This is a genomic window from Bradyrhizobium sp. WSM4873, from assembly GCF_055811355.1.
In genome coordinates this window covers 55,015-166,733 of the sequence record NZ_JBVVPS010000004.1, presented here as the reverse complement: position 1 = coordinate 166,733, position 111,719 = coordinate 55,015, and the positions used below count along the sequence as shown (strand labels likewise).

Here is a 111,719-nt window from a genome sequence, read left to right as displayed (position 1 = left end):
CGTTTGCGCCCCGGGGCGGGCCAACCCGGAGCGGTGCCGTGCGAGCGCAGACCACGCTATTTTCTTGCCTTGCCACCTTTTCGCTTTCTGCAGTTTCCTTTGCCCAGGCCGAAAGCGGGCTTGCCTCTTATTACGGATACGCAAAAGCCGGGAAGGGCGAGCTGACCTGCGCGCACCGGACGCGCCCCTTCGGAAGCGTGCTGAGGGTGTCCTACGGCAGCCGCTCGATTCAATGCCGCGTCAACGATCGCGGCCCCTTCATCCGCGGCCGGATCGTCGATCTCTCGGTCCCGGCCGCCAAAGCGCTGGGCATGATGAGTGCCGGCGTGGTGCGGGTCTCGGTGGAATAGACCTGCCAGGACGCTATAGTGCTGCCCAAATCATGGGTCAGGGGGCACTATGGCCAGGATCAGGGTGGGACTCGTCGGCTGCGGCTTCGTGTCGGAGCTGCATATGTACGCGTTCCGGCGCGTCTATGGCGTGGATGTCGAGGTCGCGGCGGTCGCTGCGCGTGGCGACCACGTCGTGGAATTTGCACAGCGCCACCAGATCCCACGGGTCCATCGCAGCTTCGCCGAGCTGATCGCAGAGCGCGAGCTCGATGTCATCGACATCTGCACGCCGCCCAATCTTCATGCGGGGATGATCGTCGCCGCCATGCAGGCCGGCAAGCATGTGATCTGCGAAAAGCCGTTCGCCGGTTATTTCGGCCGAGACGGCGACCAGCAGCCGATCGGCAAACATGTGCCGAAGGCGCTGATGTATGAGCGTGTGCTGGAAGAGATGGACGCCACGCGTGCCGCGATCGAGCGCACTGGAAAGCTCTTCATGTATGCCGAGGACTGGATCTACGCGCCGGCCGTGACCAAGACCGCGGAGATTCTCAGAGCGACCAAGGACAAAATCCTGTTCATGAAGGGCGAGGAGAGCCATTCCGGCTCGCACGCGGCCCATGCCGCGCAATGGGCGATGACCGGCGGCGGCTCGCTGATCCGGATGGGCTGCCATCCGCTCTCCGCCGTGCTGTATCTCAAGCAGGTCGAGGCCAAGGCGCGCGGTGAGACCATCCGCGTTGCCAGCGTCAGCGGCGATGTCGGCAATGTCACGGCCGTCCTCAAGCCGGAGGAGCGCACCTACATCAAGGCCAATCCGGTTGACGTGGAGGACTGGGGCACGCTGACCGCGACGTTTTCGGACGGCACCAAGGCCACCGTGTTCTCCGGCGACATGATCATGGGCGGCGTGCGCAATCTGATCGAGACCTACACGTCAGGCGGCTCGCTGTTCGCCAACATCACGCCGAACACTCATCTGATGAGCTACCAGACGTCCGAGGAGAAGCTCTCCTCCGTCTACATCACCGAGAAGGTCGATCGCAAAACCGGCTGGCAATATGTCTGCCTCGAAGAGGAGTGGACGCGCGGCTATCTCCAGGAGATCCAGGACTTCATGGAATGCGCCGCGACGGGACGGCAGCCGCTGTCGGATCTGACGCTGGCGTATGAGACGATCAAGGTGAACTACGCCGGCTATTGGGCGGCGGAGGAGGGGCGGCGAGTAGTGTTGTAGGGAGCGTGATGAACTCACTGAACTAGCCACAGGCACAGTGCCAATCCTTCTCCCCTTGCGGGAGAAGGTGGCGCGAAGCGCCGGATGAGGGGTTATCTCCGCGAACGCAAATGTGAGAGGATCGCTCGCGGAGATAACCCCTCACCCGTCTCGCCGCTGCGCGGCGAGCCACCCTCTCCCGCAAGGAGAGAGGGGAAGATGGCGCCGACGCGGACAATCCATTTCGGCACGCCGCCATTACGTCCCGTAGGTCGATCCCTTCGGCAGCGGAAACACCGGGTCCCGCGTCCGGATGTTCGTCGGCCACACCACCGAGATGTGCTCGCCGGCGTTCTGCATCACGACAGGGGTCGAGCGCTCGTTCTGGCCCGACATCGGCGTGCCCGGCGGGAAGAATTTCACGCCATAGCCCTGGATGGTGCCGCCGGCGGGAATGTCGACGTCGAGCGCGGCCTTGCGGATCGCTTCGGGCTCGAAGCTGCCGTACTTCTCCTTGGCGACCGGCAGCACGTTGTTGAGCAGAATCCAGGTCTGGTTGAAACCCATCGAGCAGTGCGGCGGCACGTCGGTGGCGCTGGTCTTGGCCTGGTAGCGCGAAACCATGGTCTTGGTCAGATCGCCGATTCCAGGCGCAAGCTTGGAGGCATCGAGCAGCTGGGCCGGCACCGGATCGATGTTGCAGAAATTGTCGATGTCGGGGCCGAAGGTCGCGCGCAGCTTGTCGAGCTGGCTGTAGCCGGCGCCCGCGCCGAACAGCATCTTGAAGCGCAGGCCGCTCTCGCGGGCTTGACGCAGGAACAGGGTGATGTCGGGGTTGTAGCCGGCATGCGAGATCACATCGACCTTGGCGCGCTTGAGCTTGGTCACGAGCACCGAGAGATCGGGCGCGGACGCCGAATAGCCCTCGCGCATTACCACCTGGATGCCCGCCTGCTTGGCATAGGCCTCGTCGGCCGCCGCGACGCCGACGCCATAAGGGCCGTCCTCGTGGATCAGCGCAACCTTGACGTCCTTCGGGTCCATGCCGAGCTTGCCTTGCGCGTGCTCGGCGACGAAGCCCGCGAAGGCCTGGCCGTACTGATCGGAATGGATCTGCGCGCGAAACACGTATTGCAGGTTCTTGTCCTTGAACACGGCGGTCGAGACCGCGGTCGTGATCCAGAGGATCTTCTTCTGCTGCTCGACCTTCGCGGCCATAGGCACGGCATGCGCGCTGGAATAGACGCCGTTGATGATGTCGATCTTTTCCTGGCTGATCAGCCGCTCGGCCTCGTTGATCGCCACGTCCGCCTTGCTCTGCGAGTCCGCCGCGACCGGCACGATCTTGGTCTTGCCGCCGATGCCGCCCTTTTCGTTGACGAGGTCGATGGCAATCTGGGCACCGACCGACGAGGCGACCGAGCCGCCGGCGGCGAACGGGCCGGTGAGGTCGTAGATCAGGCCGATGCGTAAATTCTCGGCTTGCGCCTGGGCGCGTGTCCAATCAAGGCTGAGTGCGGCGGCGGCAGCCGCCGAGCTCTTCAGCAGCTGCCTGCGTGAAGTCGGCATCCTATCCTCCCTCAAAAACCGTTTTATGATTTGGTCTTGTTATCTTTTTTCAAAGTATGGGGAGCGGGGCGGCAGAAAGTCAACATGGCGAAAGTCGGGGTCCGGCCTCCGCGACGCAGAACGCAATTGCGAAATGGGTGACGAGACCGCGCGCTATTGTTTCAAGCGACGGGCGAGATAGCCGGCGGTCTTGCCGCCGGCCTCGGCGACCTCTCGCGGTATCCCCGATGCCACGATACGGCCGCCCTCATCGCCGGCGCCGGGACCGAGATCGATGATCCAGTCGCTGTGAGAGACGACATCCATATCGTGCTCGACCACGACCACGCTGTTGCCGGCGTCCACGATACGTTCGAGCTGGGCGATCAGCCGCTCGACATCCCTGGGATGAAGACCGGTGGTCGGCTCGTCCAGGACATAGAGCGTGTGACCGCGCTGCGGACGCATGAGCTCGGTCGCGAGCTTGATGCGCTGGGCTTCCCCGCCCGACAATTCGGTGGCGGACTGACCGAGGCGGATATAGCCGAGGCCGACCTCGCGGACGACCGATAGCGACCGGTTGAGGGTTGCATCCTCGCGGAAGAATTCGAAGGCCTCGTCGACGCGCATCGCCAGCACATCCGAGACGGATTTTCCGCGGATCTTCACCTCGAGCGTCTTGTCATTGTAACGCGCGCCCTTGCAGGTCGGGCAGGGTGCGTAGACGCTGGGCAGGAACAGAAGCTCGACGCAGACAAATCCCTCGCCCTCGCAGGTGCTGCATCGGCCTTTCGCGACATTGAACGAGAAGCGCCCGGCATCGTAGCGGCGGGATTTTGCCTGGGGCGTCGCCGCGAACAGCTTCCGGACGTGGTCGAACAAGCCGGTATAGGTCGCAAGGTTCGATCGCGGCGTGCGGCCGATCGGCCTCTGATCCACCACGACAAGGCGATCGATCTGGTCGAGGCCGGCGACAATCTCGCCGCCCAATGTCTCGACTGTGGGTGCTGCCAGGCTGTCCTCGTCCGCTTCCGCGGTCCGTGCATGGCCGAGATGCTCTGCCACGGCATCGACGAGGAATTGACTGATCAGGCTCGATTTGCCGGAGCCCGACACGCCGGTCACGCTGGCGAGAACGCCGAGCGGGATATCCACATCGAGGCCGCCAAGATTGTTGCGGGTCACACCCCTGACTTTCAGATGCGCCTTCGGCTCGCGGCGGGCCGTCGGCAGCGGCTTTCGTGGATGCGCGAGATAATGGGCGGTTCGCGATTGCGCGACCTGCCCGAGCCCTGCGGGGCGCCCGCTATAGAGGATTTTCCCGCCGCCTTCGCCCGCATCCGGCCCGACATCCACCAGCCAGTCGGCATGCTTGATCACCTCGATCTCGTGCTCGACCACGAAGATCGAATTGCCCGCGTGTTTCAGCCGGTCCAGCGCCCGCAGCAGCGCCTCGGTGTCGGCGGGATGCAGACCCGCCGAGGGTTCGTCGAGCACGTAGACGACGCCGAACAGGTTGGAGCGGACCTGTGTCGCAAGACGCAGCCGCTGCAACTCGCCCGGCGACAGCGTCGGCGTGCTGCGCTCGCAAGCGAGATAGCCGAGGCCGAGGTCGAGCAGGACGGCCAGCCGCGCCGACAGGTCCTCGCAGATGCGCCTGGCGACGATAGTCTTCTCCGATGCGTTATCCGTCGCAGCCTTCGCGAACGGCTTCATCACCTCCTGCAGCTTCTTGAGCGGCAGATGAGACATCTCGGCGATATTGAGACCGGCGAATTTGACCTTGAGCGCCTCGGGCTTCAATCGCGTGCCGTGGCAAGTCGGGCAGTCCTGGGTGATCATGAATTGCGCGACGCGGCGCTTCATCATCGCACTCTCGGACTTGGCATAGGTCTGCATCACGTAGCGCTTGGCGCCGGTGAACGTGCCCTGATAGCTCGGCTCCTCCTTGCGGCGAAGGGCTCGTTTGACTTCTGCCGCAGTGTAACCGGCATAGACTGGAACGGTCGGCTGCTCCTCCGTGAACAGGATCCAGTCGCGGTCCTTCCTGGGCAGCTCACGCCAAGGCTTGTCCACGTCGTAACCCAGCGTTGTCAGGATGTCCCGAAGGTTCTGTCCCTGCCAGGCACTCGGCCAGGCCGCGACGGCGCGCTCGCGAATGGTGAGGGTGTCGTCGGGCACCATGGACTTTTCGGTGACGTCGAGCATCCGGCCGATACCGTGGCAGGTCGGGCAGGCTCCTTCCGGCGTGTTCGGCGAGAACGACTCCGCATAGAGCATCTTTTGTCCGCGCGGATAATCGCCGGCACGGGAATAGAGCATCCTGAGCAGGTTCGAGAGGGTCGTCACGCTGCCGACGGACGACCTCGTCGTCGGCGCGCCGCGCTGCTGTTGGAGCGCGACGGCGGGTGGCAGGCCTTCGATGTCGTCGACCTCAGGGATCTGCATCTGGTGGAAGAGGCGCCGCGCGTAAGGCGACACCGATTCCAGATATCGCCGTTGCGCCTCGGCGTAGATCGTCCCAAAGGCGAGCGAGGATTTTCCGGAGCCCGACACGCCGGTGAACACGACGAGGGCGTTGCGTGGAATACTGACGTCGACGTTCCTGAGATTGTGCTCACGCGCGCCGCGCACGCGAACGAAGCCGTCATCCTGCGTCAGGCCATCTGGTTGTCTTGATCGGTCGTCCATCTCGCTGCTCCGGCCCACGCATGGGAGGTTAACGGCAGGATCGCAAGATGGGTCCACCGATGCCAGCGTACCCGTTGCGTTCTGCACAAAACGAAGGCCCGCCGCGATTGAAGCGACGGGCCTTTCAGGGGGATGGGTGCCCAGTACCGAGCCCGGTGGCGGGCTCGGCCGGTTACTGCGACAGCTTCACGAAACTCGGAAACTTGAGCTTGCCCTCCGCGATCTTCTCGGGCCAGACCACGACCTGCTTGGAGTCCTGCCACTGGAAGACCAGACCGGATACGGTCGTCGGACCGGACTTGATGCCGTGGGTGAACTCGTCGTCCTTGCCGTAGAACTGGATGCGGCCGATCGTGCCCTCGTAGTCGGTCTTTTCGAGTTCAGCGACCATCTTGTCCGGATCGGTCGAGCCCGCGCGCTTGATCGCCTCGGTGATGAAATAGACCTCGTCATAGGCGGTGTAGCCGGTATAGGCCGGCGGCGAGCCGAACTTGGCCTTGAAGGCGGCTGCGAACGGTTTCGTCTTGGAGGTCACGGCGACGTCGGGCGTTGCGACCGCCAGCGACGGGACGCCGTCGGCGGCGCCATTGGTGTCCTTCCAGAAGGTCGGGCTCAGCGCCTGCGCGCTGATGCCGAACATCGGGATCGGCACCTGCTGGTTCTTCCACTGCACCGTCGGCTGCACGCCGACATGGGAGATGCCGGTGACGATCACGTCCGGCTTCTTGGCCTCGATATTGTTGAAGATCGGCGTGAAGTCGGTGGTATCAGGCGAGAACCGCACGTGCTCGACCACCTTGAGGCCTGCTTTCGGAAGACAAGCCTCGTAGCCGACGTCGAGCGGCTTGGTCCAGGCGGCGTCCTCGCTCATGATCGCGACCGTCTTGAACTTGAGCTTGTCGACCAGGAGATCCTTGGCGGCGTCGCAGACGAGCTGCGCTTGCGCCGCCGAGGTCAGATAGCCGTGGAAGGTATACTTGTTCTTCTCGTAGTCGTTATGGATCGCCTTGGTGATCTCGTTTGAGGCGGCACCGGGGGTGATCAGCGGCATCTTCAGCCGCGCCGCCCAGGGCTCGAGCGCCAGCACGACTTCGCTGATGTAGCTCGCGATCACGGCGGAGACCTTGTCCTCGCTCACCGCGCGCTGGAACGCGCGTACCGAGTCCGCCGAGGAGCTCTTGTTGTCGTAGGTCACGATCTCGATCTTGCGGCCGAGAATGCCGCCCTTGGCGTTGATCTCGTCGGCGGCGATCTGCGCGCCGCCCGGCGTCGCGGCGCCAGCGATCGACTGCACTTCGGCGATGACGCCGATCTTGATCGGATCGTTCGACTGCGCATAGGCGGGAGCGGCAAGGCACAGCGCCAGCGCGGAGGCGAGGAGAAAGCTGCTGTTCAAATTCATCGATGGTCGCATGGTCGTTTCCCTTTGCTTGTTTTGTTGTTGATATGCGAACTAGAGAAAATCGGCGCCAGCTTCCGCGGCGAAGCGACCGGGATCGCCCTCCCAGACGATCCTTGCATGTTCGAGCACATAGACGCGGTCGGCATGCGGAAGCGCGAAGGTCACGTTCTGCTCGCCGAGCAGCACCGTGATCGAGGTCGTCTGCCGCAGTCTCGTTAGGGCCTTGGACAGGAGTTCGAGGATGACGGGGGCGAGGCCCAGCGTCGGCTCGTCCAGGATCAGGATCTGCGGCTGCATCATCAGCGCGCGGCCGATCGCAAGCATCTGCTGCTCGCCGCCGGAGAGCGTCTGCGCCATCTGGCCCTGACGCTCCTTCAGGATCGGGAACAGCTCGAACAGCCAGGCGAGCTGTGCCGCGCGCCTGTCGTCGGCCAGATGTTGCCCGCCGAGGTCGAGGTTTTCCCGCACGCTCATCTCGCCGAACAGCTCGCGCGATTCCGGGCACTGCACGAGGCCGCTGCGGGCGATCTTCGCCGGCGTCGTGCCGCGCAGCTTCTCGCCGCTGCGCACGATCTCGCCCGTATAAGGCAGGAAGCCGGAGATGGTGTTGAACAACGTGGTCTTGCCGGCGCCGTTGAGGCCGACGATCGAGACGAACTCGCCCTCGTGGACGTGGATCGAGACGTTCTCCAGCGCCTGCGCCTTGCCGTAGAATACGCTGACGTTCTCGACCTGGAGCAGCGGCACCTTGTCCTTGAAGCTGGTCTCGGGCCGCGCATGGGTCTCGATGGCGCCGCCGAGATAGACCCGCCGCACCGTCTCGTTCTTCATGACGTCCTCGGCCTTGCCGGTGACGATCTCCTCGCCAAGATACATCGCGAGCACGCGGTCGACCAGGGCGGCGACACTCTTGACGTTGTGGTCGACCAGCATCACCGCGCGGCCCTCGTCGCGAAAACTGCGGATCAGGTCGGAGAAGATTTCGACCTCCGCCCGCGTCAGCCCGGCAAAGGGCTCGTCCACCAGCACGACCTTGGGGTCGCGCGCGATCGCCTTGGCAAGCTCGAGCCGGCGCAGGTCGGCGAAGGGCAGCGTCGGCGGGCGGCGGTTCATCACGTTGCCGAGTCCGACGCGGTCAGCGATCCATTTGGCGCGCTCGAGCAGCGCCTTGTCCGGAAACAGCATGAACAGGCTGTCCGGCAGCAGCGCGACCATGATGTTCTCCAGCACGGTCTGCCGGTTCAGCGGCCGCGAATGCTGGAACACCATGCCGAAGCCTTTGCGCGCGATCTTGTGCGCGGGAAGGCCGGCCACGTCCTCGCCCTCGAAGATCACTTCGCCTGATGTCGGGCGCTCGATGCCCATCACGCTCTTCATCGCGGTCGACTTGCCCGAGCCGTTCGGCCCGATCAGGCCAAAGATCTCGCCGCTATTGACCTCGAAGCCGAGGTTCTTCACCGCCGTCAATCCGCCGAAGCGCTTGGTCAGGCCGCGGACTTCGAGCACGGCCCGGTTTGAAGATCGCATATCCATCACGAGCGCGCCTCACGCGAGAGGGCCGCTCCGAGGAAGCCGCCAGGGAAGAACAGTACGACGAGGAGCGCGACGGCCGAGACGATGAAGGTCGCGAGCTCGCCGGTCGGCCTTAAGAACTCGCCGGCGACGATCAGGAAGATCGCGCCCAGCGCGGCGCCAAGCACGGTGCGCCGGCCACCGAGCACGGCCGAGACGATGACGTTGACGCCGACCGCGACGTCGACGACCGTGCCGACCGAGGCGGTGCCAAAATAGAACACCAGCAGCGCGCCTGACAGCCCCGAGAAGAACGCACTGACGATGAAGGCGGCGAGCTTGTGCTTGACGATGTTGAAGCCGAGCGCGCCGGCCTGCACCGGATCCTGGCCGCTGGCTTGCAGCACCAGGCCAACAGGCGATTGCGACAGGCCATAAAGAATGGCCGCCGAGATCGTCATGAAGCCGAGCGCGATCCAGTAATTGACGCCGGCATTGATGGAGATGACGTCGGGGATGGTCAGGCCGATCTCGCCGCCGGTGAGATCGGCGAACACCACGATGAAATTCTGCAGCATCAACACCGCGACCAGCGTGGTCAGGCCGAAATACGGTCCGCGCACCCGCAGCGCCGGCAGCGCCAGCAGCAGGCCGGCGATGACGGAGGCGAGCGCGCCGAGCACGATGCAAGCGTAAACCGACCAGCCGAACTGGGCATTGAGGATGCCGGCGGTGTAGGCGCCGACGCCGATCAGGAAGGTCGGCCCGAAATTGACCTCGCCGGCGAAGCCGAACAGCAAGTCCCAAGCCATCGCGAACACGCCGAAATAGAAGGCGACGGTGAGAAGCCCGAGCACGTAGCCGGAGACGTAGAGCGGCAGCGTCGCCGCGATGACGACCAGCGCGAGCGAGACGAAGAACAGGCGTGTCGTAAAGAAGCTGGCCATCTCAGCGCCTCCCTAGAAGGCCCTGGGGCCGGATGTACATCACGAACACGAGCAGCAGCAGCGCCGGAATGGTGCGGTAGGCCGGCGAGACCAGGTAAGCCGTGAGTGTTTCGAGATAGCCGACCACGAAGGCTGCGATCAGCGAGCCGGAGACGCTGCCGAGGCCGCCGAGCACGACGATCGAGAACGCGCTCGCGGTCAGCGGTCCGACGCTGTAGGAGCTGACGCCGAGGAACATCCCGAGCAGCACGCCGGCGATGCCGGCGAGGATGCCGTAGATCGCCCACACCACAACGTAGATGTTGGTGAGCTCGAGGCCGAGCAGAGTGACACCGCGCGGGTTCATCGAGGCCGCCAGCACCGCCTTGCCGGTGCGGGTGCGGTTCACCAGGAGCCACAACAGCGCGATGACGAAGCAGCACACGATCGCGGTGAAGATCTCATTGCTGGGCGTGCGGACGCCGAGGATTTCGACGACGCCCTCGACGATCGGCAGCACGGTTTTGGCGTTGTTGGTGAAGAAATAAGCGATCACCTCCTGGATCATGATCCCCCATAGCAGCGTGCCGGTGAGGACGAAGATCTCCTTCTCTTCATTCGGGATGCGCCGGGAGTCCTGGATCGGCTTCACCACCGCGAAATAGGTGGCGAAGGATGTGAGGAGCGCGACGCCGACCCCGATCAGCGCGCCGGCATAGGTGCCGACATTCAGGATGCTGGCGGCGGCCCAGGCCGCCACCGCTGCCGCCACCATGATGGCCCCGTGGGAGAGGTTGAGGACGCCGGACACGCCGAAGATCAGCGTGAAGCCGGTGGCACCGAGAGCATAGAGAGCGCTGATGGCAAAGCCATCGATCAGAATCTGGAAAGCACGCATCTAGAATTGGCAATCTGATTTATGAGAGACGATGTTGCTGGGGCAACGTGCGGGGCCGCATGTGGAAGCTCCCGGGAGCTGGTCCCGGGAGCGTGTCCTGCTAGTTCGAGAGCTTGATGAAGCTCGGGAACTTGATGTCGACCTTGGCGACTTCCTTGGGCCAGACCGCGCTCTGCTTGCCGCCCTGCCATTGCAGCATCAGCCCGGTGATCAGGCCCTTGCCGTATTTGATCGAATGCGTGAACGGATCGTCCTTGCCGTAGAATTGGACGCGGCCGATCGTGCCTTCCCAGTCGGTCTTCTCCAGCGCATCGACGAGCTTGTCGGCGTCGGTCGAGCCGGCGCGCTTCACGGCGTCTGCGATGTAGTAGACCTCGTCATAGGCCGTGTAGCCGGCATAGGAGGGATAGTTGCCGAACTTCTTCTTGAAGGCTTCGGCGAACGGCACCGATTTGGGTGTCACCGCGACGCCTGGGCCGGAGACGCCCTGGTAGAGCACGCCTTCCGCCGCCTGATTGGTGTCCTTTCCAAAAGTCTCGTTGGTCGCCTGCGAGGCGATGCCGAACATCGGGATCGGCACCTGCTGGTTCTTCCACTGCACCGTCGGCTGCACGCCGACATGGGAGATGCCGGTGATGATCACGTCGGGCTTGGCGCCCTCGATCTTGTTGAAGATCGGCGTGAAGTCGGTGGTATCCGGCGAGAAGCGGATGTGGTCGAGCACCTTCAGCCCGATCTTGGGCAGGCATTCCTCGTAGCCGATGTCGAGCGGCTTGGTCCAGGCGGCGTCCTCGCTCATGATGACGGCGGTCTTCATGTGCATCTTGTCGACCAGCAGGTCCTTGGCGCCGTCGCAGACGGAAAGCGCCAGCGCGGCGGAGGTCAGATAGCCGTGGAAGGTGTACTTGTTCTTCTCGTAGTCGGCATGCACGCTCTTGCTGATCTCGTTGGACGCGGCACCGGGCGTGACGAACGGCGTCTTCAGCCGCGAGGCCCAGGGCTCAAGTGCCAGCACGACTTCGCTGATGTAGCTGGCTATGACCGCGTTGACCTTGTCCTCGTTTACCGCGCGCTGGAATGCGCGCACCGAATCCGCCGAGGAGGAATGATTGTCGTAAGAGACGATCTCGATCTTGCGGCCGTCGACGCCGCCATTGGCGTTGATCTCGTCGGCGGCGAGCTGTGCCGCCTGGGGGATGGAGGCGCCGGCAATCGCCTGCGCTTCCGCGATCACGCCGATCTTGATCGGGTCGGCCGCGAGTGCCGCGCCTGAGGTCATCAACACAGCGGTTGCGGCGGTACCGAGTGCTATTCGCAACGCAACAGAGAGCGGTTTCTTCATCTTGTTCTCTCCCTTAACAGGCCTCTTATGAGCCATTATGCGCGCGACTATACCGGCGGAGACATTCTCGGCAAGTGAAACCGCGTTCAGGATTGTGAGGCACGGACTAAAGTCTAGCGCTGCGCAAATAGCGGGCAGGAAAGCTCCCGGACCCGTTTCACGCGCAGGCATGCAGATTTCGTTGGTAGGCATGCGCAGCTATCGCGGGCGCACAGCAACCTGATCGCTGAATTGCGATGCCGTCGCGTTGGCTCAGCGCGCTCGCAGCAGCAATGGATCGAGTGGCGAGAGGCGGGCCGGATCGAAGGACGAGATGTCGACGTTGCTCGTCGCACCCTCCGCGATCAGTTGCGCCATGGCCTCGCCCGTGGCGGGCGCATTCAGGATGCCCCATACATTGTGCCCGGTCGCAACATAGAGACCTTCACTTTGCGGCACCTTGCCGATCAGCGGCAGGCCGTCCTGTGTCACCGGCCGGAAGCAAGCCTGCTGCGCAATGATCCTCTCGGAGCGGAACAGCGGTGACAGCCGCTCGGACATGGTTTGCAGGCGCGCGATCGCGTCGTGGTCCGGCGTCACGGCAGCCGGATCGAGCGGAAGCGGCGCGATGTCGGAGAGAGCGGTGATATGCGTGCTGCCGTCGGCGCGAGGAAAGACCTCGATCGACACGGCGCTGCCATTCTCTTGAGACTCCAGGAACAGTGCATCGGCCGGCGCATCCGTGCCGGTGTCGTACACGATGCTCGGGCTGCGCTGGCCGTAGACGGCGGGCAGGCTCATCCATTGCGCGGCGAGCAGCGACCATGGTCCCATCGCGATCACGACGGCGTCCGCCTCGACGATGCGGCCGTCGACCTCGACGCCCGTCGCGGTCGTGCCGTTCGCATCGCGCATGATGCCGGTCACCTGGCCGGTGCGAAGCTCGGCGCCTAGCGCGAGCGCCGCGTTCATCACGGCCGAAGTGAATTTTTTGGGGTGAACGATCGCGGTGGTCTCCATCGCGCCGATGCGCTGCGCGATGATGACGCCGTTGCTGAGCCAGCCGAGCGCGGACGGTGCATTCCGGCGCGGATGGCCATCGGCGGCAACGAAGCCGCTATAAGCGCTCATCGGGCGATAGCCCCAATCGCCTGCGATCTCGTCCGGCAGCTGCGCATGGATCGCAAAGCTCCGTCGCGCCAGCGCATCGAGCGGCGAGCCCTCGCACCAGTCGCGCGCGAGGAAGCCGCCGGCCTTGCCGGACGCCGCGGCCGCGACGTCCGTCCGCTCCACGACGAGGACATCGATGCCGCGGCGGCGGAGAAACCAGGCGGTGCAGGCGCCGATCACGCCCCCGCCGCAGATCACAACGCGCATGAATGCTCTCTCATACAATGAAATCCTTTGCATGGAGATCCGCGGTATGGACCCCCTCCAGCGTGATCGTATCGGTCGCGGTCAGGTGGATCACCGCGTTTCCTGTGCTGTTATCGCTGATCAGGCTTTTCAGCGCCGCCCAGTCTGCGAAGCCGTAATCGTGCAAATTGATCAAATCATGCTCTCGCGCCGTGCTGCCGACAGCCTTGTTACCCTGGTCGAAATCGTTGATCACGTCCAGGCCCGAGCCCTTGTTGAAGACGAAACCGTCGTCGTTCGGTCCGCCCCAGAACTGGTCATTTCCGCGACCGCCGTTCAGCATGTCCTTGCCGCCCGTGATCGAGCCGGCCGTGAACGGGGCGTAGGTCTGTGCATCGCCATACAGCAAATCGTCGCGGCGGCTGCCGAGGAGGATATCATCTCCGCCATGCGCATTGCCTGACATGTTCGAGGCGTCTCCCACGAGCACGATGGACGTGGAGTCCGGGTTGCCGTTGACAGCCGCGATCAGGATATCGTTGCCGCCACGGGCATCGTCGCTCATGTAGCCGGCGTCTCCGACCAGAGACGCGCCGCCAGATTGGGCTGCGGCACCGACGGTGTAGCTGAGGATGTCGTTGCCGCCGTGCGCATCGCCGCTCATGGAGACGAGGGCGTCGCCCGATATCGAAGCGCCGCCGTAACTGCCGACCTGGGTCACGCTGAGGATATCATTGCCGCCATGCGCATGATCGCTCATGGCACTACCGGAGTCTCCGCTGAACGCGCCGGACGATCTGTTTCCCATCGATGCAATGACGACGTCATTGCCGCCGCCCGTGTCGGCCGACATGGCGGTTTCGGCATCGCCAAAAACACCGAGGGTCGCGTAGATCGATGTCGATGCATCGACATGAAGCACATCGTTGCCGCCATGGGCGTCGCCGGACATCGCCTGCGCATCGCCGTCCAGGAACAGGTAGTCCCCGAAGCCTGTGACGGTTGCAGCGAGATGGTCGTTTCCGCCGCGGGAATGTCCTTGCAGCGTCTGGTCGTCGCCAACGAATGTCAGGACCGCGTTGCCCCCGTCGACGGTCGCGATCATCTTGTCGCTGCCGCCGCGGGCGTCGTTCGGCAGGCCCGGGTCTCCGAACTCAGTCACGAATTGCTGGGACCCAACGCTGACGATGATGGTGTCGTTTGGCATACGGCGCATCGCGCAACTCCCCGTTCAAGTCGGGCGCGGGAACGAAGGGCATCATGCCTTCGCACCGCGCTGCGGCCCTTCCGCGCGATACAATCTTCGTTGGATTGATGGCGGAGATTTGCCCGGGGCGTAGCTTGATTGCGATCAGGGAACCGAGGGCGCCGGCGGTCCACGCCGACGCCCGTGCTTGTGGTCTCTCGCGCGGGCTTAGCCCGGGCCTGCGCCCTGCGTGGCCGTGTACACCGCATAGAGCGACTGGCTCGCGGCCATGAACAGGCGGTTGCGCTTGGGGCCGCCGAAGCAGATGTTGCCGCACACTTCGGGCAACCGGATGCGGCCGAGCAGCTTGCCGTCCGGCGACCACGTCGTCACGCCGCTGTAGCCGACGGCGCGGCCCGCATTGCTGGAGGCCCAGACATTGCCGTTGACGTCGCAGCGCACGCCGTCCGGCCCGCACTTCACACCGTCGATCACGCACTCGCTAAACCGCTTCTGGTTGGTGAGCTTGTTGTCGGTGCCGACGTCGAACACGAAAATCTCGCCCTTGCCGCCGGGCCCGGTATCGCCGGGTCCCTTGCCGGTTGAGACGACGTAGAGCTTCTTGAAGTCCGGCGAAAAACACAGCCCGTTCGGATCCGGCACCTGCTCCTCGGTGACGACGAGGTCGACACGGCCGCTAGGGTCGATGCGATAACAATTGGTCGGCAGCTCGCGCTTGCCCGGTGCGAAGCCGGCCGGCTGTCCAATCCGCGGATTGAGCTTGCCGCCGGAATTGCTCGGACCGCCCGCGGCGTCGGGCTCACCTTCGTAGAGCTGGCCGCCATAGGGTGGATCGGTAAACCAGTAGCTGCCGTCAGGATGCGCGACGACGTCGTTCGGCGAGTTGAGCTTCTTGCCGTTGTAATTGTCGCAAAGCACGGTCGCGGTGCCGTCATGTTCATAACGCGTCACCCGCCGGGTCAAATGTTCGCAGGAGAGTTGACGGCCCTGGAAGTCGAACGAGTTACCATTGGAGTTGTTGGACGGCGAGCGGAACACGCTGACGCGACCGTCGTCTTCGCTCCAGCGCATCTGCCTGTTATTGGGAATGTCGCTCCAGAGCAGATAGCGGCCCTGTGCACTCCATGCCGGGCCTTCAGCCCACAGCAGGCCCGTATAGAGACGCTTGATCGCCGTGTTGGGCTGCGCGAGATCGTTGAAGGACGGATCGACCGCGATGACGTCGGGGTCCCAGAAATATGTGGTCGGCGCGCCGTTGGGACCGAAATCGCGTGGTGGGGTGGTGATCGTCGTCGGCGGCGCGGCCGGTCCGGTCTGGGCTCGCGCGGAGCCGGCGCCGGCCATTGTGGCGGCGGCGAGCGCAAGCCCCTGAACGAGCGTTCGTCGTGAAAGCGCAGCATCATGGTCACGCTGCTTTTGGCGTGTCATCGCGTCCTCCCGGTCATGTTCGGCTGGCCGGTTGATCCGGCCGAGCAGGGCGAGGTTAGTCCGGTCCGATGACGGTTGCGAGGGGGAGGTACGCATCCTCAGCGAGATATCGGGGCGGCAAAAGCGCTGCAACCTCGAACATGGAAACGACAAATTCATCCGGCGTGACGGGTTACCGGAACTGCGCTCGGGGCATGGCCAAGCTGTGGAGCATGTCAAGCCTTGACCTCCTGCGCGAGGCTGGCAGAACGTCATCCCGGGCGTAAGTCGGAGTTCGCTGTGGCTGTCATCGTACTGGTTTTGCTGCTCGGGATTGCATTTGCGGCCGGCTATTTCAGCCGCGACTACGTCTCCCGCAAAAGGCGAGCCGAGGCGCGCCGCTGGCGGGAGTACAGCGAGCCGGATTGGCTCGGCGCCAACGCACCGGCCAATACCAACGAGATCGCGATCGCCGGCAAGGCTGCGCCGGTCGCCACCGGCGAGCTCGGTCAGATGCTGAACCGCTGGGAGAGCAGGGCTCGCGCTCGCCGCACGGCGTAGCTCGACGGTCTCGCTGAGTGGCTAATCGGTCTGTACCTTTGGTCCCAAAATGGGCCGCCGGCGAAAGCGCGTGTGCACTGCCACTTCGCCCGACATGCGGCGATTTGCTCGTGCAATTCTCCCAGGTTGTGTGAACCATTTAACACACCTGATGCGGCAATGCGCCTAATCGTGGTCCGATTGGATTCACCGGCAGGCGCAAAGGAGCCCGTCATGAGAGCGGCAGGGGTTGTCGTCGTTCTGGCTATGATTGCGGGCTCGTCGTGCCAGGCCGATGAGTGTCAGAGCTTTTCGGCGAGTACAATGAAGGCGAATGGCACGGTTGCCGCGGCCAAGTGGCGACTAGACTATCCGCCGGTGCGCCCCAATCCCAATGATCCGCAGCCTTGGGAATCGGTCGATTTTCGCACCAAGCCGGCTGACTACATGAATGCCGTGCTCAGTACCGCGAAGACGTCCTTCAAAATCGTGGACCGCAAGCTCGTCGGCACCGGTCAGGAGCAGTGGTGGATTTCGCAATGGCTCGACTACGGAAACTCCGGGCGCGAGCCGTTGATGGGGCTGACCAAGGAACGCGGCCCCGATCCCGGCGATCTGTCCAAGACCAACACACGAGGTTCCCAGGTCTGGGCGGTCGGCTTCTACAACAGGCCGGGAGCAGCAGTCTTCGGGGAGGTCTTCGCCGAGCCTTGCAATCCGTCTTTCCCGGTCGCGATGAAATTTCCGAATGACACTGTCTCCGTCAAATTTCTGTTCACCGATGCCTCACCCGACGAAGTTGCCTACCTCCAGGGCGCACCCGAATACGACGCCTTTATCGACAATTTGGGCGCTGGCTCCGGCGGTCAGGATCCCGGCACCCGCACGATCCGCTCGGTGCGCCTGCTTCAGGTCGATATTTCAGTGAAGGATTCAGCGAAGACCGGCCGGTCGCTGGACACCGGATGGGTGTTCGGGACCTTTGTCTGGCGCGGCCCGGCAAAGGGCGACGCCCTGTTCGACAATCTCGTGCCGGTATCGCTGCAATGGGGCAACGACCCCGGCGTCTACGACGGCGCGATCCGTGAGAGCTGGATCAATCCCGATTTGCGGAACGTCACCTATGGCTGGGACCAGCGTCTCACCATGGGCTTCATGGGGCGCGCCAACGGACCTGCCGACAATATCCGCTCATCTTGCCTGTCGTGTCACTCAGCGGCGCGCACGCCGCGCGCCTCGATCGGGCTGCTCGACAGTCGCTTCAACATGGACGACCTCGCCAATCCTGCGAAGGTGAAGGGCCACATCGACACCTGGTTCCAGAACATCAAGGGCAGCCAGCTCTTCCAACCGTCCGAGCCGGCTGCATCGACGCTCGACTATTCGCTCCAGCTCGAGGCGGCGGCGTTCCGAATTTGCCTTGCCTGCCAGGCCGGCGACCTTCGCGGTCCGACGCCCACCTTGTGTCGCAGCAGCGGCTTCTACAATCGGCCGGTCTGCAACGCGCCTCTGGAAGTGAGCGTCCGCAAGCGGTTGCTCGACCTCGTGCCGCCGCCCCGGCAATAGCCGGGGGAAACCAGGTCAATGGTTCTGTCCATCTTTTGGCGTTGCGGTTGCCGCCATTTCTCGTCTAGAAACGGTAGATCGAGCCTCCCGGCAACCAACCGTCAACGGTTTTGACCGAGGATTGAGGGCTCAAAGGGTCTGGCAATGCTGATTCGCGGCCAAATCGATGGGATTTCGGGGGAGGTGGCTCTGGCCGCCGCCACGATCCCGGCCGCGCTGCTGCCCACCCTCCTGATTGGCGGGCTTCTTCTTACTTGCCCCTGAGGGCCGGCTGGGCGCCATGCGCCTGGGCGCTCAGGGGTTGGTCGAGATCACCGGACACCTCAAGCGCCTAGAAGACTGACGGCGCAAAAGCTCAAAAGGAAATTCAAATGGCCCCCGTGAACAAGTCCGATAAGGACCGCGTCATCATTTTCGACACCACCCTGCGCGACGGCGAGCAGTGCCCCGGCGCCACCATGACCTTCGAGGAGAAGCTCGAGGTCGCCGAGATGCTGGACGATATGGGTGTCGACGTCATCGAGGCCGGCTTCCCCATTACCTCGGAAGGCGACTTCCAGGCGGTCAGCGAGATCGCCCGCCGCTCCAAGAACGCCGTCATCGCCGGTCTGTCGCGCGCCCATCCCGCCGACATCGACCGTTGCGCGGAGGCAGTGAAATTTGCCAAGCGGGGCCGCGTCCACACCGTGATCGCGACGTCGCCGCTGCATATGCGCGTGAAGCTGAACAAGACCCCGGAGCAGGTGCTCGAGACCTCGGTTGCCATGGTCGCGCGCGCCCGCAACCAGATCGACGACGTCGAATGGTCGGCCGAGGACGGCACCCGCAGCGAGATGGACTATCTGTGCCGCATCGTCGAAGCCGTCATCAAGGCCGGCGCCACCACGGTGAACATTCCTGATACCGTCGGTTACACCACGCCCGACGAATACACCCACTTCATGAAGACGCTGATCGAGCGCGTGCCGAACTCGGACAAGGCGGTGTTCTCCGTGCACTGCCATAACGATCTCGGCATGGCGGTGGCGAATTCGCTGGCCGGCGTCGTCGGCGGCGCGCGCCAGGTCGAGTGCACCATCAACGGCATCGGCGAGCGCGCCGGCAACGCCGCGCTGGAAGAGATCGTGATGGCGATCAACGTGCGCAACGACAAATTCCCCTACTGGAACAAGATCGACACCACGCAGCTGACCCGCGCCTCGAAGGTGGTGTCGGCGGCGACCTCGTTCCCGGTGCAGTACAACAAGGCCATCGTTGGTCGCAACGCGTTCGCGCATGAGAGCGGCATCCACCAGGACGGCGTGCTGAAGGACGCTTCCACCTACGAGATCATGCGGCCCGAGATGGTCGGCCTGAAGCAGTCCTCGCTGGTGCTGGGCAAGCATTCCGGCCGCCATGCCTTCGTGCACAAGCTGGAGGAGATGGGCTACAAGCTCGGCCCGAACCAGCTGGAAGATGCATTCACGCGGATGAAGGCGCTGGCCGACCGCAAGAAGGACATCTACGACGAGGACATCGAGGCGCTGGTCGACGAGGAGATGGCGGCTTCGCACGACCGCATCAAGCTGACCTCGCTGACCGTGATCGCCGGCACCCATGGCCCGCAGCGCGCGACCATGAAGCTCGACGTCGACGGTCAGATCAAGATCGAGGAGGCTGAGGGCAACGGTCCGGTCGACGCGGTGTTCAACTGCATCAAGCGCCTGGTGCCGCACGAAGCCAAGCTCGAGCTGTACCAGGTCCACGCAGTGACGCAGGGCACCGACGCGCAGGCCGAAGTCTCGGTGCGGCTGTCGCATGAGGGACGTGCGATGACCGCGCGCGCGGCGGATCCTGATACGCTGGTGGCCTCGGCGAAGGCCTATCTCGGCGCGCTCAACAAGATCGTCATGAAACGCCAGCGCGACACCGTGACGACCGCGGCGGCGAGCTGACTTAACTTCGCCTCTCCCGCTTGGGGGAGAGGGCGACACGCCTGGGTGATGCGACGCATCGTCCCAGGCGTTGCCGGTGAGAGTTCTCTCCACGCGGGGCGTGTCCCGACCTGGAGGTACCGTTGGCCTCATCCCTCTCCCGCAAGCGGGCGAGGCAGCGCAGCGGTATTCATGATGAATACCTGCCCTGCTAAGGGCCAATAGCGGCTCCGCCTCCCAGCCGCTATTGATGCAACCGGCATAAGGATCGGCCACCCGCGCGAGGAGTGGCCCAAATAACAAAGGGAGAGATTATGCGCACCTTCGCGATCGCTGCGTCCATGGCGGTCCTGGCTCTTGGCTTGACCGGGCCGGCATCGGCCCAAGCGCCCATCATCATCAAGTTCAGCCACGTTGTGGCCACCGACACGCCGAAGGGCAAGGCCTCGGAGAAATTCAAGGAGCTCGCCGAGAAGTACACCGGCGGCAAGGTCAAGGTTGAGATCTATCCGAACTCGACGCTCTACAAGGACAAGGAAGAACTCGAGGCGCTCCAGCTCGGCAGCGTGCAAATGCTGGCGCCGTCCAACTCCAAGTTCGGCCCGCTCGGCATCCGTGAGTTCGAGGTATTCGATCTCCCCTACATCCTCCCTGATCTGAAGACGCTGCGGAAGGTGACGGAAGGTCCGCTCGGCGCGAGGCTGCTCAAGCTGCTCGAACCGAAGGGCATCACCGGCCTTGCCTATTGGGACAACGGCTTCAAGGAGATGAGCGCCAACAAGAAGCTGGTGACGCCGGCCGACTATCAGGGCGTCAAGTTCCGCATCCAGTCCTCGCGCGTGCTCCAGGCCCAGTTCAAGGCGCTTGGCTCGCTGCCGCAGGTGATGGCGTTCGGCGAAGTCTACCAGGCGCTGCAGACCGGCGTCGTCGACGGGCAGGAGAACACCTGGTCGAACATCTATACCCAGAAGATGCACGAGGTGCAGAAGTACATCACCGAGAGCAACCACGGCTATATCGGCTACGTCGTGATCGTGAACAAGAAGTTCTGGGACGATTTGCCGGCCGACATCCGCGACCAGCTGACAAAGGCGATGAAGGAAGCAACCGACTTCAACAATACGCAGTCGCAGAAGGAGAACGAGGACGCGCTCGCCGAGATCAGGAAGAGCGGCAAGAGCGAGATCATCAAGCTGACGCCGGAGCAGGATGAGGCGATGCGCAAGGCCATGGAGCCGGTCTACAAGGACGCCGCAGGTCGCATCGGGCAACCGTTGATCGACGAGTTCCAGAAGGAAGCGAAGAGCACGACGAACTGATTTGAACGGACGATGAATGGGGGCTTCCGTGCCGGGCGCGGAGCCCCTTTTGTTGCGAATGATTTCCGATTGCGACTGAATGAAAATTCAGGAGCGTTATATCTTCGAAAGAAGGCGCTCCCTGTCCAACTTGTAAGTTGCACGTAAGCTGCGCTGCGCCCATCCTCACGGCATCCTTCCAGAGGAGAGTTCGCATGAGGAAGTTCACCATCGCCGCCATCGCCGTGCTCAGCATCGCCGGCTCGGGCGCGGTCTATGCCCACTATCATCGCCCGTGGATGCACGAGCACATGCGCCACATCCGGATGAACCCGGAAGATCGCGCCGCCATGGTCGACGCGCGGATCGCCGCCGTCCATGCCGGGCTGAAGCTCAACGCCGACCAGGAAAAGCTGTGGCCGCCGGTCGAGGCCGCCGTGCGCGACTTCGCCAAGCTGCGCATCGACCGCGCCAATGCGCGGATGAATGCCGGTCCCGGCGATGCCGGCAGGGACGCGAATAGAGACGCCAACAAGGATGCCGACAGGCCGGAGGATCCGGTCGCCCGCCTACGCCAGCGCGCCGAGGACATGGGGGCGACGTCGGCGGCCCTAAAGAAGATCGCCGATGCCGCCGATCCGCTCTACAAGACCCTGGACGAGGGCCAGAAGCGGCGCCTCGCCGTGCTGACCCGCCACCGCGGCCCGTTCGGCGGCGGCGAAGACGGCCCGCGCCGCCACTTCATGGAGGGTGGCATGGACCGCATGATGGAGCGCGGCATGGACCATTTCCACCGTGACCGTTTCGACCGCGACGGCGGCCCGGACCGGGACCGCGAGGGCCGGCTCTGAGCCTGCAAGGATTGCTCCGGTCACCCTTGGCGAAGCCGCTGGAATCCAGCGGCTTTTCGCTTTTTTGGGGAGGTGGGCACGCCCTTGGCATACCCTTGTCATAGCCTTGGAAAACTTACGTGCCATCGCTTGCCAGACCCGGATCGCTTTGCTAAACGACCGGCCTCGCAAGGCTTTAACCGCCTTTCGGGCGCATAGCTCAGTTGGTAGAGCAGCTGACTCTTAATCAGCGGGTCCCAGGTTCGAGCCCTGGTGCGCCCACCATTTAAATCAAGACCTTAGCGAGAGAAACCGTTCGAGAAGGCCGAACTAAAACGGTTTTTCAAGCGGTGTTTTTGACCACCGGGCGGCGACTCTCGGCATTGTAATGTGCTCTCCTCGTCTCCGCGGAGGCCAAAGGCGTCTCGAAGGCCGCCCGACAGAACTGCTCCATCAATGTGGCATCTGGGTCAGAGCCGCCCGACATGGTCGGCATCTTCCACTTCCTTTCAATGTCATCGGCGGCGCATCGGGGCAGCTGCGCCGCGTTCCCATCGAAGTAGTGGTTGAAGTCGACGTGGACCCTCATGTTGTCCGGGCGGTAGGCCGCCATGCGATCGTAGAGAAGAACGGACGCTGCTCCGAACGCCGATAGACCGATTTGTGCATCGGTGATCTCGAGTCTTCCGTCTCCGGGTCGATCGGCAGGTCACGAACCCCGGCCTTGAGGAAGCCTCCCGCCTGCTCATGTGCACCCGCGGGATTGGGCGACAGCCGTAGCATACTGCCGTCGTATTTCAGGCAGGAGGGATGAGCGAAGCTCCGGCGAGCAACCAGTTGAGCGCGACGAAATTCGCCCCTCCTTTGCTTTGGCGCTGCATTCGGCAGCATACCCTCGGCACTGTTCTGCGCTTGGCACTGCTGTTGCTCCTGTCAAGAAGCTTAGCTTACGTCCGATAGCCAGAAGAGAATTGAAGCAGATCAAGCAGGCAGCTCGCAAATCGATTTTTGCCATTACCTGTTACATTAGGCCAGTTACCGCCGGCGAATGAGAACAGATCGCAATTGTCGTCGCATCGTGAGAAAAGCCGCTCCCTGGGCGGTGGACAGAGCCACCGCGCAAGGACAAACGCGGCCTAACGCGACATGCTTATGTTTAGCAAAGCCCCTTGCAAACCGACCGCCAAGTCAATGTCCGATCGGCAAATATCAATGAGCGACCTGCACATGCTGCGGGGACCCGCTGGCAGGGAGCACACCGAAGCACAGCATTGCAACGTGTTTGGCAAGACGGGATTCCACGTGACATCAGTCACAACGGTGACACGATTTGCAGTTTATCGCGTCCCGCGCAGCGGGCTGACTCTCCTCGCTACCTGGTAGGTTGATCTAGATCAAATCGAGCACTTGCCACTATGGTGATTACTCTCGGGAGCCGCGGGATGCCGGTCCTGTGAAAGCAAATCGCGATTAGTCTGTCGGTCACTCGTTACGGGAGTCATCACAATGAGGTGCAGGTTCAGTATCGTTACGTTCGTCCTAATCGCCTCAGCGTTCGCCACTGAGGCGCTTGCCACGACGGCCGATATTCGCAGCATCACCTGTAGCGAATATCTCGCCATGCCGGCTACACCGTCGAGCAAATTTTCAGCTTGGATGACCGGCTGGTTTAGTTATGAAAGTCGGAGGACGTTTGTAGATTTTGACCTGCATCGGGCAAATGTCACAAACGTAAGAGGGTGGTGCCAGTCCAACCCGAATGCCAGCGTGATGGTAGGACTGGAAAAATCGATAGGCGTAACTGCGGTGCCTAACGCTACGCTGGATTTTAACAAGATCACCTGCGGAACTTGGTTGGCATACGGTCCGGCGGATCAAGATTTTGTAAGATACTTCATGAGCGGCTACTATAACGCAGCAGCAAGCAACAGTGTATTGGACTACGAGCGCCTGCAGAGGAACTCCAGCGCGGTCGTCGCGTATTGCAAGAAGAACAAATCCCGCACTCTACCAACGGCCATTCAGAATAGAGCTAGTTAGCTGGACCAGTCTCCCGCCGCTTGCGAGCAACAGAGCGCGCCCTGTATTGGTTTGGCTCCTGTTGATGGCCGTCAGCCGAGTAGCGGCGCATTTCATCGAGGTTCGCTCAGTGACGCATGTCGGACAAGATTTGCGAAGGTTGGAGTTCTTCGCAGTTTCTCTCCTTTGATACTTCGACCGACCGCAGCCGACCTTCCAGTTCGGAAGAGGTTTATCTCACAACCAAATGCTTCCTGGGCGCGACGGCGGCAGGCGCGGACGGGGAAATAGTGAACGTCAGCCAGGTGTTCCATCCCGACGGACGGTTGGCTGCACCAAATTCGCCGTATCCCCTTAGACCAAGAGAGCCCTGCATATCTCGGATCGGGAAGCTGTACCCGATTTGCGGACCGAGGCCGAAAACGCGTGATCTGAAGCCACCGAGCATCGGGTTTTGGCCGGAGTCGTCGGTGATTTGCTGATAGGCGTATCCAGCAAGGCCGACGAAAAGCTGCTTGGTGAGGTAGTGCGATGCGCCCCAGTCGAAGTGGAAATTGATGCCGCTCTGGTACTGGGTGTCCGGATTCCTGAAATTGTAGGTGAGGCCGACGACGCCCGAGATTTCGTTTCCTGCCGCCGGGTTGAAGTAGGTATAGGCGCCTCCAATGTCGATCGCGCCATGACCGAGCCCGGTATTGGGGATCCGCGTCAGATCGTAATCGCCGACGGGAATATTGCCTGTGACGTAAGCCATGTAATTGTGGACGCCATCGTTCCAAAACACCTCCGCGAATGGCGCGAGGTCGCCGTATGAGACAAGCGAGCCTTCGAGCGTCCCAGTGCGCGTCACCACAATCGGTCCAGCCATCGCTGTCAGTGTTCCAGCGAGACTGGCGGCGGCTCTGCCGTATTGGCCGGACATGCCCACGACCAACTGACCGCCAAGCACCGTCGCCGCGAAAGTATACGATGGCGCGAGGGCGACTAGATCAGTCCGTCCGCTCAGACCCAGATTCAAACTGACGTTGACATTGGCGGGGATTCTGCTGGCTTGGATCTGTTTGGCCACAGCAGCGCTCCCCGAGGCGGCGACGCTGGAATGGTAATCGATGACACTGAGCGCCCAGCCCGGTGTCTGCTGCACGGCGGCGAGACTTGCAAACTGGCCCGGAAACCAGAATGAGCTACCCCCCTGGTCGGCATACGAAACATCAGTGCAAAGCACGAGTACAGCAATCGCGGCCGCATGGTTGATGACACAGTCTTCCGGTTTGTTTGATCTCATTTGCAAACTCTGGGCAGACGGCATTCACTACTAGGCACAAGCAACGTCCAAATGCGCGACAGAATGGTAACAGCTCGGGACATTTGCCTTAGGACGATGACGCAGTCGCAGCCCTCTCAAGGTGCTTGCGCTGGAGATGTTCGGCTTCTTGAGCGCCAAGATTTCATAAGCACAAAAAAGCCCCGGCATGCCGGGGCTTTGGTTTGGCAGGGTGAGTGCATTAATATCTGGCCGCGACCGGTGCGCCGTATCCACCGAAACGGTAATTCAATCGAAGCGTGACCATGTCCACATCCTGGCTGACCCCGCTGCCGGTGAGGACGAACCCTCCGGGAGTGACTACGCCTGCGAAGCCGGCATTATCACGCCCCATCCAGAGATGGTCGTATTCGATACCGAGCGACCAATTGGGCGTGAAGCCGTACTCCCAGCCGACGCCAAGGGCGCCGCCCCAGCGTGTGTGCCCTGCCGATGCCAAGCCGACCCCGGTGACGTTGTTGAATATGTCGAACCGATTGCGCGTCACGGCGGCGCCGCCCTTCACGTAGAACAACGAGGCGTTCCATGCCCAGCCGAGCTGCGCCGTGAAGAGTCCGATGGCGTCAATCTTACCGGTTGTCGAAATCAGCGGGTCGATCAGACTGACGCGCGTATTCTTGATTTCTGCCCAATCTCCCTGCGCTTCCAGGCCGAGCACAAACTGATTGGTTTGCCAGCGGTACCCGATCTGTCCGCCAGCGAGGCCGCCGGAGCGATCGGCGCAACCACCTGCGACCGTCCCTGCTGGCGTGACGAAATCCACACAGCCGTGGCTTTGTCCCCAACCGCCGTTGGCGCCGATGTAGAACCCGGTCCAATCATAGATCGGCGCGATCACCGGGGGCGGGGCCTTGACGTAAGGTTTAGCGGCCAGATCAGCCGCTGACGCGGGTGCCGCCATGCTCACCGCCAGCAAGGCGATGCCACTCAACCAAATCTTCTTCATTCTTTTTGCTCCATCCACGTTTCACCCTAACGATGCCGGCTCTTTTCTTGGCAGTCCGGCATTCCATCTCGAAGCTAGCTGAGCCGACTGGAATTCGGTGTGCTTGCGCGGCAACAGCTGGGAAAATTGAGCAATTTGCTCGCTTCAGTTGTGTCAGGAATATTGACCAGTCAACTGGCCGCCTGAAATTTTCCGCGATGGGGCAAGGGCGCTTGGTCTCATCCCCGCACCCTTATCCTGACATCCTAGGCCCCGCGCCAGACGTGCAACACGCCTTCGCGGAAGCCGCCGACGAACTGATCAGATGCGTCCGCTGGCAGAATTTCGCCGAGATCATCAAACGAGCCGCTCACCATGGTGGCAAGCTCGTGCGCCGAAGCATGCTCTGCCCAGCGGCGACCCAACTCCAACCCTCGTTGCCGTTCTGCCTCTGTGTCCATAGTCCTGGACCATCCCCGCGTCCGTGGCCCCGGCGAAGCTGATGCCGCGCCGGGGCCTGTACGATCTCGCCAATCCTGGAAGCTTGGGGGCTAGAAAGAATCGGCAAGGCGCGCTCTAGACAAGCAGATGCGCAGCGCTTGGCCAGTGCACTTTGTGCCAATGGGTGAATGCCCCGGCCGGCAATAGCTTTTCGGGCTGTCGGGATAACAGGCTGATCAAGGCTCGTTATCCGAAACAGCCAGTGCGATTCAATGTGCCTGAGAGCCACAGAGGTGTTCGCGGCGGCGGGCTCGTCGAGCCATCTGCAGACTTCGATCGAGGTTGCCTGGTAGCGTCTGGTCTTTGAAGCACGGAGTTAGGTTCGTTGTCGGGATGGCTCTCTCAGTCATTAATGGCGGCGCGTCCAACTTGGCATTGGGGCGGACAAGCCGCGCAAATCCGACCAGACGCCTCGCGCGTGATCAACCAGCTCCTCGGGCAGACGAACTGCCCGCTTCCACGAGCGCTAGTGTCCGCTTGAGAGCCTTAGTAGCCGTTCGGGCAAATCCAGTTTCCGTAGGCATCGTATCCGCAGCCGCCTCTGTAGTACGCGCCCGCTGCAGCGGCGCCGACTGCCGCAGCGCCTACAGCGGCTGCGCCGTAGCGGTAGCCTCGGTAGGCGCCGTAGCCGCCTCGATAGCCATAGCGTCCGCCGCGCACAGCAACTGCACCGCCTCGATAGCCTCGAACGGCCACGGCTCCGCCGCGGTAGCCGCCCGCTCGCATCGCGCCGCCGCCGTGATAGCCTCCGGCTCGCACGCCTCCACCACCACGACGGGCGAAGGCTTCGTCAGAATGCAAACTAGCTACAAGCAGCGCGGTCGCGGCTGAAGCTGCAATAAGGACTTGGCGGAGCATGGCATTCTCCTTCTGGAGCAAGAGCCGCAGCGCGCTGATGCGGCCGCGACCTTCCTGAAGTGCAATGCAGATGGCACCATCGCCGATTGACGCAGATCAAACATCTCTGTTCATCTATGTTAACTCGAGCGTTCTGGCAGGATGCAAGAGCGCTCAGGGAACACATCCACTTACGAGTGCAGACCCGAGCCTAGAAATCTATAGATCCACAAGGCGCGGAGGAATTCCGGCAACAAGTTGCCGCAACAAGTGCTGCGCTTCCTGCCAAGACCGAGGCCATGCGTAATTGTCTGGGAGTTCGCTTCCGATGGGCCAGCACCATCGGCCGAACTAGTCATTCGGCAGCGAGCGTCTAACAAGTTCAATCGCTAATACTTGCAAGCCAGCCGGAGCACACGCCGGGGAAACCACCATCTCAACCCGACATCGGGTGCAGCGCGCGCTAGTCCCCACGATCTCGCATGCTGGGTCAGCTGGCACGATGCCCCGGCAGCACTTCGGGCACGTATATCCCGCGATCTTTGGCATGAAGTCATACTCCGGACCAACATAGGCGCAGATCATGTGGTGGAATACTGGAAACAATTCTAGCGCGGAGGAGCCGCAAGCCGGGCAACCCGTTTGGTTCGCTTCGACCTGCATGCTGCACCTCGCTCCCTCTCACAACTCATCGAGCCCGAATAGTCGCACCAGCATGGAAGCGATCCGCGCGCTCAGTTGTGTGTAGTGCATGTGAACGTCGACGGCCGAGTTCAGCGCCGGGGGATGCGCGCCTGGGCTGAACCGAATTCGCGCGATTTGCGAGGCGGTACGCTCGCGCGCCGCCGACGAGCCCGCTCCGGGGTATACATCTGACACCGGCAGGATTTCAATGATCTCGCCCAGAATTCGCCGGTTGCCGAACAGCACAAAGACTTCGTTGCCGACTTTTGGATCGGACAGGCGTTCGTTAGGAACGTACCAGTCGACAAAGACATCCGTGGGGTCGAGAATTTCTGCAATCGGAGTGCCCGCCACGAGGGATTGACCGGCGCGCGCAGGATTGTTCGCGACGATGCCAGCTATGGGCGCGAAGACTCTCCCGTCTGCAAAGCTGCTTTCAACCTTTTCGAGGCGATCACCGAGTTGCCGGCTGAATTCGTCGAGAGCGGCCAACTGAGTGCTGGCTTCAGCGGCTTCCGCCTCCTGCGAGACCACGGCTTTGTTCGCCAGGGCGCGCTCCCGGGACATGTCTATGCGGTAATTCAGGCTCGCGGCCGACGAGTTTGCGATAAGTTCGACAGCTTCCTCTGCAAGCCGCAAATGTGAGCGCGCCGCGTCGAGAGATTCGCGCGCAACCCGGGCCTTGACACGCAAGTCCGCTCTGCGGCCGGCGATGTCCGCGAGCGAGCGCATATAGGTGGCGACAATTTCATCGTGCTGCGGAGACCGAACCCTTCCGATTTCTTCGCCGGCCTTGACCGACGCACCTCTCAGCACGGTGATGCTGTTGATCTGCACGATGTAAGGCAGTGAAATCAAATATCTCGGTGAGGACACGCTGCCCGGGCCGCCGAGATAAAGAATTGGCCTCCCGAAATAGACGACAAAGAATGCGAGTATGCCGAATACGATCGTCGCATAGGCGGCGCGGACAGCCCGTCCGGCCGCGCGCCGACGGCTCTCGATGGGGTCGGGGATATGGGGATCGAGCCGTGTTAGGGTGATGGTCATTTGGCCACTTCCTTCGTCCGATCGCCGAACAGTGCGCGGCGAACGCGCGGCGGCACGAAATCATCGTTCCGCGACGAGGCAAAGATGATTTCCGAAGAGTAGGAAAAGAACCGGGCGCACTTGAGATAGACACCCTGGTAAAAGGGAAAGATCAGAGCCATCTTCCAGCCAAACGTTCCGACGGATCGATGGAAGAGGGCGAACACAAGCGCCATATTGAAGACCGAGATCCAGAGGAGCAGCACGTAGATCGCCGAGAGAAACAACACGGCATCCGAGCCGAACAACAGCACAATGTAGGCCAAGTAGAACGGCAGGCTGAGCGTCGGAACGAGATCGAAGACGATGAAATCCAGCCGTTGGATTGTGTCCGGTAAACGTTCCAGCGGATGGCGAAAACTCAGCTCGCCATACATCATGAAGCGGATGCGCAGAGCATCGCGATCCCAGCGCGCGCGCTGGCGCAACAGACTTATGCCGCTTGCGGGGCCGGCTGTTTCCGCCCAGGCGTCGGACACGAACCGAATGACATAGCCGAGTCTGCGGAGCCGCAAGGTGTACTCCATATCCTCTCCCGGGCCGACGTCGAGCCCGCCCTGCCGCGCAAAAATATCCCGGCGATACATGGAACAGGCGCCGGACAGACACGCTATCGCATCGACCACGTCGAGGATCGACCGCCCCGCGGTGATCGACACCAGGTATTCGACGCTTTGAAGCCCTGTCCATATCGAGTCGCGTTCGTTGCTGATCGCGATGCTGCAACTTGCGCCGGCGACGAGCGGGTCGCCGAACGCAGCCGCGAGGCGCTCAACCGCGTTTGGTTCGAAGACAGTGTCGGCATCTACGGTCAAGAGTAGATCGCCGCGGGCAAACCGTGCTGCAGCGTTGATGGCAGCGCTGCGGCCGCAGCGGGTCCCATGGCAGATGACCATGTCAACCAGGCCCTGCGCTCTCGCCCGCTCCGCGACCGCGCGTGTCGCGTCGGTGGAGCCGTCGTCGACGACGATGATTTCGACAGGTCGAAGGGTTTGCCGGCGCAGCGAGTTGATCGAAGGAGCAAGCCCGGAGCCGCCGTTGAATGTCGGGATAATCACGCTTACCGTCGCTTGGCAAACCGTCCCACTGGCGCTTCGCCGCTTCGAGCTGAACAGAGCAAGAGACACCAGCGATAAGGTGTAGCGGGGGATGTCGAATATCAGCAGCGAGAAGGCGAGTAGAAATAAACTCGTTCCGGCGAGCACTTCCACCATTTCGGACATGCCGGCCACCTCCGCTACGACAGGACCACTCCGAGCATCCGACCAAACAAGGCGCGCAAGGCAATTATCAGACGGGAAAATGAAGACGATCGCGTTGATGGTCGAGTGGTAAATTGCGTAAACATTTGCGTTTTGTGTCTGCGTTATTCACCTGCATCGTCGGCTTCGGCAGTTGACGATAACCGGCTCTCGAAGGCTGATTGTTGGCGTGCCGGCATCAGTGTTGCGGTTGGAGTTGTTCCCGGTTCGATAAATCCCACAAGGCGACCGGTCCGTCCAACCTTTCAGGCGCAAGACGGCCCCAGTCTGGAAAGACTGAGGCCGGTGGGGGGCGTCGATGTACCGTTGGGGTCGGTACTCTAGAATTCTAATCGCGACACACCAATTTGCGTATTGTCCTTGAGGACAACCAATCAGCACGTCGTCCCTCTCACACATCTGCGGACCGCCCGACGGGTATGCCGGACGGTCGTCCGTGCCACGCACACGCCGTTGATACGTGTCCTACCGACGCCGCAGGCAGCAGCGACTTCCGTAATCAGGCTTTCGGGCTGTGCAATCGGGGCAGGCGTCATCGCCTGAGCCGATACTGCGAAGAAGAAGGCGAACGTGGCAATTCCGAGCGACTTGATCATATCGAGCTCCCTGGAAGCGCCCAACCGCCCGGCCGGCGCGGCGGAGCGATGGACGCGACTCCCTCAAACTGATACCCGCTCCTGTCAGAGAATTGAGATAGATCAAAGCGACTTCAGTGACTTGCCATGCGGCCATCGCTGCAGGCCGAGACGCGGGCTTAGGACTATGACCGGAAGAAGACTGCAGAGTCCAAATAGCAGCGCGCAAATATCGTCTGTAACTGCGCACCGCGAAGGAAGATTGTGTGGGGCGACAAACCACCTCGGCCTGAGATCCAAGTCCGAACCGGAGCCGGGTACATCGAATAGATCATCCGTGTAGCTTCTCGATTTGTAATATGGCGTCCGCCGACGCCGAGATCCCAAGCTGCGTGGAAAGCAAGGTTTGCCCGTTCCGTCACGCAAACTCTATCTGATGGGATCTTTGCTAATACGATCGTGCAGGCGGACGCGCAGAGGCCATCGATAATCACAGTCTGGCCAGTCTCATTCAACTCGTCATATCGATCAAGGTAACGTTGAATCAAGCCACCACGGTCGTTGGCAATTCTCACGACTGCGTGGCTCTCGCCAGCGCATGCAAACATACAGGCCGAAGCGAGTAGCAGAGTAAAGGGTTTCATAATGTGCCTCTTCGACTGCGACATCAGCAAGGTTCATGACCGCCCGTGCGCGAGAGAACCCGCGGCTTGGCGATGCGCGAGAGCGTGTTTTGTGGTGGTAAGTCCGGTATTCTCGGAGCCGCCTTAAAGCAACACGTTGCTCGCGCGGGCGGCCCACGCTTTCCGCAACGTCGACGGATGCATCTCGCGGCATGATCCTGCTGGAGTTCTTGTAGTCTCTGAACCAGCGTTGAGTTTGAGCGCGGGCCAGAACCATGTACCGCTCATCGATCACCGCCCCTCTTTGCCCAGGCGTAGCGCCAAATGCATCGTCTGGGGGTCGCGGTTCCCGTCCGGCTTAAAGCCGAACTTGCCGAGCACCGCCAGCATCGACTTGTTCTCGGGCAGGACCTCTGCCGTGAATTCACGCAATCCGGCGTTGCAGCCGATCTCGCCAAGATGGCGCATTAAGATGGAGCCGATGCCTCGGCCCTGCCAAGCGTCGATGACGACGAAGGCCAACTCGGCTCGTCCGGGCTCAAACACGAGGTATCGAGCGCCTCCGACAATCATTGTCCGCTCGGGCTGCCCGACTTCGCACACCAGCGCGACGTGATTCATGAAGTCGACATCCATGAAGAACGCGCGCTCCTTGTCCGAGAAATGACGCTTGATCCCAAAAAAACGGCGCTGCAACGACTGCTTGCTGGTCTGATCCAGCGCGTCGAGGACAGCCGTCTTGTCGGCCGGCCGCAACGCTCGGATTTCGGCCGTGCTGCCGTCCCGCAAGTGTTCCGTCACGCTGTATTTGGCGATGTCCGACATGCGGATCTCGGCTCGGCGGCCGGAAAACACGTCGGCCTGAGGCTCGTCTATGAATGGGGCGGTCGGTTGCCCGTTTGATTTGAATCAAGGGGCCCCGCAAAAAAAGCGGGCGGCCTGAATCTCGGCGGTCAGCTCGACACATTCCGGCGGGATGATCGACGTGACACGAATGGGTCGGCGTACTCGCCGTCCAGCATTGACCTATATCAATGGCCTGCTGTTGCGGCGGGCCTTGGATGCATTCATACGACATTGAGGTCGGAGCATGCAGATGGAAGTGCCTGGATCGCCCGGTGGTCCGATGTCCGGCCTCGTCGCCTCCGCGGTTGAATACATGGTCGACGCGGGACAACGGAGCATACTCTTTCTCGATGTGATGCGCCGGCGCGGCGACCAATATCGGGAGCACGTCGCCCAAACCGCGCCACACGTTCTGCAATATGCGGCCGAACTGATCATCGACGGCCGCAAGCTGGACGAACCCGTCAATTACGCGCTTGTCCGCATCGTCCCGCCAGCCGGCGTCGAGATCGATCCCACGCGGCGGCCGTTCATCGTGATTGATCCACGCGCCGGGCACGGTCCAGGCATCGGCGGGTTCAAGGCCGACAGCGAGATCGGCGTCGCGATGAAGGCGGGACATCCCTGTTACTTCATCGGCTTCCTTCCGGAGCCCGTGCCGGGTCAGACTATCGAGCGCATCGCGCGTGCCGAGGCGCTGTTCATCGAGAAGGTGATCAGCCGTCATCCGGAAGCTGACGGGAAACCCTGCGTCATAGGCAATTGCCAAGCCGGCTGGGCGGTCATGATCCTGGCTTCGGTTCGGCCGGAACTGTTCGGCCCACTGATCATCGCTGGAGCCCCGCTCGCGTACTGGGCGGGCGTGCATGGCCAAAACCCGATGCGATATTCGGGCGGCCTGCTGGGCGGAAGCTGGCTAACTGCGCTCGTTAGCGATCTCGGCGGCGGGAAGTTCGATGGTGCCTGGCTGGTCCAGAACTTCGAAGGCCAAAACCCGTCGAACACGCTCTGGACCAAGCAGTACAATGTCTATTCGAAGGTCGATACCGAAGCCGATCGCTACCTGGAGTTCGAGCGCTGGTGGGGTGGGCACGTCAATCTCAACGCCGAGGAGATTCAGTTCATTGTCGACGAACTCTTCGTTGGCAACAACTTGGCCGCCGGCAATATCACCCTGGCCGACGGGCAGAAGGTAGACCTGCGCAACATCACTTCGCCGATCGTGGTGTTCTGCTCCAAGGGCGACAACATCACTCCACCACAGCAGGCGCTGGGTTGGATCCTCGAATGCTACGCCGACGTGGACGATATCAGGGCCTATGGGCAGACGATCGTCTATACGGTTCACGAGAACGTCGGCCATCTAGGCATCTTCGTCTCGGGCGGCGTCGCCAAGAAGGAGCACTCCGAATTTTCCACCAACATCGATCTGATTGATGTACTACCGCCCGGCCTTTACGAAGCGACGTTCGAAGCCAAGGACGAGGAAACCACCAGTTCCGATCTCGTTGTTGGCCAATGGGTGATGCGCTGCGAGGCCCGAACGCTAGAGGATATTCGTGCCATGGGCGGCAATTCGCCTGAGGACGAGCGGCGCTTTGCCGCGGCCAAACGCGTGTCCGAGCTTAATCTTGCCGCCTACCGCAAGTTCGTGCAGCCCTGGATCAAGGGCATGGTGGCGCCGCAGACGGCGGAGATGATGCGCAATCTGCATCCGCTACGGACGCAGTATGAGGCGTTCAGCAGCCAAAATCCGTGGATGAAAGCCGTGAAGTCGGCAGCGGAAGGGCTGGAAGAGAACCGCAAGCCGGTTTCGAACAACAATCCGTTCCTGGCGTTTCAGGAGCAGGTCTCCAAGCAGATCGTTCATGCGCTGGACAGCTGGCGCGATTCGCAGGAAGCGATGAGCGAGGCGATCTTCCTCAACCTCTACGGCTCGCCGGCGCTACAGGCGGCGGTCGGCATAGATCCGAAAGCTGAACCGTCGCGCCGGCGCGAGATGCCGGCCGAACGCCGTGCGATGCTCGACAAACGGATCGCCGAGCTCCGATCCAGGATTGGCGAAGGCGGGCTTCGCGAGGCGGCCATCCGTGCCCTGCTTTATGTCGGCTCGGCGAGAGGAATGGTGGACGAGCGCAGCATCGAGGCGCTACGACAGGCTCGTCGCGACGACAGCGGAGCGCGATTAGCGCTCGCCGAATTCAAGATGCTGGTTCGCGAGCAGTTCTTCATGCTGTTGCTCGATCGCGAGGCGGCGCTGGCCGTTATCCCGAAGATGCTTCCCGAAGATGTCAATCAACGCCGCGCGGCTTTCACGAAGATGAGCGAGGTGCTGTCGGCCAGCGAGGACATCACAGGCGAGCGCGCCAGCCGCCTGCAGCGTGTCGCACAGCTGTTCGGTCTCGACGCCGAAACGTCGGGGAGGGCGTCGAATGTTGCCCCTTTCGACCCCAAGGCGAAGGCCTCGTAACACTGTCTGGAAGGAACCGGCTCATGTCAGCCGACACGTCGCAGGCGCAGTCCCCGAGCAAGTACGACCGTCTGATCGCGGCCGCGCAGGCCGTGCCTGCGGCCCCAACTATCGTCGTGCATCCCTGCGATGAAAGCTCATTGCGCGGCGCTGTCGATAGTGCACAGGCCGGCATTATCCGGCCGCTCCTGGTCGGACCTGAAGGGAAGATCCGGGATACGGCCGCCAGGTACGGTCTCGACATCGCGGGCTTCGAGCTTGTTGACGCAGCACATAGCGATGAAGCCGCTGCAAAGGCGGTAGAGCTGATCCACGCCGGCCGAGGTGAGCTGTTAATGAAAGGCAGCTTGCACACCGACGAATTGATGCGCGCCGTCACCGCGAAGGCCGGGGGCTTGCGTACCGATCGGCGTATCAGCCATGTCTTCGTGATGGACGTGCCGGCCTATGCCGAGACCATCTTCGTGACGGACGCGGCCATCAACATCTTCCCTGATCTGGACGCCAAACGCGACATCATCCAGAACGCGATCGATCTGTACGTGGAAGCTGGATTCGGCAGGTCGCCGCGCGTGGCAATCCTGTCAGCAGTTGAAACTGTGACCTCGAAAATTCCGTCTACGATCGAGGCGGCAGCACTCTGCAAGATGGCGGACCGCGGGCAGATCACCGGAGGGATTCTCGACGGACCGCTGGCTTTCGACAACGCCATCGACGTGGAGGCGGCGCGCATCAAGGGGATCAAGTCCGAGGTCGCCGGTCGCGCTCAGATCCTCGTCGTTCCGGACCTGGAGGCCGGCAACATGCTGGCAAAGAATCTCGCCTATTTCGCCAAGGCGGACGGCGCGGGCATCGTGCTCGGAGCCCGGGTCCCGGTCGTCCTGACCTCACGCGCGGATTCGGCGCGTGCGCGGATGGCCTCGTGCGCGGTCGCAGCGCTGTATGCCCATGCCCGGCGCCGGCGTGCTCCAACGATTGCCGCGTGAACGCCATGGACACCATCCTTGTGGTCAACGCCGGCTCCTCCAGCGTCAAGTTCCAAGTCTACTCGATCGAGGGCGAAGGAATACTGCGGCGACAGCTGAAAGGGCAGATGGATGGGATCGGCAGCCGCCCGCGTTTGCGCGCGAGTGGCTCCACCGGCGATTCGGTGGCGGATCGGGCCTATCCGATCGAGGCGGTGCCGGATGTTCCAGCCGCGATGGACATTGCCGGCGCCTGGTTGCGGGACGAGCAACGCATTCATCCGATCGCGGTCGGTCATCGCGTCGTTCACGGCGGCCCGGACTACGATCGGCCGATCCAGCTCGATCATGGTGTCGTGACCCGGCTGGAGCGGTTCATCGCGCTCGCGCCGCTGCATCAACCCCATAATCTGGCGCCGATCCGCTCGATTCTCGGCAATTTCCCGGAGCTTCCGCAGGTCGCCTGTTTCGATACTGCATTTCACCGAACGCATAGCGCGGTGGCCGATCACTATGCGATCCCGCATCAGCTTTATGCCGAGGGCGTGCGCCGCTACGGTTTCCACGGTCTCTCCTACGAATACATTGCGAGGACCTTGCCAAAGGTCGCGCCGAAAATCGCGAATGGGCGCGTGATAGTTGCTCACCTTGGAAGCGGCGCCTCGATGTGCGCTCTCAGCGCGGGACGAAGCGTCGAAAGCACCATGGGCTTCACCGCTCTCGACGGGCTTCCGATGGGAACCCGCCCTGGTCAGATCGACCCCGGGGTGGTGCTCTATCTCATTTCGGAGAAGGGGATGTCAGCCTCCAACATCCAGAATTTCCTTTACCGCGATTGCGGCTTGAAGGGGCTATCCGGCGTCAGCAACGATATGCGGGAGCTGGAGGGCAGTGAGGATCCGAGAGCCAGACTGGCGATCGAATATTTCAGCTATCGCATAGGCCTCAATGCGGGGATGCTTGCCGCAGCGCTGCAGGGGCTCGACGCGTTTGTGTTCACAGCCGGCATCGGCGAAAATTCCGCAACAATTCGCGCGCATGTCGCCGGCCAGCTCGCGTGGCTGGGCGTCACCCTCAATCAAGCCGAGAATACGCGCCACTCACAGCTGATCTCGGGTCCCGACAGTCGCATTCCAGTCTATGTGGTGCCGACCGACGAGGAGCTGATGATCGCGCAGCACACTTTGTCAGTGCTGATGAACAGAACATCGACCAATCAACGACAGGAGAGGGCATCATGATTCCCGTATTTCCGGATACCAAGATTGCCCTGAAGGGAAAAAAAGGCCTCGTCGTGGGCATCGCCAACGACCAGTCGATCGCATGGGGATGCGCCAAGGCCTTTCGTGCGCTTGGTGCCGATCTAGCCGTCACTTACCTGAACGACCGCGCGAAGAAGCACGTCGAGCCTCTTGCCCAGGCACTTGAGGCGTCTATTTTCATGCCGCTCGATGTCATGACGGAGGGGCAGACCGAAGAAGTATTTGCCCGGGTCGAGAGGGACTGGGGCCAGCTCGATTTCCTGCTGCACTCGATCGCGTTCTCACCAAAGGAAGCCTTGCACGGACGTGTGGTGGACGTCGGTCGCGACGGCTTCCTGAAGACGATGGAGGTCTCCTGCTGGTCCTTCATGCGCATGGCGCATCTGGCCGAGCCGCTGATGAAGAACGGCGGCACCATGTTCACGATGACCTATTACGGCAGCCAGATGGTGGTGGAGAATTACAACGTGATGGGTGTAGCCAAGGCTGCGCTCGAGGCCTCGGTGCGCTACATCGCCGCCGAGCTTGGCCCAAAGGGTATCCGCGTGCACGCCATTTCGCCCGGACCGCTGGCCACGCGCGCGGCATCAGGCATTCCCGAATTCGACGAACTGATGGACAAGGCGCAATCCAAGGCGCCCTCGCGCAGTCTCGTCAGCATTGACGAGGTCGGCAATGCCACGGCATTTCTCGCGCTCGACGGGGCCAAGCTCATTACGGGAAGCGTTCTCTATATTGATGGCGGTTATCACATCATCGACTGAGGAGGACGGGACGCGGCTCAGCGATAGTGCAGGGCGATCAACTCGGCGACGCAGGCCGGTCGTTTGCCGCCTTCGATCTCGATGACCAGATGATAGTTCACGCGCAGCCCATCGGGAGGCACGTCCTCCGTCTCAGCAACACTGACGCGGCCGCGCAGCTTCGAACCCGCCGGGACCGGTGAAAGGTACCTGATCCTGTCGGCGCCGTAGTTCAGGGTATTGCGGAGGCCTTTCAACCCCATTACAGAGCGGATGAACATCGGCGCCAACGCCAGAGACAACATACCGTGGGCGATCGTGGTGCCGCCGGGCATTTCCGTCCTTGCGCGCTCCTGGTCGACATGGATCCACTGCTCATCGCAGGTCGCCTCCGCAAACTTGTTGATCCGGTCCTGCGTCACCTCGATCCATTCGCTGGCGCCGATTTCGGTGCCGACCGCGGATCTTATCTCATCGAAATCGCCGAATATCCGCATGTCCATCACCTTCAGATCATCATCTCCGGGACATGGTCGCCGACGAGCAGGTCGGCTTCCGTCGCAGCCATCACTTCGCCGATCGTGACGCCCGGCGCGGTCTCAAGAAGCGTCGCCCTGCCGTCGGCAAAGCCGATCACAGCCAAGTCGGTGACGACCAGATTCACCGGCCGCGCCGAGGTCAGCGGCAAGCTGCATTTCGCAACAATCTTCGACTTGCCCTTTGCTGCGTGCTGCATGGCGACGATGACCCGCTTCGCGCCGCTGACGAGATCCATGGCGCCGCCCATGCCAGGAACCATCTTGCCCGGGATCATCCAGTTGGCGAGATGGCCATGGGAATCGACCTGAAGGCCGCCAAGCACCGTGACGTCGACATGGCCGCCGCGGATCAATCCGAACGACATCGCGCTGTCGAAGGTCGAGGCCCCGGGCAGCGCGCTGATCGGGCGCCCCCCTGCGTCCGTGAGCGTCGGATGCGCCAGGCCTTGCTCGGGGATAGGCCCTGTTCCGATCAGGCCGTTTTCCGACTGGAAGAATACCTTCAGGTCCGCTGGAACGTAGTTCGCGACCAGCGTCGGGATGCCGATGCCGAGATTGACGAGGTCGCCGCTCCGAAGCTCCTTGGCGACGCGCCGGGCGATGATGATTTGCGGATCCATGTCGTCACCCGTTTGTAATGAGGTAGTCGACGAGCGGCGCCGGGGTCACGACGTGGTCGGGCGCGATCACGCCGACTGGCACAATGTTCTCCGCCGTGACGATCACGGTGTCGGCGGCCATTGCCATGACTGGATTGAAGTTGCGCGAAGTCAGTGCGTACGCCAAGTTGCCGAGGTAGTCGGCAAGGAAGGCGTGCACCAGCGCGAACTGTGCACGCAAGGCTGTCTCAAGCAAAAAAGGCTTTCCGTCGACTTCGATCTCGCGCTTGCCCTGCGCAACCAGCGTGCCGACGCCGGTTGGCGTCAAAATTCCACCCAGCCCGCATCCCCCCGCACGAATGCGCTCGACGAAGGTTCCCTGGGGTACTAGGTCAACGTCGATCTGGCTTGCCAGCATCTGTTGCTGTGCCTTCGCATTGAGACCGATATGCGTTGCGGTCAATCGCGCGACCAGCGCAGCATCGAACAGCTTGCCGACGCCCTTGCCGGGGATCGCCGCATCATTGCAGATCAGCGACAGGCCGCCCTTCTTCTGCCGCACCACCTCGTCGAGCAGGCGCTCCGGTGTTCCGACACCCATGAATCCGCCGACCATGACGCTCGCGCCGACCGGGATCATTGCGACGGCTTCTTCGAGGGAAATGGCCTTCATGAGGGAGAACTCCGGTCGGCGGGTGCAGGGCGGTCAATGAATGCTGGAGGGCGGAAGTCGCGCTGCTTTGATCTGCGTCAAGGCTCTCCATCATTCGCGGACGATTCCCACGCTCGCGAGCGTGTCGTGCCAGAGCTTGCGCAGTTCGGTGTGTCGGCTTTCCAGGACTGTGCTGACGGTGCCTCGGAAGGGAAACAGGTCGGGACCTTTCAGGAATAGGATCTGCGCCTGCAACAGACGCCCGCTCTCGAACTCGATGCGGCGCAACGCCATCACGAAGGGGTCATTCGGGTTTGCCTCAAGCGGTAGTAACGCCGCTGGCCGGATCCCGGCGTGAACGGCATGCGCGAGCGTGGCGAGGTGGACTGCTTGCCAAAGAGGGCGATCGGCGATGCCTTCGTTCGGCGTCGGAAGCCAGGCGGCCTCCCAAGATATGGCCATATAGCCCAGAGCGAGATCCGGCACCCATGTGGTTGCGCGCATCAGAAGTGAGACCATCTCGCTCTCTCGGTAGAACTGAGCATTCAATTCTGTTTGCCAGCCGGCTTCGAACTTCGCCGGCAGGGCGAGGGCGAATTGCCTTGCGAGAGCGCCATGGGCCGAGATCAGGAAAGCGGCGACGCGGGTCTGCTGGCCGTGCGGCACGCGGCCTTCGGAGTCGAGTGGTCCGAGAAGTCCGCTCATGCCCGGGTCCTCTGGACGGGGATGGCACGCAGATGGTCGTAGCCGGCGGGAAATGGAGTGAGCTCACCACCAGGATCTTCGGGCGCAATCCAGACCGCCTTGTTGCCTTGCCAGCGTCCGGCCAGCACGTCATCGGCGAAGCGCGCGAGCAGGTCGGCTGTGAGCGCGCCCTTCTCCAACGTGAAAGCGTGATAGGCCCCCGGGATGATTACGAGTGCGCTGTTGGGAATTTCGACCCGCAGGGTCTCGTGTAGGGCACGTGGCGTCAGGAAGTCGAACTCTCCGTTCAGGATCATGGTCGGAACGGCGATCGAGGCGAGTTGCGGCGTCAGCGGCTGGAAGTCGAGGAACGACTCCATCAGGTTCTGCAGCGCGTAGAGGTCATTGACCAGCCAGCCCTGCCGCTTGACACCGTCGAGCTTATCCAACAGCGGCTTCAACCATTCATCGGACAGATTCATCGGCAGCAGCAGATCCTGGAGATACCCAGTTCCACCCAGAATTAGGCCGGTGCGTAATGCGTTGCCGATCAGGAGAAGTTGAGGCGAAAGCTCGGCAAAACAACTCATTGGCACCAGACCTGAGAGGCGCGCCCCATACTCGATCGCGTAGCGCAGCGCGATCAGGCCGCCGAAGCTAATTCCACTGAGGAAGACTGGACCTTCGCCGAGCATCTCGATCAGGCGATGCAGCGCAAGGACATGGTCGTCCTGGTTGATGAAAAGCGTAGGCTTGTCGGAGGCGCCCTGGCCGAGCAGATCGAATGTCGCAACGCGAAATCCCCGTGCGACGAGCGCGTCGCGATAAGCGGTCCACAGTTCGGAATATTGAGTCAGTCCGTTGACCAACACGTAGGCCGGGGCCGTCACAGGACCGTCGAGCTCATACCGGATCCGGTAGGAGCCGTGGGTGAGGAATGGCATCGTGGCGACCCGGCATGCAATTCGGTGCCAAGACACTCGCGCGGGCAGTGTGAATTCCCTTGCGCTAGATCAAAGGTCGCGCCGCGTCCGCTCCTAGCGTTTGGCAAAATCAAAGCCCGCCGGAGGAATTCGCCATGATCGGGAGACAAGTCATGCGGCGATATCTCATCAGCCTGCTGTTGCTATTGATCGGGACATCGATCGCGGTTGCGCAGCCCTTCACGCGCCGCTCGTCGCAGATGCAGCATGACGGGCTGAAGAAGACCTATGAGATCGCGAATTTCCGACTTGGCGGCAAGTACGATCTCGCCGATCCCTCGAAGTGGGAGAATGGCGGCGAGGGCGGCGTCACGCTCGAATCGCTCGGCGCCGGGAAATTGCACACCGCCTATATCGCGGTCGGTACGCCGCGGCGCAACGCCGCCGGCGAGATCACCAATGCCGTCGTCATCAACTCGTATTATTCCGGCGACGCCACCGACATGTACGAGCAGTGGGTCAAAGGAGCAGCCTTGTCAGGCACCGTGCCAATTATTGGCCCGGGCCGGCCGATCGATACGGACCGCTACTACGTCATCATGGTCGATCCGCTCGGAACCTGGGGCGCCAGCAAACCGTCGGATGGTCTCGGCGTAAAGTTTCCGCAGTACAGCTACTATGACATGGTTCAGGCCAATTACCGGATGCTGCGCGACGGGCTGAAGGTCGCGCGCGTTGCGCTGGTGTCAGGCGTTTCCATGGGCGGCACGCAGACCTATGTCTGGGGCGTGATGCATCCCGAATATATCGGCGCACTGATGCCGATCGGTGGCACCACGCAGTCGGATGGGGAAGATCCCGTCGGCAACTGGACATTCCAGATGATGACCGCGGCGATCGAATCCGATGCGGTGTGGCAGGAAACGAAAGGTGATTATTACAAGCTGCCCAAGGAGAAGCATCCGATGCCGGGCGTGGCGTTCGGCTGGTCGATCCTCGGCATGACTGGCTATGACTTTGCGTTCCGTACGACCCAGAATTGGGGCGCCGTCCAGCCCGAAATCTTTTATTGGGACCCCCCGAACGAAAAGGCGGCCTTGAACGTCGTCAACCGTGCCAAGCTTTACGATGCGGTCGACCTGGTCTGGCGCAACCGTGTCGGCGAAACGCATAACATCAACCCCTATCTCGGCCGCATTCAAGCGCGAACGCTGGTGATGCACATCACGAATGACCTGTGGCTGAACTTCAAGTTGGCTCAGAAGGCAGTCGATCGCGTGCCTGGTGCGGACCTTATTGCTCAGGAAAGCCCGGTCGCCCATTATGGTGTGTTTCCGATCATCAACCAGCGCAAGAATGACCCGAAGTTCGTTGCCTTCATGGATGATGTGGCGAGCCTCGACCGCGCGCAGAAATTCGTTGACAAGAATTATCGCGTGCCCGGCGTCGCCGAGAGCATCGACCCTAAGAAATCGTTCTGGAAAGAGTTCGTGACGTATCCCTATCCGGTCAAGTACGCCAATGCCAAAGACAAGGGCGGCAATTCCTGGCAGATCGGCTACATGGATGAATATGCCGGCACGGAGAAGGATCCGAAGATCCTTGTGATCGTCCATGGCAAAGGCGCGTTCGGCGGGCACTACGGCAACATCATGCAATATGCGCTGCGTAGCGGCTTGCGCGTGATCGTGCCCGACCTGCCGCACTACGGTATGTCCGGACCCGGCAATCTCGAGAAGAGTCCGGCGCGCACCATGCAGGACATGCGCGAGGTCATCTACGATCTCGTCGTCAACCAGCTCGGCGTCAAGAAGGCGTATTATCTCGGCCATTCGCTCGGCGGGCAGTTCGTGATGGGTTATGCCCTGACCTGGCCGGATGCAGTGCAGGGCCTCGCGCTGGAGGCGCCGTCCGGCCTCGAAGAATATCCGCGTGAGATCACCATCGCCAAGGGCAAGAAGGCACCGCTGTTTGATCCGGCCTTCGATCATGACTTCGACAAGTGGAAGGCGACCTGGGATCAGACCGGCATTCTGGCGGCCGAGAAGGCACGCGACGAGCAAAACATCCGCGACTTCTTCTATTTCAAGAAACGCGACCCTGAGACAGGTGCGGTCTCTGCGGCGAAGAGTGGCTATTTCTTCAGCGACAGTGAATACGCCCGGCTCCACACAGAGCAGCGCGTCGGACTGACCAAGGGCAATCCGAAGGAGCTCGAGCAGTGGTGCAACGTGTTCATCTACGACGTCTACACGATCGGAGCGGAGCTCCAGCAGGATGATCCGAAGAACCTGTACGAGCGGCTCACGCAGATCAAGGCTCCGATCTTCCTCGCCTTCGGCGACAAGGAGCCGTTCATCCCGACGCCCGCATTCAATGGGCTGACGGATCTCGGACGCGATGCCATCACGCCCTTCATGACACGCATGACCAATGCGGGCAATCGGCCGATCCTCAAGATTTATCCGGAGACCGGGCACTTTATCCACACGGACAACCCGGTTGAATACCCGGTAGATGTCGTGGATTTCGTGACGCGCGGAAGCGTCGACACGTCATCGCCGGTCGGGACCGATCGTATGATCAAGGGCTCGGTGGTTTCTGCTTTGCCGGTGGCACCGACGCCGGCCGGCGCCGCGCCCACTGCCGGCCTGAACAAGTAGGACCGGTCCATGCCGAGGGTGCAGGCGGGCGAAGTCGAGCTGGGCTGGCGAGAGTGGGGACGAGGCGACGTCACTGTCGTCTTCATCCACGGCAATCTCGCCAGCAAGGACTGGATCGAGCTCGCCGCCCCGCTGTTTCCTTCTGGTCTTCGCGTCATCGGCATCGACTGGCGCGGTTGCGGCGACAGCGACCGGCCGAAGCCTGCGGTCGATTACACCAACTACACGATGCTGCAGCACGCAAAGGACATGCTGGCTGCGCTCGACACTCTGGATATCAACTATTGCCATCTTGCAACGCATTCGACCGGCGGCATCATTGCGGCCCGTATGCTGCTGATGCAACCGCGCCGTTTCGGACGGGTGTTCGCGCTTGATCCGGTTACGCCGCTGGGCATGGCCTTCAATACCGATCAGATCGGACTGTTTCGGGCCATGATGGCGAGCAAAGAGTTGACCCGTTCGGTGATGGCGACCGCGGCCTCATCCCTGTTTATCCCAGAGAGCATGGCGCCGAATAAGGTCCCGCAATTCCGTCCAGGGGGCGCGGACATCCAGGCGCTGTTCGAGCGGATCATCGAACAAAGCTTCGGCGTCTCCGAAGGCATCTGGATCGGGACACCCGTCAATCTCACGCGCGAGCGGGAGAGCCGGGAATTGGAGAGCCGCATGCCCGAGATCGGGCATTCGCATCTGGTATTGTGGGGGGAACGGGACGGCTGGATCCCCCCCGCCGATCTTCATGCGATGGCCGCGGCAATGCCAGACTGTCGCCTCGTCGTGGTGCCCGGTATCGGACATTCGATGAACCTTGAAATGCCCGCGCTCTACGCCGGCTATTTTGGTGCGTGGTTCGGGGGACTTGCTGCGTAACAAGGAGGAATGACACCATGGCCGATAGCAATCCATCCGCAGCGGGTATCCGCACCATGCTCGCCGAGACGCTTCTTCGCCTGCGCAAGGCCAACGCCGAGTATTTCGAGCAGCTGGAAATGGGCTTAAGTGCCTCGAAGCTGCCGATTGCAAGCGGCGCTAAGGAGTTCTGCGGCTACATGCAGCGCAACGTCACCGCGACGTTCGACCTCGGCGACAAGCTCATGCAGGCCAAGGACATGAAGGACGCCCTCGAGATTCAATCTGATTTCTTTCAGGCGCAAATGAGATTGCTCACCGAGCAAACCAAAAGCATGGGCGAGTCTGCCATGAAGGCGGCGACCGAAGCGTTTGCACCGAAGAATTGAGCCACGCCCGTTGCGTTGGCTGCGACCGGGAATCCCAGGCGCAGGCCAGCAGGCGTTCGGGGATGCGCTCTTGGCCAAGCACAAATTCGTCGTGATCCCAGGTGTGGTGTCCAATCACAGCTGGAATTTAATCTTCGATCCGACCAGGGCGAAAGGCGCGTACCAGCTGCACCTTCAGGAAGCGTTCGCGCTCGATACGCGCCTTCATCCTACGACATCACCGCCCTAATCGGCCCCGTAGCAGCGACTGACCGCGTCTAGAGAGGCAGAACTACGAGTGCTAACCTTCGGAGGTCTGGCGGACCTCGGCAGCGAGTAAAAACCGTCAATCCCACCAAACGGAATACTGGACGTCTCTAACTTTAGGCTAACCGGATTGCGGGAATGTTTCGATTCGGCCGTATATGCGGCAATTGATCCGAGAGACACCGCGCTGGCCGGCGGCTGAGCCCACCATCTGCTGCAGAATCAAACCGGATTGTTCGGCAGGGGTTCGATTCGCTCCCGCGCTACTACGGACCGTGATTTCATACGCCGAGCTACGATCGTCTACGATTTGGCACTCCAGATGGTAGCCCACTGAACATTCGCGTGAATTGGTCGGCAGCAACGACGCTGGGGGCAGCCTTACGTCTGCGACCAAATGCGGCGCAAAGCGGGCGTCTAGCTTCGGTCATATGGCGAGGAGGCCGAAAGCCGACCTCAGCAAGGGCTCCATTACGACTGCAAATCGCGAGGCTCTCGTTTCTTTGGTCGACCGGAACGATATAGACCCCGTACTTCCTGCTGTTGGAAAAGGTCGGCGCAGACGCCACGCAGCCATTGGCTTGCGGGGTCGTGATGGAAGCGGGCGTGCCAATATTGCTTCACCGTAAATCCGGCGATTGCCAACGGGCAGTCGAGCACGCGCAGTCCGTAATAGTGAGCCAGCGTTTCACCAATGTGCCTTGGAAGGGTGGCGATCAGGTCAGTCGTCCCGACGATTGCAGGCAATCCCAAAAAGCCGGGTAGCTCCAGCCCAACGTCTAGGACTATTTTCTGCTCCTGCAGCGCGGCGGCGAACAACTGATGCCCGGTGCCGGAGCGAATGAGGACGTGTGCCTCACGCCTGAAATCCTTTGCCGCGATGCGGTCGCGGATCCGAGCATGTTTCGCGTTCGCCAGGCAGACCCAATCCTGCGGAAACAGTGCCTGTTGGAAGTGTCCCGCGTCGAGATCCGAGATGTAGCCGAGCGCCAGATCGGCCTTGCCGGACTGCAGCATTCTTGGGGTGTCAGGGCCGATCTGTGTCGCCTCGATACGAACGCCAGGCGCAACGCGACGGACCTGAGCGAGAATGGAGGGAAGCAGCGTGACGTGACTTCCATCCGTCATGCAAATGGCGAAACGGCGTTTCGCGGTTGTCGGATCGAAGTCGCTGCGAAGCTCGGCCAGACGACGCAGCATCTCCAGCGCCTGCCTCGCGGTGCCGATCAGAGCCTCTGCGCGCGGCGTCGGCAGCATGCCGTCTGCTGACCGGACGAAGAGCGGATCGTCCAATTCCTTTCGCAGACGCGCCAGCCAGATCGAAATGGTCGGCTGACTTTGACCGAGCTTCTCGGCTGCCTTGGTGACGCTACCCGTTGCGAACAATGCGTCGAACAGCCTGAGCAGGCGCGGGTCCAGCAGGTTGGCCTCGATAGGATCCTGGTGCTTCATTGCGATTCACAATAACTGCTATAAAGATCATAATATATCTAAATATCGAGCGGCCGGCTACCGTGCTTTCAACGCAGAGAAAGGCGCGGGAGAAGCGTTCGGATGAGGATCTGCTTTATCGGAGCGGGAGCCTTGGGCTCGACCATCGGCGGTACGCTGGCGCGCGGCGGGGCCGAGGTCTGGCTGATCGATCCGTTCCAGGCTCATGTCGACGCTATCAATGTCGATGGCCTACGGTTGCTCGAAGCGGGCGCCGAGACCGTTGTGAAGGTCACTGCGTGCAGTTCCGCGACCCAGGTTGGCGTAGAGGCGGACCTCGTCATTGTCCTCGTCAAATCCTACCACACGCGGGATGCCATCCGTGCCGCGGCGCCGATCATCGGGCCGCGGACGGTCGTGATGTCGCTTCAGAACGGTCTTGGTCACGAGGACATCCTGTCGGAGGAGGTTGGTCGTGACCGGGTCATGGCGGGCAAGACTTACGTCGGCGGCGTGCTGCTCGGCCCTGGTCATGTTCGTTCCGGGGTCATCGGCAAGGAGACCATCATCGGCGAGCTTGATGGTCGCTTGACGGAACGTGCGCATCGAATTTCCGAGACTTTTAATCGTGCCGGCATCCTCACCCTGCTCAGCGACAACATTTTGGGCACGATGTGGGACAAGTTGTTCATCAACGTCGCCGGAGGAGGAATTACCGCCGTTACCGGGCTGACCTATGGCGGCCTCTATTCGCTATCGATTCTGGAAGATTGTGCGCTTGCCGCAATCTCAGAGAGCATCGCGGTTGCGCAATCTGCTGGCGTGAAGATCTCGATTACCGACCCGCGACGCGCCTGGACGATGGCATCCGCTGGCCTGCCGCCCGAGTTCAAGACGTCGATGCTGCAGAGCTTGCAGTCCGGCAATCTGACCGAAGTTGACTACATCCACGGCTCAGTCGTGCGTTGGGGCGCCAGGCTCAACGTGCCAACCCCGGTCAATTCCACCCTCGTCGCGCTGGTCAAGGGCATCGAATACGCCCGCAGCGACTATCCTGGAAAGTCCTGAGACGATGTCGTTGCCCCGCGCCTATGTCGAGCACGTCGCGATCCGTGTGCCGGACGTTGATCGTCACGTCGCCTTCTTTCGTGAGGTGCTTGGTCTCGCCATTCGCGACGAGCAACCCGCCGACGGTGCACGCCCGCGCCAGGTTTGGATGGTCGGAAGCGTGCAACTCATCGAGGATCCAAATTTCGTCGGACCTGAGGGGCGTCTCGCCCATCTCGGCATCATGGTCGACGATTACGAAGGTGTGCTCACCCGTGCTGCCGCTTGGGGCGCCAAGGCGTTGCCCGCTGGGGCGAACTGGCTCGAACTGCCGGGCGGGCTCAACGTCGAGATCTTGCAAGCCAGCGCAGGCGCTGTGGAAGGCGCCTTGGCAATCAATCCACGGGCCTAAGGAAAACGCGACATGACCGATGAGCGCTACTGGGACGATGCCAAGGTCGGTGACGAATGCGTCACGCCCTCGGTGACGGTCACCGAAGCAATGGTGAATGCCTACGCCGAACTGACGGGCGATTTCACGCCGGTCCATGTCGACGAGGAGTACGCGAAGACAACGCCATTCGGCACCCGCGTCGCGCACGGGTTGTTTGGTCTGTCGCTGGCCGACGGTTTGAAGACCCGTGCCGACTACCGCTTCCTTCCGGGAATGTCGCTGGGCTGGACGTGGGATTTCAAGCTGCCCATCAAGCTCGGCGATACCGTGCACGTGAAGTTCCGCGTTGGTTCAATGCGCGCCACGAAGCGGGACGGGTGGGGCATCGTTGTGCTGCCCTCGGAGCTGATTAATCAGCGCGGCGAAGTGGTGCAGCTCGGTGAGCATCGGCTGATGATTCCGATGCGCCTGAAGACCGGCGTCGCGGGAGAGCGCGCATGACCGCGCAAGATCTGCCGCTCAAAGGCATTCGCGTCATGGACTACAGTCATTTCCTGGCCGGCCCGTTCATGGGCCGTTGCCTCGCCGCGATGGGCGCGGAGGTCATCAAGGTGGAGCGTCCGAAGGGCGGCGACGCAGGCCGGGCTCATGGATATTTCAAGGACGGACAATCCGGCTACTTCCTGCAGCAGAATATGGGGAAGCAGGGACTTTGCATCGACCTGCGCGACGAGCGTGGTCTCGATATGATGATGAAGCTGGTCGACACAGCCGATGTTTTCATCGAGAATTACCGACCCGGCGCACTCGAACGTCTCGGGCTTGGTTACAAAGCGCTATCGGCGCGGAATCCGAAGCTGATCTATTGTTCGGTCTCCGCCTATGGTCACACCGGTCCCTATGCCGATCGTCCGGGCTTCGGCCTGATCGCAGAGGCGATGTCGGGGGCCCTGGCGCAATTGGGCAATCCTGGCGAAGCGCCGCCACTGCTGCGGATGCCGCTGGCCGACATGTATACCGGCATTCACGGGGTGGCTGCGATCAATGCGGCGCTAGTTGGCCGCGCGTCGTCCGGGCGCGGCCAACATATCGATCTGGCGCTGTACGATTGCATGGTCTCGATGCACGACTATGCGGTTCAGCGTTACTTCCTCTCCGGCGGCGCCGACCTGCCGAAGCAGACCGGCAGCGGACAGCCGGATTCGACGGTCTACGGCGTCTTTCCGGCCAAGGACGGCAATCTCGTCATTGCTGCGCAAGTCGATGATGCGTGGCGACGATTGGCGAGCTTGATTGGAGGGGACACGCTGGCGTCGGACGAGCGCTTCGCCAAGCCCGCTGCGCGGAACGCCCATTATGCTGAAGCCATGGAGATTGTGCGCAATTGGACGCTATTGCAGCCATCTCGAGATGCGTGTCTTGCGGCACTCGAGGAAGCAGGTGTGCCGTCCGCTCCCGTGCAGACCATCGAAGAGGTCGTGAATGATCCACAGGTCCACGCGCGCGGCATGCTGGTCGAACAGGAGCATCCGGTCCTCGGCAAGGTGACGCTGCCGAATCTGCCGTTCCGGTTCTCCGATTGCGACACCACGGTGCGCGCTCCGGCACCACTGCTTGGGCAGGACAATCGCCGCATCGCGGCATCGCTGGGACTGTCGGCCGAAGCCGTCGACACGATGGTGCGCGACGGCGTGCTCTACAACGAAGCTGCCGTGCAGGAGTGAGCGATGAGCGATCGTTATGCGGTGATTGGCAATCCGATCGGCTTCAGCAAGTCACCTTTCATCCATGGCAATTTCGCGAAAATGACGGGCCAGGATCTCGTCTATGAGGCGATCGAGGGGCCCATCGATGGCTTCAGCGTACGGGTGGATCAATTCCGGACGGAGGGCGCCAAGGGGCTGAACATCACCGCCCCGTTCAAGCTTGATGCCTTCGCTTACGCAAATGAGCTCTCAGAGAGCGCCAAACGCGCAGGTGCCGCAAACTGCCTGAAATTCGACGGCGATCGGATCATCGCCGAGAATTTCGACGGAATCGGCCTGGTACGCGACATCACTGCCAATCTCGGCGTCAAAATAGCCGGCCGGCGCGTCCTGATGCTCGGCGCTGGGGGAGCGGCACGAGGCGCGCTGCTGCCTTTCCTGCGCCAGCAACCGTCCGAGCTGGTTCTTGTCAATCGAACGCTGTCCAAAGCCGTGGCATTGGCCGAAGAGTCAGCCGGCTGTGGTCCCCTGATCGTGAGCGGCTACGCTGAACTGGCCGACCTTGCCGAGGGCTATGACGTCGTGGTCAACGCGACCTCTGCCAGCCTGCGAGGTGAAATGCCGCCGCTTCCGGGCAACGTCTTCCAGGGCGCGGAGCTGGCGTACGAACTCGCCTATGGCAAAGGATTGACTCCCTTTCTGCAAGCGGCCCGCGCCGAAGGCGTGGCCAAACTGGCTGACGGCGTCGGCATGCTGGTCGAGCAGGCGGCGGAAGCCTTTGTCTGGTGGCGTGGCGTCCGACCGAGCACGGCCCAGATCATCGCGCAATTGACTGTCCCATTGAGCTGACGGGCGACGCCGACAATGCATCCCAAACCCAGCTTTCTCGTCGGCCTGATCGGCAGCGGCATCTCGGCGTCTCGCACGCCGCCCATGCACGAAGCGGCCGCCGACGCCACCGGCATCCGCTATCTCTACAAGAAGATCGATCTGACCGAGTTGAACCTCGGCGTCGAAGCGTTGCCGGAATTGCTCACGGCCGCAAGGCGGATGGGCTTTGACGGATTGAACGTGACCCATCCCTGCAAGCAGGCGATCCTTCCACTGCTGGACGAGCTTTCGCCCGACGCGGAGGCGCTTGGCGCCGTGAACACCGTGGTCGTCAGGAACGGCCGAATGACCGGCCATAACACCGACTGGTTCGGCTTTGCCGAGAATTTCCGCCGCAACATGCAAGGTGCACCACTCGGTCGCGTCGTGCAATTCGGCGCAGGCGGCGCGGGCGCGGCGGTTGCTTTCGCGCTCATGAAGCTTGGCGTGCAGGAACTGATCATCATAGACGTCGACCTGGCCAAGGCGCAGAGCGTGGTCGTCGGCTTGTCCTCTCGATTTGTGAAAGGGCGCTTGAGGGTCGGCCAGGATGTCGCGGCGGCCGTGGCTGCCGCAGACGGAATTGTAAACGCGACGCCGATCGGCATGGACAAATATCCGGGAACGCCGCTGCCGCTCGCAATGCTGTGTTCCGGTCTCTGGGTCGCCGAGATCATCTACTTCCCGCTGGAGACCGCACTGCTGCGCGCGGCGCGGACTCTCGGCTGCCGCACGGTCGATGGTGGCGGCATGGCGATCTTCCAGGGCACCGAAGCATTCCGCCTGTTCACGGGCGTGTCGCCTGATCCGGACGTCTTCTTCGCGACTTTCGCATCCCTGGGAGGGTGATACCCGGCCGATGGGCGAGCGGCACGCACAACGCCCGAGAGGAAACGCAAGATGGGCTACACGCTCGATTTCTCGGTGGTTTGGCACGCAATGCCCGCGCTGCTGTGGGGATGCGTGGGGACTTTGGGTTTGGCGCTTGCTGGCATGATGCTCGCCATGATCATCGGCGTCGCGGGTGTCGCGGCCCGCGATGCGAACGCGGCCTGGTTGCGCGCCATCGTGATCGGCTTCGTCGAGATCGTGCGCAATACGCCCTTCCTGGTGCAGATCTTCTTTCTGTTCTTTGCATTGCCGCTCGTCGGGGTGAAGCTCAATCCGACCGCCACCGCCATTATCGCACTCGGTGTGAACGGAGGCGCGTACGCTATCGAGATCATCCGCGGCGGCGTGCAATCGATTCACAAAGGGCAAATCGAGGCCGGCTACGCACTCGGACTGCACAAAGGGCAGGTATTCCGTTCCATCGTACTCAAGCCCGCGCTTCGCGCGATCTATCCCTCGCTCACGGGGCAGTTCATCATGCTGACGCTGACCTCGTCGATCTGTTCGGCTGTGTCCGCCTATGAACTGACGTCGGTTGCGCAGCGCATTGAAAGCGACACATTCCGCAGCTTCGAGGTCTATTTCTTCGTCACCTTCCTCTACCTCGCGATCTCCTGGCTTCTGATGTCGGGCTTCGCAATCATCTCCCACCGCTTCTTCTCATATCCGACGCGCTGAGGAGCACAGATCATGACACCGCATTTCGGTCTTCCCGAGTTCGGCTTCCTTCTGCGTGGTCTGCAATGGACGGTGCTGCTGACGTTGGTTGCATTCGTCGGGGGCTGTACGGCCGGCCTGATCGTCGCATTGTTGCGCACCTGCGGTCGCACGACTGTGGAATGGATGGTCCGGATCTATATCGGAATCTTCCAGGGGACACCGCTGTTGCTGCAACTGTTCGTGGTGTACTACGGCTTGGCGCTCCTCGGATTGAAGCTGTCGGCATTCGTTGCGGTCGCGATCGGGTTCACCGTCAACGCCTCAGCTTTTCTGGGCGAGATCTGGCGCGGCGCAATCCAGGCCGTGCCGCGCGGTCAGAACGAAGCGGCCATGGCGCTCGGTCTGCATTATTCCTCGCGCATGCGCGACATCGTGCTGCCGCAAGCCATTCGCATCGCGCTGCCGGCGACCATCGGCTATCTCGTGCAGCTCATCAAGGGCACCTCGCTCGCTGCCATCGTCGGCTTCATCGAACTCGCCCGCGCCGGTCAAATCGTATCGAACCAGACCTACCAGCCGTTGCTCGTCTTCGGTGTGGTCGGCGCGATGTATTTCATCCTCTGCTGGCCACTCTCGTGGTGGGGCAGTCGGGTGGAGGCCAGGCTCGCCCTGGCCGGTCAAAGGTAGGTTCGGCGCACCTACTCAATCAAACACAGCCATCACCAGGAGGAGATACTCATGTTGTTTTTGCTCAATCGCCGCCATTTCGGCATTGCACTGTTGACGCTGTCGGCCATCGTTGTCGCAGGCGGCTCGCAGGCGGGCACTCTGGAGGACGTGAAGAAGAAGGGCGTCGTCGTCATCGGCATCCAGGGCGACAATCCGCCCTGGGGCTATGTCGACAGCTCAGGAAAGCAGGACGGGATCGACGCCGACATGGGGCGCGCCTTCGCTGAATATCTCGGCGTGAAGGCCGAGTTCGTCCCGCTGGCGGTGGCCAATCGTATTCCGGCGCTGACCACAGGCCGCGTAGACATTCTGTTCGCGACCATGGCCATGTTGCCCGAGCGCGCGAAGGCGGTACAATATTCCAGGCCATATGTTGCCAATGAGATTACACTTGTCGCTGCCCAGGCAACGCCGATCAACAGTAATGCCGATATGGGGAAGTACGTTATTGGCGTCCCACGCTCCTCCACGCAGGACACCCAGGTAACCAATAATGCTCCAGCGGGCGCCGAAATCCGCAGGTTTGATGACGACGCGGCCACGATCCAGGCGCTGCTCTCGGGTCAGGTGCAGGCGGTCGGCGCAAACAGTTTCTACCCGCAGCGTCTGAACGCTGCAAAGCCGGAACTTGGATTCGAGCCCAAGCTTCACTTCACCGCCTTGTACAACGGGGCCTGCACGCGCCTGCAAGAGAAGGAGTGGAACGAGACGGCAAACAAATTCATCGACGAGATCAAGTCCAATGGCAAATTGGCCGGCTTCTACGCCAAGTGGATGAAGGCGCCCGTGCCAATCTTCCCCGACTCAGTCCCCGGCGTTCCGTTCACTGTTCAATAGTCACTGCAAGCGGCCGACGCGCTGGGAGCGTTGGCCGCCGTCCGATAACGGAGGCCGAATCCATGCAGGACCAGATCCTGATCGAAATGAAGGGCGTGCAGAAATGGTACGGCGGGTACCAGGCTCTCCGCAACGTTGATCTCACTGTGCGCCGAGGCGAAAAGATCGTGCGCTGCGGTCCGTCCGGTTCGGGCAAGTCGACGCTGATCCGCTGTATCAACCGCCTGGAGGCGATCCAGCAGGGCAGTATCGTGGTGAACGGTCATCGGTTGGACGACAGCATCAAGGCCATCGACGTCGTACGTCAGGACGTCGGCATGGTCTTTCAGAGCTTCAACCTTTTTCCGCACATGACGGTCTTGCAGAACTGCATGCTCGCGCCCATTCGCGCACGCCGCATCAGCAAGGCCGAAGCGGAGGCGACCGCGCGAAAATATCTCGAGCGGGTGCGCATTGGTGAGCAGGCCGAGAAGTATCCGGCTCAACTCTCGGGCGGTCAGCAGCAACGCGTCGCGATCGCGCGTGCTCTCTGCATGCAGCCCAAGGTCATGCTGTTTGATGAACCGACCTCGGCTCTCGATCCGGAAATGGTCAAGGAAGTGCTCGACACGATGATCGGCCTCGCCAACGACGGCATGACCATGATTTGCGTCACCCATGAAATGGGTTTTGCCCGCCAGGTTGCCGACCGTGTCATCTTCATGGCTGAAGGGCAGATCATCGAAGAAAGTGTGCCCGACGCTTTCTTTCGCAATCCGCAGCACGCTCGCACCAAGCAGTTCCTTGGCGAGATCCTCGCCCATCACTGAACGGAGTTATTCCATGAGTCGTCTTGTCTACGTCCTCAACGGGCCAAATCTCAATTTGCTTGGCAAGCGCCAGCCCCACATCTATGGCCACGAGACGCTTGCGGATGTGGAGCGGGATTGTCGGGGGCTGGCCATCGAGCTCGGGCTGGAGATGCGCTTTCACCAGTCGAACAGAGAATACGAGCTGATCGACTGGATCCACGAGGCGCGCGAGACGGCTGTCGGCATCGTGATGAATCCCGCGGCTTTCACCCATACGTCGGTCGCCATCCTGGACGCCCTGAACACGTTTGACGGTACAGTGATCGAGGTGCACATTTCCAACGTGCACAAGCGCGAGGAATTCCGTCACCACTCGTTCGTCTCCAAACGAGCTGATGGGGTCATCGCCGGCTTCGGTACTCAGGGCTATCTGCTCGGCTTGCGTCGTGTGGCAAAGCTTCTTGATGAGAAGAAGGGATAGCATTGCATGAGCGCACCCGTCCGCCTGACGGTCATGGGAGCAGGTCTCATCGGTAAGCGACACATTGAACACATTCTCGCGCGGCCGGAAGCGGTGCTGTCGTCGATCGTCGATCCGACGCCGGCGGCGCGAGAGTTGGCGGTTTCGCTGAACGTGAACTGGTTTCCGTCCTTTCAGGACTTGCTCTCCGAAGATCGGCCAGACGGGGTGGTTGTCGCCACGCCTAATCAGGTGCACGTGGCCAACGGCATGGAATGTATCGCTGCGGGCATCCCGGCGCTGATCGAGAAGCCGTTAGCGGATGATATCGTGGCGGCACAGACGTTGGTCGAAGCCTCCGAGCGGGCGGGCGTGCCGCTGCTAACCGGCCACCACCGCCGCCACAACCCGATGATCCAGCGCGCCAAGGCGGAGATCGACAGCGGCAGGCTCGGCCAGATCGTATCGGTGCATGGCATGTTCTGGCTGATCAAGCCGGACGATTATTTTGAGGTGTCCTGGCGCCGCGAGAAAGGGGCGGGGCCCATTTTCCTGAACCTCATCCACGATGTCGACCTGTTGCGGTATCTGTGCGGGGATATCGTCGCGGTACAGGCTGCCAAATCCAATCAGCTGCGTGGAAATGCGGTCGAAGAGACCGCGGTGATCATCCTGCACTTCGCTTCCGGCGCGCTGGGAACGGTCAATGTCTCCGATACCATCCAGTCGCCTTGGAGCTGGGAATTCACCACCGGAGAGAATCCGGCCTATAGCCATACGCTGGAGACCTGCTACCAGATCGGCGGCACCAGGGCATCGCTGGCGATTCCGCAACTCGATCTGTGGCATCACCCGAGCAAGGCCAGCTGGTGGACGCCGATCGAGCCCGAGCAACTGAAGTACGAGAAGGAAGACCCGCTTGGTCTGCAAATCGCAAATTTCTGTGGGGTTATCCGCGGTACGGCCGAGCCTGTGGTGAGCGGGCGCGAAGGGCTCAAAACCCTCAAAGTAATCGGCGCAATAAAGCGCGCAGCGGAAACCGGAGATCTCGTGTCGTTTTGATACCGGAGAGCACAGGCGTCTCAGCCGCGAGGTTTGGCACAGAAAACAGCGACGTTTGGCGGACTATCAAGGTGCCGCTGATGGCAATGCAACGAAGCACTATGATGTTTCGACGAATGCCCATTTTCGGCCGGATATGCCCAGCGATGCGACCAGTAAGTTATTGATTGTTCTCTACCCGTCGCTATCTCTAAATCAACGGGTCCCAGGTTCGAGCCTGGTGCGCCCACCATTGCAAGAATCGGTGCTTTCCTGATCTGGGCTCGTCGTGCGCTATTCGCCTCTATCCGACGCTCGACCTGAACAGCACATCCTGCAAGATCATCCTCCTGCAGGATGCGGTGCTCAAACTGGCAACAACAGCCATCAGCGGCAGACGTAGCTACCATTGACCAGAACGCGGACGCACGCCGTGCCGACCGCGGCCGCACCAACTGCCGCGCCGCCCACGACCGCACGCCTGGTGGTGCGCCGTGCAACGCCGGCCACTGACACGGGTGTCAAGGGGCGTCCGACCCGTGCTTCTGCCCGGCCGAGCGAGAGCGAAAGGCCTTCGTCGGCCGACCAGTCGATTGAGCCGGACACGCCGAGGGCGATCACGGCACCTGCGAGTGATAATCTTGTGAGCATGCCACGCTTCATGATGGTCTCCGTCCTGTGAGAGTGAATTTGGATCGCTCCATGGTTCACTGCGCGGACCATTGATCAATGTCAAGGAATCGCAAGAAAACGACGCAGCTGCTAAGCGCGGGCAACACGCGAAGACGCTTCCAGCAGAATGGGAGCGGGAGCGACAGCTTTACTTCTGCACGCAGAGTGGTCTCAGCGTCTCGTCGCTGCTGCGCGCTTTCGCGTATTCCATCAGCGCCGTCCGGGCTGCTTCGCAACGCTCCGCGCTTGAAAACTCTTGTGTCGATATGACGGCGCCATTCGCGACGCCGAGCCAGCTGACGACGACCAGAACATAGGTCATGGTATCCTCCCCCTCAGCCGTCGATCTCCTGAGCGCAGATTGGCGCGAGAGGCGGCTTAATGAGCGCCGCCCATCGCGCCATCATCAAGCTCTATTGGCACACATACATGATGCCATCGCCGCCCTTCACCAGCGAGCCTGGGACGCACCCGATGCCGTTGCGCGCCGCATAGTCGGTCCAGCCGCTATAGCCGTAGCTCCACGGTCCGCCGAAGTAATAGGCTCGCACGGCGTACCAGGGCAGACCCTCGTTGGTGTAGTAGTGTCCGCGATAATAGGGAGTGACGTACAACCTCGTCGCCGCTTGCGCCTTGTCGAGCCCCAGCGAAACTCCACCTTGGTCGGTCCAGCCGATGGACAGCGTCGTGCCACATACGAGCGCGGCGACGGCAACGGCAATCTTCCTTGCGCTTATCGACTTCATGGACGTTCTCCAAAAATGAACTTCAACGCCACAATACCAACGCAGCACCGGGGCGGCGGCTTGCTTTAGATCAAGGGATTCAAACAAATCGCATCCGCTTCGTCTTCGAGTTTGCCGGATCAAGTTCGAATCAAGTTAAGTGAATCCGGATGACGACGCTCTGCCGTCCGATATGTGCATCGCGCGGGGACGCATCGGAAGCGCGCTGTCACGTGGGATCTCGGCCCCTCTCTCCACTGGAGCCAGGTATGTAATCGAGCGAACGCTTCTCGCGGGAATGCGTCATGCAGTCGGCGACAAGCTCCGAGACGGCATGATGCCTCTTGATCCGCTCTTCATCATCTCTGCCGGTTCGTTCGTGGGCTCGTGTTGCGCCTCGATCAATCTGGTGAACGCGAAGAACAGTCGGGCGGTGATGCCACCTTTCAATCGGTGCTCATCATGAAGCCTCTCGGCCGCCAAGCGTGACCAGCTTCTTGCCTCGGCCATCCAGACGGTTTGGTTTGCCGGATCCTGCCTTGCAAGCCTCCGACAAAGGGCCGCGCGCGAACTCAGCTCGAATTGACTCATCATCGGCCCTCCCTGCCAGAAGCTCGATGTACGCGGTGAGAATTCTGCGTTGCGTGCCACACCTCTGCAATTGCCCTTCCGGTCATTGTACCAAGGGGCAGGTCACAGCCACTGACCAAGCCGTGCGATACGACGCGAGGCGGTGTTGCGAAAAATCAATTCGTTGATCTGGCTCAAGCGACGCCGCGTTCGGACACGGTGAACATTGGCCTGCTGCAGCTTGCGTGGCGCTTACCAGTGAAGCGCCGCCCATGCCGCGGCAAGTGCTCACCAGGGGCGTCGCGGCGGAAGCAACGGCGGCTCGATTTAGGCAGCCGTGCCATGCAGGTTGCATTGCTTCGCCAATTCTGCCGCCGTGGCCCGTTGCTTGCCAGACGAAGATCTGCGGCGGCAATGGCGCCGACAATGCCCATCTCACGATATCTGTTCTATGTCGGCAGTACGTTGCTCGCGATGCTCTTCCTTGTGGACGCACTGGTGCCGGATCGGCCTGCCATCCACGGTGGAGCCGCGCGCTCCGCGACCATCCGCATCCATTCCGATTGGAAATTGCCCGAGCGGGTCGTTCTCGACACTAGCGTGCCGACGTTTGTCGCAACCGACATCGCCAGGGTCGAGCCTGGTGCCCTGCCGGGCGCCGACGTCTCACAGAGGCGCGCGCGCGAGGCCTTTGCTCAGCTAGGAGCAGCCGATGCTGAACGACCGCCAGCGCGTCCGTCGACAAAGGCTGATGTGAAGCCGCAGCGTCAAAACAAAAGTGCGAGGAGGCACATCGAGAAAAATATCCGGCTCGTCGCGCGGCCGCCGCAGTACGGCTGGTTTGGCAACCAGGTTTGGTGAGCGTCTCCGATCGTCGCATCTTTGGAGGGGGGCGCCCGCCATCGACACTATCAATGAGTGCACGTCGGGGCATTGCCCAATCAAAACGTCCTTCAAGATCGGGAGTAACTGACATGAGTGAAACGTCAAGGTCTGACGGAATCGATCGTCGCGGGGCTCTTTCATTGCTCGGTTGGGCCGCTGTATTCGGATTGGCGGCATCCGGCACGGTGCTGTTAGGAACAGAAGTGTCGGCGCAGACGATCGGCATGGAGCGACGCCAGGAGAGGCGGGGAGCCCGCCACGAACGGCGTCAGGAACGGCGCACGGGCCGGACTGAACGCCGCCAGGAAAGGCGTACAGGGCGCACGGAGCGCCGTGAAGAGCGGCGCAACTAGGACGCCGACATGATCTCACCGATTATCGTTCGCCGGCAGATGTCTGCTTGATCGCGATCCGGAAGCTGGCGGATGCCGCAGACCTGGTATGTCACATTCGAGGTGCAGAAGCGTGGGACCTTGCCGAAGCGGCGAAGTCCACGGGAGACACGCACATTCGAAAGCGAAGCCGAGGCGCGGGCTTTCGCGCGAGAGAAGTTCAATGAAGGATTGATCGTGTTTGCAGGCACGCTCAATCCCTTCTTGCCGCGACGGCTGATTCCCTCGAGCGACATTCCGTCCTGGATAGAGCAAGACCGAGGCGACGAAGTTGCCGGCCACGAAGCCAAAGGCGACCCGGAGAAATAGGCCGCATGTCTTGGTGCTTCATGCCGATGTTGCGTTCGAAATGTCTTGGGTGTTGCCATTATGGCACGTGGAGTTGGTGCCGTCGCCCGTAGAGTTTCAGCTGGAAGTTGGGGGATGATTGCAGTGCAACAAGCCGCCGTTCGGGCAATCAAAAAGCGGCCGGCAAGGAGAGAGCATGATGAGAAGACTTCTATTAGCAACCGTTGGTCTGGTGGCGCTGTGCACGGCGGGGACCGCCATGGCTGCCGATATGGCCGTAAAGGCGCCGCCACCGGCACCGATCATTCCGATCTACAATTGGACGGGGTTCTACATCGGCGGCAATGGTGGCTGGGCGCAGAACCACAACTGCGTCGATTTCCTTGACGCGGCTGGCGTCGCCGTCGCCTCCGGCTGCCGCGATCGATCAGGTGGCGTTATCGGTGGCCAGCTCGGTTATCGCTGGCAGGCCAGCCAGTGGGTGTTTGGTCTGGAGGCTCAGGGCGATTGGGCGGATCTCAGCAACCAGCGCGTGAGCCTGTTCGATCCGACGCTCTCCACACGCGCCAAAACGAGCGCCATCGGCCTCTTCACCGGCCAGATCGGCTACGCCTGGAATGCGTCACTGTTCTACGTGAAGGGCGGCGCTGCGGTAACAGACAATCGTCTCAGCGTGCTTGATACTGCGACCGGCGCCGAGCTCGCGGCGCAAAGCGCAACCCGCTGGGGTGGTGTCATCGGTGTCGGATTCGAGTATGGCTTCACCCCGAACTGGTCGGTGGGTCTCGAATACGATCATCTGTTCATGGGGCACCGGAATAATTCGTTCACGGTCGCCGATCCGCGACTTGCTGCTTTCGTGAACGACCGGATCACCCAGGACGTGGATATGCTCACCGTGCGCTTCAATTACCGCTTCGGAGGGGCCAACCCGGTCGTCGCGAGGTACTGAGCTCTCCAGAGTCTGACGTCTTCAGGGGGCCGGCAGTCATGTCGGCCCTCATTTTTGTGGTCTTGTCGCGCAAGCCAGTCAGCGTCTGCCGGCGCGATCGACCGGACCGCCGCGGTTGGCCGGAGTGCCGGGCCGCACCGCTTCTCGTGCGGCAGCGCGCGCGACGGGACGCACCCCCAAGACCACGCCCGGTCTTGCGACGCAATGCGTGGGGTAGTTCACGTATTGGCAGTATACGCGACGGCGCTGGCGCTTTCAGGGCTCGCGAAGACGAGCCCGGGCACCAAGAGCGCGTGCTCAGGAGAATCCGAGGCAGATCTACCAGCCGGAATAGTAGCTCCGCCTCGCGTAGTAACCGCCATAACCGCCATAGCTACCGTAGGCGCTGTAGGCACTGGGCGGGCAATATTCATAGCCGTATCCTCCGCCGTAAGAGGAGTATCCGCCGCCGTAGGAGGGATATGCACCATAGTAGCCGGAACTTGCGATCGCGCCGCCGACCACAGCGCCCGCGATCACTGCACCGGAGCCCCAGCCGCGGTAGCCTCTATATCCGTAACCTCTGTAGCCATATCCGACGCCGCGATATCCCAAACCACGATAGCCCAATCCCGCTCCGCGGTAGCCTCCGGCCCATCCGCCGCGATAACCCCAGCCTCCGTAGCGCACCTTCACCAGGTCACTATCGAGCGTGGCTCTCATGGCTCCGACGTTGGTCGGCAAGGGCGCTGCTTCGCTTCCGGCTACAGAAATCATGGTGGTCGCGACAGTAAGAATTGCTGCAAATGCTCCTTTGATGAACGTCATCATATCCTCCACTGGTTTAAATCTCGACTGACCGGCGAGAGAAGAATTCCGTCACGCCGGCGGCACGACCGTGCACATGATGTTTGCGGTCGTTACCGGCTTGGCCTTGATTTGAATCAACGAGCGAGCTTGGAGGTCGTGAGCGGCTCCGGCCGGTCGCGGGTCCGCTTGCCCGAGGCGCGGCACCAGATGGATCGTCCTTAGGTCGCAGAGCGCGGCGGGCTTGAAGAACCTGCGAATATCGCGAACATTAATCGCAACGGCTTGATCTGCATCGTCGACAATACCATAGCGGAGAGACCTGATGATCACAGTTCCGGAACTGGTGTCGCAAGCTCTGGGCGCGTTTCTGACGATGGAAACCAAGGACCGGTTCGGTGCCTCCCATGCCGGACTGACCGAACTGCTTCCGTTCGCGGCCAAGCTCACCATGGAGTGCATCGGCAACAGCGATGCTCTCTATCATAACATCGAGCATACGTTGCTCGTGACCCTTGCCGGGCACGATATCCTGACGGGGCGCGCGCTGCTCCGGCCCACCACGGCAAACGACTATGCGAATTTCATTCTGGCGTGCCTTGCCCACGACATCGGATACGTCCGCGGCGTCGTTCAGGGTGATGAGGACGATCTGTTCATCGCGGACGTGACCGGCAAAACGGTTCGTCTGCCGCGAGGATCGTCCGATGCAGCTCTCGCGCCATATCATGTGGATCGCTCGAAGCTGTTCGTGCTGGAACGGCTGGATTCCGTCGAGCAGGTGGACGCTGACCGGGTCGCTCGGGCGATCGAATATACCCGGTTTCCTTACACGATGTCTTCGAATGACAGCCTCATTGAAGAGGAGGGATTGCTGTTACGGGCCGCCGATCTCATCGGTCAGCTCGGCGATCCCAACTATCTGAAGAAGTCCAACGCGCTGTTCTACGAGTTCGAGGAGATCGGCCTCAACAAGACCCTGGGCTACGCGACGCCAGCGGACATCGTTTACAAATATCCACAATTCTATTGGAGTAACGTAGCTCCCCAGATCCAGCCGGCGATACGTTATCTCAACGTGACGTCTCGAGGCCGGCAATGGATAGCGAGTCTCTACGGTAACGTATTTCGGGCCGAGCGTGAGCTAACTCTCTCTGGACCACAGCCCTAGACCGGACCACAGCCCCAGAAGAGGCGCGACGCTTGATCTGGATCAAGCGTGCGGCGTGAGAGCAGGGGCTAGTTCACCTCAGCATGCGCGGCATGGCTGAAGGCGCGTCCGTGAAAACACTCCGTCAGATATTCTCCGGAGACGAGATCATCCAGCTTCTGATCCGGCTCGGATTGCTGGGGCTGCTGCTCGTCTGGGCGCTCCTCCTGGTCCGTCCATTCATCCCCATTTTGGCCTGGAGTGTCGTGCTTGCTGCTGCGCTGAACCCGGTGTTTCGGCGCCTTTGCGACATTCTCGGTGGCCGGCCGAAGCTTGCGGCGACGATCCTCACGCTCGTCAACCTGGCTGTGGTGATCGGACCGGCGACCTGGCTGGGCATGGGCGCGGTCGACGGGATCACCGATCTTGCCGCCCAGGTGACGGCTGGTGAATTGCATGTGCCTTCGCCGCCGCAGTCGCTCAAGGAGTGGCCAGTCATCGGGCCTCAGCTGTTCGATCTCTGGGATCAGGCGACGACCAACCTACGGTCGCTCTTGCGCGCGGTCGTGCCCTATTTGAAGCCATTTGCGAGCACTTTGCTTGGGTTTGCCGGCAATGCCGGTGTGGGAACTGTCAAGTTTCTGCTGTCGGTGGCGGTGGCCGGCGTGCTGTTTCCGTATGGACCTCAGCTCGTGGCCGCAGGGCGCAGCTTTCTGTCGCGCATCGTGCCGGACCAAAGCGAGCATTTTCTGGACTTGGCGGGAGCCACGATCCGTGCGGTGGCTCAAGGCGTGATCGGCGTTGCCATCATCCAGGCCTTGCTGGCGGGAATAGGTTTCAAGCTCGCCGGCATCGCCAGCGCGGGCCTTCTTGCCTTCATCGTGCTGTTGCTGTCGATCGTGCAGATCGGCGGGGCGATCGTCATCCTGCCGGTTATCATCTGGATCTGGACCGACAAGGAATTTCCGATCGCGCTCCTGCTGACGGTGTTTCTCGTGATCGTGTCGGTGCTCGACAATATCCTGAAACCGCTTGTCATGGGGCGCGGCCTGACCACGCCGGCGCTGGTCATCCTGATCGGAGTGATCGGCGGAACTCTCTTCCACGGAATCATCGGCCTCTTCATCGGACCGATCATTCTGTCTGTCGTCTGGGAGCTGACAGTCGCCTGGATCCGCGCTGAACGTGCTGCGCCCGCACAGCTGGCAATCGAGCGTTGACCTCCATGAGCTTGATGGAAGCTCTCGGGTGAAGATACGACGACCGGTCGGAGATGGTGGTGGAAATGCCTGGCTCGCCCCCTGACGTCGCTCGGACCGCCGGAGTCGATGCCGCGGGTCGGCATGCTGCAACATTTGCGGTGTGAGTGCCATGGACACCATTCTTGTCATCAATGCCGGCTCCTCTGATCTCCGATTCCAGATCTACTCTGTCGAAGGAGACGGCAGGCTACGGCAACGGCTCAAGGGGCAAATGGACGGCATCGGGCGCTGTCCGCGCCTGCGGGCGAGCAAGGCTGGCGGTGGTCCGCTGGCCAATCGCGCTTACCTAGTCGAAGCAGTGCCGGATGTTGCGGCTGCGATGGACATCACCGGCACCTGGTTGCGGGACGAGCTTCATATAAATCCGATTGCAGTCGGGCACCGCGTCATTCACGGTTGTACAGAGCATGACCGGCCGGTCCTCATCGATCACGAAGTCCTAGCGTGCCTGGAGCGGTTGACCGCGTTGGCGCCGTTTGATCTACCGCATAATCTGGCGCCAATCCGTTCGATCCTGGCAAATTTCCTGGCGCTACCGCAGGTCGCCTGCTTCGACACCGCATTTCACCGAACGCGTGCCGCGGTCGCCGACGATTGTGCCATTCCCCGTCACCTCTATGCCGAGGGCGTGCGACGCTACGGCTCTCATGGTCTCACTTACGAATATATTGCGAAGGCCTTGCCCAGGATTGCGCCGGAAATCGCGATGGGACGGGTGATAGTCGCGCGTCTCGGGAGCGAGGCATCGATGTGCGCGCTCAGCGGTGGACTGAGCGTAGAGAGCACAATGGCCTTCACCGCGCTCGACGAATTGCCGATGGGAGTGCGAGCGGGGCAAATCGATCCGAAAGTCGCGGCCCGCGGTGAGAGGCGTCAGCTCGAAGCAAGTAAGGACGCGAGCGCGAAGTTCGCCATCGATCATTTCGTTTATCGAATCGGCCTCAACGCGGGCATGCTCGCAGCTGCGTTGCAGGGCCTTGACGCGTTCGTCTTCACGGCAGAGCTCGGCGACAACTCCGCATTGCTCCGTTCGCGCGTGGCGGAGCAGCTCGCATGGCTCGGTGTCAAGCTCGATGCACAAGAGAACGCTCTGCAATCGCGGCTGATATCGTCTCCAGCGAGCCGCATCCCGGTCTACGTCGTGCCCTCCGACGAGGATATTATGATCGCCAGGCACACGCTGGCACTGCTGATGAACGGTAGCCCCGGAGCGCCAAGCTGAGCGTCATGATCGGGCTCCTTGGTGGCCGGGGTGCGGGCAATGGGCGTACACGCCCGCGGCACGTTGATCTGCATCAAACGCCCGCATCGTACCGCGGGCCGGATGGCAGTGCTGACCAACCAAACCGCACCAGTCTGGGAGCTCGCGATGGCCGTCCAATTTCTGCTCGGCACTTTCATCAGCGTGATCAACATCATGGTTCATGCGCTGGTGACCGTCGCAGCGATCGACATCGCCCGCAGAGCGGGATTGAGGCATACAATGCGGCCCCGATCTCACCTGATGGCGGTAATGGTCGCGATAGCTGTCATTTTGATGGTTGCACACACGGTCGAGGTTCTTGTCTGGGCGCTGGCGTACGCTCTGGTTGGTGCGGCGCCCGAGGGGAGCGAGTTGCTGTATTTCACCTTCGTGAACTACACCACGCTGGGCTACGGCGATGTCACGCCAGTGCAGGGTTGGCGGCTGACGGGGCCGATGACTGCCATGAACGGCATTCTGATGTTCGGCTGGTCGACCGCGGTCCTGTTCGAGGTGTTGCGCAAGACCCTTGAACATCTCTCGGCAATCGCGGCGCCCGGCTTCAATTCTGGAGATCATCAAGGGCTGCGAGCTGATGCCGGTCCAGGAGCATGATCTGCCGCTGGGTATTGCCGATGAAGCCGAGGATGCCGAGGTCGTGGAGGCGGGACAGGGCGCGGGATACGGTCTCCAGGGTCAATCCGAGGTAGTCCGCGATGTCGCGCCGCGACATCGGCAGGGCCAGGATCCCCGCGGCGGTTAGCCGCGTATCCATCTCGAGCAGGAAGGCCGCAACCCGCTCCAGCGAGGTCTTGCGGCCGAGCAGCAGCATGTGGTCTTCCGCATGCTGAAGGTTGTTGGTGGTCATGCTGAGCAGGTTTCGGGCAACCATGGCATCGCCTTCTGCGACGAGTTCGAGGCTCTGCCGCTTAACCAGACGCACGGTCGTGTCGACGATCGCTTCCGTTGTGAATCTATGCTCGCTGCCGTTTTCGAGCCCGAAGATGTCGCCGACCAGGTGGAAGGCGCCGATCTGACGGCGCCCGTCTGAGAGGAGCTTGTAGCTTCGCACGGCGCCTGATTTGACCTGGTAGACGTATTCGGCGGGCTCTTTCTCACCGTAGATTTCGGTGCCTTTTTTATAGGTAAATTCGTTTAAACTGATGATCGGATTTGAACTGGTATTCAGGCCAAGCTCGCGGAGTGAATGATGCCGCGAGGAAGCGTCGGCAGCGTTGCGAACCAGCATGGCCAACTCCCGAACTGGTGCTGACGCGACAACCGCGCGCAGCTATTTCAATCACCGGGAATACGGAGCCGCCGATCATCGCCCTTCCCGCGAAGGTTGTTTAAGCTAAAAGCAGGCTTTGCAACCATTGTCTGTAGGTGCATTGTACCAAAGTACAGGGACGGCGATGGTGCGCCGGATGAGAAATCTGTCAGAACATCTGTCGGATTGCGCGGCTTAGGCTTACGTCGCACATTCCGCCTGAGGTCGTGCCACTGCGGGCGGGCTGCTTTCGTTGATGTTGACCGCGGGGTGCGAGGCGCCTTGAATTGCTTCTAAGGCTTGCGCGGGCAGTTGGGCGTTCTGCTTGCAAGAACAGGTCGGGAGGAAAACATTGCCTGGCTTCGTCTACGTGGTCGACGACGACCCATCGTTTCGCACTGCCATCCAGCGTCGGCTCAAGCTTGCCGGCTATGAGGTTGTGACCTACGCTTCGGCGCAACAACTGCTCGAGGATCCCCCGGGCTCCGAACATCCGGGCTGCATTCTGCTCGACGTGCAGATTCCGGGCCTGAGCGGCCCTGAGTTGCAAGCGTGCCTCGCCCAACGACCTTCGCCGTTGCCGATCGTATTCCTGACGGGGCATGCCGATACCGCAACGACTGTTCGCGCGATCAAGGCCGGCGCCGAAGATTTTCTGACCAAACCCGTATCTTCGGAAGAGTTGATCGGCGCGATCGAGCGCGCACTGGCTCGACAAGAGGCGGTGCGCGGCCAACAGGGCAAACTGGAGTCGTTTCGTGCTCGTTTGACATCTCTGACGCGACGCGAGCGACAGGTCTTCGACCTCATCGTGCGCGGGAAGATCAACAAGCAAATCGCTTACGAGCTTGGAACCACCGAGCGCACCATAAAGGCACATCGGCACCAGGTGATGACAAAGATGCAGGTGCCGTCTTTGGCCGAGCTGGTCTCCGTCGCCGAGCGGCTCGGACTTCTGAGCTCGCAGCCGGCGTGAACCGTCGGACTGTTTGCGGCGGCTGGCGCTAATCTCGCGATCAGACCTGTACGATAGGACAATATGAAATGTTATTGACAGATTTTGGCGACGACTGCCTAGTTGGCCGCTGGATTTGCGCAGGGAACATTTGCGGCGCCTCGTCGTTGCGAGGCGAGTGGAGAGTCTCAGACGAGAAAGCTCACCCATTGTTTGCACGCAGGTCAATATACGTCGTGGATGACGATTCATCGATGCGGCGAAGCATGGAGCGGTTGCTGCGGAACCACGGCTTTACCGCAGTTGTTTTCGCCTCCGCCGGTGCACTGCTTCGTCACGGGCGTATCGAAGACGCGTGCTGCCTCGTGCTGGACATCAATCTGAACGGCGAGTCGGGCATCGCCCTGCGGCGCAAGCTGGCAAGTGACGGCGCTACGGTGCCTGTCATCTACATCACGGGAAATGATAGCCAGACAAACCAGGCGGCGGCGATCGAGTCCGGCTGCGCTGCTTACTTGAGCAAGCCCTTCGCCGCCAGTCAGCTTATCGAAACGGTTGAACGCGCCTGCGCCAAGAGCGCCTGATCGTTTTCGCGTGCTCACTCCTCGATATCCTGCTCCAGGGTCTGGGCGGGCGCGCCTTTGTGAGCCGGGCCGAACTGTGCCAGGGGCAACGACGTCGTCAGAGACAGAAGGTTGGAGTCGGTGACCTCGAGCACCAAAGTCTTGCCGGCTTCCATGTCGTTGATGAACTTGGGATGCGCGGCGTCGGCGGCAATGCAGGCATTGGTCAGGCACCAAGTGTAGGGCAATGACTGGACGTTGGCCCCATCGATCGTCAGTTTGGCAGGCCGCTGCAGATACATGCCGACGGGAACAAACACTTGCAGGCGCGCAATGGGATCGCCGTCACGCTCGATCAGGTCCACGCGGATTGCCATCTGGCCCGTAGCAAACCGCCCCGTGATTGAGGTCCGGCATAGCGTCGGCGTTCCTCCAGGCTTCACGCAAAGCTTTTTCCAGTCGCCATAGGTGATGTCCTTGGCTTCGCGCTGCCCGCGAGGTGCGATTTCGGCGGACTTTGCCTCTGGAGCCGGCTTTGGCGCGGCTTTATTCTGCGCCGAAGCTGGTCCGGCAAGGGCCGCGGCGAACAATATCAACACGCAGACCAGCGCACGCCCAGGCGAAAACACTGAAGTTGCGTCAATCATGTTCTGCCTCCACGCCAACCTCTGTGGCTATTTCTGCGCGTCAAGGAATCTTTCAACGAGCGGCGACCACATCGGGATCGCGTCAGGCGAGCCGATGAAGAAATGTCCTTCGCTGCCGAAGGGCGGCATCAGATGATATTCGGCCCTGCCGCCGGCCCGGGTGAAGGCCTCATGCATGCGCTTCGACAGGGCAGGGCCGAAGAACGTGTCGTTCTCGATATAGAACCACAGCATTGGCACCCGCGACGTCCGGCCGAAATCGGCAGTCGCTTCGACGAGCTTGTCCGGCGCGCAATTGTTATTCGGCTTGCCGTCGACGCGGCCGCCGCGTCCAGCCGCGAAGGTGATGATTGCCTTGACCTGCGGCGGGTTTGCGCCCGAGAGCGCAATGGAGGCCCAGCCGCCGGCGGACTGGCCGATCACCACGACGTCCGTTGGCAGAACTCGCTTCTCGGCCACCATGTAGTCGATGATCCAGAGATCGACCTGCGCCACCGCACGTCCGGCATCGTGGAAGTTCGGATTGCTGCAGTTTCCGACCTTGGAGAAGAAGGGGCCGTAAAGACCGTGCTCGGGGATGTCGATGGCGGCCGCGCCGTAGCCGGTGCCGACCGGCGCTACGACGAAATAGCCGCGCTTGGCAAACCACTTCGCGGCGTCACGGAACTCCACCAGCGGGAAGAAGCTGCGGTCAACCGGTTTGAGCGAGACGCCATGGTTCATGATCGCCAGCGGGAAGGGGCCGTCGCCGACAGGCCGCACCACATAGGCGAACATCGGCAGCGGCAACGGCAGGGCCCATACCTCCTCCTGGATTCGGATGTTGTCGTCGGCGCGCCCGGGAGCCAGAGAGGAGGCCAGGATGCTCAACGCTGCCGCTAGGCACCATGCGATCGAAGGATAGCGGAGCTTCAAACAAGCCTCCTCAACCGGCGAAAGTGCTGGCTACGATGATCGGGCCAAGCACGGTCAACACAACATTTCCGACAGCATAGGGCACGGCGACGCCGAGTACCGGCGTCTGGCTTTCTGCAACTTCGCAGGCGCCGGTCACGGCGGCATCGACCGTCATGGCGCCGGCCAGCGCTCCGCAGATGATGACCGGGTTCATGCGGAGCACGCGATGGGCAAACAGGGTCGTCACGATCAGCGGCACCAGTGTGACGACCAAGCCCATGCCGACAAGCAGCATGCCGTGTGACTGGATCGCGACCCAGGCCGCGTGGCCGTTGCCGAGCCCGATCGCGGCGATGAAGCCGCCAAGGCCGAGATCGCTCAGCGTCTGCTGCGCTGCAGGCGGCATTGCGCCCATGGTCGGCCGCCGCGACCGCAGCCAGCCGCAGAAGAGCCCCGCAATCAGGGCGCCGCCGCCACCTCCCAACGTCAGGGGCACAGACCCGATCTTGACGCTCGCGAGACCGGCAAGCAGACCTACGGCAATACCCGCGGCAAGAAATGCGATGTCGGTGCGGTCCTCGGAGCTCAGAATCTGTCCAACCTGCGAGGCGGCGCGCTCGATGTTGCGGGTGCTGCCGACCAAGGTCATGACGTCACCGACATAGACGCGGGTATCGGCGCTCAGGGGGACCTCGCGTCCCATCCGCGTCAAGGTGCGCAGGAACACGCCGCGCGCGGCGTCGCCGACGCGGTCGGCCATGTCCTTGACGGAGCGGCCGTGGAGCTTGCGATTGTCAACGAGGACGTCGACCACATTGCCCGGAAGAGCCTTCAGGATCTCATCGGCGTCGATTTCAGTGCCAACAATCGGCTTTGCTGCGACTATGGCCGCCGTGCGACCCGCGATGACGACGTCGTCGCTCGCTTCAAGCACCGTGTCGCGATGCGGCTCGACGTCAGCTCCCCGCCGTACGATCCGCTCGATCACGCTCCGGCTGCCGATCTCGTCTTCGACGGCGCCGACGGTTCGGCCGGCCGCGGTCGATACCCGGTACGCGCGGGCCTGGAATTTTCGATAATGCAGATTCTCAGTTTGTGGCGGGTTGCCGCCCGAAAGCTCCGCCTCGAGCTTTGCAGCTTCCGCTTTCAGATCGATCCGCATCAATTTCGGCGCGACGAACGGCACGTACAGGAGCGTGAGGATATAGCCGAGCACGTAGGTGACGGCGTAGCCGGCCGCGATATTGGCGTCCTGCTGCTGCAGCAACTCTTTGGGCAGTCCGAGCTGGGCTAGTGCGCCAGACGCGGTGCCGATGACTGACGACTGTGTCAGGGCTCCCGCAGCAAGACCGGAAGCGGTGCCGGGACCGAGCGCGAATACATGGGCAAATATGAGAACGATGACGAGGCCGGTGCCACCAAGCACGAGCGCGAGGGCGACCTGAGCCAGAGTCCGGATGCTCAGCGAGGCAAAGAACTCGGGTCCCGATCGGTAGCCGATCGTGAACACGAACAGGCTGAAGAGGATGACCCTGAGCAAGGACGGAAACGTGAAGGTGCCGAGCTGCCCGATCAGGACGGCAACGATGAGCGTGCAGGCCGTGGTGCCGATCGAAAAACCGCGGATTCTGACGCGCCCAAGAATGGTGCCGAGCGCGACCGACAGCAGCAGAAAGATTTCCGGGGCGGCGGAGATGATCCATCTGACCGTGCTCATTGCGCGTGCCCTCCAGCGATTGCGCTAAATCTGGTTCGTCAAATCCGGCGATGCTTGATTCAGATCAACCCCTGCCCGGGTTAAGCCGCTCCCTGTTGAGCCGGAGGATTTGACGTGGGGACATGAGCACGATGGATACCGCCGTTGCTTCGTCGATACGCCGCGACGAAACGGTGCGAGTCGCGCTGCTGCTGGCCTTCGCGGGCGGCTATCTCGACGCCTATACGTGGATCATCCACGGCGTGATGGCCAATGCCCAGACGGCAAATCTTGTGCTGCTGTGGGTCTATGGCTCGATCGGCGACTGGACGAAAGCGCTCCACTTCGTCCCACCGATCCTTGCGTTCGCGGTCGGTATCGTCGTCGCGTCATGGCTGCGTCGCGTAACCGGAAAGCGCGCTAGCGCGATCAGCACGCTGGTCGAAATCCTCCTACTGGTCGCTATCGCCGTCCTGCACAATCGCTTGCCGGATCTTGCGGGAACGCTTGGCATTTCCTTCGTCGCCGCCGTGCAGAGCGCCGTCTTCACGAGGGTCGAAGGCGTGGTCTACAGCTCCGTCATGATCACGGGTAACATGCGGCAGGCGATTGAAGGCCTGTTCACTGCGGCCTCCGGTAATGGGTCGCTCCGTCCCCCCGGCATTTTCGCCAACTTGTGCGTCACGTTCGGCCTCGGAGCGGCTGTGGGCGCGTTCGCGACGAAGCAGATCCCGAATCTGGCGCTCGGTCTCCCCGTGATCGCACTGCTGGTCGTGCTGTTGCTCTGCGAAGCCTCAAGCGAGGAGGGCAGGCTCTGATGTCTTCCGGGCGGAAATGGCGCTGGCTCTTCCTGTTTCCGCCCGCAACCTGGCTGGCGCAGTATCACCGCGCCTGGCTGCGTTCGGACGCCATTGCCGGCATCACGCTTGCGGCTTACGCCATTCCGGTGTCGCTAGCCTATGCCACGCTGGCGGGCCTGCCGCCCCAAATCGGCATCTACGGCTACATGCTCGGCGGCATCGGCTACGCGCTGCTGGGGTCGTCGCGCCAGCTTGCAATCGGTCCGACTTCCGCGATCTCACTGATGATTGCGGCTACTGTCGGAGCACTGGCCGGCGGAGACGCGGCCAAATATGCCGAGATCGCGAGCCTGGCCGCCTGCGCAGTAGCGCTGCTTTGTCTGATTGCCTGGTTGTTCAAGCTCAGCGTTCTCGTCCGCCTGGTGAGCGACAGTATCCTGGTCGGCTTCAAGGCCGGCGCGGGGCTCACGATCATGATGAGCCAGTTGCCGAGCCTGTTCGGCGTCCCCGGAGGCGGTCACAATTTCTTCGATCGCGCCATCAAGCTCGCCGGACAGTTCGGCGGCATCAATTGGCTGGTTCTCGCGATCGGAGCCATCGCGCTCTTGTCCCTCCTCGTGGGAGAGCGGCGGCTGCCGGGACGGCCGGTCGGGCTCACGATCATGGCGCTATCGATCATGCTGGCGACACTGCTCGGCTTTCCGTCGCTGGGCGTGCCGGTGACTGGCAAAATTCCGGAGGGTTTGCCGGCGTTGGGGTTACCCAGCTTTGGTCTGTTGGAGCCCGACGAGCTCTTCCCCTTGGCCGCGGGATGCGTGCTGTTGGCCTATATCGAAGGTGTGTCCGCCGCGCGCAGCTTTGCTGCCAAGCATGGCTATGCCCTTGATGTCCGGCAGGAGTTTTTGGGGCTCGGCGCGGCGAACCTCGTCGCCGCACTTGGCCACGGCTATCCCGTGGCCGGCGGGCTGTCGCAATCTGCGGTCAACGACAATGCAGGGGCGCGGACGCCACTGGCGCTGATGATCTGTTCGGTGACGCTGGCGCTGTGCCTGCTGTTCTTCACGGGAGCCCTGACGAATCTGCCCAAGGCGGTGCTTGCGGCGATCGTCTTTGCCGCCGTCTACAGGCTGGTGGATATCCGCGCGCTGTTGCGGATGTGGCAAGTCAGCCGCATCGACTTTTACGCTGCGACAATTGCCCTCGTATCCGTGTTGCTCCTGGGGATCTTGCAAGGCGTCCTGCTGGCGGCGGTTGCCTCGATTGTCCTGCTCCTGGCGCGGGCCTCACGTCCGAATGTCGCTTTCCTCGGCCAGCTTCCGGGTACCGGCCGTTACTCCGACGATGCGAGGCACGAAGGCGTCGAGCCATTGGTCGGCATCATCGCCTTTCGACCGGAAGCCTCACTGCTTTACATCAATGCCGAAACCATCCTGGAAACAGTTTCGGACGTCTTGCTGAAGTCAGCCGATGTCAGGCTGGTGGTCTGCGATCTCTCCGCGTCACCCTATATCGATCTGGCCGGGGCGCGCATGTTGCACGACCTTTACGACAAACTCGCCTCGGCGCATATCGCCTTCTGCATCGTCGGCGCGCACGCACAATTGCGCGATCTGCTGCGGGCCGAGGGATTGGCGGAAAAGACCGACAGTGCGGCTTGGCTTCGCTCGGTCGACAGCGTGCTCGGTGAGAACAAGCAATCGTCTGATCCGATATCGCTGTTGCCCAGCCAGCTCTGATCCGATCTCCCGCCTGAAGTCGGCCGCGGCCAGCCACTTCTGGCGATATTGCATCGCGAGGTGCATCGCTCCTTCTTCAAGATGCGCGTCCGTTGACTTGGATCAATAGACCGAGGTGAGCGGGCATCACGATCCCGGCGGAGACGTCGCAAACTGATCTGGAGAGAGACATGTCCAAGGACGCCAAGGCTGCAGAAAAGCGCATCGATCAGTTCATTTCCGGGCCCGGCGGACGGGCGGACGACTGGCGCGACCTGGTCGAGGCAGCCAAGACGTGGGCACGCGGCGGCGATCGCGCGAAATATGACGCGGCGCTGGCTGATCTCTCCGTCATAGAGGAGTTTCACGGTTATCCCGGCCTGCAATTGATGGCGGCCTTGCGGGAAGCGGCAACGGCCGGGGATGCGGCGGGTTCACTTGGTCTTGCGACGCGGATTACACAGGCCCTGATGACAAGATCCTTCCGCCAGCATGCCGGCGATTGGGATCCCAAGGACGACGGCAGTGGCGATGCGCCCGAGCTTGTGTCCTCGACTTTCGGCTCACATGCAGCCCGACGGCCCTATTTCGAAACGCTGGTCGTCACCGGCGTCTCCTCCGAGAAGTGGCCGGCTCTCGCCAGCGAATGGCGCAAGCTGCGGCGCCCGGTCGATTCTTTCGTCTATGAGCCAGTGATCGTCGGCAGCCTCGAAGACGCCTTCTGCGCGACAATGCTCAACCCCAATATCGCCGCCGTCGTCATCAACGAAGGGTTCGGCCTGCGCTCGCGTCACGATGCGCCGATACTCCGCACCATGACCGCCGCCGCGGGTATCAATGACGAGGCGGACGCGTCCGCGCTCCGGCTAGCGCACGTCATCAAGCGGGTACGTCCCGAGCTCGACATCTATCTGATGTCGAATCGCGACGTGGAGGCAATGGCTGGGAACCCCGAAGCCAATGTGGTTCGGCGGATATTTTACTCGATCGAAGAGCTCCTCGAGCTCCATCTCTCCATCCTCGAGGGTATCCAGGATCGCTTCGACACTCCGTTTTTCGACAATCTCAAGAAATATGCGCAACGCCCGATCGGAACGTTCCATGCGCTGCCAATCGCGCGCGGCAAGTCTGTGTTCAGGTCGGACTGGATCCGCGATATGGGCGAATTCTATGGCTTGAACCTGTTCCTGGCCGAGAGCAGCGCGACCACTGGCGGCCTCGATAGCCTGCTGGAGCCGACCGGCACCATCAAGAAAGCGCAGGACAAGGCAGCCCGCGCGCTCGGCGCGGATCGCGTGTTCTTCGTGACCAATGGCACCTCGACGTCCAACAAGATGGCGGTGCAGGCGCTGCTCGGGCCAGGCGACATCGCGATCGTCGATCGAAACTGCCACAAGTCGCACCACTACGGCATGGTTTTGGCCGGCGCCCAGCCGATCTACGTCGAAGCGTTCCCGATGACGGAGTATTCGATGTACGGCGCGGTGCCGCTGCAGACCATCAAGCAGGCCCTGCTGAATGCGAGGGCCGATGGCCGGCTGGACCGCGTCAAGATGCTGGACCTGACCAACTGCACCTTTGACGGCCATATCTACAACACCCGGCGGGTGATGGAGGAATGCCTCGCGATCAAGCCCGATCTCATCTTCCTGTGGGACGAAGCCTGGTTCGGCTTCGCGCGCTTCTCGCCGTTCCTGCGCCGGCGCACCGCGATGGGCGCCGCGAACGAGATCGAGACCTGGATGCACGACCCGAAATCGGTCGCAGCTTACGAGAAGCAGCAGGCCGAGCTCGGCAAGACTCCGTCGGACGCGGTGCTGCTCAAGACCCGACTGGTTCCCGATCCGCGGCAGATCCGCTTGCGGGTCTACCAGACCAACTCGACCCATAAGTCGATGTCGGCGATCCGGCAGGGCTCGATGTTGTCCGTCAAGGACGTCGAATTCCATACCGTCGAGCAACAGTTCAAGGAGGCGGTGTTTACGCACGCATCGACCAGCCCGAACCAGCAGCTCATTGCCAGCCTCGACGTCTCGCGGCGCCAGATGGAGCTTGAAGGATACGGTCTCGTCGCCAACGCGATCGAAATCGCGTTCGCGATCCGCAAGGCGGTCAACAACAATCCGCTGATCTCCAAATACTTCCGGATTCTCGGTGCGGACGCCATGGTGCCGGCGCAATACCGCCAGAGCGGCTTTACCGATTATCTGGCCGCCGGCACGAACTGGGCAAACGTCGTGAAGAGCCTGGACGACGACGAGTTCTGCCTGGATCCGACCCGCATGACGCTGGTGTGCGGTACCGCCGGCTATGACGGTACGCAATTCAAGGGGATTCTAGCCAACGACTACAACATCCAGATCAACAAGACCTCGCGCAACTCGGTGTTGTTCCAATCCAACATCAACAACACCCGCAGCGACGTCGCCCATCTGGTGAGGGTGCTGGCCGAGATTGCGGGCGAGGTGGATCGCGGACTGGTTCAGGGCGGCGCCAATGCGAAGAAGACCTTCGATGCACGGGTCAAGAGCCTGATGACTGATGTGCCCGACCTGCCGAACTTCTCCCATTTCCACGACAGTTTCCGTGGCGATGCCGGCACCAAGACCAACGAGGGCGACATCCGTAGCGGCTTCTACTCGGCCTATGATGCGGCGGGATGCGAATATATCCGGCTCGGCGATGCCGAGATCGACCGTCGCCTCAAGGCCGGTCCCGACCTCGTCTCTGCCAGTTTCGTGATCCCGTATCCGCCGGGCTTCCCGATCATGGTGCCGGGGCAGGTCATCACCCAGGAAACCATCGACTTCATGCGCAAGCTCGATGTGAAGGAAATCCACGGCTACGACGCCAAGGAAGGGTTGAAGCTCGTACGTGCCGAAGCCCTGGCGAAGATTGGCCGGCCCAAGCCCGGCGCCGCGCCGAAGCTGAAGGCTGCATCGTAATAAAAGGGGACGGACATGCAGAGCTTTTTCACGTTCTTGCAGCAGAACCCGTTTCTGTTGCTGTTCTTCGTCGTTGGCCTCGCCGTCTGGATCGGCCGGGCCAGCATCAAGGGCTACGGCCTCGGCATGGTCGCCGGCGCCATCGTGGTGGGCGCTGGCCTATCTGTGTGGGCGTCGATCTATGGCGTGAAGCTCGAGTTGAACAACTTTGCCAAGAGCCTCTTCTATTACCTGTTCATGTATGGGGTTGGCCTTCGTGTCGGGCCCTCTTTCATCAACAGCCTGAAAGGCGACGGCCTCAAGTTCTGCATCCTTGCGCTCGTGTCCAGTGTTGTCGGACTTGCGCTGGTCGTGATTTGCGCCAAGCTGTTTGCGCTGCCAATTGGTGCTGCCGGCGGCATGCTGGCGGGATCTCAGACCATGTCTGCCGCGATCGGTTCGGCCGAGCAGGCTATCACCTCGGGTGTGGTGAAGCTCCCTGAAGGCATGAAGCCCGAGGATGCGTCTGGCATGATCGCGCTGTCCTACGGCATCACCTACATCTGGGGCACCGTGGGCATCATCCTGATCTGCAAGTACCTGCCGCGCTGGTGGGGCGTCGACGCCAAGGCGGCAGCCAAGCAGTACGAGCAGGAGTTTGGCGTCAAGGACCTCGAGGGTGGCGGCCTGACCGGTTACCGGCAGTTCGGCCTCCGTGCCTACCGGCTCGACAATCCGGCCCAGGTCGGCATGAGCATTGCCAAATTCCGGACGATGAATCCCGAATACCGCATCGTCAACGTGGCGCGCCGAGGAGAACCGCTGGGTGCCGACCCCGAACTCGTTCTGCAAAAGGGCGACGTCGTCGCGCTCGGCGGCTCGACCGAACATCTGACCGACAAGATGGGCCTGATCGGGCCGGAAGTCGCCGACGCCAAGGCGCTCGGCATTCCCATGGATCAGGCGGACATCCTTGTCACCAACAAGGAGATGGCCGGACGGACCTTTGAATCCTTCCGCGAGACGGCCATTGCCGGTCAGTTGCAGGTCACCAAGGTCGAACGTGGCGGCGTGCAGATTCCGGCCGGTCTCAAGACCGAGTTGCAGCGGATGGACATCGTCTCGGTGGTCGGTATCAAGTCGGCCGTCAACGAGCTCGGCGAGATGTGGGGACGCATTGCGCGGACCAACACCTCGACCGATCTGTTGACGCTCGCCGCCGGCATGATCATCGGTTTCCTGATCGGCATGATCGAATTCCCGGCCTTTGGTGCCAAGATCGGCCTCGGCAACGCCGGCGGTCTGTTGCTGTCGGGCGTGATCGTCTCGTCGCTGGTTTCCCGGCTGCGCTTCTTCGGCAATACGCCGAACGCGGCACGCAATGTGCTGGAGGATCTCGGTCTCGTGGTCTTCGTCGCCATCGTCGGCATCAATGCCGGCGCCGGGTTGTTAGCGCAGCTCACGGGTGCGGTCGCGTTGAAGATCTTCGTCGCAGGCTTCATTGCCTGCACGATTCCGCCGTTCATCGTCTGGGCGATCGGCTTCCACGTGTTCAAGATCAACCCGGCCGTGCTGATGGGCGGCGTCGCCGGTGCGCGGTCTCACTCCGGGCCGTGCCGTGAGGCCGCGGTGGAAATCCAGAGCTCCGTGCCCTGGATCGGCTTCCCGGTCGGCTACGCGGTATCAGGCATTCTGCTCACCGTGTTCGGCTACTTCGCAATGATCCTGGCTCAATAGCTCGGCGTCACAACCAGAGGAAAGAAAAGTCATGAGAAAAGTCGCTATTTATGCCGCCCTGGTCGCCTCGCTGGCAGGCGTCGCCGGATTCAGCACGCCATCGCGGGCAGAGACCGGCCAAGTTGCCGTTGTCTTCACCAAGGGTGGCTTCATCGTTGGCGTCGGTGGGGGCGAGGGCGTTCTGCTGTATCGCGGCCACAAATACCCGTTCACCGTCTCCGGCATGAGCGTCGGCTTCACGATCGGCGCTTCGACCACCAAGCTGGTCGGTCGTGCCCTCAACCTGAGGGGGCCGGAGTCGCTCGAAGGCTCCTACGCTGTCGGCGGTGCGGGCGGTGCCATCGCTGCCGGCGCAGGTGCCGTTCAGCTACAGAACGGCAACGGCGTGATTCTGCAGCTTAGCGGGCCGAAGGTCGGTGCGGAGCTGTCAGCCGCTGTGGGGGGCGTGACGATAGCTTTGAAGCGGTAGAGCGGCAGTCGCGCCGCTTCGGCGGTCGCGGCGCTCTAGCTTGAATGGCGGCTGCTTTTCTCATGCACGTAAGTCGGGGAAGCGGCCGCAAATCAGCGCCAGGTCGGGTGCCAACCGCGGTTCGCGAGGCATCGTCGAAGCGGATCACGGCACCCATATCGAGGGAGGACACGCCATGCTTCGTTATCTCTTAGCTCTTGTTGCGGCCGTCGTTCTTCTCACGGCCACGCTTATTCCCGATGATGCCTATGCCCGCCGCGGAGGTGGCGGTGGTGGCTATCGCGGAGGTGGAGGGGGCATGCGCGCCGGAGGTTTTCATGGCGGTGGCTATCGTGGCGGCGCCGTTCACGCGGGGCGGATCCATGGTGGAGGCGGACGCCATTACGCAGGAGGTCCGCGGCCGAGCCATCCGATCGCCGGTCGTCCGGGTCGTCCTGGTTACCCCGTTGCGGGCCGTCCCGGCCGCCCCGTCGCCGGTTATCCTGGAGGCTATCCGCGATATGGCTATCGAGGCGCGGCTTACGGTGCTGCTGCCGTCGGTGCGGCCGCTGCGGGCGCCTACGGATACTACAACAACAACTACAACAACGGTTGCTATCAGGACACGTACGGCAACTGGGTCTGTCCCAACCAGTACCCGTATTGAAAGAATGCGCTGCTGACGGGCCCAGCGAAGTCCGTCGGCAGCATCGATCTGACCGATCAGCGATCGGACCGCGCTGGCCGTGCGGCCGATCACCTCGTCAATAGCGTTCGGCGACGAAGTTCATTCCGCGCAGGCCGGCCTGGTCATTGTAGCGCCCCTTGTCGGAGCGCTTCGGCAGCTTCACCTTGTCCTTCTTGATCCGCTTGTGCGGGATAGCCTCCAGGATGTGCGCGATACAGTTCAGCCGCGCCCGCCGCTTGTCGTCGGAGCGAATGATGTACCAAGGCGCGTCCTTCGTGCTCGTCTTCTTGAGCATCAGGTCACGCGCGCGCGAATAATCATACCAGCGTTTGAAGGATTCGAGGTCCATCGGGCTCAACTTCCATTGCCGCACCGGATCGTCGATGCGGGCGTTGAAGCGGCGCTCCTGCTCGTCCATCCCGACCTCGAGCCAGATCTTGATCAGGATGATGCCGCCGTCGATGGCGTACTTTTCCACCTGCGGGCAGAGCGACAGGAAACGATCGTGCTCGGCGGGCGAGCAGAATCCCATGACATATTCGACGCCGGCGCGATTGTACCAGCTCCGGTCGAAGATCACGATCTCGCCGCCGGCCGGAAACTGCTTCATGTAGCGCTGGAAGAAAAGCTGCGTCTTTTCGCGATCCGATGGCGCCGGAAGCGCCACCACCCGGAATACGCGCGGGCTGACCTTTTCGGTGATCGCCTTGATCGTGCCGCCCTTGCCGGCCGCGTCGCGGCCTTCGAACAGGACGATGACCCGAAGCTTGTTCTCCTTTACATAATCCTGGAGGTGGCAAAGCTCGATCTGGAGCTTTTCGAGCTCCTTCTCGTAGTCCTTGCGCTTCATCCGCTCTGAGGCTTCGTCCTTTGCCATGCCGCTCCGCCTTCTCTTAACTCGGCCGAAACGTGATCAGTCGCCCCAGGAAATGATGACCCCGATGTCGCCGGGGACGCCGTCAGGAAAGTCGACGACCTGGTAGCCGATGCGATAGCCGCGCGGCTTGAGGTATTCGGTCCAGAGTTCGAAGATCTCTTTTGGAATTCCCGTCAGCGTTTTCTCCCAGCCCGCCTCCATCTGGTTGATCGCACGGCCCTTGTCCGTGCACAGTGTATTCGGGAAGCGATAGACCTGCACTTCGGTCAGCCCGTTGCGAACCGCGCGCTGGATGATGGTCGAGGCGAGCTTGATTTTCTCTTCCTCGGATTTGCCGGACGGTTTGCTCAGCCGTTCGATCAGAGCGCGTTTCTCGGCTTCGGCCGCGGCGGCGAGGCGAACATATTCCTCGGCCTTTCTGGCTTCCTCGAGCGCAGCTTCCTTGCGAATTTGCAGTGCGTTGGGAATGAGCTCATCGATGCCGGGCATGATTGGTGCGTTCCTGGCTTGCTGTGGGATCGGAGTCAGGGCTAAGCTAAGTTTCGCGCCGTTCGGACCTTTGATTCATATCAAGCAATTTTCTCACCTGCGCGGCCACGGTAACGAGCCGGCGCGCAGACCGCCCTGATCCCTTCTGTGGAGGCGACCATTGAGCGAGCAACTTCATCCGATGGCCCCGCATCATCTGCCGTTCTACGTCGCGCCTGGAAGCGGCACGGACGTGCTGATGGTGGTGATGGGGATCTTCCTGATCGGCACCGTACTCTGGGTTGGCACGCTCTATTGGAAGCTGCACAGCCTGCCGGAACGAATGGCCCACAAGTCGCAGAAGCTTCAGTTCGAGATCGTGGCCGTGCTGGGCATCATCTCGCTCTTTACGCATATGCACATTTTCTGGGTGGCCGGCCTTCTGCTCGCGATGATCGACTTGCCGGATTTCGGCACGCCGCTGCGGAGTATCGCAGGCTCTGTCGAGAGGATCGCCGATGCCGCGCCCGGCGAGGGTCGCGAGCCCGAACTCCCTGACTTGCCGCCGGTTGAAAAGCCGATCGTCAAGGGAAAGGAACACAGCCATGTTTGAGCTCATGTTCTGCTCCCTCCTGACCATCCTGCCGGACTACCTCTACCGCCGCTATGCCCAGGGCAAACGTTTCGGCAAGGAGATCACCTTCTTTTCCATCTGGTATGAATTGCGATGGGGCATCACCGGCTGCCTGATGCTGACGATTTCGCTGATCACGATGATCTTCTACTTTCACCCGTCAACGACCTCGGCCGCGCTCTATTTTCGGACGGTCCCCATCCTTCCTGAAGGCTCCGGCCGCGTCGCGGAAGTCAATGTCGGCTACAGCGAGGCAGTGAAGAAAGGCGATGTGCTGTTCAGGTTGGACAGTTCGAAGCAGAAGGCCGCCTTGGAGACGGCCACGCGCAAGATCGCCGAGGTCGACGCCGCGATGACAAGCGCCGAAAACGACGTGGTCAAGGCCGAAGCGCAGATCCAGGAAGCCAAGGCCAGCCTTCAGCAGGCCAAGGACGAGCTGGACGTCAAGACGGAGCTGCAGCGCCGCAATCCCGGTATCGTCCCGCAACGTGATATCGAGAAACTACAGGTCGTGGTCAACCAGCGGCAGGCTGGTGTGGACTCGGCCACCGCGTCCAAAACGTCGGCGATGTTGCGGCTTTCAACGCTGTTGCCGGCTGAAAAAGCGAGCGGCCAGGCGGCGTTGGCTGAAGCGCAGGTCGATCTCGACAAGACCTTTGTTCGCGCCGGCGTCGACGGACGGGTCGAACAGTTCCTCGTTCGGACTGGCGATCTCGTTGCCCAGATCATGCGACCAGCCGGCGTGTTGATACCGGCGGATGCCGGTAGGGGTAGGCTGCAGGCCGGGTTTGGACAGATTGAAGCGGGGGTGGTGAAGGTAGGGATGGTCGCAGAAGCGACCTGCATCTCCAAGCCATGGGTCATCATTCCGCTCATTGTCACCGATGTGCAGGATTACATCGCCGCCGGCCAGGTCCAGGCTGGCCAGGAATTGATTGAAGCTCAGAATGCACGCAAGCCGGGTTCGATCCTCGCCTTCCTAGAGCCGCTGTACAAGGGCGGACTTGAAGGCGTGACGCCGGGCAGTAGCTGCATCGTCAATGCCTATACCAGCAATCACGAGGAGATCTCTGCGAAGGAGACGGGCACGGCTCGGGCCGTCGCTCTGCATGTCGTCGATGGCGTCGGGCTCGTGCACGCCATGCTGTTGCGAATTCAGGCGCTGCTGCTGCCGATCAAGACGCTGGTGCTGAGCGGGCACTGACCGGCTTCGCTTTGGTTTGAATCGCACTTCGGTTCAGCGATGCGCCTCAGTTGAGCCGGTCTGGCCTCATGAGCCAGTCCGACCACCGAGCGTATATTCACTATGAGCGCCACATGGTCCCCGCAAAAATGCAGATCTGGCTTCGTTCCATCATTGTCGCCAGCGCTGTTGTGCTCGTGCTTGGAGCTGGCCTGTTCGGCTACCGGTGGTATTCTCGCCCTACGACGCTGACCATCGCCGTCGGATCGCTGGACGGTGAGGCGGCGCGTCTGGTCTCGGCGCTGGCGAGCCGGCTTGCCGTCGTGAACGCCCCGGTCCGGCTCAAGTTGGTGGAATCCACCAACGCGGTTGATGCTGCCGAGCAGTTTGCGGCGGAAAAGGTCGAGCTTGCTGTCGTCCGCGGCGACGTCGGCGACCTATCGCAGGCGCAGGCCATCGTGGTTCTCGCTCACGCCGTTGTCCTGCTGGTTGCGCCGCCGGGCTCCTCCATTACCGAAATCGCTGGTCTGAAGCGCACCAGCGTCGGCGTGATCGGCGGCGAGATGAATCGCAAGATCGTCGACGTCCTCAGCGACGAATACGGCCTTGGACGCGCCAACGTGACATTCCGCAATCTCCAACCAGCAGACGCGCGGCGGGCACTCGATGCCAAGGAGGTACGGGCGATTCTGATCGTCGTTCCCCTTGCGGAAAAGTATCTTGCCCTCTTGCGCGGCCTCTTTCTGCAAACGCCGAAGACCGCACCGGTCCTCCTTCCCGTCGAGGCGGCTGGTGCCATCGCGGAAAAGCAGCGCGCCTATGAAAGCTTCGATGTCCCGAAGGGCACGCTGCGCGGTTCGCCGCCTGTCCCGAGCGAGGATCTCACCACGCTGCGGGTGTCGTTCTATGTGGTCGCGCAAAAGCAGCTCAGCGCAGAGGTGGCGGGCAGCCTGGCCGACGCGCTGATGAAGGCGCGCAGGGATCTGCTGGGTGAATTGCCAATCCTCTCGCAAATGACCGCGCCGAGCACGGATTCGGACGCCTTCCTCCCGGTTCATCCTGGCGCCGCAGCATTCTACAACGGAACGCAGCAGAGCTTTCTAGACGAATGGGGAAACGCGATCTTCCTCGCGCCCATGATTTTCGGCGGCTTCATCTCTATATTGGCGGCGGCTTGGAAATTCCTTCAGGTGCGTGATCCCTCTAAGGACGAACGGGGCCTGGACTTGCTGTATGCGCTGGGCGCGCGGATACGCAAGACGGAGGCGGAGGCCGAACTGTCCGATATCGAGGTCGAGATCGACCGGGTGCTCCAGGGCCAGCGCGCCAAGGCCGCTGCAGGAGACGAGAATGCGCTCGATGTCACGACATTGAATGTCGCTGCGCATCGTCTTCAGAGCCTGATTCACGACCGTCGGATCCTGCTGTCCGCGAATGGACATGAGCAAGCGCTCGGTCAGCCAGTTGACCGCACCTGACGGTGGTCACTCCAGACCAAGCCGAATCACGACCGAACCCAAGCTCAGCGACCTTGATCTTGATCAAACCCTCCGGCCGCCAACCCCGTTTCCTTCAGCAATCGCGTCAAGCGAAGGGTGCGGGACATTCGGGGGATAGCGGACGGGCAATGAAGCGTCGTGAGTTCATGGCCTTGGTCGGGGCTGCAGTCGCTTGTCCGGTTTTCGCGCACGCTCAGGACGGGGCACCGCGGCCGATGCCGTCGGTCGGCGTGCTGACTGGCAACTTGGTGGGCGATGGCGGCGCTCAGATGCGCGTCAATGCCTTTCAGCAGGGTCTCGCCGACCTCGGCTGGATCGCCAATCAGAACTACCGACTCGATGTGCGCTGGCCGGGCTCCAATCCGACATGGCAGGAACGTGAAGCTCGCGAACTTGTTGCCACCGGACCCGACGTGCTGTTTGCGACCAGCACGGCGACGACTCGGGCGCTGCGGGCTGCAACGCAGGTCATTCCGATCATCTTTGTCGGGCTCTCGGATCCGGTCGGGACAGGCCTCGTCGTCGATCTGGCAAGGCCGACCAGCAATCTTACCGGCTTCTCGCTTTACGAGCATGCTATGAGCGGGAAATGGCTGAGCCTGTTGAAGGACATGGTGCCCAGCATGAGCAGTGCGATGCTTCTGTACAATCCCGAGACCGCGCCATATGCGCCCCTTTATCTTCAGGCCGCACACCAGGTGGAAAGTCGCCTGCGCATGACGGTTACCGGCGCCTCCGTCCGCAGCGGCGCCGAGATCGCGGGGGTCATCGAGACGGCGGCGCGGAATGGTAGCGGGCTCGTCGTGCTGCCGGATGGCGGTTTCTTCAGTACTCAGAGCGCCATGGCAATCCCGTTGCTGGCCCAGCGCCGCGTGCCGGCGATCTTCGCCGTCCGCTTCTATGCTGTGAATGGCGGGCTGATGTCTTATGGCGCCGACCTGACGCAACAGTTTCGGGACGGCGCTGGCTATGTCGCTCGCATCCTGCGCGGCGCCGAGGTCCGCAGTCTTCCGGTGCAATTCGCCACGAGGTTTGATCTCGTTATCAACGTGAGAGCCGTCCACGCGCTTGGGTTGGCGATCCCGGAACGATTGCTGATGGAGGCTGAGCTGATCGACTAGCTTGCTCGGGCGTGGCGGGGGATGAGGCAGCGTTTCGTTGATCTCGATCAACAAACGCCAGCTCTCGGGTCTGATGATCGGCGGACATGTGTATGGAGGATCTGATGTTTTGCTGCGGCAGGACCTTGATGGCGCTTGCGCTCGTGATCGCGATTCCGCTGGCGGCGGCGGCGCAGACCGCAGATAAGGCGCCGGCCTCCAGCCCACAGCAGGCAAATCCCCCCGCGCAAGCCGCAGAGCTTCTGAAACCGGAGCAACTCGAAGCTCTGGTCGCGCCGATTGCGCTCTATCCCGACGAGTTGCTTGCCAACGTGCTGGCGGCTTCCACCTATCCCCTGGAAGTCGTTCAGGCCGATCGCTGGCTGAAGGAGCGCAAGACTCTGAAGGGTGATGCCCTGAAGACTGAAGTCGAGAAGCAGCCGTGGGATGACAGCATCAAGGCGCTGGCCTCGACTGCTGAGGTCCTGGCCATGATGAGCGACAAGCTCGACTGGACCAAGGCGCTGGGCGACGCCGTCCTGGCACAGCAGCCGGATGTGATGGATGCGGTCCAGCGGCTGCGGACCAAGGCTTATGACAACAAGAAGCTGGTGACCACCAAGCAGCAGAAGGTGAGCGTCAAGACCGAGGAAAGCAGGCAGGTGGTCGTGATCGAGCCGGCGGTTCCCGACACGATGTATGTGCCGTATTACGAGCCTGCGACAGTCTACGGCGCGTGGCCCTACACCGAGTATCCACCATATTACTTCGGCTACCCGTCCTACATCGGCGCAGGCGTCGTCGCGGCGGGTCTCGCCTTCGGCACGGCCTGGGCCATCGGTCGCTGGGGCAATTATTGGGGCGGCGGCTGCAACTGGGGCAACCGCAACGTCTATATCAATCACCGGACTACGAATATCGGAAATGGGTGGCAGCACAATCCCTCGCATCGCCAAGGGGTACGCTACAACAACGCCAACGTTCAGCAGCGCTTCGGCAATAGCAATCTGAAGGCCGGCGCCGCCGACCGGATGGATTTCCGCGGCCGCGACGGACAGCAGAAGCCGGGACAGGATCGGCCAGGTGGCGCAGATCGCGCCGGTGACCGTGCGGGAGATCGCGCTGGCGACCGAGGTGGCGACCGTCAAGGCGCCGGCGATCGCGCCAAGGCCGGAGGCGATCGCGCCAAAGGTGGCGGCGATCGCGCGGCGAAGGGCGGTGGTGCCAAGAATGCCGGTGCAAAGAGTGCTGGCCCTAAGGCGGGCGGTGCCAAGGGCGGCGGCACCAAGGCCGCGAACCGCGGTGGTGGCGGCGGCGCCCTGAACGTATCGTCGGGCCGCTCGGCGGCCGCAGCGTCGGCCCGTGGCCAGGCGAGCATGGGACCGCGCGGTGGCGGCGGCGGAGGTGCGAGCTTCGCCGGCCGAGGCGGCGGCGGAGGCTTCCAGGGTGGAGGTGGCGGAGGCCGTGGTGGTGGTGGTGGTGGTGGCGGCGGACGACGTTCCGATATCGCGCTGAAGCACGATGTCGTTTTGCTCGGCCATCTCGCAAGCGGCCTTGGTTATTACCGCTTCAGCTATATCGGGAGCGACAAGGCCTATGTCGGCGTCATTGCGCAGGAAGTCGAGGATGTGAATCCGGTAGCCGTCACCCGCGGAGCCGACGGCTATCTCCGGGTCTATTACGAAAAGCTCGGTCTGAAATTCCGTACCTATCGTGATTGGCTCGAGAGCGGCGCGCGGATTCCTGCAGGGGTGACGCCATGATGGGTTTGAAGTCGCTTCATCGTGCGGCGTTGCCGGCCATCATGGCGCTGGCGCTCCTGAATTCGCCGTCCCTGGCGCAGCAGTCCTATCCGACACCGGAGGATGCGGCAGCGGCGCTCGCTGCCGCCGTCAAAAGCGGGCCGGACCGGGCCATCCTGAAAGTGCTCGGCAGCGCTGCCGAGGACATCGTCTCGTCCGGTGATGAGGTTGCCGACGTCGACATCCGGAAACGCTTCATCTCGATGTATGATGCTAAGCATTCGGTAAAGACAGAGGGTAACAAGAAGGCGATGCTGATGTTGGGTCCGGACGACTTCCCGTTCCCGATTCCGCTCGTCAACACCAAGACCGGCTGGGAATTCGATGCCACTGAAGGCCGCATCGAAGTGCTGTATCGCCGCATCGGCCGCAATGAGCTCGACGCGATCCAGACCAGTCTCGCCTTTGTCGATGCCGAGAACGAGTACGCCGACAAGGATCGCGGTGAGGGTATTGGCGTGTACGCGCAGCGCATCGTCAGCAGCGCGGGCAAGAAGGACGGGTTGTTCTGGCGCGACGACAGCGACCCGAGCCCGCTCGGTGCACTGGCTGCCCAGGCTTCGTCCGAAGGCTACAAGACTGAGGAGGGCCCGGCGCCCTACCACGGCTACTATTTCCGCATCCTGAAAGGGCAGGGGGCGAACACGCCAGGCGGCGCGCTGAACTATGTCGTCAACGGCAAGATGATCGGAGGTTTCGCGCTCATCGCCTGGCCTGCCGAGTACGGCAATTCGGGCGTCATGACCTTCCTGGTCAACCACGCGGGCGTTGTCTACCAGAAGGATCTTGGGCCTCGAACCAAAGTCCTCGCTTCCCGTATCACCGCATTCGACCCGGACCAGACCTGGAAGAAGGTCGATGGTGCAAAACCCTGAGCGACTGACGGAGATACTGCGTCGGCTACGTGGGCGCCTTTCCGCCCTCATGCTCATCGCATTGATTGTCCCCACGACGCCCATCTTTGCGCAGGCCTCGGGTCAGGTTCGGGTCAAGATCATGAAGGCCGGGCTACTGGTGGGCGGCGGCGCCGGGAAAGGCGTGCTCACCTTTCGCGGCCGCAACTACCCGTTCCACGTCAGCGGCTTGAGCCTGGGAGTTACCGTCGGCGCCAGCTTCGGTCGGCTCGAGGGCTGGGCTTCGGGCATTCGTGAGATCAGCGACTTTGCCGGCACGTACAGCTCGGTTGGGGGCGGGGCTGCCCTTGCCGGCGGCATCAATGGCGTCCAGCTGCGCAACGACAAAGGCGTCACGATGGTGCTGCAGGGACCAAAAGCTGGGCTGGAGTTTGCCGCCAACCTCAGCACGATCATGATCTCTCTGAAGTGAGCGCGAGCGAAATGCGGAACGGTCGCGACCGTCCCGTATCGTCATTGCGCCGAAGCGGGAGCGGAGATGGGCATTTCCAGTTCGAAAACGGAGCCCTTGACGGCCGATTTGACTAACCTCAGCTTTCCTCCGCACCTTGCAGCCAGGTTGGAGGAGATGGCGAGCCCCAATCCCATACCCCCTTGTTTCGTCGTGAAGAACGGGTCGAAGATGCGCTCTTGATCGCCTGGTGAGACGCCGGTGCCGGAATCTTCAACGGACAAATAGACCGTTGTGCCATCATCAAGTCTGGTTTTGATACGGAGCTCTCGTTGATTGGCGGGGACCGAGCTCATTGCGTCGATTGCATTCTTGCAGAGGTTCAAGACAATCTGCTGAAGCTCAGTGCCGTCCAGGGCGGCTGGAGGAATGTTGCTCTGAAACTCCGTAGCTACGGATATCCCGTTGGCCTGGAGATCGTGCTTCAACAGTCTCAGCGCAAGCTCTGCGACATCCTCGACGTTCGTCGAAGCGCCGCCGTGCGCCGTTTTGATCGTCATCTCGCGAATGCTCGATATGATGTCGGCGGCGCGGTTGCCGTCGGCTTCGATGTCGCAGAGGATGTTCTCGAGGTCCTCCAGTTCAGGGGAGGCAGCTCGCAGGTGACTGAGCCCTGTCGCTGCATTGAGCGAGATGGCCCCCAAGGGCGATCTCAGCTCATGGGCGAGCGCGCCAGTGACCGCGTCGATACTGAGAAGCCGGTTCGCTCTTTCGCGTCGCTGCAGGGCAGTGACGCTGGCGAGACGCGAATAGATATAAATCGTTTCAACGAGTAATACGGTCAGCAACATGCAGCTGCCGACTAGAACAAAGCCGCGTGCTGCATACCAACCAATGGTGAATCGAACCGAGCTGCCGATGATCGCCACCAGGAAATTGGGCAAGTAGGCGAGCAAAGTCACCATTAGCCAGAGGTCAAGAATGGTGCGCATCCGCACAAACAAGACGGTGAGAGCAGTCATATTCCATAGCAAGAGTATCAGGTTGACCTGATTGCCGAGGGGGGTCTGATGCCTGACATCGTTCACGTAGAAGCTGGGGAGAAATTCAGCTTTCGCGGTAACCATCCACGTCAGTCCTGCCACGGTGGCGATGCAGCCGATAGCTGTTGCGATCGCCGCTATTGCAGGTCTGCTTGGTCTGCCGGCGGTCGACTGATCCTTCGTGAACCCGTAGCCAAGGATCGCCGCAGGGAAGGTTGTGTGCCAAAGCACGTAAAGCCAAGCGGGGCTGTTCAGTCCATCCCCAATGACACCCGCGGAAGCATACCCGTTCGGAAACGCGAGCGTTTGCAAAAATGCGAACGATCCGCTGAAAACGTATCCACTTGCGAGCGCGAGAAGTGCCTGCTGAGGTTGGATCGAAAATTGAGCAAACAGCAGGGCCGCCGTGATGAACTCGGCAAGGGCCAGGGCGGTCTGCAAAACCGGAACGAAGCCATTGATCTGGCCCAACTGGATTCTGGCGAACGGTGCGATCACTGCCGCCAGGACGATGAGAAAGACGGCGACACCCACCGCCCAGGCCTTTTGGCGGGCGGTTGCGGGCATGTTCGCGATGATCAAGGGGAACTCCTGATCATCCTCATGAGGGGGCTCTCCAGCCGCCCTTGCCAATCGCTCGCCCGCTCGCGCAATGCGCGGCCCTGATGCTGCCGCACCGCCGACAAGACTCTTCAACTTGCGCTGGCTCATGCCGCCTCCGGGCACCGCGAGACACATCCTACTCGTCTAAACGCCCTCAGTGAAGCGCCTGATTGGGTGGTGGGTATAGACTGGGGCAATGGAGGAATTCCCGCCAATGGTGCGGATGGTGTGCTCCCGATCGACACGCTCGGCGAACGTCGCCAAGAATGACTCGGATTGTGCTTTGGGTAGGTCAACCGCTGCGCATCCATCAGCTCGCGTGTCGAGTGATCCAGCTCACCGCCATTGACACCGCCATTGACTATGACGCGGCCGTCGCGATGGTCTTCCAGCCGGCTCATGCAACGGATTATCGTCGAATTGGCGGACCTCGGTCACGACGCGCTCGCCGTGTCGCGAAGTTGTGGTTCACGCGCCCCCTGCAGCTCCTCCGCCAGATCGCCGGGCCGCGACAAACAGGCAAGCCGCCCAACCGCCTCAGACAACTGGCACCAATTCAGCGTGCAGTCCCATCCGTTATCCTTCAGCCAGAAGATTTCCGTCGTCGAAGTGGTGGCCGGGAGAAGGTGAACGGGACGGAGGCGGGAATGGGATTTGCAAGATCACTTTATTGCTCTTAGCTATTCTTTTCTCCGGATGCCGTCGAGTTCACCACGCATATCGTATACCAGCCGCTCCGCGGACGCCGTCGCGCCTGCCTCCGTCGGTATCGCTGACAGCGAACTGGTAGTCGGCATTGGCGTAGAAGCTGACGTTGGCGTTCATCCTCACACTCACCCCACCTCCCAGTTGCAGCCGCGTGGCCTGCTCAAGCAAGGGCACTAGATCGACACCGGAAAACGTCGTCGTCGCCTGCGCCGCCCAATCGCGCCACAGGTTGGCGCGCACATAAGGTTGCCACACCTGGCCGCTGTCACTGACGATGGTCCATCGGCCGCGTAGCCCGATCCGCCCGCTGGTGCCCGACGTTGTACCCAGTGCAACCGCACCCAGACCGTCATTGGCGTCGTCGAATGAGACATGTTGCCAGACGATCTGCGCCTGCGGCTCCAGCACGAAGCCCGGTCCGAACATCGGCAGCCGGATCGGATAGCCCGTCTCCAGCGACGAGAGGAAGCCGAAACCGGTGGTTGAAAGGCTGGCGAATTGCGTGGAGGCCGCGCCTTCGTAGCGCGTCGCCTGCGCCACTGCGTCGAGGTACCAGTCATTCGGGCCGTAATGCGTCCAGTAAGCGCCGCCCGACCATGCATTGAGATTGAGACCGCCGGTGTGACGGAGCACGTAGCCGGTCGCTGCTTCGTTAGTGACGAGGCCGCTCACATCGACATTGGCGTTGGCATATCCGACATAAATGCCTCCGGCATCGCGATGGCCCGGTATCCATTCGCTACGCCAGAGATCCATTCCGCTCTGAAAACCCAGCACCTGTCCGGAGGTGCGCGGATCAGCGAACGCCTTGTAGTGGTTGTCGATCTGCTGGCCGAGGAACCGGCCCCAGACCGAAGGTCCCCAGCTGGCGTTCAGGCAATCGGTCGACGCCTTCACCGGTGCCTTGCGCGGCATCCTGTCCCACGTGTTATCACCGGTTGGGCACGGCGTGTCCGTGTTTGCGGTCGGCGATGTATCGCCGTTGCGTTCATGCAAGGTGCCAAGCGTCGTCATCCCCAATTGCCGGGCGATCGGCTGGACCACGCCATAGGTCGCGATCTCCGGCCCAATAATTGGATAGACGCCCGGCGGCAGCGGCCCTGTCACCGGCGGCTCGGGCGGCAGGATTGGCGGTGGCTCGATCGGCGGCTCGATCGGCGGCTCGATCGGCGGCCCCACGGTGAACGTCGATCGTAGGAACCAGTCGTTGGGACTGTTGCTGGGGTCGAGGCCACCACGGAAGAGAAAATAGTCAAAGGCGCCACCGCGCACCTCGCCGGCAAGCGCGAAAGCACCTTGCGCCGTAGTGCCGCCGTTAATTGCCTGCACCACTGTAATGCCGTTTGCCACCGTTTCAGCGCCGGGGCCGCCGATATTGGTGATGCGCAAGAAGGAATTGCCGGTCGCGCTCCCGCCATTGATGACGAGCCTATCCGACGGGGAACCGTCAGCGCCAAGAAATGTGTTCATCGCGATCGTTCCGCCAATCCCGATGTAGCCGTTGGTCGTCAAGACCGTGCCCGGGGCAGTGCTCGTTCCCATGTTCACCAGACCGCGGTTGGTGAGGCTGAGTACGGTCTGATTGAAGCCGTTGAGATCGAGCGTTCCGGCTGAGGCCACCGCGACTGCCGAATTTGGACTGAACGTATTCACCGCGCCGGCTTCCAACGTGCCCGCGTTGACGTTCGTCGCGCCGAAATAGCTGTTGGCAGCGGTGAGCCTGGTGGTACCGGCAAGCACATTGACGGTGCCGGTACCGCTGATCGTCGGTGCAAACACATAGTCGGCGGACGTATGATTGAAGTTGATTGTGCCGGCGCCGGCGCCAAATGCCACGCTCGGGGTGTTGAGCGTGCCGGGCGCAGCGGCCGGGGCGCTCGCGCCCGCGCCGATGTTGAGCGTTCCAGTCGCACCTGCATTTGCCGCGATCACAACACTAGGCGCGGTAACGACGCCGCCTTCCGCAAGCGTGAGCGTGCCGGTGCCCGAATTGCCGACGTTCACGCCCGAACTGTTACTCCAGAGAGAGCCCGCGCCTGCCACCCTTACCGTACCCAGCGAGCCTGCGCTGCTGCCAACGTTGGCAGTGAACGCAGTGTTATTGATGACCGTCCCACCGCTTGTGATCGTGAGCGTGCCCGTGCCAAAACTGCCGATATTGAACCCGCCGCCTGCTGTGATGTTCAAACTGGAGCCCGGGCCGGTAACCGTCACTGTCCCTGACGAGTTGGTAGACAATCCGACGGAGACGCCGCCGAAACTGTTCACGGTACCGCCGCTTTCGACGGTGAGCGCGCCCGTGCCCAAACCGCCGACCACGAGATTGCCAATGTTCGTCCATGTGGAGCCGGCGTCGGAAACGGACACCGTACCCTGCGAACCCGGCAAATTACCAATAAAGCCGCCTATGTCGGTCAATGTTCCGCCGTTTCGGATGACGAGTATTCCTGTCCCGTTTTGACCGACCGTAAGATTCAGTGCTGTTGCTCCCGGTCCCCTGACCTCCGTCGAATTTGGGATCACCGTGTCAATGTTTGCGCTGGTCGCTGTGTTCGGAACACCGGCGCTCCAGTTTAGAGGGTTAAACCAGCCATTGGAGAATGCCCCGGTCCAGTTTGTCTGGGCGTGTGTCGAAACCGGTGCTGCAGTGACAAGTGCAATCGTTGCTAACAATCCCGATAAAAGATGTCTGCGCGCGGCGCGTGCTGGCGACGTATCGCGGCGCGGTCGGACGAAGAGAAGTCGATCCGGGTCCAAAGCAACCTCCAATCCGCAACGATAAAACGCAGCGGTCACGATGGAGTACAAAGGATCACAATTGTCATGGGATGGTCGTAAGTGTGACGATAGGAGATACAACTTCAGTTTGTTGCGCGCTGATGCTCTTTGGCCACGCAATAGGGAGCGATACTGACCGATCGCCGGCATCACAAATGCCCGCCGCCAACTTTTCGCTGTGCTCCTGAAGTCTGCGCGTATTGTTGCGGGTCCGTGCGACTTGCCGCTCGGCTCCGACTACGATTGGCCAGCGACGGAGGTTCCACGATCTCGCGCGCAGTGCCGGGCAGGAGCCGGGAAGGTCGCGCGCTCGGCAACCCCGAGACATCGTCTAAGGCGACGGGTGGCCAGGCAGCGAAATTTTCAGATCATTAACAATGTTGAATCCCTGGCCGGAGCGATTGCCCTACCGTGAACCTTTCCGCCGGGGCTTTCCATGATCGATACCGCGACCAAGGCGTTGTTGCGCACCGTTCTCGACGAGGTGTGTGAAAGTGTTCCACGCTGTGAGATCGGCGCCAGGACCCGCGTAGCCTCGAAGCTTCTGGAGACCGCAAGCAGGGGTGACATCTCTGCGGATCGCCTGAAACAAGCGGCCCGCGGTGCTCTCTCAGAAATCCAGACGATGTGACGATGGTCATGTGGGGGCGGGGGTGAATTTCCACGTGACGGTCCTCAAGATCCTGGTGAGCTATCCGGATGGGTTCGCCGCCATGGAGGATCTCAAGCGGGATATGGCCATTCTGGCGACCAGCGGTCGCGACTGGACGGAGCGCACCCGGCGGCTCGCCGGACGGGTGCCGGGGCTGGACATTTTTTCGCAAGGGCTGATCGACCGGATAAATGGCGGGTGGCGCATCACGGACAAGGGCCGGGCCGTGCTTGATCTCATGGAAGCTCGTCCGGACCAAGCGCCGATTGCCGCCCAACACCCTCCCTCGGAGCCGGAGCTTGCCCCGGCGATCTCGCGACACATTCCGGCAGAGAGGGGCCGAGGACGACACGCGGCGCGCCGTCGCCGACGCAACGCCGGCAAGCAGGCTCGGGCGTCCTAGCAAGGAACGAGCGTCGCTCCCGAGGCTTGAGCTAGCGCCTCGTGATGGAAGAGATCCATGCAAAGTTCCGACGCCACCTTGTCGACCGCCCGTCTGTCGCGCGTGACTGACGATATCTGGGTCGTTGACGACGCCCCGATCAGCGCTGCCGGTCTGAAACTTCCCGTCCGCATGACCGTCATTCGGCTCTCGAACGGCGATCTCGTGCTGCATTCGCCGGTGAGATATTCGCCGACTCTCCGCGGTGAGTTGGAGCGGCTAGGCGCGATAAGGTACTTGCTCGCGCCGAATATCGCGCACTGGATGTTCCTGTCCGCTTGGCAGAGAGATCTGCCGCAGGTGACGACTTTCGCAGCGCGCGGCCTTTCGGGGCGGAGGCAAGTTAGAGCGGCACGCATCCGCATCGACCGCGAACTCGGAGACGCGACGCCCGAGCAATGGAGGGCCGATCTCGAAGCCGTCTCGGTGAACGCTCCGATGTTCTCCGAGATCGAGCTGTTCGACAAGCGCAGCCGGACATTGATCCTGACCGATCTCGTGCAAAATCTCGATCCCAATGATCTCAGCGCACCAAACGAGGCCGCGGCAAACCTCCTTGGCATTTCCAAGCCGCACGGAATGGCGCCGGTCTATCTGCGTCTGCTGCTGCGCCTCGGCGGCCGTTCGGTGCGGTCCGCAGCCGAGCGGCTTGTACGGCTATCGCCGGAGCGGGTGATCTTCGCGCACGGCGACTGGTTCGAAGCGGACGGAACCGAGCGCCTCCGGCGATCTCTGCACTGGCTGCTTCCGGCGGGCGGCTCCGGATCCGAGCCGCGGCAAATGACTGGCACGCGCGTCGTCATCACCGGCGCATCGAGCGGAATCGGGCGTGCTACGGCGCTGGCCTTCGCCGGAAAGGGCGCAAGCGTGGTCTTGGCGGCACGCCGTGCTGAAGTCCTGACGAACCTCGCTGTGGAATGCGAGGCGCTCGGAGGTCGCGCATTGGCGATCCCGACCGATGTCACCGATGCCGAGGCGGTGCAGCGACTGGCCCGAGAGGCCGAAGACGCCTTCGGCGGCATCGACGTCTGGATCAACAACGCCGGCACCGGCGTTTTCGGGGCCTACCAGGACGCGGATATCGCGCTTCATCGCCGAACGATCGAGGTCAATCTCCTCGGCACGATGCATGGCGCTTTCGCGGTGCTTCCGATCTTCCTCCGCCAGAACCGCGGTATCCTGATCAACAACATCTCGCTCGGCGGCTGGGCGCCGACGCCTTTTGCTGCGGCCTATACCGCGAGCAAGTTCGGCCTGCGCGGCTTCACGGCGAGCCTGCGTCAGGAGCTCAGTGCTCACCGCAACATTCATGTCTGCGGCGTCTTCCCGGCCATGGTCGACACGCCGGGCTTCGTCCACGGCGCCAACATGTCCGGCCGAACGCTTGATCCCGGTCCGCTGCTGTATCAGGCGGAGGACGTTGCCGAGACGTTTGTGAGCCTCGTTCGCGCACCACGAGATGAGGTCGCCGTGGGCTGGCCCGCTCGTGCCGGCCAAATTGCCTACGCGATGGCTCCGCAGACTACCGAGAACATTGTGGGAGCTGCCTTCCGCTACCTGCTGTCGCGCGCGCGCCCGGCGAAGAGCAGCGAAGGCACCATGATCGAAGCTGGTCCGCAGGGCACGTCGATCGACGGCGGTTGGCTGTCACGCAAGCAGCTCCCACCTGCCGGGGTGATCAGTCAGGGGCTCGCGGCGCTGGGACTAGCAGCGGGCGTGGCTCTCCTGGCTTCAGCAGTTGCGCGTCGCGCCGGCAGATCTGGGCAAGTCGTCGGCAAGCACAAACAAACCGTGCCGAGGCAGATCAGGGCAGCGCGTAGGCCCGCACGTAATCGCCGAGCTTAGTTCCGAATGACCCGTGGCCCCCGTCGACCGTGACGACATATTGCTTGCCGCCGGCCTCATAGGTCATCGGCGTCGACTGGCCGCCGGCAGGAAGGCGGTCCTGCCAAAGCTGTTTGCCATCGCGAACGTCGAACGCGCGGATGTAGTCATCCATCGTTCCCGTGATGAAGATGACGCCGCCCGCGGTGACGATCGGACCGCCGAGCATGGGAACGCCGAGCTTGAATGGCAGCGGCAGCGGGGCCTGATCGCGGATCGTGCCGATGCGGTGCTGCCAGACCACCTTGTGCGTCCTGAGATCGATCGCTGCGATGTTGCCCCATGGCGGGGCAAGGCAGGGGATGCCGAGCGGCGAGAGGAAAATGCCGAGGTCTACGCCATAGGGGGCGCCGTACATCGGCTGCACGCCCAACTCCGTTCCTGGTGGATGCGCGGCATTCGGCGCGGCCGGATTGTCCTTTCCGCGCGGCACCAGGCGCGAGATGAAGGGTATCGATTGGGGGTTCGCGATCGCGATCTGGCGCTGCGGATCGACGGCAATGCCGCCCCATTCGAACATGCCGAAGTCTCCGGGAAACACCAGCGTGCCTTGTTCAGACGGCGGCGTGAACGGCCCCTCATAGCGCAGGCGCTTGAACTTGATCCGGCAGGCGAGCTGGTCGAACATCGTGCTGCCCCACATCTGCGCGTCTGTCAGTTTGCCGGAGGGGCGGAAGCTCAATTCCGAGAAAGGCTGGGTTGGCGACAGCCGGTCTCCATTCGCGGCGCCCTGCGGCACCGGCTTCTCCGGTGCGGGCACCAACTGACGCCCGTCGCGGCGGTCGAGCACGAAGATGTCGCCGGTCTTTGCCGGGATGTAGATCGCGGGCGTCACGCCGCCGTGAGAGCGCAAATCGATCAGACTGGGCTGCGACGGCATATCCATGTCCCAGAGATCGTGGTGCACGTTCTGGAACGACCAGCGCAGTTTTCCGGTCGAGACATCGAGCGCAATCAACGCCGAATCGTAGCGCTCGTTTTCGGGCGAACGGCCGCCGCCCCAGATATCCGGAGAGCTCGAGCCGAGCGGCACGTAGACGAGTCCGAGCTTTTCGTCGACCGCGGAAATGCTCCACGAATTGGGTGAGCCGGCTGTAAAATGATGCGAGGCCGAGGGCATTTCGTTCGGATCGGAATTGCCGGCATCGAACGCCCATATCAACCGTCCTGAATAGATGTCGAAGCCGCGGATCACGCCCGACGGCACGCGATCGGAATAGTTGTCGATCACCGCTCCGCCGACGATCAGCACCTTGTCCGTAACGACGGGTGGGGAGGTACCCTCGTAGAAGCCGAGTGTCTGGATCTCGCTGCCTTGCTTGAGATCGATCTGTCCCTGGTTGCCAAAACTCTGGCAAGGCACGCCGCTCTGCGCATCCAGCGCGAACATCCGCCCGTCGTTGGTTGGTATGAAAATGCGTCCCGCACAATCGCTCGGCGCCGGCGTGCCGTCGGCTGTGACCGCCCCGGGCTTGGTCGCGTGATAGGACACGCCCCGGCAGGTCATGTGCTGGAACGCCTTGTTGTGCTGGACCTGCGGGTCGAACTTCCAGCGCAGTTTTCCGGTTGCCGCTTCGAGCGCGAACACGATCTGGTGCGGCGAGCAGGTGTAGAGGAGATCTCCAACCTTGAGCGGGGTCGCCTGGTTGGTGATCTCGTCGGGATCGTCCGGGCCCTTGTGGTCGCCGGTGCGGAATTCCCAGGCGAGCTTGAGGTCCTTGACGTTGTCCTTGGTGATCTGGCTCAGCGACGAGAAGCGCGTACCGAAGCCGCTGCCGCCGTAGGCCGTCCAGTTCTGCCCGGCAGCGGGCTGGTCCGCTTCGGGAGCCGCAATGGCCCCCATTGTTTCGCCCTCAGGGATCGTGCCGGCAAGATCGCGGCGATCGCTCGTCAGTGACATGCCGACGACGATGGCTGCGGCGACCAACACAAGGCCAAGCGCCCATCGCCCTGCGCGCAAGCGAGGCGCCAGGCGGGCGGCAATGAAGGGCAGCATCAGCCACAGGCCAAGCGGCACGAGCACGTCGCCGCGCGGCGCCAGCGACCAGAAATCAAGGCCGGCTTCCCAGATCGCCCATGCCATCGTTCCCGCCAGCAGCGCGGCATAAATCCAGAGCGCCTCGGCACGGCGGCGCGCGAGCAGCCAGCTCGTGAGCAGAAGCATGATGCCCGCGATCAGATAGTAGACGGAGCCACCGAGCGCCGCGAGCCAGGCACCGCCGGCGAGGAGGCCCAGTCCCATGATAGCGACGACCACAATGGTGATGGCCAGCAATGGCGCGTCGCGGAACCAGTTCGTCGAACGGTGTGTCGATGTCATGATGATCACTTCAGCGTGTAGAGAAACGCCGCGATATCCCGCGCGTCCTTCTGCGGGATGCCCATTCGCGGCATGGCATTGCCCGGCAACGCCCTTTGCGGGTCCTCGATCCAGTCAGCCATGTTGTCCGGCGAGTTCTGGATGTAGCCGGCGATGTAGGTCCGCGTGCCGATCCGATGCAAGGGCGGGCCGACATTGCCTTCGGCGCCGGCGATACCAGGAATATCGTGACAGCCGCCGCACTGGTACTGCTTGACGAGGTCGGCGCCACGATGCGCGTCGCCCATGAAATTGTCCGGGCCCGCAGCCTTGCAGGCGGCGCCTGTCGTAGCCACTAGCACGGTGACTAGCAATCTCATGATCGGATTCACCATCGCTGCTCCGCTCGGCCGATCAGGGCTTCTGGCCGAAGTTGAAGGACTTGGTGGCAGACCAGGGATCGGTCGTGGAGACCTGCTCGCTTGGGACTTGCTCGACCTCGGGCGACGGCAGATTCGCCGAAAAGGTGCGGCCCCATTGGTGGCTCGGTTCGTTACTGATCTTGCCGATATAGGTGACGAGGTCCCAGATCACGCTGTCGGGCAGCACGCCGCCCCAGGCTGGCATTCCGTTCGGCCGTCCCTGGTAGATCGAGAGAAAGATGTTCTCGGGCTGCGATCCGTAAATAAAAGTGTTGTTGCTCAGCGCCGGTCCCATGCCGCCACCGCCATTGGGTGCGTGGCACCCAACGCAGTTGAAGTTGACATAGTAGGTCATCCCACGCTGCTGCGCGTTGGGATCGCCCTGCACTGGGTTCTTGATTTGCGGCGGGTCCGGCTGCGCGCCGGGGTGGAGGTGACTGACCGGGACCTGCATGAAGACGCCGGGTCTGCCGTTGCCGACGCTGCCACCGAAATTCGGGCGCGGGGACAGCGTCGGCATTTGCGCCTCCTGCGACTGCGGCAAGGTCTGCTGGGCCAGCGCCGCGCCATGCGGCACGATGGCCAGCAGCAACGATAGGGCGCTCGCGCGCATTGCTGGAGCAGACATCACTCATGTCCTCCCGATGCCGTAACGGGTTGGCCCACCAGCGGAACGCCATAACTGCGCAGCAGCGAGGTGATCTCGGACCGATGCTCGTCGATGAATGCATTCAGGCGGTCGCGCAAGGCGTCGTCGCCTTTACGCACGCCCATCGCGATGGCGAACTGGAACTGCTGAGGTGCAAAGCGTTCGTTATCCCGGATCGGCGTGACCGTCAGGGGAACGGGAGAGCGCTGGGCGAAATATCCGCCCAGCGGCCCCCAGGCCGCGGCGACATCGATCCTGCCGCTTTCGACGGCTTCGATCAGGCGCGCCGGCGGATCGGCCTGGCGATAGTCACCGTAGATGGAGTAGCCGCGAACATTATCAACGATGCCCTGTTCGCCGAGCGCCTGCGCCGGCGGGGGATTGTTGCCGTCATCGCCGATCAGGTGCACGCCGATCACGAGGTGATGCAAGCGCGGGTCGAGCAGGGATGAAAGCTCAAGGTGCTGGTCCTGCCGCGTGACGAACACGTAGCTCGAGCGATAATAGGGCTTCGTCGTCTCGACCAGATCATAGCCGGACGGCACGCCCATGACGATGTCGCATCTGCCGGCTTTCAGTGTGTTACGGATGAAGCCGCGGCGTTGCGCCCACCAGGTGTAGGAGACCTGCAGGCCGAAATGCTCGGCCACCATCGTCGCGAGCCTGTTCTCGAATCCTGCTTCGGCGCTGTTCGAGAACGGAAGATTGTTGGGATCGGCACAGACGCGAAGCCCGCCCTCCGTGGCCGGCGCAGCTGTGGTCGCGAACGCGAGAAGAAGCCCAAGGGTGAAGCCGAGGCGATTACTTGGAAGGCGCATGGCTGGTGTCCTCACCATTCGCGCCGCCGAGCTTGAATACCAGCAGCTCACTCCCGCCCGCGGTATAGAACGGCAGATCCTGCGTGGCGCCGGTGAATCCCAGTGCGGCGTTGCGCACCCGCGGATCGACCTCTGCATTGGCCACCACGCCCGGCCAGCCGCCGACGCCCGACAGGATCGCGACGTATTGCTGACCGTCGGAGCCGCGATAGGAGATCGGTTGGCCGATGAAGCCGGAGCCGGCACGGAATTGCCAGAGCACGCGCCCATCCTTGGCGTCGACCACTTTGAAAAGGCGATCCATGGTGCCGTAGAACGCGACGTCGCCAGCCGTCACCAGCGCGCCGCTCCAGACCGGCAGCTTCTCGTGAATCTCCCAGACCTTCTTGCGCGCGACGGGGTCCCACGCCATGAACTCGCCGCGATAGCCGCCAGGGCCGGCATACATGTCGACGTCGGCCCCGACATAGGGCGTACCGGCGATGTAGCCGACTTGAGAAGCCTTGAAGTTCATGCAGAGATGCTGATGCGGCACATAAAGCAGTTTTGTGCGCGGCGACCACGCGCTCGGCTGCCAGTCCTTGGCGCCTGGAGCGGTCGGGCAGATGTTCTCAACCGTCTTGCCGACCAGCGGGGTCTTCTCCTCATTCGGGATGATCTTTCCGGTCTTGAGGTCGACGCCATTGTATGCGTTCACGAACTCATACGCGTCCGCCGAAATCACTTCACCGGTGGCGCGATCCATCACGTACATGTAGCCGTTGCGGCCGGGATGAATCAGAACCTTGCGCGGTTGACCATTCAGCTCGAGGTCGACAAGCACGTTCTCATTGATCTCGTCGTGGTCGAACAGATCGTGCGGGTTGACCTGGTAGGCCCATTTCGCTTGGCCCGTGTCTGGGTTTCGCGCGAAGATCGATGCGCTCCAGAGATTGTCACCGCTGCGCTGGTTTGCGTTCCATGGACTTGGGTTGGCCGTGCCGTAATAGATCAGGTTCAGATCAGGATCGTAGGAGATCCAGCCCCAGACCGTGCCGCCACCGACCTGCCAGCGGTCGGCGGGCCAGGTCTTCACGCCGAGATCCTGGCCCTTGAGATTGTCGTAGAACGGCTTGAAATCGTCTCCGATCAGCACGTCCTTGTCGGGGCCTGTCGAATAGGCGCGCCACGCGATGGCGCCGGTGTTTTCGTCGAGTGCGGTCACCCAGCCGCGCACGCCCAGTTCGCCGCCGCTGTTGCCGACGAGAATTTTTCCTTTCACCACCACGGGAGCCATCGTGATGGTTTCGCCCTTGTTGATCTCGCCAAGTTTCGTGTGCCAAAGCTCTTTGCCGGACTTGGCGTCTATCGCGACGGTGTGGTTATCGAGCGTGTTGAGGAAGACCTTGCCATTGTCGAAGGCTAGTCCGCGATTGACGACATCGCAGCAGGCAACGCCTGCGGCCGCGGGCTCCGGCTTCGGCGCGTAAGACCATTTCAATTCACCTGTTGTGGCATCGAGTGCGAACACACGGTTGGGGTAGGGGCCTGCATAGGGGCCGACCACATACATGGTGCCGTCGACCACCAGCGGCGCCGCCTCCTGGCCTCGATCGGCGCCGACCGAGAACGTCCATGCAAGATGGAGGCGTGATGCATTGGACGCGTTGATCTGGTCGAGTTCGCTGTAACGGGTGTTGGCATAGTCGCGCGCCGCCATCGGCCATTGGCCTGGATCTTTCATGCGACCGGCGAGATCGCTCTGTGCTGACGCGGACGACAGCACCGTGCAGCAGGCGCAAAGGATGGCCGAAATCCGAGAGAGCAAACGCGTGAGACCACGCACTAACATATGTAAAGATCTCCACGGCAGTGACGAGGCCGTGCGCCGTTGCAGGCCAGTTTACGGACGTACAAACGTTCCGCCTTCCCTTGGTTCCAAAAGCGGCGATTGGGCGGAGCGCTATCTCACGACGTTGCCCGACACGCCGGCGCCGAGGTCGACTGCAATCTGGTCTTCCTTGCCGTTGCACTTGGGATGACCGAATCCGGACGGACTTTTGCCATCAGGTCCGATGTCATAGATGATCGCATCTTTCATGTTCGGGCTGACGCCGGCCGGCACGCGGTCGAGCCCGAGCTGGTGACGCACGCGCCAGGCCACGTTGTGATCCGCGCAGGAACTGTCACCGCTCACACCCAGCGCCCCGGTCACGCCGTTGCCGTCATAGAGCGCCAACCCGCCTCCGAACACGATGGTGCCGCCGATCGGCCTGCCCACCATCGGATCCTGGGCCGTGCCGAAGTTGTCCGGAGATCCGGCATACAGGGCTTCCGGGGACGGTGGGTTGCCGAGTGCCGCGCCGAACAGGAACCCGCCGGGCTGCGCACCGGCATAGAGATTGGCCGTCGCCATCGCCTTGTCCTTTAGGCTGAACGCATTCGCCGTGTTGGCCTTCTCGGCCGCGATGGCCCGGCTGCCCAGCCACTGGTCGTCGACTTTGCCGCCGCTGTAGGCAACTGCGCAGACGACGCCCTGCCGATTGACGACGGCAGCCCATTCGTTGTTGTCGAGACCTCCGTTGCTTGGGCCGCCGCCCGGTTTGACACTCTTCTTGAGGATATCGGCGAGCTTGTCATGGTCGACCGGGCACGACATCCCTGGCTGGGGTTGGTCCTGCGCGTTCAAGACTGCAGGCATCAAGAATGCCGCGGTGAGGATAGCCGTTGCGGCCATGACGGATCGTTTTTCCATGTGAACTCCGTGGCGTGTCGCAGTCGGCAGGCGAACGTCTGAAGAGAAGTTGCGGTTCCTATGCAGCGTCGCTCAGCCCGGATGTTGAAAGAGCGGGAGGTGGGAATGGCCGCCGTTCGCAGTCAGCCATCGGTGAGCAAAGAACAACGCCGCGCCCGTATAGAGAATGCCCATGGGCACCCACATCAGGATTCCGGCAAGTTGCTGGTCCTCAAGTGCCGAGAGGCCGAATTCGCCGGCGAGGGCGCCCTGGCCTGGGATCCACAGCCTCGGCGAAACGGTCAGCAGAGCCCCGAGCACGCCGGAATGCAAAATGGTCATGAACAGGCACGCGACAGCGATGCCGTCGCGAATTCGTGTGCTACGGCCCTGACCGCGGCCATGCAGCAGCACCCACCAGAACAACAGCGCGGTCGCGAAGAAGCTGATGTGCTGGAGACGATGGATCGCCGTATTCTCGAGCGCCCACGCATATAGCGGCGGTGCGTGCCAGACCCAGAGCGCTACGCCGTGCAGGACGGTCGCGCTCATCGGATGGCTCACAAACCGCCACGGCCATGCCAATATCGGCAGATTGAGCACGCGACCTGCCGCTGGGCGAAGTCGAGTCGGCAGGCTCCACAGCAGCGGGCCATTGATCCGGGCGAACGCCATCAGCGGTGCCGCGACCACCATGAGCAGTTCGTGTTCGACCATGTGCGCCGTGAACAGACGCTCGCCCAGCCAGTGCAGCGGCGAGGTCACGGCGAGCGCGGCCACCAGCCATCCGGTCCAGAACGCGGCTACTTGGCGGAAGCTGACGCCACGGCCGCCGCCCGCATGGTGCCAGAGCCGCTGCGTTCCGACATAGAAGCCGATACCGACGGCATAGAGCGGGGCCATGAGCCAGGGATCGTAGCTCCACAGCGAGCCGGGATCGATCTCCGATAGTCCATGCGCATCGGCCGGCGCCGTGAACAGCGCGAGCAGCAGTGCTGCAAGGCTCAGCGTAGGCATGGGCTGATCATGAGCGAGGCGGCGAACTGGTTCGCGATCACCAGCGCAAACAGCGCGCCGGAGCCGACGCCAAGCCAGGCCATGAACGTTCGTGGCCCGCCGCCTTGCGCATCCGTCCATTCAGCCCCAGCGCCGCGTCGAACCGCGCGGGCGGAAATGACAGTGCCTGCGATGGCGACGATAGCCAGAACCGCGCTCATGATCGCGCCACTGATCCTAGTCTGTTCGCAGGAGAAGTGCGCGAGCACGTAGACGCCCTGCAAATTGATACCCCAAGCGATGGGTCCGAGCGCAACGCCGGCCCAGTAGAGCAGTCTGGAATGTCCATGGGCTGCGGTCATAGGCGTGGCACCCAATCGAGCAAGACGTAGAGCGGCAGCCAGGCGAGCACGACGAAGTTCCAGTAGAACACGTTGTCGGTCACGTCGCTGAACCGGCGCGGTTTCGCATGGCGCGTGAACATCAATACCGCCAGCACGACCGTGTCGCCGACATCGGTGGCAAGGTGAGTCGTGTGCAGCCCCAGAATGAGCCATACGATCGAGCCGTAGGCTGAATTGTCCCAGCGGGTGTTGAGATGCGCGAACTCGAAGCCGCGCAGCACCAGCAGGGCGATGCCGATCAGGGCCATCACGATCAGGCCGATCCGCACCTTCGCGAGATCCTGCCGGTGTGCGGCGCGGTTCGTGAACTCGTTCGGAATGATGCTCAACACATAAATCACCGTCTCGACCGTCCCCGGCCAGAGATCCGGCGGGGAGGCTCCGATCGGCCAGCTCGGATTGACTGCGTAGAGGTAAAGGTAGGCGCCGATGGCAACGGCAAAGCCCATGCCTTCGAGGGCCATGAAACCCATGGCGCCCCACCACGGGCCACTGCGCGGACCGTAGCCGTAAGTCGGCAGGTCCGAGACGTCGCGGACGATCGTCTGTCTCACTCCTCGTCCTCCTTGCTGCCGGTCGGCCAGAACCAGCCGATCAAGGTCACGGCCATCGGCGGCGTTCCCCACAGCACGGCCCAAGGCGTGAAGATCGACCCGATGAAGAAGATTGTGGTCGCGATCGCCGTGAGCAGCGGCCAGATGTTCGGCTCGGGCGAAGCTTCGCGGGTCTGCGGCTCGGCTTCCGCCAGCGAGGTCAGGAGAACCTCGCGGCGCTCGGCGCTCAGACCCGCGACCACGGGCAGGCTCTCGCTATCGGCCCACAGCGGATCGCGGTGCTTGACGACCGGAATGCGGTCGAAGTTCTGCGGCGGAGGCGGCGATGACGTCGCCCATTCCAGCGTCGAGGCATCCCAGGGATTGTCGCCCGCAAGCGCGCCCTTGCGCAGGCTGTAGATCACATTGGCCAGAAGCAGCGCGAAGCTGAGCGCGAAAATGAGAGCACCGCCGCTGGATATGAGGTTCAGGTGCCCCCAGTCCATGTCGGCGGTATAGGTGTAGACCCGGCGCGGCATCCCGATCAGCCCGAGGATGTGCATGGGAAAGAACGCGACGTTGAAGCCGATGAAGGCGAGCCAGAAATTCCAGCGCCCGAGTCGCTCGCTGAGCATGCGGCCGGCGATCTTGGGAAACCAGTAGTAGACCGCGCCGACCAGTGGGAACACAGCGCCGCCGATCAGGACATAATGGAAGTGGGCGACGACGAAATAGGTGTCGTGCACCTGCGTGTCGATCGGGACCGAGGCCACCATGACGCCGGACAATCCGCCGAGCACGAAGATCACGATGAAGCCGATCACGAACAACAGCGGCGTCCGGTACACCGGACGTCCGTCCCAGAGCGTTGCCAGCCAGCAGAAGATCTGCAGTCCGCTCGGCACCGCGATCAGCATGCTGGAGGCCGTGAACAGGGCCGCGCCGAGTTGGGGCAGGCCCGTGACGAACATGTGGTGGACCCAGAGGCCGAACGACAGGAAGCCGGTCGCGATCAAGGAGAGGATCACGACGGGATAGCCGATCACGGGCCGCCGCGCGAATGTCGCAAGGATCGCCGAGACCATTCCCGTGCCCGGGATGAAGATGATGTAGACCTCGGGATGGCCGAAGAACCAGAACAGATGCTGCCAGAGCAGGGGATGTCCGCCCGACGACGAATCATAGAAGCGGGTATTGACGAGGCGATCCAGGATCAGTGACGTCGATGCGACCATGATCGAGGGCATCGCGAACATCACAAGGAAGGCCGTCACCAGCATGGCCCAGACGAACAGAGGAATGCGGTCGAGCGTCATGCCGGGCGCACGGAGCTTGAACACGGTGACGACGATCTCGACGGCGACCGCGAGTGCCGCGACCTCGGTAAAGGTGATCATCTGCGCCCAGACATCGGCCCGCTTGGTGGGTGTGAACTGCAGACTGGAAAGAGGAACGTACGAAAACCAGCCGACGTCGGGGCCGACGTTGAACAGGAAGGAAATCCAGAGAAAGCAGCCCCCGAACAGATACATCCAATAGCTGAAGGCATTCAGGCGCGGAAAGGCGATGTTCCGCGTGCCGACCATCAACGGCACCAAATAGACGGCGAACGCCTCCATGACAGGCACGGCAAACAGGAACATCATCGTCGAGCCGTGCATCGTGAAGACCTGATTGTACTTGTCGGCCGAGAGAAACGTCTTCTCGGGCCCGGCAAGCTGAACGCGCATCAGGATCGCAAGGATGCCGCCAAGAAGCAGGAAGGCGAATGCGGTCAGGATGTAGCGACGTCCAACGACCTTGTGGTCGACCGACATGAGCGCACCGACAAGCCCAGACGGCGTGCGCCACACCCGCTCGAGCTGCGTCGAAAGCTGCAGGCCATTCAGGACGTCGTCCCGCAATTCATTTGGTTCAGCGGCCATGCTCACTTGAGCTGCTCCAGATAATGAATGATCGCGATGAGCTCATCCGATTGCAGCGGCATCTTCGGCATCAGATTGCCGGGCTTGATGTGCTGGGGGTCGGCGATCCAGGCGCCGAGCGTCGCGGGAGTATTCGGCAGCGTTCCCGCAGCGATCGTCGTGCGGCTGCCGATATGCGTGAGATCCGGGCCGAGTTGGCCGCCGGCCAGCGTACCGCTGATGTTGTGGCACAAGGCGCATCCGCGCGCCCGGAACAGAGCCTCGCCTTGCTTGCCGAGCTGGTCCGTGGGGCTACTCGCGCTCTGGTTTTCATGGTCGCGCCAGCGACCGAACTCGTCGGGCGACATCGCGATCACGGCGAACGCCATATGGGCGTGCTGGATCCCGCAGAACTCGGCGCATTGTCCGCGATAGACGCCGGCATTCTTCGCGGTGAATTGCAGCTCGTTCTTCTGCCCGGGGATCAAGTCCATCTTGCCGGTCAGGCTCGGCACCCAGAAGCTGTGGATCACGTCGGCGGATTCAAGCTCGAGCTTCACCGGCTCGCCCGTAGGGATCCGGATCTCGTTGGCCGTCACGAAACTCTGGTGCGGACTGTCGGCTTCATAGCGAACCTCCCACCACCATTGATGGCCGATGATCTTGAGCGTGTGGGCTTTCTCATCCTTGGCAAAGACGGTGCGCTGACCGGCATAGCTGACCAGAGAGAGGCCGAGCACGGTGACGGTGGTCGCAATCCCAAGCGCAAGGATGACGCGCCCGGAGCGTTGTTCGAAGGGCTGGTGGAGGTCCAGCGGCTGATCGGCTGCCCGCTTCCGTCGCAAGAGCCCCATGCCCAGAACGATGACGACAGCGGTCCAGACGATCGCCGCGACAATGAGAAAGATGAACAGCGTGTGCCGAATCTGGTCGGATTGCAGCCCTTGAGGGTCGAGCGCCGACTGCCGGCCCGCGCACGCAGCAAGCGGCCAAGTCATGCACAATACCAGAACCCTTCGCACCCAGATCTGCATTGACGTTTTGTCGCACTCCGCTTCACAGGCGGAACCGGTCAGGCCTACAAAGGTTCCTATGCGCTAATCCGGCCGGTTCGCCGAATTCGAGCCGCCCAGTTCCGGAATGTCGGCGAGCGCCGTGGCATCGGACCGGACCTGCCGGATGACGCTGAATGTACCGTCGGCCTCGAGCACGACCGCACCGACATCTTCAACACGATCAATGCCATGCTGCCGGATGGCGGCGCGAACGTCCGCCTCTGCCACACGCTGGCTGCGCATTGCCTCGTGGACGAATCGCCCCTGATGGAGCAGCAACGTCGGCTGCGGATTCACGACCACCCGCAACTGGCTCCACTGCGCCACGGCGAAGGCGATGATGAATTGCAGGCCGATCAGGATGCTGAAGCCGACCAGCGACTGCGCGACGCTGATATCGCCGGACAATACGCTGTTCGCGAACGTGGAGCCGAGCGCAACCGTGACGATCAGGTCGAAGGCGTACCATTTGGCAAGTGTTCGGGGCCCCGCGATCCGGAGCAGGACGACCAGTGCGACATAGGTGACCGTCGTGCCGATCGCGGTTCTCAAGAGCGGGGTCCAGCCCTGGAAAAGGATATGTCCGACATCGGGCATGACAGCCGCGCGCCCGGACTAAAATGGCCAGCCTTTGTCGGCGATCACGATCGCCGCATCGCCGGCGGCCATCAGCAGCAGCACGATAAGGACGGCGATCATCGCGCCGGGTTGAGCAAGCACGCGCAGTTCTTCCAGCATGGGTTGACTCCGAAAACGCGGATGTTCCGCAGCAGCAATAATCGCGATGACTTGAGGGTTCCTGCGCACATGCAGGGAGTTGATGCCCGCCACGCCGGAACGAAGGCTCCAGATCGCGCGTTCCTGCGACGAATTCGAGGGTTCACGTGCCGCGCTATCATTTCGATCTGGTCGACTCCAAGACCGTTGCAGACGAGGGGGGTGCTGAATTGCCCGATGACATCATGGCGCTGGATGTTGCCGAGGAGATCGCGAAGAGGCTCCTTGCGGAGCGTCCCGAACTCCGGAATCGTCATTTTTCCATCCTGGTCACGAACCAGGAGGGTGAGGAGATCGGGAAAGTGCCACTGGATGTCCTGCACTGAAGACTTGGCCTGACAAGGCATTGAGGAGCATGGCATTGAGGATCGGCGTGATCTCGGATACGCACGGCCTTCTCAGGCCTGAGGCCGAACGCTGTCTTGCGGGAGTCTCGCATATCCTCCACGCCGGTGATATCGGCGCGCCGGAGGTTCTGGAGCGGCTTTGCCGAATAGCGCCCGTCACCGCCATCAGGGGAAACGTCGACGTTGGCAGCTGGGCGAGCCGCTATCCTGAAACCGAAACGGTGCACCTCGGCGCTCGTTGCTTCTACCTCCTGCACGATCTCAAGACGCTCGACGTCGACCCTGCAGCATCCGGTGTGAACGCGGTGATATCAGGACATTCGCACCGGGTGAGGGTCAACACGATCAACGGAGTGCTTTTCCTGAATCCCGGGAGCGCCGGTCCAAGGCGCTTCAAGCTGCCGATCACGCTGGCAACGCTCGATCTGGATGAGGGCGGCGACCTGCGGCCCACCATCCATGAGCTCGACGCGTGAACGAGATACATGCGTGGCAGCTAGTGGGTATTCGATTTTTGCCACCGCTCCAGATCAATCGGGGGACGCTTTGGGTCGATCTGCTCCTTCTCGGGATTTCCCTGCCAAGGCTGGTCCGTCTGCCGATGGGTTGGCAAATCGGTCTGCTGTCGCGGATCGTCGACCGGGGTTTCTCTCGGGTCGTTTTCAGGCGCTTTCGCTTTCGGCATAAGTTGTCCTCTCTAACGATGCGGCGGCACGCGATCAGCGCACGCCGGCGATGATTGCCGCGACGCGGCGCGAATGCTGATCGACAATGACGAGATCCTTTCCGGCGATCAGATATTGATCGCCCCAGAACCCGTTCAGCACCTGGGTGACCTCGGGCGGCAAGTCGGCCACCTCGGTCTGGCGCGGCACCGAAGTACCGATCATCATCTCGAAATTCGGGCGATCCATCGTCGGGCTGTGCGCCGATGAGATGATGGCGCGGAGCTGTTCGCGCTGCTGATCGTTGAGGCTAGCCGGCTGAGTGGTCTTCTGAATGTCCCGCGCACGGCCGCCGGTCGTATCTTCATTGCCAGCCGGGTTTTCCTTGGCCGCTTTGCTGACCGCTTCGTGCTGCGTTGGAACTCCAGTGCCGACCGTCGTGGCCGCGGCACCTTTGTCTGCTCCCGTGGAGGGGCGGCCCAGATAGTCCGTTGCCCCGAACATCTGTGGCACAGCGAACCAGACGATGAAACCTACAAACAAGACCGCGGCCGCTACCGATCCCGCCATCATCAGCTTCCGGGTGCCGTCCTTCTCCGTTTCGCGCGATAGATCCTTGACCATGAACAGACAGCCTTCGGTATGAACTGCCGGGTCAACACGGGCAGGAATCGTTCGTTCCTCCGGGCATGCATCAGCATCGATCAGGAACGACCGGGGCCGCATCTCATTGCCAGCGCATGAGGTCGCGAGACCGAAACAAGGAGCATGCAATGTCCAAAATGCCCCCCGTACCGCCAGAGCAGCGCAGCGACAAGGGACCCGGATCTGATCCAAAGATCGAGACGGACGACAAAGTCCCCGGCCGCGAGAACTTCGACACGCAAGGACGTCACGGCAACATCAAGCAGAACACGACGAACCAAGGCTACCAGCAGGACCGATGAATGCCACACAAGAAGTCAGACACTGAACGCTTCGGTGGTCCGGGCTCCTCGCGGCAGGACCGCAAGCACCCTGAAAAGGGAGGCCGCGAGCATGAGCGCCCTGCGCCCGGAACGCCCACCAACGACCGCAAATCACACGTCTCGGGAGGCGGTGGTGAGCGCGACCAACATCACACGCACAATGATCGCGAGAGGAGCTGAGCGATGGCTAAGACAACTTCGAGCTTGATGGTGATCGCCTTCGTGGCGACCGCGTCGATAGGGGCCGCCTCGGCGCAGAGTGGTGGCGGCGGCGGTTCGGGAGGATCGGGCGGAGCAAGCGCGAGCAGCACGAGCGGCGGCACCGGCGGCACCACAAGCCCTGGGTCAGCCGGCGGTGCCTCGAGCCTTGGGTCTGCAGGCGTTGGGTCTGCAGGTCCTGGGTCTGCAGGCCTCGGGTCTGCAGGAGCTACAAA

The 111,719-nt window shown here is 62.0% G+C and carries 109 protein-coding genes, 1 tRNA gene and 1 pseudogene; 57 read left to right on the top strand and 54 right to left on the bottom strand.

Annotated features, from left to right (window positions below):
* Positions 1 to 38 precede the first annotated feature (38 nt).
* Positions 39 to 350, top strand: a complete 312-nt coding sequence (locus AC0L21_RS09240) for a septal ring lytic transglycosylase RlpA family protein (RefSeq protein WP_473260427.1) — start codon at positions 39 to 41, stop codon at positions 348 to 350.
* A gap of 49 nt (positions 351 to 399) precedes the next feature.
* Complete coding sequence (locus AC0L21_RS09235) at positions 400 to 1,569, top strand: Gfo/Idh/MocA family protein (RefSeq protein WP_473260423.1); 1,170 nt, start codon at positions 400 to 402, stop codon at positions 1,567 to 1,569.
* Between the two features lie 237 nt (positions 1,570 to 1,806).
* Here the strand turns inward: AC0L21_RS09235 and AC0L21_RS09230 are convergent, their stop codons facing one another.
* From AC0L21_RS09230 to AC0L21_RS09185, 10 genes are all read right to left on the bottom strand, one after another.
* A complete protein-coding gene (locus AC0L21_RS09230) occupies positions 1,807 to 3,117 on the bottom strand; it encodes an ABC transporter substrate-binding protein (RefSeq protein WP_018457488.1) in 1,311 nt (436 codons plus the stop codon).
* 153 nt (positions 3,118 to 3,270) lie between these two features.
* Positions 3,271 to 5,787 (bottom strand): excinuclease ABC subunit UvrA, encoded by a 2,517-nt coding sequence (gene uvrA / locus AC0L21_RS09225; protein WP_473260421.1) that lies wholly within the window; start codon positions 5,785 to 5,787, stop codon positions 3,271 to 3,273.
* A gap of 172 nt (positions 5,788 to 5,959) precedes the next feature.
* Entirely contained in the window at positions 5,960 to 7,201 is a 1,242-nt protein-coding gene (locus AC0L21_RS09220) for an ABC transporter substrate-binding protein (protein ID WP_473260419.1), read from the bottom strand.
* A gap of 39 nt (positions 7,202 to 7,240) precedes the next feature.
* Positions 7,241 to 8,722 carry an ATP-binding cassette domain-containing protein gene (locus tag AC0L21_RS09215; protein ID WP_473260417.1) on the bottom strand — a complete coding sequence of 494 codons (1,482 nt, stop codon included), beginning with the start codon at positions 8,720 to 8,722 and terminating at the stop codon, positions 7,241 to 7,243.
* On the bottom strand, positions 8,722 to 9,648 hold the full coding sequence (locus AC0L21_RS09210; protein ID WP_473260415.1) for a branched-chain amino acid ABC transporter permease: 927 nt from the start codon (positions 9,646 to 9,648) through the stop codon (positions 8,722 to 8,724). The genes AC0L21_RS09215 and AC0L21_RS09210 overlap by 1 nt, the downstream gene beginning before the upstream one ends.
* A 1-nt stretch (position 9,649) precedes the next feature.
* On the bottom strand, positions 9,650 to 10,525 hold the full coding sequence (locus AC0L21_RS09205; protein WP_007601104.1) for a branched-chain amino acid ABC transporter permease: 876 nt from the start codon (positions 10,523 to 10,525) through the stop codon (positions 9,650 to 9,652).
* A 100-nt stretch (positions 10,526 to 10,625) separates the two neighbouring features.
* Positions 10,626 to 11,867: an ABC transporter substrate-binding protein gene (locus AC0L21_RS09200; RefSeq protein ID WP_473260413.1), complete on the bottom strand. Its 1,242-nt coding sequence runs from the start codon at positions 11,865 to 11,867 to the stop codon at positions 10,626 to 10,628.
* 252 nt (positions 11,868 to 12,119) lie between these two features.
* Positions 12,120 to 13,223, bottom strand: a complete 1,104-nt coding sequence (locus AC0L21_RS09195) for an NAD(P)/FAD-dependent oxidoreductase (protein ID WP_473260411.1) — start codon at positions 13,221 to 13,223, stop codon at positions 12,120 to 12,122.
* Between the two features lie 10 nt (positions 13,224 to 13,233).
* Positions 13,234 to 14,418 (bottom strand): calcium-binding protein, encoded by a 1,185-nt coding sequence (locus AC0L21_RS09190; RefSeq protein WP_473260409.1) that lies wholly within the window; start codon positions 14,416 to 14,418, stop codon positions 13,234 to 13,236.
* 198 nt (positions 14,419 to 14,616) lie between these two features.
* On the bottom strand, positions 14,617 to 15,837 hold the full coding sequence (locus AC0L21_RS09185) for an SMP-30/gluconolactonase/LRE family protein (RefSeq protein ID WP_473260407.1): 1,221 nt from the start codon (positions 15,835 to 15,837) through the stop codon (positions 14,617 to 14,619).
* Positions 15,838 to 16,116: 279 nt separating this feature from the next.
* Here AC0L21_RS09185 and AC0L21_RS09180 point away from each other — a divergent pair, with 279 nt between their 5' ends.
* The 6 genes from AC0L21_RS09180 (at position 16,117) to AC0L21_RS09155 (ending at position 22,248) form a co-directional block, all read left to right on the top strand.
* Positions 16,117 to 16,377 (top strand): hypothetical protein, encoded by a 261-nt coding sequence (locus AC0L21_RS09180; protein WP_473260404.1) that lies wholly within the window; start codon positions 16,117 to 16,119, stop codon positions 16,375 to 16,377.
* Positions 16,378 to 16,680: 303 nt separating this feature from the next.
* Positions 16,681 to 17,922: a hypothetical protein gene (locus AC0L21_RS09175; RefSeq protein ID WP_473260402.1), complete on the top strand. Its 1,242-nt coding sequence runs from the start codon at positions 16,681 to 16,683 to the stop codon at positions 17,920 to 17,922.
* A gap of 371 nt (positions 17,923 to 18,293) precedes the next feature.
* Positions 18,294 to 19,856 (top strand): 2-isopropylmalate synthase, encoded by a 1,563-nt coding sequence (locus tag AC0L21_RS09170; RefSeq protein ID WP_027519477.1) that lies wholly within the window; start codon positions 18,294 to 18,296, stop codon positions 19,854 to 19,856.
* A gap of 293 nt (positions 19,857 to 20,149) precedes the next feature.
* Positions 20,150 to 21,154 (top strand): TRAP transporter substrate-binding protein, encoded by a 1,005-nt coding sequence (locus AC0L21_RS09165; protein WP_354128132.1) that lies wholly within the window; start codon positions 20,150 to 20,152, stop codon positions 21,152 to 21,154.
* Positions 21,155 to 21,348: 194 nt separating this feature from the next.
* The gene (locus AC0L21_RS09160) at positions 21,349 to 21,984 is read left to right on the top strand and encodes a Spy/CpxP family protein refolding chaperone (RefSeq protein ID WP_473260400.1); all 636 of its coding nucleotides are present in this window, start codon (positions 21,349 to 21,351) and stop codon (positions 21,982 to 21,984) included.
* 188 nt (positions 21,985 to 22,172) lie between these two features.
* Positions 22,173 to 22,248 (top strand) — tRNA-Lys (locus AC0L21_RS09155).
* Positions 22,249 to 22,306: 58 nt separating this feature from the next.
* Here the strand turns inward: AC0L21_RS09155 and AC0L21_RS09150 are convergent.
* Positions 22,307 to 22,576 (bottom strand): hypothetical protein, encoded by a 270-nt coding sequence (locus AC0L21_RS09150; RefSeq protein WP_473260398.1) that lies wholly within the window; start codon positions 22,574 to 22,576, stop codon positions 22,307 to 22,309.
* Positions 22,577 to 23,469: 893 nt separating this feature from the next.
* On the opposite strand from AC0L21_RS09150, the gene AC0L21_RS09145 reads away from it, so the two are divergent.
* A complete protein-coding gene (locus AC0L21_RS09145; RefSeq protein WP_473260396.1) occupies positions 23,470 to 24,003 on the top strand; it encodes an HdeA/HdeB family chaperone in 534 nt (177 codons plus the stop codon).
* A gap of 211 nt (positions 24,004 to 24,214) precedes the next feature.
* Here the strand turns inward: AC0L21_RS09145 and AC0L21_RS09140 are convergent, their stop codons facing one another.
* From AC0L21_RS09140 to AC0L21_RS09100, 9 genes are all read right to left on the bottom strand, one after another.
* Entirely contained in the window at positions 24,215 to 25,267 is a 1,053-nt protein-coding gene (locus AC0L21_RS09140) for a SphA family protein (RefSeq protein ID WP_473260394.1), read from the bottom strand.
* A 220-nt stretch (positions 25,268 to 25,487) separates the two neighbouring features.
* Complete coding sequence (locus tag AC0L21_RS09135) at positions 25,488 to 26,252, bottom strand: outer membrane protein (protein ID WP_473260392.1); 765 nt, start codon at positions 26,250 to 26,252, stop codon at positions 25,488 to 25,490.
* A 245-nt stretch (positions 26,253 to 26,497) separates the two neighbouring features.
* Positions 26,498 to 26,692, bottom strand: coding sequence for a hypothetical protein (locus AC0L21_RS09130; RefSeq protein WP_473260390.1), 195 nt, complete (start codon positions 26,690 to 26,692; stop codon positions 26,498 to 26,500).
* Positions 26,693 to 27,218: 526 nt separating this feature from the next.
* Positions 27,219 to 27,590, bottom strand: coding sequence for a hypothetical protein (locus tag AC0L21_RS09125; RefSeq protein ID WP_473260387.1), 372 nt, complete (start codon positions 27,588 to 27,590; stop codon positions 27,219 to 27,221).
* Positions 27,591 to 27,920: 330 nt separating this feature from the next.
* Positions 27,921 to 28,232: a TackOD1 domain-containing metal-binding protein gene (locus AC0L21_RS09120; protein WP_473260385.1), complete on the bottom strand. Its 312-nt coding sequence runs from the start codon at positions 28,230 to 28,232 to the stop codon at positions 27,921 to 27,923.
* Between the two features lie 18 nt (positions 28,233 to 28,250).
* Entirely contained in the window at positions 28,251 to 29,303 is a 1,053-nt protein-coding gene (locus AC0L21_RS09115) for an HlyD family secretion protein (RefSeq protein ID WP_473260383.1), read from the bottom strand.
* Complete coding sequence (locus AC0L21_RS09110) at positions 29,300 to 30,565, bottom strand: glycosyltransferase family 2 protein (RefSeq protein WP_473260381.1); 1,266 nt, start codon at positions 30,563 to 30,565, stop codon at positions 29,300 to 29,302. The genes AC0L21_RS09115 and AC0L21_RS09110 overlap by 4 nt, the downstream gene beginning before the upstream one ends.
* 799 nt (positions 30,566 to 31,364) lie before the next feature.
* Positions 31,365 to 31,823, bottom strand: a complete 459-nt coding sequence (locus AC0L21_RS09105; RefSeq protein WP_473260379.1) for a hypothetical protein — start codon at positions 31,821 to 31,823, stop codon at positions 31,365 to 31,367.
* A gap of 270 nt (positions 31,824 to 32,093) precedes the next feature.
* Positions 32,094 to 32,627, bottom strand: a complete 534-nt coding sequence (locus AC0L21_RS09100) for a GNAT family N-acetyltransferase (protein ID WP_473260376.1) — start codon at positions 32,625 to 32,627, stop codon at positions 32,094 to 32,096.
* A gap of 265 nt (positions 32,628 to 32,892) precedes the next feature.
* Here AC0L21_RS09100 and AC0L21_RS09095 point away from each other — a divergent pair, with 265 nt between their 5' ends.
* From AC0L21_RS09095 to fabI, 4 genes are read left to right on the top strand one after another with little or no spacing between them, the layout of a single operon-like run.
* A complete protein-coding gene (locus AC0L21_RS09095; RefSeq protein WP_473260374.1) occupies positions 32,893 to 35,118 on the top strand; it encodes a DUF3141 domain-containing protein in 2,226 nt (741 codons plus the stop codon).
* A 23-nt stretch (positions 35,119 to 35,141) separates the two neighbouring features.
* Entirely contained in the window at positions 35,142 to 36,104 is a 963-nt protein-coding gene (locus AC0L21_RS09090; protein WP_473260372.1) for a phosphate acetyltransferase, read from the top strand.
* A gap of 5 nt (positions 36,105 to 36,109) precedes the next feature.
* Positions 36,110 to 37,324, top strand: coding sequence for an acetate/propionate family kinase (locus AC0L21_RS09085; RefSeq protein WP_473260370.1), 1,215 nt, complete (start codon positions 36,110 to 36,112; stop codon positions 37,322 to 37,324).
* Complete coding sequence (fabI, locus tag AC0L21_RS09080; protein ID WP_473260367.1) at positions 37,321 to 38,109, top strand: enoyl-ACP reductase FabI; 789 nt, start codon at positions 37,321 to 37,323, stop codon at positions 38,107 to 38,109. The genes AC0L21_RS09085 and fabI overlap by 4 nt, the downstream gene beginning before the upstream one ends.
* A 17-nt stretch (positions 38,110 to 38,126) precedes the next feature.
* On the opposite strand, the gene AC0L21_RS09075 is transcribed toward fabI, so the two are convergent.
* From AC0L21_RS09075 to AC0L21_RS09055, 5 genes are all read right to left on the bottom strand, one after another.
* Positions 38,127 to 38,585 carry a MaoC family dehydratase gene (locus AC0L21_RS09075; RefSeq protein ID WP_473260365.1) on the bottom strand — a complete coding sequence of 153 codons (459 nt, stop codon included), beginning with the start codon at positions 38,583 to 38,585 and terminating at the stop codon, positions 38,127 to 38,129.
* 11 nt (positions 38,586 to 38,596) lie between these two features.
* On the bottom strand, positions 38,597 to 39,247 hold the full coding sequence (locus tag AC0L21_RS09070) for a 3-oxoacid CoA-transferase subunit B (RefSeq protein WP_473260363.1): 651 nt from the start codon (positions 39,245 to 39,247) through the stop codon (positions 38,597 to 38,599).
* A gap of 4 nt (positions 39,248 to 39,251) precedes the next feature.
* Positions 39,252 to 39,899: a CoA transferase subunit A gene (locus AC0L21_RS09065; protein WP_473260361.1), complete on the bottom strand. Its 648-nt coding sequence runs from the start codon at positions 39,897 to 39,899 to the stop codon at positions 39,252 to 39,254.
* A 90-nt stretch (positions 39,900 to 39,989) separates the two neighbouring features.
* Positions 39,990 to 40,583 carry a hypothetical protein gene (locus AC0L21_RS09060; RefSeq protein WP_473260358.1) on the bottom strand — a complete coding sequence of 198 codons (594 nt, stop codon included), beginning with the start codon at positions 40,581 to 40,583 and terminating at the stop codon, positions 39,990 to 39,992.
* Complete coding sequence (locus tag AC0L21_RS09055) at positions 40,580 to 41,506, bottom strand: alpha/beta fold hydrolase (RefSeq protein WP_473260356.1); 927 nt, start codon at positions 41,504 to 41,506, stop codon at positions 40,580 to 40,582. Before AC0L21_RS09055 ends, AC0L21_RS09060 begins: the two co-directional genes overlap by 4 nt.
* Before the next feature lie 134 nt (positions 41,507 to 41,640).
* On the opposite strand from AC0L21_RS09055, the gene AC0L21_RS09050 reads away from it, so the two are divergent.
* The 4 genes and pseudogenes from AC0L21_RS09050 to AC0L21_RS09035 form a co-directional block, all read left to right on the top strand.
* On the top strand, positions 41,641 to 44,148 hold the full coding sequence (locus AC0L21_RS09050; RefSeq protein ID WP_473260354.1) for an alpha/beta hydrolase: 2,508 nt from the start codon (positions 41,641 to 41,643) through the stop codon (positions 44,146 to 44,148).
* Positions 44,149 to 44,157: 9 nt separating this feature from the next.
* Positions 44,158 to 45,021 carry an alpha/beta fold hydrolase gene (locus AC0L21_RS09045; RefSeq protein WP_473260352.1) on the top strand — a complete coding sequence of 288 codons (864 nt, stop codon included), beginning with the start codon at positions 44,158 to 44,160 and terminating at the stop codon, positions 45,019 to 45,021.
* Positions 45,022 to 45,038: 17 nt separating this feature from the next.
* Entirely contained in the window at positions 45,039 to 45,389 is a 351-nt protein-coding gene (locus AC0L21_RS09040; protein ID WP_473260350.1) for a phasin, read from the top strand.
* Between the two features lies 1 nt (position 45,390).
* Positions 45,391 to 45,618, top strand: a pseudogene (locus tag AC0L21_RS09035) (RES domain-containing protein); the annotation flags it as partial.
* A gap of 488 nt (positions 45,619 to 46,106) precedes the next feature.
* On the opposite strand, the gene AC0L21_RS09030 reads toward AC0L21_RS09035, so the two are convergent.
* Positions 46,107 to 47,087 carry a LysR family transcriptional regulator gene (locus AC0L21_RS09030; RefSeq protein WP_473260347.1) on the bottom strand — a complete coding sequence of 327 codons (981 nt, stop codon included), beginning with the start codon at positions 47,085 to 47,087 and terminating at the stop codon, positions 46,107 to 46,109.
* A 102-nt stretch (positions 47,088 to 47,189) separates the two neighbouring features.
* On the opposite strand from AC0L21_RS09030, the gene AC0L21_RS09025 reads away from it, so the two are divergent.
* From AC0L21_RS09025 to AC0L21_RS08970, 12 genes are all read left to right on the top strand, one after another.
* Positions 47,190 to 48,134: a ketopantoate reductase family protein gene (locus tag AC0L21_RS09025; RefSeq protein WP_473260345.1), complete on the top strand. Its 945-nt coding sequence runs from the start codon at positions 47,190 to 47,192 to the stop codon at positions 48,132 to 48,134.
* A 4-nt stretch (positions 48,135 to 48,138) separates the two neighbouring features.
* Positions 48,139 to 48,525 (top strand): VOC family protein, encoded by a 387-nt coding sequence (locus AC0L21_RS09020; RefSeq protein WP_473260343.1) that lies wholly within the window; start codon positions 48,139 to 48,141, stop codon positions 48,523 to 48,525.
* A 12-nt stretch (positions 48,526 to 48,537) separates the two neighbouring features.
* Positions 48,538 to 49,008 (top strand): MaoC family dehydratase, encoded by a 471-nt coding sequence (locus tag AC0L21_RS09015; protein WP_473260341.1) that lies wholly within the window; start codon positions 48,538 to 48,540, stop codon positions 49,006 to 49,008.
* A complete protein-coding gene (locus AC0L21_RS09010) occupies positions 49,005 to 50,231 on the top strand; it encodes a CaiB/BaiF CoA transferase family protein (RefSeq protein WP_473260339.1) in 1,227 nt (408 codons plus the stop codon). Before AC0L21_RS09015 ends, AC0L21_RS09010 begins: the two co-directional genes overlap by 4 nt.
* Before the next feature lie 3 nt (positions 50,232 to 50,234).
* Positions 50,235 to 51,062 carry a shikimate dehydrogenase gene (aroE, locus tag AC0L21_RS09005; protein ID WP_473260337.1) on the top strand — a complete coding sequence of 276 codons (828 nt, stop codon included), beginning with the start codon at positions 50,235 to 50,237 and terminating at the stop codon, positions 51,060 to 51,062.
* Positions 51,063 to 51,077: 15 nt separating this feature from the next.
* Positions 51,078 to 51,932 (top strand): shikimate dehydrogenase, encoded by an 855-nt coding sequence (locus AC0L21_RS09000; RefSeq protein ID WP_473260335.1) that lies wholly within the window; start codon positions 51,078 to 51,080, stop codon positions 51,930 to 51,932.
* 51 nt (positions 51,933 to 51,983) lie between these two features.
* Entirely contained in the window at positions 51,984 to 52,652 is a 669-nt protein-coding gene (locus tag AC0L21_RS08995; protein WP_473260332.1) for an amino acid ABC transporter permease, read from the top strand.
* 12 nt (positions 52,653 to 52,664) lie between these two features.
* Positions 52,665 to 53,321 carry an amino acid ABC transporter permease gene (locus tag AC0L21_RS08990; RefSeq protein WP_473260330.1) on the top strand — a complete coding sequence of 219 codons (657 nt, stop codon included), beginning with the start codon at positions 52,665 to 52,667 and terminating at the stop codon, positions 53,319 to 53,321.
* A 51-nt stretch (positions 53,322 to 53,372) separates the two neighbouring features.
* The gene (locus AC0L21_RS08985; RefSeq protein WP_473260328.1) at positions 53,373 to 54,200 is read left to right on the top strand and encodes a transporter substrate-binding domain-containing protein; all 828 of its coding nucleotides are present in this window, start codon (positions 53,373 to 53,375) and stop codon (positions 54,198 to 54,200) included.
* A gap of 62 nt (positions 54,201 to 54,262) precedes the next feature.
* Positions 54,263 to 55,009 (top strand): amino acid ABC transporter ATP-binding protein, encoded by a 747-nt coding sequence (locus AC0L21_RS08980; RefSeq protein ID WP_473260325.1) that lies wholly within the window; start codon positions 54,263 to 54,265, stop codon positions 55,007 to 55,009.
* A 13-nt stretch (positions 55,010 to 55,022) separates the two neighbouring features.
* Positions 55,023 to 55,472, top strand: coding sequence for a type II 3-dehydroquinate dehydratase (gene aroQ / locus AC0L21_RS08975; protein WP_473260323.1), 450 nt, complete (start codon positions 55,023 to 55,025; stop codon positions 55,470 to 55,472).
* A 6-nt stretch (positions 55,473 to 55,478) separates the two neighbouring features.
* On the top strand, positions 55,479 to 56,513 hold the full coding sequence (locus tag AC0L21_RS08970) for a Gfo/Idh/MocA family protein (RefSeq protein ID WP_473260321.1): 1,035 nt from the start codon (positions 55,479 to 55,481) through the stop codon (positions 56,511 to 56,513).
* 366 nt (positions 56,514 to 56,879) lie between these two features.
* Here the strand turns inward: AC0L21_RS08970 and AC0L21_RS08965 are convergent, their stop codons facing one another.
* From AC0L21_RS08965 to AC0L21_RS08950, 4 genes are all read right to left on the bottom strand, one after another.
* The gene (locus AC0L21_RS08965; protein WP_085351254.1) at positions 56,880 to 57,155 is read right to left on the bottom strand and encodes a hypothetical protein; all 276 of its coding nucleotides are present in this window, start codon (positions 57,153 to 57,155) and stop codon (positions 56,880 to 56,882) included.
* 157 nt (positions 57,156 to 57,312) lie between these two features.
* Positions 57,313 to 57,486 carry a hypothetical protein gene (locus tag AC0L21_RS08960; protein WP_473260317.1) on the bottom strand — a complete coding sequence of 58 codons (174 nt, stop codon included), beginning with the start codon at positions 57,484 to 57,486 and terminating at the stop codon, positions 57,313 to 57,315.
* A 91-nt stretch (positions 57,487 to 57,577) separates the two neighbouring features.
* Positions 57,578 to 57,910, bottom strand: a complete 333-nt coding sequence (locus AC0L21_RS08955; RefSeq protein ID WP_007592996.1) for a hypothetical protein — start codon at positions 57,908 to 57,910, stop codon at positions 57,578 to 57,580.
* 282 nt (positions 57,911 to 58,192) lie between these two features.
* Positions 58,193 to 58,483: a hypothetical protein gene (locus AC0L21_RS08950; protein ID WP_473260315.1), complete on the bottom strand. Its 291-nt coding sequence runs from the start codon at positions 58,481 to 58,483 to the stop codon at positions 58,193 to 58,195.
* A 318-nt stretch (positions 58,484 to 58,801) separates the two neighbouring features.
* Between AC0L21_RS08950 and AC0L21_RS08945 the strand changes: the two genes are divergently transcribed.
* From AC0L21_RS08945 to AC0L21_RS08935, 3 genes are all read left to right on the top strand, one after another.
* The gene (locus AC0L21_RS08945) at positions 58,802 to 59,320 is read left to right on the top strand and encodes a hypothetical protein (RefSeq protein WP_473260313.1); all 519 of its coding nucleotides are present in this window, start codon (positions 58,802 to 58,804) and stop codon (positions 59,318 to 59,320) included.
* A gap of 449 nt (positions 59,321 to 59,769) precedes the next feature.
* A complete protein-coding gene (locus AC0L21_RS08940) occupies positions 59,770 to 60,045 on the top strand; it encodes a hypothetical protein (RefSeq protein WP_473260311.1) in 276 nt (91 codons plus the stop codon).
* A gap of 175 nt (positions 60,046 to 60,220) precedes the next feature.
* Complete coding sequence (locus tag AC0L21_RS08935; protein WP_473260672.1) at positions 60,221 to 60,976, top strand: outer membrane protein; 756 nt, start codon at positions 60,221 to 60,223, stop codon at positions 60,974 to 60,976.
* Positions 60,977 to 61,294: 318 nt separating this feature from the next.
* On the opposite strand, the gene AC0L21_RS08930 is transcribed toward AC0L21_RS08935, so the two are convergent.
* Positions 61,295 to 61,732, bottom strand: a complete 438-nt coding sequence (locus AC0L21_RS08930; protein WP_473260309.1) for a hypothetical protein — start codon at positions 61,730 to 61,732, stop codon at positions 61,295 to 61,297.
* Between the two features lie 355 nt (positions 61,733 to 62,087).
* Here AC0L21_RS08930 and AC0L21_RS08925 point away from each other — a divergent pair, with 355 nt between their 5' ends.
* From AC0L21_RS08925 to AC0L21_RS08910, 4 genes are all read left to right on the top strand, one after another.
* Positions 62,088 to 62,933, top strand: coding sequence for an HD domain-containing protein (locus AC0L21_RS08925; protein ID WP_473260307.1), 846 nt, complete (start codon positions 62,088 to 62,090; stop codon positions 62,931 to 62,933).
* A gap of 83 nt (positions 62,934 to 63,016) precedes the next feature.
* Complete coding sequence (locus AC0L21_RS08920) at positions 63,017 to 64,132, top strand: AI-2E family transporter (RefSeq protein WP_473260303.1); 1,116 nt, start codon at positions 63,017 to 63,019, stop codon at positions 64,130 to 64,132.
* Between the two features lie 151 nt (positions 64,133 to 64,283).
* Complete coding sequence (locus AC0L21_RS08915; RefSeq protein WP_473260301.1) at positions 64,284 to 65,396, top strand: acetate/propionate family kinase; 1,113 nt, start codon at positions 64,284 to 64,286, stop codon at positions 65,394 to 65,396.
* Between the two features lie 147 nt (positions 65,397 to 65,543).
* The gene (locus tag AC0L21_RS08910) at positions 65,544 to 66,032 is read left to right on the top strand and encodes a potassium channel family protein (RefSeq protein WP_473260670.1); all 489 of its coding nucleotides are present in this window, start codon (positions 65,544 to 65,546) and stop codon (positions 66,030 to 66,032) included.
* Here the strand turns inward: AC0L21_RS08910 and AC0L21_RS08905 are convergent.
* Complete coding sequence (locus AC0L21_RS08905) at positions 65,980 to 66,666, bottom strand: helix-turn-helix domain-containing protein (protein ID WP_247362263.1); 687 nt, start codon at positions 66,664 to 66,666, stop codon at positions 65,980 to 65,982. The genes AC0L21_RS08910 and AC0L21_RS08905 overlap by 53 nt on opposite strands.
* Before the next feature lie 373 nt (positions 66,667 to 67,039).
* Here AC0L21_RS08905 and AC0L21_RS08900 point away from each other — a divergent pair, with 373 nt between their 5' ends.
* Together AC0L21_RS08900 and AC0L21_RS08895 are read left to right on the top strand one after the other, a co-directional pair.
* Entirely contained in the window at positions 67,040 to 67,663 is a 624-nt protein-coding gene (locus AC0L21_RS08900) for a response regulator transcription factor (RefSeq protein ID WP_473260668.1), read from the top strand.
* Positions 67,664 to 67,878: 215 nt separating this feature from the next.
* The gene (locus AC0L21_RS08895) at positions 67,879 to 68,226 is read left to right on the top strand and encodes a response regulator transcription factor (RefSeq protein WP_473260299.1); all 348 of its coding nucleotides are present in this window, start codon (positions 67,879 to 67,881) and stop codon (positions 68,224 to 68,226) included.
* A 14-nt stretch (positions 68,227 to 68,240) separates the two neighbouring features.
* On the opposite strand, the gene AC0L21_RS08890 is transcribed toward AC0L21_RS08895, so the two are convergent.
* From AC0L21_RS08890 to aspT, 3 genes are read right to left on the bottom strand one after another with little or no spacing between them, the layout of a single operon-like run.
* Complete coding sequence (locus tag AC0L21_RS08890) at positions 68,241 to 68,852, bottom strand: invasion associated locus B family protein (RefSeq protein WP_473260665.1); 612 nt, start codon at positions 68,850 to 68,852, stop codon at positions 68,241 to 68,243.
* A gap of 27 nt (positions 68,853 to 68,879) precedes the next feature.
* Entirely contained in the window at positions 68,880 to 69,767 is an 888-nt protein-coding gene (locus AC0L21_RS08885) for an alpha/beta hydrolase family protein (RefSeq protein ID WP_473260297.1), read from the bottom strand.
* A 10-nt stretch (positions 69,768 to 69,777) separates the two neighbouring features.
* Entirely contained in the window at positions 69,778 to 71,466 is a 1,689-nt protein-coding gene (aspT, locus tag AC0L21_RS08880) for an aspartate-alanine antiporter (RefSeq protein ID WP_473260295.1), read from the bottom strand.
* Between the two features lie 122 nt (positions 71,467 to 71,588).
* Here aspT and AC0L21_RS08875 point away from each other — a divergent pair, with 122 nt between their 5' ends.
* From AC0L21_RS08875 to AC0L21_RS08850, 6 genes are all read left to right on the top strand, one after another.
* Positions 71,589 to 72,263: a YoaK family protein gene (locus AC0L21_RS08875; RefSeq protein WP_473260292.1), complete on the top strand. Its 675-nt coding sequence runs from the start codon at positions 71,589 to 71,591 to the stop codon at positions 72,261 to 72,263.
* The gene (locus AC0L21_RS08870; protein WP_473260290.1) at positions 72,263 to 73,981 is read left to right on the top strand and encodes a SulP family inorganic anion transporter; all 1,719 of its coding nucleotides are present in this window, start codon (positions 72,263 to 72,265) and stop codon (positions 73,979 to 73,981) included. The genes AC0L21_RS08875 and AC0L21_RS08870 overlap by 1 nt, the downstream gene beginning before the upstream one ends.
* A gap of 170 nt (positions 73,982 to 74,151) precedes the next feature.
* Entirely contained in the window at positions 74,152 to 76,905 is a 2,754-nt protein-coding gene (locus AC0L21_RS08865) for a decarboxylase (protein ID WP_473260287.1), read from the top strand.
* A 15-nt stretch (positions 76,906 to 76,920) separates the two neighbouring features.
* The gene (locus tag AC0L21_RS08860) at positions 76,921 to 78,621 is read left to right on the top strand and encodes an aspartate:alanine exchanger family transporter (protein WP_473260285.1); all 1,701 of its coding nucleotides are present in this window, start codon (positions 76,921 to 76,923) and stop codon (positions 78,619 to 78,621) included.
* Positions 78,622 to 78,652: 31 nt separating this feature from the next.
* Positions 78,653 to 79,090, top strand: a complete 438-nt coding sequence (locus AC0L21_RS08855; RefSeq protein WP_085351231.1) for a hypothetical protein — start codon at positions 78,653 to 78,655, stop codon at positions 79,088 to 79,090.
* A gap of 175 nt (positions 79,091 to 79,265) precedes the next feature.
* Positions 79,266 to 79,736: a hypothetical protein gene (locus AC0L21_RS08850; protein WP_473260283.1), complete on the top strand. Its 471-nt coding sequence runs from the start codon at positions 79,266 to 79,268 to the stop codon at positions 79,734 to 79,736.
* Between the two features lie 97 nt (positions 79,737 to 79,833).
* Here AC0L21_RS08850 and ppk2 read toward each other — a convergent pair whose 3' ends face one another.
* Together ppk2 and AC0L21_RS08840 are read right to left on the bottom strand one after the other, a co-directional pair.
* Positions 79,834 to 80,634 (bottom strand): polyphosphate kinase 2, encoded by an 801-nt coding sequence (ppk2, locus tag AC0L21_RS08845; protein WP_473260279.1) that lies wholly within the window; start codon positions 80,632 to 80,634, stop codon positions 79,834 to 79,836.
* A gap of 36 nt (positions 80,635 to 80,670) precedes the next feature.
* Complete coding sequence (locus AC0L21_RS08840; protein ID WP_085351234.1) at positions 80,671 to 81,123, bottom strand: hypothetical protein; 453 nt, start codon at positions 81,121 to 81,123, stop codon at positions 80,671 to 80,673.
* A 181-nt stretch (positions 81,124 to 81,304) separates the two neighbouring features.
* On the opposite strand from AC0L21_RS08840, the gene AC0L21_RS08835 reads away from it, so the two are divergent.
* From AC0L21_RS08835 to AC0L21_RS08805, 7 genes are all read left to right on the top strand, one after another.
* Positions 81,305 to 81,715 carry a hypothetical protein gene (locus AC0L21_RS08835; protein ID WP_473260663.1) on the top strand — a complete coding sequence of 137 codons (411 nt, stop codon included), beginning with the start codon at positions 81,305 to 81,307 and terminating at the stop codon, positions 81,713 to 81,715.
* Positions 81,708 to 82,940 carry an HlyD family secretion protein gene (locus AC0L21_RS08830; RefSeq protein ID WP_027517207.1) on the top strand — a complete coding sequence of 411 codons (1,233 nt, stop codon included), beginning with the start codon at positions 81,708 to 81,710 and terminating at the stop codon, positions 82,938 to 82,940. Before AC0L21_RS08835 ends, AC0L21_RS08830 begins: the two co-directional genes overlap by 8 nt.
* Before the next feature lie 113 nt (positions 82,941 to 83,053).
* Entirely contained in the window at positions 83,054 to 84,397 is a 1,344-nt protein-coding gene (locus AC0L21_RS08825; protein ID WP_473260661.1) for a TAXI family TRAP transporter solute-binding subunit, read from the top strand.
* 149 nt (positions 84,398 to 84,546) lie between these two features.
* On the top strand, positions 84,547 to 85,539 hold the full coding sequence (locus AC0L21_RS08820; protein WP_473260276.1) for an ABC transporter substrate-binding protein: 993 nt from the start codon (positions 84,547 to 84,549) through the stop codon (positions 85,537 to 85,539).
* 104 nt (positions 85,540 to 85,643) lie between these two features.
* Complete coding sequence (locus AC0L21_RS08815; RefSeq protein WP_473260659.1) at positions 85,644 to 87,281, top strand: DUF3300 domain-containing protein; 1,638 nt, start codon at positions 85,644 to 85,646, stop codon at positions 87,279 to 87,281.
* The gene (locus tag AC0L21_RS08810) at positions 87,278 to 88,195 is read left to right on the top strand and encodes a DUF2950 domain-containing protein (RefSeq protein ID WP_473260273.1); all 918 of its coding nucleotides are present in this window, start codon (positions 87,278 to 87,280) and stop codon (positions 88,193 to 88,195) included. The genes AC0L21_RS08815 and AC0L21_RS08810 overlap by 4 nt, the downstream gene beginning before the upstream one ends.
* A 49-nt stretch (positions 88,196 to 88,244) precedes the next feature.
* The gene (locus AC0L21_RS08805) at positions 88,245 to 88,646 is read left to right on the top strand and encodes a hypothetical protein (protein ID WP_473260271.1); all 402 of its coding nucleotides are present in this window, start codon (positions 88,245 to 88,247) and stop codon (positions 88,644 to 88,646) included.
* Between the two features lie 41 nt (positions 88,647 to 88,687).
* On the opposite strand, the gene AC0L21_RS08800 is transcribed toward AC0L21_RS08805, so the two are convergent.
* The gene (locus AC0L21_RS08800; protein ID WP_473260269.1) at positions 88,688 to 90,379 is read right to left on the bottom strand and encodes an MASE4 domain-containing protein; all 1,692 of its coding nucleotides are present in this window, start codon (positions 90,377 to 90,379) and stop codon (positions 88,688 to 88,690) included.
* Between the two features lie 600 nt (positions 90,380 to 90,979).
* Positions 90,980 to 93,397 (bottom strand): autotransporter family protein, encoded by a 2,418-nt coding sequence (locus tag AC0L21_RS08795; protein WP_473260267.1) that lies wholly within the window; start codon positions 93,395 to 93,397, stop codon positions 90,980 to 90,982.
* A gap of 796 nt (positions 93,398 to 94,193) precedes the next feature.
* Between AC0L21_RS08795 and AC0L21_RS08790 the strand changes: the two genes are divergently transcribed.
* The 3 genes from AC0L21_RS08790 to AC0L21_RS08780 are packed head-to-tail and all read left to right on the top strand — an operon-like array spanning position 94,194 to position 96,696.
* Complete coding sequence (locus tag AC0L21_RS08790; protein ID WP_473260265.1) at positions 94,194 to 94,388, top strand: hypothetical protein; 195 nt, start codon at positions 94,194 to 94,196, stop codon at positions 94,386 to 94,388.
* Positions 94,389 to 94,410: 22 nt separating this feature from the next.
* Positions 94,411 to 94,812 carry a hypothetical protein gene (locus AC0L21_RS08785; RefSeq protein ID WP_473260263.1) on the top strand — a complete coding sequence of 134 codons (402 nt, stop codon included), beginning with the start codon at positions 94,411 to 94,413 and terminating at the stop codon, positions 94,810 to 94,812.
* A gap of 57 nt (positions 94,813 to 94,869) precedes the next feature.
* Positions 94,870 to 96,696, top strand: coding sequence for an SDR family oxidoreductase (locus tag AC0L21_RS08780; RefSeq protein WP_473260261.1), 1,827 nt, complete (start codon positions 94,870 to 94,872; stop codon positions 96,694 to 96,696).
* Here AC0L21_RS08780 and AC0L21_RS08775 read toward each other — a convergent pair.
* From AC0L21_RS08775 to AC0L21_RS08715, 13 genes are all read right to left on the bottom strand, one after another.
* Entirely contained in the window at positions 96,656 to 99,055 is a 2,400-nt protein-coding gene (locus tag AC0L21_RS08775) for a glucose/quinate/shikimate family membrane-bound PQQ-dependent dehydrogenase (RefSeq protein WP_473260257.1), read from the bottom strand. The genes AC0L21_RS08780 and AC0L21_RS08775 overlap by 41 nt on opposite strands.
* A gap of 5 nt (positions 99,056 to 99,060) precedes the next feature.
* On the bottom strand, positions 99,061 to 99,414 hold the full coding sequence (locus AC0L21_RS08770) for a c-type cytochrome (RefSeq protein ID WP_473260255.1): 354 nt from the start codon (positions 99,412 to 99,414) through the stop codon (positions 99,061 to 99,063).
* Between the two features lie 34 nt (positions 99,415 to 99,448).
* Positions 99,449 to 100,084, bottom strand: a complete 636-nt coding sequence (locus AC0L21_RS08765; RefSeq protein WP_473260253.1) for a c-type cytochrome — start codon at positions 100,082 to 100,084, stop codon at positions 99,449 to 99,451.
* Positions 100,084 to 100,923 carry a substrate-binding domain-containing protein gene (locus AC0L21_RS08760; RefSeq protein ID WP_473260251.1) on the bottom strand — a complete coding sequence of 280 codons (840 nt, stop codon included), beginning with the start codon at positions 100,921 to 100,923 and terminating at the stop codon, positions 100,084 to 100,086. The genes AC0L21_RS08765 and AC0L21_RS08760 overlap by 1 nt, the downstream gene beginning before the upstream one ends.
* A complete protein-coding gene (locus AC0L21_RS08755) occupies positions 100,907 to 102,754 on the bottom strand; it encodes a methanol/ethanol family PQQ-dependent dehydrogenase (RefSeq protein ID WP_473260249.1) in 1,848 nt (615 codons plus the stop codon). The genes AC0L21_RS08760 and AC0L21_RS08755 overlap by 17 nt, the downstream gene beginning before the upstream one ends.
* Positions 102,755 to 102,865: 111 nt before the next feature.
* The gene (locus tag AC0L21_RS08750) at positions 102,866 to 103,639 is read right to left on the bottom strand and encodes a GlcG/HbpS family heme-binding protein (protein ID WP_473260247.1); all 774 of its coding nucleotides are present in this window, start codon (positions 103,637 to 103,639) and stop codon (positions 102,866 to 102,868) included.
* A 90-nt stretch (positions 103,640 to 103,729) separates the two neighbouring features.
* Positions 103,730 to 104,653, bottom strand: coding sequence for a cytochrome c oxidase assembly protein (locus tag AC0L21_RS08745; RefSeq protein WP_473260245.1), 924 nt, complete (start codon positions 104,651 to 104,653; stop codon positions 103,730 to 103,732).
* Positions 104,641 to 104,994: a hypothetical protein gene (locus AC0L21_RS08740; protein WP_473260243.1), complete on the bottom strand. Its 354-nt coding sequence runs from the start codon at positions 104,992 to 104,994 to the stop codon at positions 104,641 to 104,643. Before AC0L21_RS08740 ends, AC0L21_RS08745 begins: the two co-directional genes overlap by 13 nt.
* Positions 104,991 to 105,590: a cytochrome c oxidase subunit 3 gene (locus AC0L21_RS08735; RefSeq protein ID WP_354171033.1), complete on the bottom strand. Its 600-nt coding sequence runs from the start codon at positions 105,588 to 105,590 to the stop codon at positions 104,991 to 104,993. Before AC0L21_RS08735 ends, AC0L21_RS08740 begins: the two co-directional genes overlap by 4 nt.
* A complete protein-coding gene (gene ctaD / locus AC0L21_RS08730) occupies positions 105,587 to 107,494 on the bottom strand; it encodes a cytochrome c oxidase subunit I (protein ID WP_473260657.1) in 1,908 nt (635 codons plus the stop codon). Before ctaD ends, AC0L21_RS08735 begins: the two co-directional genes overlap by 4 nt.
* 2 nt (positions 107,495 to 107,496) lie before the next feature.
* Complete coding sequence (gene coxB / locus AC0L21_RS08725) at positions 107,497 to 108,507, bottom strand: cytochrome c oxidase subunit II (RefSeq protein WP_473260241.1); 1,011 nt, start codon at positions 108,505 to 108,507, stop codon at positions 107,497 to 107,499.
* A 63-nt stretch (positions 108,508 to 108,570) separates the two neighbouring features.
* Entirely contained in the window at positions 108,571 to 109,125 is a 555-nt protein-coding gene (locus tag AC0L21_RS08720; protein WP_473260239.1) for a DUF421 domain-containing protein, read from the bottom strand.
* Positions 109,126 to 109,143: 18 nt separating this feature from the next.
* Positions 109,144 to 109,359 (bottom strand): hypothetical protein, encoded by a 216-nt coding sequence (locus AC0L21_RS08715; RefSeq protein ID WP_473260237.1) that lies wholly within the window; start codon positions 109,357 to 109,359, stop codon positions 109,144 to 109,146.
* A 53-nt stretch (positions 109,360 to 109,412) separates the two neighbouring features.
* Here AC0L21_RS08715 and AC0L21_RS08710 point away from each other — a divergent pair, with 53 nt between their 5' ends.
* Positions 109,413 to 109,631: a DUF6894 family protein gene (locus AC0L21_RS08710; protein WP_247289215.1), complete on the top strand. Its 219-nt coding sequence runs from the start codon at positions 109,413 to 109,415 to the stop codon at positions 109,629 to 109,631.
* Positions 109,632 to 109,660: 29 nt separating this feature from the next.
* Positions 109,661 to 110,128 carry a metallophosphoesterase family protein gene (locus AC0L21_RS08705; protein ID WP_473260234.1) on the top strand — a complete coding sequence of 156 codons (468 nt, stop codon included), beginning with the start codon at positions 109,661 to 109,663 and terminating at the stop codon, positions 110,126 to 110,128.
* A 20-nt stretch (positions 110,129 to 110,148) separates the two neighbouring features.
* On the opposite strand, the gene AC0L21_RS08700 is transcribed toward AC0L21_RS08705, so the two are convergent.
* Both AC0L21_RS08700 and AC0L21_RS08695 read right to left on the bottom strand, forming a co-directional pair.
* Positions 110,149 to 110,337 (bottom strand): hypothetical protein, encoded by a 189-nt coding sequence (locus tag AC0L21_RS08700; RefSeq protein ID WP_083926604.1) that lies wholly within the window; start codon positions 110,335 to 110,337, stop codon positions 110,149 to 110,151.
* A 34-nt stretch (positions 110,338 to 110,371) separates the two neighbouring features.
* Positions 110,372 to 111,043: a DUF1236 domain-containing protein gene (locus AC0L21_RS08695; RefSeq protein WP_473260231.1), complete on the bottom strand. Its 672-nt coding sequence runs from the start codon at positions 111,041 to 111,043 to the stop codon at positions 110,372 to 110,374.
* 47 nt (positions 111,044 to 111,090) lie between these two features.
* Between AC0L21_RS08695 and AC0L21_RS08690 the strand changes: the two genes are divergently transcribed.
* Positions 111,091 to 111,264, top strand: coding sequence for a hypothetical protein (locus tag AC0L21_RS08690; RefSeq protein WP_473260229.1), 174 nt, complete (start codon positions 111,091 to 111,093; stop codon positions 111,262 to 111,264).
* The last annotated feature ends 455 nt before the right edge of the window (positions 111,265 to 111,719 follow it).

What these genes read in the sequence shown, in the direction of transcription:
- AC0L21_RS09235 (WP_473260423.1), top strand. Translation starts at nt 400, where the DNA reads ATGGCCAGGATCAGGGTGGGACTCGTCGGCTGCGGCTTCGTGTCGGAG.
- AC0L21_RS09230 (WP_018457488.1), bottom strand. Translation starts at nt 3,117, where the DNA reads ATGCCGACTTCACGCAGGCAGCTGCTGAAGAGCTCGGCGGCTGCCGCC.
- uvrA (WP_473260421.1), bottom strand. Translation starts at nt 5,787, where the DNA reads ATGGACGACCGATCAAGACAACCAGATGGCCTGACGCAGGATGACGGC.
- AC0L21_RS09220 (WP_473260419.1), bottom strand. Translation starts at nt 7,201, where the DNA reads ATGCGACCATCGATGAATTTGAACAGCAGCTTTCTCCTCGCCTCCGCG.
- AC0L21_RS09215 (WP_473260417.1), bottom strand. Translation starts at nt 8,722, where the DNA reads ATGGATATGCGATCTTCAAACCGGGCCGTGCTCGAAGTCCGCGGCCTG.
- AC0L21_RS09210 (WP_473260415.1), bottom strand. Translation starts at nt 9,648, where the DNA reads ATGGCCAGCTTCTTTACGACACGCCTGTTCTTCGTCTCGCTCGCGCTG.
- AC0L21_RS09205 (WP_007601104.1), bottom strand. Translation starts at nt 10,525, where the DNA reads ATGCGTGCTTTCCAGATTCTGATCGATGGCTTTGCCATCAGCGCTCTC.
- AC0L21_RS09200 (WP_473260413.1), bottom strand. Translation starts at nt 11,867, where the DNA reads ATGAAGAAACCGCTCTCTGTTGCGTTGCGAATAGCACTCGGTACCGCC.
- AC0L21_RS09195 (WP_473260411.1), bottom strand. Translation starts at nt 13,223, where the DNA reads ATGCGCGTTGTGATCTGCGGCGGGGGCGTGATCGGCGCCTGCACCGCC.
- AC0L21_RS09190 (WP_473260409.1), bottom strand. Translation starts at nt 14,418, where the DNA reads ATGCGCCGTATGCCAAACGACACCATCATCGTCAGCGTTGGGTCCCAG.
- AC0L21_RS09185 (WP_473260407.1), bottom strand. Translation starts at nt 15,837, where the DNA reads ATGACACGCCAAAAGCAGCGTGACCATGATGCTGCGCTTTCACGACGA.
- AC0L21_RS09175 (WP_473260402.1), top strand. Translation starts at nt 16,681, where the DNA reads ATGAAGGCGAATGGCACGGTTGCCGCGGCCAAGTGGCGACTAGACTAT.
- AC0L21_RS09170 (WP_027519477.1), top strand. Translation starts at nt 18,294, where the DNA reads ATGGCCCCCGTGAACAAGTCCGATAAGGACCGCGTCATCATTTTCGAC.
- AC0L21_RS09165 (WP_354128132.1), top strand. Translation starts at nt 20,150, where the DNA reads ATGCGCACCTTCGCGATCGCTGCGTCCATGGCGGTCCTGGCTCTTGGC.
- AC0L21_RS09160 (WP_473260400.1), top strand. Translation starts at nt 21,349, where the DNA reads ATGAGGAAGTTCACCATCGCCGCCATCGCCGTGCTCAGCATCGCCGGC.
- AC0L21_RS09150 (WP_473260398.1), bottom strand. Translation starts at nt 22,576, where the DNA reads ATGGCGGCCTACCGCCCGGACAACATGAGGGTCCACGTCGACTTCAAC.
- AC0L21_RS09145 (WP_473260396.1), top strand. Translation starts at nt 23,470, where the DNA reads ATGAGGTGCAGGTTCAGTATCGTTACGTTCGTCCTAATCGCCTCAGCG.
- AC0L21_RS09140 (WP_473260394.1), bottom strand. Translation starts at nt 25,267, where the DNA reads ATGAGATCAAACAAACCGGAAGACTGTGTCATCAACCATGCGGCCGCG.
- AC0L21_RS09135 (WP_473260392.1), bottom strand. Translation starts at nt 26,252, where the DNA reads ATGAAGAAGATTTGGTTGAGTGGCATCGCCTTGCTGGCGGTGAGCATG.
- AC0L21_RS09130 (WP_473260390.1), bottom strand. Translation starts at nt 26,692, where the DNA reads ATGGACACAGAGGCAGAACGGCAACGAGGGTTGGAGTTGGGTCGCCGC.
- AC0L21_RS09125 (WP_473260387.1), bottom strand. Translation starts at nt 27,590, where the DNA reads ATGCTCCGCCAAGTCCTTATTGCAGCTTCAGCCGCGACCGCGCTGCTT.
- AC0L21_RS09120 (WP_473260385.1), bottom strand. Translation starts at nt 28,232, where the DNA reads ATGCAGGTCGAAGCGAACCAAACGGGTTGCCCGGCTTGCGGCTCCTCC.
- AC0L21_RS09115 (WP_473260383.1), bottom strand. Translation starts at nt 29,303, where the DNA reads ATGACCATCACCCTAACACGGCTCGATCCCCATATCCCCGACCCCATC.
- AC0L21_RS09110 (WP_473260381.1), bottom strand. Translation starts at nt 30,565, where the DNA reads ATGTCCGAAATGGTGGAAGTGCTCGCCGGAACGAGTTTATTTCTACTC.
- AC0L21_RS09105 (WP_473260379.1), bottom strand. Translation starts at nt 31,823, where the DNA reads ATGAAACCCTTTACTCTGCTACTCGCTTCGGCCTGTATGTTTGCATGC.
- AC0L21_RS09100 (WP_473260376.1), bottom strand. Translation starts at nt 32,627, where the DNA reads ATGTCGGACATCGCCAAATACAGCGTGACGGAACACTTGCGGGACGGC.
- AC0L21_RS09095 (WP_473260374.1), top strand. Translation starts at nt 32,893, where the DNA reads ATGCAGATGGAAGTGCCTGGATCGCCCGGTGGTCCGATGTCCGGCCTC.
- AC0L21_RS09090 (WP_473260372.1), top strand. Translation starts at nt 35,142, where the DNA reads ATGTCAGCCGACACGTCGCAGGCGCAGTCCCCGAGCAAGTACGACCGT.
- AC0L21_RS09085 (WP_473260370.1), top strand. Translation starts at nt 36,110, where the DNA reads ATGGACACCATCCTTGTGGTCAACGCCGGCTCCTCCAGCGTCAAGTTC.
- fabI (WP_473260367.1), top strand. Translation starts at nt 37,321, where the DNA reads ATGATTCCCGTATTTCCGGATACCAAGATTGCCCTGAAGGGAAAAAAA.
- AC0L21_RS09075 (WP_473260365.1), bottom strand. Translation starts at nt 38,585, where the DNA reads ATGCGGATATTCGGCGATTTCGATGAGATAAGATCCGCGGTCGGCACC.
- AC0L21_RS09070 (WP_473260363.1), bottom strand. Translation starts at nt 39,247, where the DNA reads ATGGATCCGCAAATCATCATCGCCCGGCGCGTCGCCAAGGAGCTTCGG.
- AC0L21_RS09065 (WP_473260361.1), bottom strand. Translation starts at nt 39,899, where the DNA reads ATGAAGGCCATTTCCCTCGAAGAAGCCGTCGCAATGATCCCGGTCGGC.
- AC0L21_RS09060 (WP_473260358.1), bottom strand. Translation starts at nt 40,583, where the DNA reads ATGAGCGGACTTCTCGGACCACTCGACTCCGAAGGCCGCGTGCCGCAC.
- AC0L21_RS09055 (WP_473260356.1), bottom strand. Translation starts at nt 41,506, where the DNA reads ATGCCATTCCTCACCCACGGCTCCTACCGGATCCGGTATGAGCTCGAC.
- AC0L21_RS09050 (WP_473260354.1), top strand. Translation starts at nt 41,641, where the DNA reads ATGATCGGGAGACAAGTCATGCGGCGATATCTCATCAGCCTGCTGTTG.
- AC0L21_RS09045 (WP_473260352.1), top strand. Translation starts at nt 44,158, where the DNA reads ATGCCGAGGGTGCAGGCGGGCGAAGTCGAGCTGGGCTGGCGAGAGTGG.
- AC0L21_RS09040 (WP_473260350.1), top strand. Translation starts at nt 45,039, where the DNA reads ATGGCCGATAGCAATCCATCCGCAGCGGGTATCCGCACCATGCTCGCC.
- AC0L21_RS09030 (WP_473260347.1), bottom strand. Translation starts at nt 47,087, where the DNA reads ATGAAGCACCAGGATCCTATCGAGGCCAACCTGCTGGACCCGCGCCTG.
- AC0L21_RS09025 (WP_473260345.1), top strand. Translation starts at nt 47,190, where the DNA reads ATGAGGATCTGCTTTATCGGAGCGGGAGCCTTGGGCTCGACCATCGGC.
- AC0L21_RS09020 (WP_473260343.1), top strand. Translation starts at nt 48,139, where the DNA reads ATGTCGTTGCCCCGCGCCTATGTCGAGCACGTCGCGATCCGTGTGCCG.
- AC0L21_RS09015 (WP_473260341.1), top strand. Translation starts at nt 48,538, where the DNA reads ATGACCGATGAGCGCTACTGGGACGATGCCAAGGTCGGTGACGAATGC.
- AC0L21_RS09010 (WP_473260339.1), top strand. Translation starts at nt 49,005, where the DNA reads ATGACCGCGCAAGATCTGCCGCTCAAAGGCATTCGCGTCATGGACTAC.
- aroE (WP_473260337.1), top strand. Translation starts at nt 50,235, where the DNA reads ATGAGCGATCGTTATGCGGTGATTGGCAATCCGATCGGCTTCAGCAAG.
- AC0L21_RS09000 (WP_473260335.1), top strand. Translation starts at nt 51,078, where the DNA reads ATGCATCCCAAACCCAGCTTTCTCGTCGGCCTGATCGGCAGCGGCATC.
- AC0L21_RS08995 (WP_473260332.1), top strand. Translation starts at nt 51,984, where the DNA reads ATGGGCTACACGCTCGATTTCTCGGTGGTTTGGCACGCAATGCCCGCG.
- AC0L21_RS08990 (WP_473260330.1), top strand. Translation starts at nt 52,665, where the DNA reads ATGACACCGCATTTCGGTCTTCCCGAGTTCGGCTTCCTTCTGCGTGGT.
- AC0L21_RS08985 (WP_473260328.1), top strand. Translation starts at nt 53,373, where the DNA reads ATGTTGTTTTTGCTCAATCGCCGCCATTTCGGCATTGCACTGTTGACG.
- AC0L21_RS08980 (WP_473260325.1), top strand. Translation starts at nt 54,263, where the DNA reads ATGCAGGACCAGATCCTGATCGAAATGAAGGGCGTGCAGAAATGGTAC.
- aroQ (WP_473260323.1), top strand. Translation starts at nt 55,023, where the DNA reads ATGAGTCGTCTTGTCTACGTCCTCAACGGGCCAAATCTCAATTTGCTT.
- AC0L21_RS08970 (WP_473260321.1), top strand. Translation starts at nt 55,479, where the DNA reads ATGAGCGCACCCGTCCGCCTGACGGTCATGGGAGCAGGTCTCATCGGT.
- AC0L21_RS08965 (WP_085351254.1), bottom strand. Translation starts at nt 57,155, where the DNA reads ATGAAGCGTGGCATGCTCACAAGATTATCACTCGCAGGTGCCGTGATC.
- AC0L21_RS08960 (WP_473260317.1), bottom strand. Translation starts at nt 57,486, where the DNA reads ATGACCTATGTTCTGGTCGTCGTCAGCTGGCTCGGCGTCGCGAATGGC.
- AC0L21_RS08955 (WP_007592996.1), bottom strand. Translation starts at nt 57,910, where the DNA reads ATGAAGTCGATAAGCGCAAGGAAGATTGCCGTTGCCGTCGCCGCGCTC.
- AC0L21_RS08950 (WP_473260315.1), bottom strand. Translation starts at nt 58,483, where the DNA reads ATGATGAGTCAATTCGAGCTGAGTTCGCGCGCGGCCCTTTGTCGGAGG.
- AC0L21_RS08945 (WP_473260313.1), top strand. Translation starts at nt 58,802, where the DNA reads ATGCAGGTTGCATTGCTTCGCCAATTCTGCCGCCGTGGCCCGTTGCTT.
- AC0L21_RS08940 (WP_473260311.1), top strand. Translation starts at nt 59,770, where the DNA reads ATGCCGCAGACCTGGTATGTCACATTCGAGGTGCAGAAGCGTGGGACC.
- AC0L21_RS08935 (WP_473260672.1), top strand. Translation starts at nt 60,221, where the DNA reads ATGATGAGAAGACTTCTATTAGCAACCGTTGGTCTGGTGGCGCTGTGC.
- AC0L21_RS08930 (WP_473260309.1), bottom strand. Translation starts at nt 61,732, where the DNA reads ATGATTTCTGTAGCCGGAAGCGAAGCAGCGCCCTTGCCGACCAACGTC.
- AC0L21_RS08925 (WP_473260307.1), top strand. Translation starts at nt 62,088, where the DNA reads ATGATCACAGTTCCGGAACTGGTGTCGCAAGCTCTGGGCGCGTTTCTG.
- AC0L21_RS08920 (WP_473260303.1), top strand. Translation starts at nt 63,017, where the DNA reads ATGCGCGGCATGGCTGAAGGCGCGTCCGTGAAAACACTCCGTCAGATA.
- AC0L21_RS08915 (WP_473260301.1), top strand. Translation starts at nt 64,284, where the DNA reads ATGGACACCATTCTTGTCATCAATGCCGGCTCCTCTGATCTCCGATTC.
- AC0L21_RS08910 (WP_473260670.1), top strand. Translation starts at nt 65,544, where the DNA reads ATGGCCGTCCAATTTCTGCTCGGCACTTTCATCAGCGTGATCAACATC.
- AC0L21_RS08905 (WP_247362263.1), bottom strand. Translation starts at nt 66,666, where the DNA reads ATGCTGGTTCGCAACGCTGCCGACGCTTCCTCGCGGCATCATTCACTC.
- AC0L21_RS08890 (WP_473260665.1), bottom strand. Translation starts at nt 68,852, where the DNA reads ATGATTGACGCAACTTCAGTGTTTTCGCCTGGGCGTGCGCTGGTCTGC.
- aspT (WP_473260295.1), bottom strand. Translation starts at nt 71,466, where the DNA reads ATGAGCACGGTCAGATGGATCATCTCCGCCGCCCCGGAAATCTTTCTG.
- AC0L21_RS08875 (WP_473260292.1), top strand. Translation starts at nt 71,589, where the DNA reads ATGAGCACGATGGATACCGCCGTTGCTTCGTCGATACGCCGCGACGAA.
- AC0L21_RS08870 (WP_473260290.1), top strand. Translation starts at nt 72,263, where the DNA reads ATGTCTTCCGGGCGGAAATGGCGCTGGCTCTTCCTGTTTCCGCCCGCA.
- AC0L21_RS08865 (WP_473260287.1), top strand. Translation starts at nt 74,152, where the DNA reads ATGTCCAAGGACGCCAAGGCTGCAGAAAAGCGCATCGATCAGTTCATT.
- AC0L21_RS08860 (WP_473260285.1), top strand. Translation starts at nt 76,921, where the DNA reads ATGCAGAGCTTTTTCACGTTCTTGCAGCAGAACCCGTTTCTGTTGCTG.
- AC0L21_RS08855 (WP_085351231.1), top strand. Translation starts at nt 78,653, where the DNA reads ATGAGAAAAGTCGCTATTTATGCCGCCCTGGTCGCCTCGCTGGCAGGC.
- AC0L21_RS08850 (WP_473260283.1), top strand. Translation starts at nt 79,266, where the DNA reads ATGCTTCGTTATCTCTTAGCTCTTGTTGCGGCCGTCGTTCTTCTCACG.
- ppk2 (WP_473260279.1), bottom strand. Translation starts at nt 80,634, where the DNA reads ATGGCAAAGGACGAAGCCTCAGAGCGGATGAAGCGCAAGGACTACGAG.
- AC0L21_RS08840 (WP_085351234.1), bottom strand. Translation starts at nt 81,123, where the DNA reads ATGCCCGGCATCGATGAGCTCATTCCCAACGCACTGCAAATTCGCAAG.
- AC0L21_RS08835 (WP_473260663.1), top strand. Translation starts at nt 81,305, where the DNA reads ATGGCCCCGCATCATCTGCCGTTCTACGTCGCGCCTGGAAGCGGCACG.
- AC0L21_RS08830 (WP_027517207.1), top strand. Translation starts at nt 81,708, where the DNA reads ATGTTTGAGCTCATGTTCTGCTCCCTCCTGACCATCCTGCCGGACTAC.
- AC0L21_RS08825 (WP_473260661.1), top strand. Translation starts at nt 83,054, where the DNA reads ATGGTCCCCGCAAAAATGCAGATCTGGCTTCGTTCCATCATTGTCGCC.
- AC0L21_RS08820 (WP_473260276.1), top strand. Translation starts at nt 84,547, where the DNA reads ATGAAGCGTCGTGAGTTCATGGCCTTGGTCGGGGCTGCAGTCGCTTGT.
- AC0L21_RS08815 (WP_473260659.1), top strand. Translation starts at nt 85,644, where the DNA reads ATGTTTTGCTGCGGCAGGACCTTGATGGCGCTTGCGCTCGTGATCGCG.
- AC0L21_RS08810 (WP_473260273.1), top strand. Translation starts at nt 87,278, where the DNA reads ATGATGGGTTTGAAGTCGCTTCATCGTGCGGCGTTGCCGGCCATCATG.
- AC0L21_RS08805 (WP_473260271.1), top strand. Translation starts at nt 88,245, where the DNA reads ATGCTCATCGCATTGATTGTCCCCACGACGCCCATCTTTGCGCAGGCC.
- AC0L21_RS08800 (WP_473260269.1), bottom strand. Translation starts at nt 90,379, where the DNA reads ATGAGCCAGCGCAAGTTGAAGAGTCTTGTCGGCGGTGCGGCAGCATCA.
- AC0L21_RS08790 (WP_473260265.1), top strand. Translation starts at nt 94,194, where the DNA reads ATGATCGATACCGCGACCAAGGCGTTGTTGCGCACCGTTCTCGACGAG.
- AC0L21_RS08780 (WP_473260261.1), top strand. Translation starts at nt 94,870, where the DNA reads ATGCAAAGTTCCGACGCCACCTTGTCGACCGCCCGTCTGTCGCGCGTG.
- AC0L21_RS08775 (WP_473260257.1), bottom strand. Translation starts at nt 99,055, where the DNA reads ATGACATCGACACACCGTTCGACGAACTGGTTCCGCGACGCGCCATTG.
- AC0L21_RS08770 (WP_473260255.1), bottom strand. Translation starts at nt 99,414, where the DNA reads ATGAGATTGCTAGTCACCGTGCTAGTGGCTACGACAGGCGCCGCCTGC.
- AC0L21_RS08765 (WP_473260253.1), bottom strand. Translation starts at nt 100,084, where the DNA reads ATGTCTGCTCCAGCAATGCGCGCGAGCGCCCTATCGTTGCTGCTGGCC.
- AC0L21_RS08760 (WP_473260251.1), bottom strand. Translation starts at nt 100,923, where the DNA reads ATGCGCCTTCCAAGTAATCGCCTCGGCTTCACCCTTGGGCTTCTTCTC.
- AC0L21_RS08755 (WP_473260249.1), bottom strand. Translation starts at nt 102,754, where the DNA reads ATGTTAGTGCGTGGTCTCACGCGTTTGCTCTCTCGGATTTCGGCCATC.
- AC0L21_RS08750 (WP_473260247.1), bottom strand. Translation starts at nt 103,639, where the DNA reads ATGGCCGCAACGGCTATCCTCACCGCGGCATTCTTGATGCCTGCAGTC.
- AC0L21_RS08745 (WP_473260245.1), bottom strand. Translation starts at nt 104,653, where the DNA reads ATGCCTACGCTGAGCCTTGCAGCACTGCTGCTCGCGCTGTTCACGGCG.
- AC0L21_RS08740 (WP_473260243.1), bottom strand. Translation starts at nt 104,994, where the DNA reads ATGACCGCAGCCCATGGACATTCCAGACTGCTCTACTGGGCCGGCGTT.
- ctaD (WP_473260657.1), bottom strand. Translation starts at nt 107,494, where the DNA reads ATGGCCGCTGAACCAAATGAATTGCGGGACGACGTCCTGAATGGCCTG.
- coxB (WP_473260241.1), bottom strand. Translation starts at nt 108,507, where the DNA reads ATGCAGATCTGGGTGCGAAGGGTTCTGGTATTGTGCATGACTTGGCCG.
- AC0L21_RS08720 (WP_473260239.1), bottom strand. Translation starts at nt 109,125, where the DNA reads ATGCCCGATGTCGGACATATCCTTTTCCAGGGCTGGACCCCGCTCTTG.
- AC0L21_RS08705 (WP_473260234.1), top strand. Translation starts at nt 109,661, where the DNA reads ATGGCATTGAGGATCGGCGTGATCTCGGATACGCACGGCCTTCTCAGG.
- AC0L21_RS08700 (WP_083926604.1), bottom strand. Translation starts at nt 110,337, where the DNA reads ATGCCGAAAGCGAAAGCGCCTGAAAACGACCCGAGAGAAACCCCGGTC.
- AC0L21_RS08695 (WP_473260231.1), bottom strand. Translation starts at nt 111,043, where the DNA reads ATGCGGCCCCGGTCGTTCCTGATCGATGCTGATGCATGCCCGGAGGAA.
- AC0L21_RS08690 (WP_473260229.1), top strand. Translation starts at nt 111,091, where the DNA reads ATGTCCAAAATGCCCCCCGTACCGCCAGAGCAGCGCAGCGACAAGGGA.